At 72.7% G+C, this 115,343-nt stretch carries 61 protein-coding genes and 1 pseudogene (1 of these 62 running past the window's edge); 32 read left to right on the top strand and 30 right to left on the bottom strand.

The features are described 5' to 3' along the window. The 10 genes from ACFO60_RS25690 to ACFO60_RS25645 form a co-directional block, all read left to right on the top strand. A protein-coding gene (locus ACFO60_RS25690; protein WP_380844331.1) for an amino acid adenylation domain-containing protein crosses the window boundary here: on the top strand, positions 1 to 1,832 show its final stretch. Its footprint begins 11,938 nt before the window's first position; the window shows 1,832 of its 13,770 coding nt (coding positions 11,939-13,770); its start codon lies beyond the left edge, outside the window; its stop codon occupies positions 1,830 to 1,832. A gap of 4 nt (positions 1,833 to 1,836) precedes the next feature. Further along, positions 1,837 to 25,536: an SDR family NAD(P)-dependent oxidoreductase gene (locus ACFO60_RS25685; protein WP_380844329.1), complete on the top strand. Its 23,700-nt coding sequence runs from the start codon at positions 1,837 to 1,839 to the stop codon at positions 25,534 to 25,536. Further along, complete coding sequence (locus ACFO60_RS25680) at positions 25,533 to 26,507, top strand: LnmK family bifunctional acyltransferase/decarboxylase (protein ID WP_380844327.1); 975 nt, start codon at positions 25,533 to 25,535, stop codon at positions 26,505 to 26,507. Before ACFO60_RS25685 ends, ACFO60_RS25680 begins: the two co-directional genes overlap by 4 nt. Continuing rightward, positions 26,494 to 26,730 (top strand): phosphopantetheine-binding protein, encoded by a 237-nt coding sequence (locus ACFO60_RS25675; RefSeq protein ID WP_380844325.1) that lies wholly within the window; start codon positions 26,494 to 26,496, stop codon positions 26,728 to 26,730. The genes ACFO60_RS25680 and ACFO60_RS25675 overlap by 14 nt, the downstream gene beginning before the upstream one ends. Further along, complete coding sequence (locus ACFO60_RS25670; RefSeq protein WP_380844323.1) at positions 26,727 to 27,968, top strand: hydroxymethylglutaryl-CoA synthase family protein; 1,242 nt, start codon at positions 26,727 to 26,729, stop codon at positions 27,966 to 27,968. The genes ACFO60_RS25675 and ACFO60_RS25670 overlap by 4 nt, the downstream gene beginning before the upstream one ends. Next, positions 27,961 to 28,200 carry an acyl carrier protein gene (locus ACFO60_RS25665; RefSeq protein ID WP_380844321.1) on the top strand — a complete coding sequence of 80 codons (240 nt, stop codon included), beginning with the start codon at positions 27,961 to 27,963 and terminating at the stop codon, positions 28,198 to 28,200. The genes ACFO60_RS25670 and ACFO60_RS25665 overlap by 8 nt, the downstream gene beginning before the upstream one ends. Continuing rightward, on the top strand, positions 28,197 to 29,477 hold the full coding sequence (locus ACFO60_RS25660; RefSeq protein ID WP_380844319.1) for a beta-ketoacyl synthase N-terminal-like domain-containing protein: 1,281 nt from the start codon (positions 28,197 to 28,199) through the stop codon (positions 29,475 to 29,477). Before ACFO60_RS25665 ends, ACFO60_RS25660 begins: the two co-directional genes overlap by 4 nt. Positions 29,478 to 29,502: 25 nt before the next feature. Continuing rightward, positions 29,503 to 29,901 (top strand): DUF3224 domain-containing protein, encoded by a 399-nt coding sequence (locus ACFO60_RS25655; RefSeq protein ID WP_380844318.1) that lies wholly within the window; start codon positions 29,503 to 29,505, stop codon positions 29,899 to 29,901. Positions 29,902 to 30,061: 160 nt separating this feature from the next. Continuing rightward, on the top strand, positions 30,062 to 31,159 hold the full coding sequence (locus tag ACFO60_RS25650) for a flavin-containing monooxygenase (RefSeq protein ID WP_380844316.1): 1,098 nt from the start codon (positions 30,062 to 30,064) through the stop codon (positions 31,157 to 31,159). A 6-nt stretch (positions 31,160 to 31,165) separates the two neighbouring features. Then, the gene (locus ACFO60_RS25645; protein ID WP_417765086.1) at positions 31,166 to 31,708 is read left to right on the top strand and encodes a DUF1697 domain-containing protein; all 543 of its coding nucleotides are present in this window, start codon (positions 31,166 to 31,168) and stop codon (positions 31,706 to 31,708) included. A 130-nt stretch (positions 31,709 to 31,838) separates the two neighbouring features. Here the strand turns inward: ACFO60_RS25645 and ACFO60_RS25640 are convergent, their stop codons facing one another. Further along, positions 31,839 to 33,254 carry a class I adenylate-forming enzyme family protein gene (locus ACFO60_RS25640; protein ID WP_380844314.1) on the bottom strand — a complete coding sequence of 472 codons (1,416 nt, stop codon included), beginning with the start codon at positions 33,252 to 33,254 and terminating at the stop codon, positions 31,839 to 31,841. Positions 33,255 to 33,461: 207 nt separating this feature from the next. Here ACFO60_RS25640 and ACFO60_RS25635 point away from each other — a divergent pair, with 207 nt between their 5' ends. The 8 genes from ACFO60_RS25635 (at position 33,462) to ACFO60_RS25600 (ending at position 43,417) form a co-directional block, all read left to right on the top strand. Further along, a complete protein-coding gene (locus tag ACFO60_RS25635) occupies positions 33,462 to 34,967 on the top strand; it encodes an MFS transporter (protein ID WP_380844312.1) in 1,506 nt (501 codons plus the stop codon). A gap of 165 nt (positions 34,968 to 35,132) precedes the next feature. After that, positions 35,133 to 36,341, top strand: a complete 1,209-nt coding sequence (locus ACFO60_RS25630) for a cytochrome P450 (protein WP_380844310.1) — start codon at positions 35,133 to 35,135, stop codon at positions 36,339 to 36,341. A 6-nt stretch (positions 36,342 to 36,347) separates the two neighbouring features. After that, the gene (locus ACFO60_RS25625; protein ID WP_380844308.1) at positions 36,348 to 37,724 is read left to right on the top strand and encodes an acyl-CoA carboxylase subunit beta; all 1,377 of its coding nucleotides are present in this window, start codon (positions 36,348 to 36,350) and stop codon (positions 37,722 to 37,724) included. Between the two features lie 80 nt (positions 37,725 to 37,804). Further along, entirely contained in the window at positions 37,805 to 38,722 is a 918-nt protein-coding gene (locus tag ACFO60_RS25620; RefSeq protein WP_380844306.1) for a DUF6039 family protein, read from the top strand. After that, positions 38,719 to 40,491 (top strand): amino acid adenylation domain-containing protein, encoded by a 1,773-nt coding sequence (locus ACFO60_RS25615; RefSeq protein WP_380844304.1) that lies wholly within the window; start codon positions 38,719 to 38,721, stop codon positions 40,489 to 40,491. Before ACFO60_RS25620 ends, ACFO60_RS25615 begins: the two co-directional genes overlap by 4 nt. An 11-nt stretch (positions 40,492 to 40,502) precedes the next feature. Beyond that, positions 40,503 to 41,450 (top strand): chlorinating enzyme, encoded by a 948-nt coding sequence (locus ACFO60_RS25610; RefSeq protein WP_380844302.1) that lies wholly within the window; start codon positions 40,503 to 40,505, stop codon positions 41,448 to 41,450. 5 nt (positions 41,451 to 41,455) lie between these two features. Beyond that, complete coding sequence (locus ACFO60_RS25605) at positions 41,456 to 42,667, top strand: alpha/beta fold hydrolase (protein ID WP_380844300.1); 1,212 nt, start codon at positions 41,456 to 41,458, stop codon at positions 42,665 to 42,667. 72 nt (positions 42,668 to 42,739) lie between these two features. After that, positions 42,740 to 43,417 (top strand): Crp/Fnr family transcriptional regulator, encoded by a 678-nt coding sequence (locus ACFO60_RS25600; RefSeq protein WP_380844298.1) that lies wholly within the window; start codon positions 42,740 to 42,742, stop codon positions 43,415 to 43,417. A gap of 81 nt (positions 43,418 to 43,498) precedes the next feature. Here the strand turns inward: ACFO60_RS25600 and ACFO60_RS25595 are convergent, their stop codons facing one another. From ACFO60_RS25595 to ACFO60_RS25575, 5 genes are all read right to left on the bottom strand, one after another. Then, a complete protein-coding gene (locus tag ACFO60_RS25595) occupies positions 43,499 to 44,215 on the bottom strand; it encodes a PIG-L deacetylase family protein (protein ID WP_380844296.1) in 717 nt (238 codons plus the stop codon). Between the two features lie 285 nt (positions 44,216 to 44,500). Further along, positions 44,501 to 47,401 carry a helix-turn-helix transcriptional regulator gene (locus tag ACFO60_RS25590; protein ID WP_380844294.1) on the bottom strand — a complete coding sequence of 967 codons (2,901 nt, stop codon included), beginning with the start codon at positions 47,399 to 47,401 and terminating at the stop codon, positions 44,501 to 44,503. A 134-nt stretch (positions 47,402 to 47,535) separates the two neighbouring features. Beyond that, positions 47,536 to 48,774 carry a chymotrypsin family serine protease gene (locus tag ACFO60_RS25585; RefSeq protein WP_380844292.1) on the bottom strand — a complete coding sequence of 413 codons (1,239 nt, stop codon included), beginning with the start codon at positions 48,772 to 48,774 and terminating at the stop codon, positions 47,536 to 47,538. A gap of 259 nt (positions 48,775 to 49,033) precedes the next feature. Next, a complete protein-coding gene (locus tag ACFO60_RS25580; protein ID WP_380844290.1) occupies positions 49,034 to 51,016 on the bottom strand; it encodes an amino acid transporter in 1,983 nt (660 codons plus the stop codon). A gap of 154 nt (positions 51,017 to 51,170) precedes the next feature. Then, on the bottom strand, positions 51,171 to 51,842 hold the full coding sequence (locus tag ACFO60_RS25575) for a lytic polysaccharide monooxygenase auxiliary activity family 9 protein (RefSeq protein ID WP_380844288.1): 672 nt from the start codon (positions 51,840 to 51,842) through the stop codon (positions 51,171 to 51,173). 490 nt (positions 51,843 to 52,332) lie between these two features. Between ACFO60_RS25575 and ACFO60_RS25570 the strand changes: the two genes are divergently transcribed. Both ACFO60_RS25570 and ACFO60_RS25565 read left to right on the top strand, forming a co-directional pair. Then, entirely contained in the window at positions 52,333 to 53,382 is a 1,050-nt protein-coding gene (locus ACFO60_RS25570; protein WP_380844286.1) for a LacI family DNA-binding transcriptional regulator, read from the top strand. 201 nt (positions 53,383 to 53,583) lie between these two features. Next, on the top strand, positions 53,584 to 54,564 hold the full coding sequence (locus ACFO60_RS25565; protein ID WP_380844284.1) for a fumarylacetoacetate hydrolase family protein: 981 nt from the start codon (positions 53,584 to 53,586) through the stop codon (positions 54,562 to 54,564). An 85-nt stretch (positions 54,565 to 54,649) separates the two neighbouring features. Here ACFO60_RS25565 and ACFO60_RS25560 read toward each other — a convergent pair whose 3' ends face one another. The 3 genes from ACFO60_RS25560 to ACFO60_RS25550 form a co-directional block, all read right to left on the bottom strand. Further along, entirely contained in the window at positions 54,650 to 56,980 is a 2,331-nt protein-coding gene (locus tag ACFO60_RS25560; protein WP_380844282.1) for a glycoside hydrolase family 3 N-terminal domain-containing protein, read from the bottom strand. 73 nt (positions 56,981 to 57,053) lie between these two features. After that, entirely contained in the window at positions 57,054 to 57,944 is an 891-nt protein-coding gene (locus ACFO60_RS25555; protein ID WP_380844280.1) for an SMP-30/gluconolactonase/LRE family protein, read from the bottom strand. Next, complete coding sequence (locus tag ACFO60_RS25550; protein ID WP_380844278.1) at positions 57,941 to 58,960, bottom strand: NAD-dependent epimerase/dehydratase family protein; 1,020 nt, start codon at positions 58,958 to 58,960, stop codon at positions 57,941 to 57,943. Before ACFO60_RS25550 ends, ACFO60_RS25555 begins: the two co-directional genes overlap by 4 nt. Positions 58,961 to 59,290: 330 nt before the next feature. Here ACFO60_RS25550 and ACFO60_RS25545 point away from each other — a divergent pair, with 330 nt between their 5' ends. Then, on the top strand, positions 59,291 to 60,160 hold the full coding sequence (locus ACFO60_RS25545; protein ID WP_380844276.1) for an NAD-dependent epimerase/dehydratase family protein: 870 nt from the start codon (positions 59,291 to 59,293) through the stop codon (positions 60,158 to 60,160). A 159-nt stretch (positions 60,161 to 60,319) separates the two neighbouring features. Here ACFO60_RS25545 and ACFO60_RS25540 read toward each other — a convergent pair whose 3' ends face one another. Together ACFO60_RS25540 and ACFO60_RS25535 are read right to left on the bottom strand one after the other, a co-directional pair. After that, complete coding sequence (locus ACFO60_RS25540) at positions 60,320 to 60,844, bottom strand: RICIN domain-containing protein (protein WP_380844274.1); 525 nt, start codon at positions 60,842 to 60,844, stop codon at positions 60,320 to 60,322. Positions 60,845 to 61,073: 229 nt separating this feature from the next. Next, a complete protein-coding gene (locus ACFO60_RS25535) occupies positions 61,074 to 61,445 on the bottom strand; it encodes a winged helix-turn-helix transcriptional regulator (RefSeq protein WP_380844272.1) in 372 nt (123 codons plus the stop codon). A 72-nt stretch (positions 61,446 to 61,517) separates the two neighbouring features. Between ACFO60_RS25535 and ACFO60_RS25530 the strand changes: the two genes are divergently transcribed. Then, complete coding sequence (locus ACFO60_RS25530; RefSeq protein ID WP_380844270.1) at positions 61,518 to 62,042, top strand: RNA polymerase sigma factor; 525 nt, start codon at positions 61,518 to 61,520, stop codon at positions 62,040 to 62,042. A 138-nt stretch (positions 62,043 to 62,180) separates the two neighbouring features. Beyond that, a complete protein-coding gene (locus ACFO60_RS25525) occupies positions 62,181 to 62,837 on the top strand; it encodes a flavodoxin family protein (protein ID WP_380844268.1) in 657 nt (218 codons plus the stop codon). Here ACFO60_RS25525 and ACFO60_RS25520 read toward each other — a convergent pair. From ACFO60_RS25520 to ACFO60_RS25490, 7 genes are all read right to left on the bottom strand, one after another. Then, a complete protein-coding gene (locus ACFO60_RS25520; RefSeq protein ID WP_380844266.1) occupies positions 62,825 to 63,316 on the bottom strand; it encodes a hypothetical protein in 492 nt (163 codons plus the stop codon). The genes ACFO60_RS25525 and ACFO60_RS25520 overlap by 13 nt on opposite strands. Then, positions 63,306 to 63,698: a carboxymuconolactone decarboxylase family protein gene (locus ACFO60_RS25515; protein ID WP_380844264.1), complete on the bottom strand. Its 393-nt coding sequence runs from the start codon at positions 63,696 to 63,698 to the stop codon at positions 63,306 to 63,308. Before ACFO60_RS25515 ends, ACFO60_RS25520 begins: the two co-directional genes overlap by 11 nt. Before the next feature lie 2 nt (positions 63,699 to 63,700). After that, on the bottom strand, positions 63,701 to 65,017 hold the full coding sequence (locus ACFO60_RS25510; protein WP_380844262.1) for an MFS transporter: 1,317 nt from the start codon (positions 65,015 to 65,017) through the stop codon (positions 63,701 to 63,703). Beyond that, positions 64,906 to 65,418 (bottom strand): aromatic-ring-hydroxylating dioxygenase subunit beta, encoded by a 513-nt coding sequence (locus tag ACFO60_RS25505; protein ID WP_380844260.1) that lies wholly within the window; start codon positions 65,416 to 65,418, stop codon positions 64,906 to 64,908. The genes ACFO60_RS25510 and ACFO60_RS25505 overlap by 112 nt, the downstream gene beginning before the upstream one ends. Then, positions 65,415 to 66,734, bottom strand: a complete 1,320-nt coding sequence (locus ACFO60_RS25500; RefSeq protein WP_380844258.1) for an aromatic ring-hydroxylating oxygenase subunit alpha — start codon at positions 66,732 to 66,734, stop codon at positions 65,415 to 65,417. Before ACFO60_RS25500 ends, ACFO60_RS25505 begins: the two co-directional genes overlap by 4 nt. Further along, complete coding sequence (locus ACFO60_RS25495; protein WP_380844256.1) at positions 66,731 to 67,897, bottom strand: glycosyltransferase; 1,167 nt, start codon at positions 67,895 to 67,897, stop codon at positions 66,731 to 66,733. The genes ACFO60_RS25500 and ACFO60_RS25495 overlap by 4 nt, the downstream gene beginning before the upstream one ends. A 462-nt stretch (positions 67,898 to 68,359) precedes the next feature. Further along, positions 68,360 to 71,713, bottom strand: coding sequence for a S8 family serine peptidase (locus tag ACFO60_RS25490; RefSeq protein WP_380844254.1), 3,354 nt, complete (start codon positions 71,711 to 71,713; stop codon positions 68,360 to 68,362). 275 nt (positions 71,714 to 71,988) lie between these two features. Here ACFO60_RS25490 and ACFO60_RS25485 point away from each other — a divergent pair, with 275 nt between their 5' ends. The 4 genes from ACFO60_RS25485 (at position 71,989) to ACFO60_RS25470 (ending at position 76,704) form a co-directional block, all read left to right on the top strand. Further along, positions 71,989 to 72,957: a helix-turn-helix transcriptional regulator gene (locus ACFO60_RS25485; protein WP_380844252.1), complete on the top strand. Its 969-nt coding sequence runs from the start codon at positions 71,989 to 71,991 to the stop codon at positions 72,955 to 72,957. 348 nt (positions 72,958 to 73,305) lie between these two features. Then, positions 73,306 to 74,478, top strand: a complete 1,173-nt coding sequence (locus ACFO60_RS25480; protein WP_380844250.1) for a lactate 2-monooxygenase — start codon at positions 73,306 to 73,308, stop codon at positions 74,476 to 74,478. 487 nt (positions 74,479 to 74,965) lie between these two features. Further along, positions 74,966 to 76,114 carry a cellulose binding domain-containing protein gene (locus ACFO60_RS25475; protein WP_380844248.1) on the top strand — a complete coding sequence of 383 codons (1,149 nt, stop codon included), beginning with the start codon at positions 74,966 to 74,968 and terminating at the stop codon, positions 76,112 to 76,114. A gap of 176 nt (positions 76,115 to 76,290) precedes the next feature. After that, positions 76,291 to 76,704: a hypothetical protein gene (locus tag ACFO60_RS25470; RefSeq protein ID WP_380844246.1), complete on the top strand. Its 414-nt coding sequence runs from the start codon at positions 76,291 to 76,293 to the stop codon at positions 76,702 to 76,704. 161 nt (positions 76,705 to 76,865) lie between these two features. Here ACFO60_RS25470 and ACFO60_RS25465 read toward each other — a convergent pair whose 3' ends face one another. The 3 genes from ACFO60_RS25465 to ACFO60_RS25455 form a co-directional block, all read right to left on the bottom strand. After that, positions 76,866 to 77,840, bottom strand: coding sequence for an acetylxylan esterase (locus ACFO60_RS25465; protein WP_380844244.1), 975 nt, complete (start codon positions 77,838 to 77,840; stop codon positions 76,866 to 76,868). Then, the gene (locus tag ACFO60_RS25460) at positions 77,837 to 80,374 is read right to left on the bottom strand and encodes a glycosyl hydrolase family 95 catalytic domain-containing protein (protein ID WP_380844242.1); all 2,538 of its coding nucleotides are present in this window, start codon (positions 80,372 to 80,374) and stop codon (positions 77,837 to 77,839) included. The genes ACFO60_RS25465 and ACFO60_RS25460 overlap by 4 nt, the downstream gene beginning before the upstream one ends. Positions 80,375 to 80,488: 114 nt before the next feature. Further along, positions 80,489 to 81,655 (bottom strand): ROK family transcriptional regulator, encoded by a 1,167-nt coding sequence (locus ACFO60_RS25455; RefSeq protein ID WP_380844240.1) that lies wholly within the window; start codon positions 81,653 to 81,655, stop codon positions 80,489 to 80,491. A 168-nt stretch (positions 81,656 to 81,823) separates the two neighbouring features. Here ACFO60_RS25455 and ACFO60_RS25450 point away from each other — a divergent pair, with 168 nt between their 5' ends. Next, on the top strand, positions 81,824 to 83,920 hold the full coding sequence (locus tag ACFO60_RS25450; protein WP_380844238.1) for an alpha-galactosidase: 2,097 nt from the start codon (positions 81,824 to 81,826) through the stop codon (positions 83,918 to 83,920). 135 nt (positions 83,921 to 84,055) lie between these two features. Here the strand turns inward: ACFO60_RS25450 and ACFO60_RS25445 are convergent, their stop codons facing one another. The 4 genes from ACFO60_RS25445 to ACFO60_RS25430 form a co-directional block, all read right to left on the bottom strand. Beyond that, on the bottom strand, positions 84,056 to 85,903 hold the full coding sequence (locus tag ACFO60_RS25445; RefSeq protein ID WP_380844236.1) for a serine/threonine-protein kinase: 1,848 nt from the start codon (positions 85,901 to 85,903) through the stop codon (positions 84,056 to 84,058). Positions 85,904 to 86,032: 129 nt separating this feature from the next. After that, positions 86,033 to 86,458: an ester cyclase gene (locus tag ACFO60_RS25440; protein ID WP_380844234.1), complete on the bottom strand. Its 426-nt coding sequence runs from the start codon at positions 86,456 to 86,458 to the stop codon at positions 86,033 to 86,035. Between the two features lie 181 nt (positions 86,459 to 86,639). Beyond that, complete coding sequence (locus ACFO60_RS25435; RefSeq protein ID WP_380844232.1) at positions 86,640 to 88,115, bottom strand: sensor histidine kinase; 1,476 nt, start codon at positions 88,113 to 88,115, stop codon at positions 86,640 to 86,642. Positions 88,116 to 88,276: 161 nt separating this feature from the next. Further along, the gene (locus ACFO60_RS25430; RefSeq protein ID WP_380844230.1) at positions 88,277 to 89,443 is read right to left on the bottom strand and encodes a M20 family metallopeptidase; all 1,167 of its coding nucleotides are present in this window, start codon (positions 89,441 to 89,443) and stop codon (positions 88,277 to 88,279) included. 374 nt (positions 89,444 to 89,817) lie between these two features. Here ACFO60_RS25430 and ACFO60_RS25425 point away from each other — a divergent pair, with 374 nt between their 5' ends. Next, on the top strand, positions 89,818 to 91,290 hold the full coding sequence (locus tag ACFO60_RS25425; RefSeq protein WP_380844228.1) for a nitronate monooxygenase: 1,473 nt from the start codon (positions 89,818 to 89,820) through the stop codon (positions 91,288 to 91,290). A gap of 47 nt (positions 91,291 to 91,337) precedes the next feature. Next, positions 91,338 to 92,132, top strand: coding sequence for a 4'-phosphopantetheinyl transferase family protein (locus ACFO60_RS25420; protein WP_380844226.1), 795 nt, complete (start codon positions 91,338 to 91,340; stop codon positions 92,130 to 92,132). Between the two features lie 157 nt (positions 92,133 to 92,289). On the opposite strand, the gene ACFO60_RS25415 is transcribed toward ACFO60_RS25420, so the two are convergent. The 4 genes from ACFO60_RS25415 to ACFO60_RS25400 all read right to left on the bottom strand — a co-directional run bounded on the left by ACFO60_RS25415 (position 92,290) and on the right by ACFO60_RS25400 (position 108,991). Continuing rightward, on the bottom strand, positions 92,290 to 97,782 hold the full coding sequence (locus tag ACFO60_RS25415) for an ATP-binding protein (protein WP_380844224.1): 5,493 nt from the start codon (positions 97,780 to 97,782) through the stop codon (positions 92,290 to 92,292). Between the two features lie 10 nt (positions 97,783 to 97,792). Further along, entirely contained in the window at positions 97,793 to 106,390 is an 8,598-nt protein-coding gene (locus ACFO60_RS25410; RefSeq protein ID WP_380844222.1) for an SDR family NAD(P)-dependent oxidoreductase, read from the bottom strand. Then, positions 106,387 to 108,081: an acyl-CoA dehydrogenase family protein gene (locus ACFO60_RS25405; RefSeq protein ID WP_380844220.1), complete on the bottom strand. Its 1,695-nt coding sequence runs from the start codon at positions 108,079 to 108,081 to the stop codon at positions 106,387 to 106,389. The genes ACFO60_RS25410 and ACFO60_RS25405 overlap by 4 nt, the downstream gene beginning before the upstream one ends. Positions 108,082 to 108,847: 766 nt before the next feature. Continuing rightward, a complete protein-coding gene (locus tag ACFO60_RS25400) occupies positions 108,848 to 108,991 on the bottom strand; it encodes a hypothetical protein (protein WP_380844218.1) in 144 nt (47 codons plus the stop codon). Positions 108,992 to 109,159: 168 nt separating this feature from the next. Here ACFO60_RS25400 and fxsT point away from each other — a divergent pair, with 168 nt between their 5' ends. Next, positions 109,160 to 111,688 carry an FxSxx-COOH system tetratricopeptide repeat protein gene (fxsT, locus tag ACFO60_RS25395; protein WP_380844216.1) on the top strand — a complete coding sequence of 843 codons (2,529 nt, stop codon included), beginning with the start codon at positions 109,160 to 109,162 and terminating at the stop codon, positions 111,686 to 111,688. A gap of 83 nt (positions 111,689 to 111,771) precedes the next feature. Here the strand turns inward: fxsT and ACFO60_RS25390 are convergent, their stop codons facing one another. Next, positions 111,772 to 113,184 carry a dihydrolipoyl dehydrogenase family protein gene (locus tag ACFO60_RS25390; protein WP_380844214.1) on the bottom strand — a complete coding sequence of 471 codons (1,413 nt, stop codon included), beginning with the start codon at positions 113,182 to 113,184 and terminating at the stop codon, positions 111,772 to 111,774. A gap of 333 nt (positions 113,185 to 113,517) precedes the next feature. Here ACFO60_RS25390 and ACFO60_RS25385 point away from each other — a divergent pair. Next, positions 113,518 to 115,343, top strand: a pseudogene (locus ACFO60_RS25385) (DNA-directed RNA polymerase subunit beta); the annotation flags it as partial.

Here is a 115,343-nt window from a genome sequence, read left to right as displayed (position 1 = left end):
TGGAGTCGGTGATGCTGGCCGAGCTGGTGCAGCGGATCGAGGAGCGGCTGGGCCGCAGCCTGGAGCCCACCGCCCTGCTCGACCACCCGACGCTCGACCAGCTGCGCGAGCACCTCGGCCTCGACGACGAGCCCGCCGCCGCCGTTCCCGAGGAGCCTCGGGAGACCGGTGAGGCGCCCGTTACCGGTGCTCTCGCTGCCGGTGCTCCCGTGCAGCCCGGCGAGCCGACCGCTGCCGGCGGTTCCGTGCAGGCCCGCGAACCCGGCCGGCCGCCCAGGACCGGCGGAAGCGGCGAGGCCACCCGGCTCGGCGTGCCGAGCGCGTCCGGTGCGGACACCCGTACGGCGGGAAAGGTCGCGATCATCGGTATGGCGTGCCGTCTGCCGGACGCTCCGGATATCGCCGCCTTCCTTCACAACCTTCTCGAAGGCCGCAGCGCCGTGCGTGAGGTGCCGGAGTCCCGCTGGGATCACCGCGCCCTGTACGCCGCCGAGCCGCAGCTGGGCCGCAGCATCAGCAAGTGGGGCGCGTTCGTCGACGGGATCGAGGACTTCGACCCCGCCTACTTCGGCATGACCGACGACGAGGCCCGTGCCCTCGACCCGGCCATCCGGCTCGTCCTGGAGTGCTGTGCCGCGGTCATCAGTGACGCCGGGTACGACCGGGCCGAGTTGCGCGGCCGGAACCTCGCGGTCTTCATGGGCGCCAGGATGTCGGACTACGGCCGCCGCGCCGGCGTCCGCCCGGGCGGCCTGGCGGCGGACCAGAACTTCATCGCGGCCAGGGTGGCCCACCACTTCGACCTGCGGGGCCCGAACCTCGTGGTCGACAGCGCGTGCTCGTCCGCGCTGGTCGGCGTGAAGCTGGCCTGCCAGAGCCTGCTGGCGGGGGAGGCGGACCTGGCGTTCGCGGGCGGCGTCGAGGTGCTGCTGGACGAGAACGACTACCTGCAGCTCAGCGCGGCCAAGGCGCTGTCACCGACGGGACGGTGCCACACGTTCGACGAGAGCGCCGACGGGTTCGTCCCCGGGGAGGGCTGCGGCGTCGTGCTGCTCAAGCCGCTCGCGGCGGCTCTCGCCGACGGCGACCGGGTCCACGCGGTCATCGAGTCCGTCGCGGTGAATAACGACGGCCACACCATGGGGATCACCACGCCGAACCCGAAGGCCCAGGCCGAGGTGGTGCGGCGGGCGCTGGCGGACGCGGGGCGGACCGCGCGGGACGTCGGGCTGATCGAGGCCCACGGCACCGGCACGCTGATCGGCGACCCGATCGAGCTGCGCGCCCTGACCGAGGTGTTCCGCGAGACCACCGATGAGACCGGCGTCTGCGCGATCGGCAGCGTGAAGACGAACATCGGGCACACCCTGACCGCCGCCGGGATCGCGGGCCTGCTCAAGGCCGCGCTCGCCGTGGAGTCGGGGCGGATCCCGGCGACGCTCGCGTGCGAGACGCCGAACCCCCGGTTCGACTTCGCCGCCTCACCCTTCTACCCCGCCACCGAGACGCGGGACTGGCCTTCGACGGGACGCCCGCGCGTCGCGGGCGTGAGCTCGTTCGGGCTGGGCGGCACCAACGCCCACATGATCCTGAGCGGGCTCGAACCGGAGGCGCGCGACGGGGCGCCACCGCCTCGCGAGCCGAAACCCGCGCCGGTCTTCACCCGCAGGCGGCTCTGGCTGGACAAGCCGGCCCCGGCGCGCGAGGCGTCCGTCCCGGCGCCACGGACGGGCGTCGAGCCGCCCCGGCCGGCGGACAAGAGGCACGAGCCCGTCTCGATCCTCGACCTCGAACTGACGATGAACGGTGACCGCGCGAAGAGGGGTGCCTGAACCTATGGCGGCGATCGAGTCTCAGACCCTGCTGACGCACTCCGACTTCATCATGCGCAACCACCGCGTGCACGGAGTGTCCGTCCTGCCCGGCGTGGTGTTCTTCGACGTCGTGTACCGCACGCTGGTCGCGGCCGGATGGGACCACCGCCGGGCCGTGCTCCGCGAGGTGCTCTTCACCGAGGCCGTCGCGACCAAGGAGGACGCCGACCGCGAGCTGCGCGTGACCATCTCCGAGCCGCGCGGCGGCGAGCACGAGTTCCAGGCCGAGAGCCGCTGGGTCAAGGACGGCACCCCGTTGTCGCCCTGGCGGAGGAACCTCGTCGGCACGCTCGTCCTCACCGACGAGGAGCCGCCCGGGCCGATCGACCTGCGCGCGCTGAAGGCGGCCGCCGAGCGCGTGGGCGACATGGAGGACCTGTACGCGCGGGCCAGGGCGGAGGACATCCGGCACGGCGACGCGATGAAGTGCTCCGGGCCGCTTCACCTCGGCCCCGGCCACCTGCTCGCCGAGCTGCGGCTGGCGGCCCCCGAGCCGGGCCACGAGCGCTTCCATCTGCACCCGGCCGCCCTCGACGCCTCCACCATCGCGGGCCTCGGCCAGACGCGCGCCTCGGGCGAGGAGCCCTTCATCCCCGTCTACGTCCGCGAGTTCCGCGCCCCGGAGCGGCTCGGCGACGCCTTCTACGTGTACGCGCCCCGGCCCGAGACGCTCGCCCCCTCGGGCGACGTCATCAGCAACGACTACGGCCTGTACGACGTCGAGGGCCGTTTCGTCGCCGGGTTCACCGGCCTGTCCTGCAAGCGGATCAGGTTCCCGGGGCTGATGGAGAAGCTGCTCGAGGTCGAGACGCCGCAACCGGCCGCGACCGTCCACGCGGACGGCGACAGGACGGCGTCGAAGGGCCTCGTCACGCGCCTGCGCGCGATGGTCGCGGCCCGGCTCGGCCGGCAGCCGGGCGAGGTGCCCACCGACGTGGGCTTCTACGACCTCGGCCTGGACTCGGTCACGCTCGTCCGCCTCGGCGAGGAACTGGAGCAGCTCGTCGGGCAGGGCCTCTACCCGACCCTGCTGTTCGAGTACAGCGACATCGACAGTCTGGCCGCGCATCTGGCGGCGACGTACGAGGGCATCGCCGAGGAGACGGACGCACCCGCGAGCGCGACCGACGCATCCGCGACCCGGACGAACGGATCCGCGAGAGCGACCGACGGATCCGCGACCTGGACGAATGGATCCGCGAACCGGACGGACGAAGCCGCGAGCGTGACGGACGGATCCGCGAGCGCGAGGCCGGCGGATCCCGGCGTCGCGCGCCCCGCTCAGGCGGGCGGCCGTGACCGGACCTCGTGCTACCGGGAGGTCTGGGTGCCGCAGGAGCCCGGCGCCGGCGCGGAGGAGGACCTGGGCTCGCTCGTGGTGATCGCTCCCGGCGGCGCCGGAGGAGGAGCCCTCGAAGACGCCCTCCGGGCCGGACTCGGGAGCGAAGCCGAAACCGCCCTTGGGAGCGGTGCCGGAAGCGGGCTGGGAAGCGGCGCAGGAGGGCCGGGCGGCACGTTCGTCCGCGTCCATCACGGACCGGAGTTCGAGAAGACGGGCGAGCGGGCCTATCGCCTCGACGCCCGCAGCCGCCGCCAGACGGGCCTGCTCCTGGCCGACCTGGCCGGAGCCGGCCGTCCGCCGCGCCATTTCGTGCTCCTCGGCACTCCCGGCGACGACGGCACGGACACCTGCCTGAAGGTGTGGTCGCTCGCCTGCGCGATCATCGGCGAGAAGCCGCAGCAGCCCGTGACCCTGACCTTCCTGCACGGAGGCGGCGACGAGTCCGCCCCCGCCGCGGACGCGGTCGGCGCGCTCGCCCGGACGATCTCGACGGAGACGCCGGTCGTGCGATGCCGCGCCGTGAGCCTGGACGCCGTCGGCGCGGAAGGCCTGATCGAGGCCTTGCGCGACTCCTCGGGCGAGCACGCCGAGCACGAGATCCGCTACCGGCGCGGGGCGCGCACGGTGCGCCGCTGGGTCGCGCGCGAGCTCCGCGAGCCCCGCGAGCTCGCGGAGCTCGACCAGGGCGCCGTCCCGTTCAAGAAGGACGGCGTCTACGTGGTCGCCGGAGGCGCGGGTGGCATCGGCCGGCTTGTCGCCGAGCATCTGGAGAACGAGCACCACGCCCGGCCGGTCGTGATCAGCCGGACCGCCGGCGAGCGGGCCGACCTCGCGCGCCGCGACGACGTCGAGCGGGCCGTGGCGGCCGTACGGGACCGGTACGGCCGGATCGACGGCGTCATCCACTGCGCGGGCGTGCAGCGGGACGGCCTCTACTTCCGCCAGGAGGCGGCCGACATCGAGGCCGTGCTGGCCCCGAAGACGCGTGGCGTGGCCAACCTCGACGCCGCCACCAAGGACGACGACCTGGACTTCTTCCTGGTCTTCTCCTCGCTCGCCGCGTCCCTGCCCAACCCGGGCCAGTCCGCCTACGCCTACGCCAACGCCTATCTGGAGGCCTTCGCGCGGTGGCGCGAGTCGCGGCACGACCGGAGCGGCAGGACGCTGGCCATCAGCTGGCCGTACTGGGAGGAAGGCGGCATGCGGATCGGCGCCGACGCGCTGGAGCGGTCACGGCAGGCCACCGGCCTGGCGCCGCTGCCCACCGCCGACGCGCTCTCCGTGCTGACCCGCGCCCTGGCCGCCCCGGAGACCGGGTTCGTCGTGCTGCACGGCGACGAGGACCGCGTCTCCAGCCTGCTGCCGGCCCCCGACCCCGGACACACCGGGACCGTGGAACACCACGAAACAAGGACGAACGGCGCAGCCGGCGCGCAGCGCGGCGCGCCCGTGAACGGCGGAGCCGCGACGCAGAACGGCACGGCGGGGACCGGCCGAGCCCGGACACAGGCCGGCACGGCCGTGAGCGGCGGCGCGCACGAGGACGGGGACGAGGGCGCGGTCGCGGTCATCGGGCTCGCCGGGCGGTACCCGCAGGCCCCCGACCTGGTCACGTTCTGGCGGAACCTGGTCGACGGGCGCGACAGCGTCACCGAGGTCCCGGCGAGCCGATGGGACCACGACGCCTACTACGACCCGGACCAGGGCCGTGAAGGCAGGACGTATGGCAAGTGGGGCGGCTTCATCGACGGCGTCGACCGCTTCGACCGGGCGTTCTTCGGCATCTCCCGGCGCGACGCCGAGCGGATGGACCCCCAGGAGCGGCTGTTCCTCCAGACCTGCTGGCACACGCTGGAGGACGCGGGTTACCCGCCGGGCGCCCTGACCGGCGAGAACGTCGGCGTGTTCGCCGGCGTCATGTGGAACCACTACCAGCTGGTCGAAGGCGGCGAGGGGAACGTCGCCCCGCTGGCCATGCACGCCTCCATCGCCAACCGCGTCTCCTACACCTTCGACCTCGACGGGCCGAGCATGGCCCTGGACACCTCCTGCTCCTCCTCGCTCACCGCCACGCACATGGCCGTCGAAAGCCTGCGGCGCGGCGAATGCACGCTCGCCCTGGCCGGGGGAGTCAACGTCAACGTGCATCCGCAGAAATACCTCCAGCTCGCCCAGGGACGGTTCCTGTCCCCCGACGGCCGGTGCCGCGCGTTCGGCAAGGACGCCGGAGGCTACGTGCCGGGGGAGGGCGTCGGCGCCGTCCTGCTCAAGCCGCTGGCGGCGGCCCGCCGCGACGGAGACCACATCTACGGCGTGATCCGCGCCTCCGCCGTGAACCACACCGGCAGGACCAGCGGCGCCACCGTGCCCGACCCGTCGTCCCAGGCCGCGCTCATCGGCACGGCCGTGCGGCGCTCCGGCTGGGACCCGGCGACCATCGGCTACATCGAGGCCCACGGCACCGGCACCTCGCTGGGCGACCCCATCGAGGTCGAGGGCCTGCGCAAGGCGTTCGCCTCGACCGGTGGCGACTGCGCCATCGGGTCGGTCAAGTCCAACATCGGCCACCTGGAGGGAGCCGCGGGCATCGCGGGGCTGACCAAGGTGCTGCTGCAGATGAAGCACCGGCGGCTCGTGCCGTCGCTGCACGCCGATGAGCTGAACCCGCGGATCGACTTCGCGCGCACGCCCTTCCACGTCCAGCGCGAGCTCGCCGCCTGGCCCCACCGGGACGGCGCGCCACGGCGGGCCGGAGTGAGCGCCTTCGGCGCGGGCGGGGCGAACGCCCACATCCTGCTGGAGGAGCACGACCAGGCTCCGGCCGCAGGCCGCCGCCGGAACGGGCCGTGCCTGTTCGTCCTGTCGGCGCGCAGCGAAGAGGCCCTGCGGGACTACGCACGGTCGTACGTCTCGTTCCTTGACCCCGCCGGCCGGGAACGGCCGGTCGAGCCGGGCGACGGCGACCGGTCCGGCGACGCCGTCGAACGGGTGGCGACGCTGCTGGGCATCCCCGCCGACCAGATCGACACCGGCGAGACGCTGGGCGACCTCGGCCTGGACGCCGCGGGGCTCTTCCGCCTGACGGGCAGGCCCGGGCTCACGCTCGACAGCACCGTGGACGACCTCGCCGCGCTGGAGTCCGCCGCGGACCCCGTCCAGGGCTCCGCGAGTGCCGGCGACCCCGCCTCCGGCACCGCGAGCGCCGACGAGGTCTCTCTCAGCGACCTGGCCTACACGTCACAGGTCGGCAGGACCGCCCTCCCGGTGCGGCTCGCGCTGGTCGTCACGGACACCGCCACACTGCGGGAACGGCTCGACGCGTTCGCCCGCGGCGACGACCTCGGCGCGGACGCGTACACCGGAACGGCGGGCGACACCGAGCCCGACGACGGTCCCGGACCCGAGGAATGCGTCCGGTTGTTCCGCGAGGGCCGGCTCGGAGATCTCGCCGGGTACTGGGCGTCCGGCGTGCGGATCCCCTGGCCGCGGTGCTACGACGGCGCGGAGGACGAGCACCGCCGGGTGTCCATGCCCACCTATCCGTTCCAGGAGGAGCGCTGCTGGGTCGGCGGATGGCGCGGCACGGACCGGAACACCGGCACGCCGCTGGTGAAGACCGTCCCCGAGGACTCCCGGGAGAAGACCGGGCACCTGGACAGCGGACGGCCGGAGACCGTCCATGCGGACGCCGGTCGCTCCGACGCCGAGCGGGTGGACGCCGAGCTCGAGCCGTCGTTCACGGCGCCCCAGGACCACGAGGATCTGGGGTTCGCCATCCGGGACGGCGTCGCCCTGGTGACCATGAACTCCGGGCCGAACATGTTCACCGACGGGCTCGTGGACGGGTTGCGGGACGCCTTCGCGCAGATCGCCGCGCGCGACGACGTGAAAGCGGTCGTCGTCACCGGCGCCGACAAGGTCTTCAGCATGGGAGGCACCCCCGAAGCGCTGCGCACCCTCTCCGAGGGCCAAGGCCGCTTCACCGACGTGCCCTTCCTCTACGAGGGCATGCTGAAGTGCGACCGCCCCGTGATCGCCGCGATCCAGGGGCACGCGTCGGGCGGCGGACTGGCGTACGGCCTGTACGCGGACGTCGTGCTGATGGCCAGGGAAGGCGTGTACAGCGCCAACTTCATGAAGTTCGGCTTCACCCCGGGGATGGGCGCGACGTACGTCCTGGAAGAGCGGTTCGGCAGGTCCCTGGCCCACGAGATGCTGTTCACCGGCCGATCGGTCAGCGGCGAGGAACTGGAGCGGCGCGGGGTCAACGTCGCGATCCTGCCGCAGCGCGACGTGCTGAAGGTCGCGCTCCGCCACGCACGTTCGATCGCCGGCCTTCCGCTGCCGGCGCTTCGCGCGCTGAAGGGCGAACTCGCGGGACGGGTGCTCGGACGTCTCACCGATGTCGTCGCCAGCGAGGTCGAGCTGCACGAACGGGTGCTCGGCCAGGAGTCGGCGTCCCGCGTGGAGACCCACTTCAACAAGATCGACACCTTCCGGGCCCGGCCCGCCTCCACACCCCCTCCCACGTCCACCCCTCCCCCCGCGCCCACTCACACTCCGGCTTCCGCGCCCACCTCCACCTCTGCGCCCGCCTCCGTTCCCGCGCAAGCCTCCGCCCCCGTTTCCACGCCAGCCTCCGTTTCCGCGCCGCTTTCCGCCTCGGCTTCCGCGGCCGCCCCTGCCTCGGGGGCGCCCGCCCCCGCATCCCCTCCCGTCGCTGCTCCGGCGGCCTCCACGCCGACTCCTCCTCCTGCTCCCGCTCCGGCCACGTTGGACGATGCCGAAGTGCGCGAGGTCGTGATGTCGACGCTCACGGCGCACCTCTACCTGGAGCCGGACGAGATCGACGACACCGAGAGCTTCAGCGCGATGGGTCTGGACTCGATCGGCGCGGTGGAGATCGTCCGCGACCTGAACCGGCGCTTCGAGCTGGACCTGGACTCGGTGGCCGTCTACGACCATCCGACGATCCCCGCCCTGGTGGAGTTCGTCCAGACCATGGCCGCCGACATGGACGGCCCTGTGGACATGGCCGCGGAACCCGTCCCGGTCGCCACGCCCGAGGCCACGACGGGAAGCCCGCTCGCCCAGGCGGATGCGTCGGCCGGCCAGACCCGCGCCATGCCGGAAGCCGCCCCCGAGACCATGTCAGGGGCCGCCCCCGGCGCCGTGCCCGCGACCGTGTCCGGGAACACGCATGGGGCCGTTCCCGAGCCGGAGCCCAGGCCCGTTCCCGAGGTCATTCCCGGAGCGAATGGTGTCGTGACCGAGGCGGGACAGATCAGGCTCGGGGCGCCAGGCGCGCCGGCGGGTGCGGCGCCGTCGGCCGCACCGGAATCGGCGCCCGGCCAAATAGGCCTTCGCCCTGTCGGCAAGACCGCGCCCGATACGACGTCCGCCGGTGCGACGTCCGCCGGTACGGCATCCTCCGGTACGGCGTCTGCGGGTCCGGCATCCGTGGATGCGGTGTCCGATCGTCCGGCGCCGGTCGGCCCGGCGTCGGCTCGTCCGGCGCCCGTCGGTCCGGTGTCCGATCGTCCGGCGCCCGTCGGTCCGGCGTCGGCTCGTCCGGCGCCGGTCGGTCCGGCGTCCGCTCGTGCGGTGCCCGCCGATTCGGCGTCCGTCTCGGCGGCGCCGGCCGGGGCGGCGGCCTCGTCCCGGGAATCCCTGGCGGCCGACGTCGAGATCGCGGTGATCGGGGTGGCCGGGCGGTTCCCGGACGCGCCTGATCTGGCGGCGTTCTGGGAGAACCTGGCCGCCGGGCGGTGCAGCGTCCGCGAAGTGCCCTCGGATCGGTTCGACATCTCCACCGTCTACGACCCGGATCCGCGGGCGCCGGGCAGGACCTACAGCAAGTGGGCGGCGATGCTGTCCGACGTGGACGCGTTCGACGCGGGGTTCTTCAGCGTGTCCCCGCTCGAAGCGGAGGCGATGGACCCGCAGCAGCGGCTGTTCCTCGAAGAGGCGTGGCACGCACTGGAGGACGCCGGATACGCGACGAAGAACGGCGGGCGACGGCCGTGGGGGACCTTCGTGGGCTGCGCCGCCGGTGACTACGCGCGGCTGCTCGCGGCAGCGGGAGAAGGGAACAGCGGACACGCCTTCCTCGGCAACGTCTCCTCGGTGCTTCCGGCGAGAATCGCCTACCTGCTGAACTTCAGCGGCCCTACCCTGGCCGTCGACACGGCGTGCTCGTCATCGCTGGTCGCCGTGCACCTGGCGTGTGAGAGCATCCGGCGCGGCGAGTGCGAGGCGGCCCTCGCGGGCGGCGTGGCCGTCATGACGACCGCCCAGATGCACATCTGGTGCAGCAGCGCCGGAATGCTCTCGCCGAGCGGCACGTGCGCCCCGTTCGACGCCTCCGCCGACGGCATCGTCCTCGGGGAGGGTGTCGGGGTCGTGGTGCTCAAACGCCTCGACCAGGCTCTGCGGGACGGCGACACCGTACGCGCCGTCATCCGGGGGAGCGGCACCAACGGTGACGGGGCGACGAACGGCATCACCGCGCCGAGCTCCGCCTCCCAGGCGGAGCTGCTGACCGCCGTGCACCGGCGGGCCGGCGTCAGGCCCGGGGACATCGACTACGTGGAGGCGCACGGCACGGGCACCGCCCTCGGCGACCCCATCGAGGCCAAGGCGCTGACGCAGGTGTTCGGCGCGGGCGGGAATGACGAACGCGTCCAGGGCCTCGGTGCGGGCGGGGGTGACGAGCGCGTCCAGGGCCTCGGCTCGCTCAAGGCCAACATCGGCCACACGACGACCGCGGCCGGGATCGGCGGGCTGGTGAAGGTCCTGCTCGCCCTCGACCATCGGCAGCTGCCGCCGTCACCCAACTACGCGACCGCCAACCCGAAGATCGACTTCGGTGAGATGCCTCTCAAGGTCGTCACCGAACTGTCCGAGTGGCGTCCCGGTCCCTCGGGCCGGCGGACGGCGGCGGTCAGCAGCTTCGGCTTCAGCGGCACCAACTGCCATGTGGTGGTCTCGGAGCCTCAGGACGGCCCTTCAGCGTCCACCGCCGGGCATCGCGCCGTGCGGAGGAGCGAAGACGGCGCCGGGTGGAGGACAGGAGACGGCGCCGCGCGACCGGCCGGGACGGTGGCGGCGTCCGGCGCCACGGCGGTCGCCGACGACGAGAGGGTTTCCGTGCTCGATGACCAGCGAGTTTCCGCGTCCGATGACCGGCAGGTCTCCACGTCCGTGTCCGGTGACCGGCGAGTTTCCGCGTCCGTGTCCGGAGACCGGAGGGTCTCCGGGGCCGTGTCCGATGACCGGCGGGGTTCCGCGTCCGCTGAAGTGGTCGTGCCGGTGTCGGCTCGCGGCGAGGAGGCACTGACCCGGCGGCTGCGGGACCTTGCCGATCACCTCGCCGCCCATCCAGGGCTCGACGTACGGGACGTCGCGTACACGCTCGCCGTGGGCCGCTCCCACCTGGCGGCGCGGGTGGCCGTGGTCGCGCGCGACCTCCCTGGCCTGGAGTCCGCACTTCGCGCCTCCATCCCCTCGACGGAGGCCACGAACGGCGACGCGCCGTCCGCTTCTCCGGCGGACGCGCACGCCGATTCCCCCGACGCCTCGCCGGCCGCCACCGCCGTTTCGCCGGCGGACACGTCCGTCGACCCCCACGCCGAGGAGATCGCGGCGCGGTACGGGGCGGGAGAGAACGTGGACTGGGAGGCGCTGTACCAGGACAGTCCTGGACGGAGGATCCCGCTGCCCACCTATCCCTTCGCGCGGGATCGGCACTGGGTCCAGGTCACCGCACCTGAGCGGACGGCTTCCGTGGCGCCCGAGCCTTCCACGCCGACCGTGCCTTCCGTGGCGTCCGCGCCTTCCGCGCCGTCGGTGGAGCGGGCTGTGACCGGTCAGACGGCAGGGGACGCGGACGCGCGGGCGGAGTCGAGCGTCCCCGACCGCATCCATCCGGACCACTGGATCGTGGACGATCACCGGATCATGGGCACTCCGGTGCTGCCGGGCGTGGCGTGCCTGGTGATGGCCGCCGAGCGGTGCGGCCTCTCGGCGCCACTCCGCTTCACGAACGTCCGCTGGCTGCGGCCCTTCGAGGTCACCGAGCCCCGGCCGGTCAGCTTCTCCTTCACCGAAGAGAACGGCCGGACGCGCTTCACGCTGGACGCGGAAGGCGGCACGGAGGAGTCCGTCGCGAGCCCGGACGCCGGCACGGAGGACTCCGTCGCGAGCCCGGACGCAGGGGCGGGGGGCTCCGCCGCGTATGCGAAGGGGACCGTGGCGCATGCTCCCGAGGCCCAGGACGTGGAGCCGCTGGACCTGGCGGCCATCGCGGCACGGTGCCCTGAGCGGCGCTCCGCCGAGAAGGTCTACACGGACTTCGACCGGGCGGGACTGCACTACGGCCCGGCGTTCCAGGTGCTGCGCGAGCTGCGCATCGGGAGCGACGAGGCGCTGGCCGTCCTTTCCGAGGCGCCGCGCCGCTGGGGCACGACCGGGTCGGCCCAGCCCACGCTCCTCGACGGCGCGCTTCAGACGATCGCGGCCCTGCGGCCCGAGGATCCCTCGGCGCCGGCCGTCCCCTTCGCCGTGGAGGCCGTGGACGTCATACGGCCGACGGCCGGTCCTGCCCGCGCCTATGCCCGTCGTGACGGCCGCGACAGGTACTCGGTGTGGCTGGCCGACGAGCGGGGACAGGTCTGCGTCAGGTTCACCGGCGTGACGCTGCGCACGCGCCGCGAGCAGCAGATGATCTTCGTGCCGGCCTGGCGGGAGGCGAAGGCGCTCACCGAGCCGCCCACGGGCGGACGCGCCCTCGTGCTGCACACACCCGCCGACGAGCCGGTCGCACGCGCCCTGCTCGCCCTGCACGAGGACGGCCGGATGGCGCCGCTGGGGGAGACCCCCGCGGATCTGGCCGGCACGCCCTTCGACACGGTCTACGTGCTGGCGAGGACCGCCGATCCGGAGGCGTCGCCCGAGGACGACCCCAGCACGCTCGCGGTCTTCCGCCTGGTGAAGAGCCTCATCGAGGCGGGATACGGCGGGCGCCCGCTCACGGTGAAGGTCGTCGTGGCGGGAGCCCTTCCGGTGGAGGCGGACGACCCCGTCGTTCCCCACGCCGCCGGGCTCGTCGGCCTCACGCGCACCATCGGCGCCGAGTACCTCCGCTGGAGGGCCGGCTGCGTGGACGTCGGCTCCGCGCCGGCGCGGGCCGAGGACCTCGCCCGCCGCCTGCGTGCCGAAGACTGCGCGGAGCCTCTGGTCGCGCTGCGCGACCGCAGGCTCGTCCGCACCCTGGAACCCCATCCGGCCTCGCCGGCCGGCGCGGACCCGCGGGCACACGCCGGAGGCACCGGCGGCCCGGCGGCCGCAGGCGGCGCCGACGGGCCGGTCTCCGCAGGCGGCGCCGGACGCCCGGTCGCCGCGGGTGGCGTCGCGCCGTTCCGGGACGAAGGCGTGTACATGATCGTGGGGGGAACCGGAGGAATCGGCCAGGTGCTCGGCCGGCACCTCGCCCGGACGGCGCGGGCGCGGCTGGCGCTGGTCGGGCGCGGGCCGTCCACGGAGGCGGTCGCCGGGCAGATCGCCGAGATCGAGTCCCTCGGCGGGCAGGCCGTCTACCTGCGGGCCGACGTGGCCGATCCCCACGCGGTCCGGGAGGCGGTCGCCGCGACGACCGGACGATTCGGGTCGCTGAACGGGGCCTTCCACGCCGCCCTGGCGCTACGTGACATGACCCTCGCGGACATGGACGAGACCGCTTTCGCCGAAGTGCTCGCCGCCAAGGTGGCCGGCAGCGCGGCGTTCGCCGCCGCGCTGAGCGACCAGCCGCTGGACTTCCTGGCCTTCTTCTCCTCCGCCGCCTCGTTCGTCGACGCCGGCGGTCAGGCCAATTACGCGGCGGCCAGCACGTTCGAGGACTCCTACGCGCTGCGGCTGGCCCAGCAGGGCCGCCCGGCGAGCGTCGTCAACTGGGGCTTCTGGGGCAGCGTCGGCGCGGTGGCCCGAGGCGGCTACGCCGACAGGTTCGCCGCGATCGGCATCGGCTCGATCGAGCCCCAGGAGGGCATCGCGTCGCTGTCCCGCATCATGCGGGAAGGGCTGCGGCAGGCGGTCGTCGTCAAGGGCACCCCGCAGGGGCTCGCACGAATGGGCGTCCGGCAGGAGCCCGCCGGAACCGCACACGTGCGGGCCGGGCAGGAGGAACAGGCTGAGCTGGCGCGGGCGCGCGCGGCTTTCGCCGCGCTGGACGAGCTGGCCCGAAGCCTGCTGTTCCGCACGCTCCGCGCGGCGCTCCCCGCGCCGGGAGAGCAGGCCCCGGTCGCCGACGTACGCCGTGAGCTGCGGGTCCGCGAGGAGCGCGGCCGGCTCTTCGACGCGGCGCTCCACGTGCTCGCCGCCGACGGCCGGTTGCGGCTGGAGGGCGGCACGCTCACGGTCCCCTCGGACGGCGGCGACGCGGCCGGGCCGTCGCCTGAGGACGTGCTCGCTCGCTTCCCCGACATGCAGCCGCACGTGCGGCTGCTCACCATCTGCGTGGACGCGCTCGCCGACGTTCTGTCCGGGGTCCGCGACCCGATGGAGGTGCTGTTCCCGGGCGGCCGGGTCGACCTGGTGGAGCAGGTGTACCGGGGGCAGTCGGCCTCCGACTACTTCAACCGCCTGCTGGCCGGTGAGGCGGCCGAGGCCGTGCGGCGCGCACACGACGAGGGCGGCCGTACGGTGCGTCTTCTGGAGGTCGGCGCGGGAACCGGGGCGGCCACGGCGTTCGTGCTGCCCGCCGTCGCGGAGACGGGGGCGCCCGTCGAGTTCACCTACACCGACATCTCGCCCGCGTTCCTGCGGCACGGCGAGGAGACGTTCGGTGAGCGGTTCCCCTTCGTCTCGTACGCCTTGTTCGACGTAGAGCGCGACCCGGCCGGCCAGGGGTTCGAGGCGGGGGGCCACGACGTCGTCCTCGCCACGAACGTCCTGCACGCGACTGCCGACATCGAGCGGACCCTGCGCGCCGCGGCCGCCCTGCTGCGGCCGGGCGGAGTCCTGCTGGTCAACGAGGTCACCCGGGCGGCGGACTTCCTCACCCTGACCTTCGGCCTGACCCCGGGCTGGTGGAGGTTCGCCGACGCGGAACGGCGGCTCCCGCACGCCCCGCTGCTCGGCGCGACGCAGTGGCACGAGGCGCTGCGGTCGGCCGGGCTCACCCCGGCCCGCACGCGCGGGATCCCCGGCACTCCCGTCCAGGACCTCGACCAGTGCGTCCTGGTGGGGGCGCGCGAGCCCGCGCCCGCGCCCGCGTCCGCGTCCGGTTCGCTGGACGCGCGCGATGCCGCGTCCGGTTCGCTGGACAAGCCCGTGCGCGCCTACATCAAGCAGGTGTTCGCCGAGGTGCTCAAGTACCCGAACGCCGACTTCGGCGAGCGCCTGACCTTCGACAACTTCGGGATCGACTCCCTGGTCACGCAGAACATCATCCAGCGGTTCGAGCAGGACCTCGGCAGCCTGCCCGCCACCCTGCTCTTCGAGAACCTGACGATCGACGAGCTGGCCGGCCACCTCGTGGACGAATACGAGGACCGGCTGCGCCCCTTGCTCCAGCCCGCCGAGACCCCGGCGACCCAGCCGTCCGCGCCCTTGGCCGTCCCGGCGCAGCGGACCGAGCCCTTCTACACCGGAACCCCGGTGACGGAGCCCGTGCCCGCCAGGACGACGGCGTCTGCCTCGGCGCACAACGGGACCTCGGTGACGGAGTCCACGCCTTCCAGGACGACGGTGCCTGAGTCCTCGCACAACGGGACTTCGGTGCCTGAGTCCGCGCACAACGGGACTTCGGTGACGGAACCGTCGCCTGGGCCCGCCCGGGTTCCCGGACCGCGCGGGGACACGGCTCTCGACATCGCCGTCGTCGCGGTCACCGGCCGTTATCCGCAGTCGCCCGACCTCGACACCTTCTGGCGCAACCTCGCGGAAGGGGCGAACTGCATCACCGAGGTGCCCGAGGACCGTATCCCGTTGAACGGTCTGTTCGACCCCAAACGGGGATGTAAGAACCGCACGTACAGCCGCTGGGGCGGATTCATCGAGGACGTCGACCGGTTCGATCCCGCCTTCTTCGGCATCCTGCCGAGGGACGCCGAGGCCATCGACCCTCAGGAGCGGCTCTTCCTGGAGACCTCCTGGGAGTTGCTGGAGGACGCCGGCTACCTGAGCGAGCACACACGCGAGCCGAGCACCGGAGTGTTCGTCGGCACGATGTACGGCTCGTACGGGCGGATGGCCGCGGCCGAGGGCTGGCCGGAGGGCAGGTTCGCCGGAGCCCACTCGGCGTACTGGTCGATCGCCAACCGGGTGTCCTACGTCCTTGACCTGCGAGGCCCGAGCTTCGCGGTGGACTCGGCGTGCTCGTCGTCGCTGACCGCGATCCAGCTGGCCTGCGAGAGCCTGCGGCGCGGCGAGTGCGCGATGGCGATCGCCGGCGGGGTGAACCTCATCCTGCACCCGGCCCATCACGTCTCGCTCTGCTCGATGAACATGCTGTCCGGCGGCGACGCGTGCAGGGTGTTCGACGAGTCCGCCGACGGGTTCGTGCCGGGTGAGGGCGTCGGAGCCGTCCTGCTCAAGCCACTGGCGCGGGCCGTGGCGGACGGCGACCGCATCCACGGTGTCATCAAGGGAGCCTTCGCCAACGCCGGCGGCAAGACGGCCGGCTACACGGTGCCGAACCCGAACGCCCAGGCCGATCTGGTCGCCCAGGCGATCCGGCGGTCGGGCGTGGACCCGGCGACGATCTCGTACGTCGAGGCGCACGGCACGGGCACCGCGCTGGGCGACCCCATCGAGATCGCCAGCCTGACCAAGGCGTTCCGCGCGACCGCGAACGCCCCCGACCGGTGCGCGGTGGGTTCGGTCAAGGCCAACATCGGCCACCTGGAGGGCGCCGCGGGCATCGCGGGGCTGACCAAGGTCCTGCTGCAGATGCGGCACGGGCGGGTGGCGCCGTGCGCGAACCTCGTTTCACCCAACCCGAAGATCGACTTCAAGTCGTCCCCGTTCTACCCGCCGACGGAGCAGGCCGAGTGGGCGCGCCCCGTGGTCGAGGTCGACGGCGTCCTGCGCACCGTCCCGCGCCGGGCGGGCGTGAGCTCTTTCGGAGCGGGCGGCGCGAACGTGCACATCGTTGTGGAGGAGTACATGCCGTCCGACACGACCGAACCCACGACCGGCGGCACCACGACCGCCGCCACCGGCACCACGACCGCCACCACTGACCGTTCCGCGGCCGGCGCCACGGCGTCCGGCCCGGCGCACGAGGAGCAGCTCGTGCTGCTCTCCGCCCGAACCGGGGATCAGCTGAAGGCCCTGGCCGGGCGGGTCGCCGACCTGGCGGCCAGGCAGGACGAGGACGCGCCGTCGCTGCGCGCCCTCGCGTACACGAGCCAGGTGGGCCGGGCCGAACTGCCCGAACGGCTCGCGGCGCGCGCCCGCGACCTCGGCGAGCTGGCGCGGCGCCTGCGCGCCTTCGCCGACACCGGCGAGGCGGACGGCGTCACGGCGGGCACGGCCGGCACGGCGTCGGGCGATCAGGACCTGTTCGGCGACGGCGACGGCGAGGCGTTCGTCGGCGCGCTGGTCGAAAGGCGGCAGACGGCCAAGCTCGGCCGGTTGTGGGTGAAGGGCGTGCCCGTCGACTGGCGGACGCTGTGGCCGTCGCCGAGGCCGCGACGGGTGACCATGCCCGCGTACCCGTTCGACCGCCGCCGCTACTGGCTGCCCGGAACCGCCTCCACCACGCCCGCCGCCGAGCCTGCCGTGGGAGGAGTCGCCGGACCGACTTCTGAGCGGGCGATCGAGCCGGCCTCCGAGCCGGCCTCCGAGCAGGTGGCGGGGCCGGTGGCGGGAACGGAACTGGTGCCGGCGGTCGTCGACGAGCAGGCCGATGCCCGGTGCACGTACCTGCGGCCCGTCTGGGAGCGCGCCCCGCTGGAGGACTCCGGTCCGATGCCCAGCACGGTCCTGGTCCTCGCGGGCGACGACCTGAGCGCCCCCGGGTTCGCGGGGAAGCCGGCCGGAGAACTCACTGAGAGGCTGACCGCGGAAGGGGCCCGCTGTGTGCTCGTCACGCACGCGAGCACGTACGCGAGGCACGGCGACGACGTCTACGCCCTCGACCTCACCCGTCCCGAGGACGTCAGGCGGCTGGCGGGTGAACTGGCGGAGCGCGACGCGCTTCCCGGCGCCCTGGTGCAGATCCTGTCCGGCCCGTTCCCCGGCCCTGACCCCGACGCGCTGGCGGCGGCGCTCGACCGGACCTTCTACCCCCTGCTGTGGACGGCGACCGCCGTCCTCGCCCACGCGGGCGGGCCGCTGCGCGCGGTCGTCGCCCACACCGAGGACGGCGACGGCCGGCCTCGGCCGCACCACGCGGCGCTCGCCGCGGTGCTGCGGACGCTCGCGATGGAGCACAGCCGCTTCAGCGGCGCGACCGTGGCGCTACCGGACGCCGGGTCCGGCTCCGAGCGGATCGCGGCCGAGCTGCGCGCCGCCGTCCGCGAGACCGCCCCGGAGAACCGGGTCACCGAGCTGCGCTACCGCGACGAGACCCGGTGGCGCAGGAGCCTGGAGCCGTTCAGGCCCGGCCCGGCGAGCCTGCGGGTGCGGCGCGGCGGGACGTACCTGATCACCGGAGGGGCCGGGGCCATCGGTCTCGCGTTCGCCGGGTTCCTGGCCTCCAACGGCCCGGTCGACCTCGTGCTGACAGGCCGGTCGCCGCTGGACGACGAGACCCGGGCGCGGCTCGAGGCGCTGCCCGCCGCCTACGTCCAGGCCGACGTCCGCGACCCCGCCGGACTCGCCCGCCTGGTCCAGGACACGCGGCGGCGGTTCGGCCCGGTCAACGGCGTCATCCACGCGGCGGGCGTGCACAGGGACGCGCGGGCCGCGCGCAAGGAACGCGCGGACGCCGAGGCCGTCCTCGGCCCCAAGGTGCTCGGCACCGTGCTGCTCGACGAGGCCCTGCGCGAGGAGCCGCTGGACTTCCTGGCGCTGTTCTCCTCTGTCGCCGCCGAGACCGGCAACCTGGGCCAGGTCGACTACACCTACGCCAACGCCTTCCTCAACCGCTACGCCGAACTGCGCGAGTCCAGCGGGCGGGGCAGGACGGTCTCCATCTGCTGGCCGCTGTGGGAAGAGGGCGGCATGACCGTGGATGACGTCACCCGCCGAATGTTCGAGCGCCGTTGGGGCAGCGTGCCTATGGGGACCCGGGCCGGGCTCACAGCGTTCGCGAGAGGAGTGGCCGGGCCGGAGGCGTGCCTGGTCGTCGTGGAAGGCGCCGGGGAGACGGAGGGAAGGCCGGAGAAGGGAAGACCGCACGTGGACACGACCGCGAACAGTGAAGCCGCCGCCGACATCGACCACGACGAGGCGGTCCGCGCCGGCCTGCGGCGGGTGGCCGCCGGGTTCCTGCTGGTGGACGAGGACGACGTCGACCTCGACGCCGACCTGACCGACAGCGGCTTCGACTCCATCTCGATCGCGGAGCTGGTCGACAAGGTCAACGAGATGTACGGTCTCGACCTGCTGCCCACGGTTCTCTTCGAGGCCTCGAACCTGTCGGCGTTCTGCGACCACCTGGTGGAGAACCACGCGGGGGAGATCGAGGCCGCGCACCGCTCCCACCAGGGCGAGCCGGTGACCATGCCCGGCTCCTCAGGCGGGCACCGCACCGGCGACGAGCCGGAAGCCCGGACCGTCACCCCGGCCGGCTCGGGAGAGAGCCACACCGAGGGCCTCGACGACGATGGCCACACGGACGGCCTCGACGAGGGCCGCCGGGAAAGCCCTGGGGAGGACGCCGGGACCGGGGAGAGCGCCGGGCGGAGCCCGCGCCTCGGCGGCGATGGCACGCCGGAGCGGAGGCCGGAGAAGGCGCCGGCCGAGACGGACGGGATCGCGGTCATCGGGATGGCGGGGACGCTGCCCGGATCGCCGGACCTGGACGCCTTCTGGCGGCATCTGGCCGAGGGCGACGATCTCGTCCGCCCGGTGCCGCAGGACAGGATCGAGCTGAGGGAGAACACCGGGACCGCCGGTGTCCGCGCGGGATTCCTGGACGACGTGCGCTCGTTCGACGCCGCGCTGTTCGGGATCTCCCCCAAAGAGGCCGCGACCATGGACCCGCAGCAGCGCCTGTTCCTGCAGACCGTCTGGCGCACCATCGAGGACGCCGGCTACCGGCCCTCCGACCTCGCAGGCACGTCGACCGGCCTGTTCGCGGGCGTGTCCGCGTGCGACTACGACGACCTGCTCAGGGAGCACGGCGTCCCGGTGGAGGCGCACACGGCCAGCGGCGTCGCCAGCTGCATCCTCGCCAACCGGGTCTCCCACGTCCTCGACCTGCGAGGCCCGAGCGAGGCGATCGACACCGCCTGTTCGAGCTCGCTCGTCGCGCTGCATCGCGCGGTCCGGGCCATCGAGGGCGGCGAGTGCGCGACCGCGATCGCCGGAGGGGTCAACCTCACCCTCAGCCCCGGCCTGTACATCGCCTTCACCGAGTCCGGCATGCTCAGCGACGACGGTGCCTGCAAGACCTTCGACGAGCGCGCGGACGGCTACGCGCGGGGCGAGGGATGCGGCGCGGTGCTGCTCAAGCCCCTGGCGACGGCGCTGGCCGACGGCGACCAGGTCCTCGCCGTGATCAAGGGCAGCGCGGTCAACCACGGAGGCCGCGGCACCTCGCTCACCGCGCCGAACCCCGAGGCGCAGGCCGACGTGCTCGTCAGCGCCTACCGCAAGGCCGGCGTAGACCCGGGAACGGTGAGCCACATCGAAGCCCACGGCACCGGCACGCGCCTCGGCGATCCCATCGAGATCGAGGGGATGAAGAAGGCGTTCGACCGGCTGTACGCCGAGTGGGACCGTCCCGCGCCCGGGGAGCCGCACGTGGCCGTCACCTCGGTGAAGACCAACATCGGCCACCTGGAGGCGGCGGCGGGCATCGCCGGGCTGCTCAAGGTGCTGCTGTGCATGAGGCACGGCGAGCTGCCGCCGACCATCCACTTCGACCGCCCCAACCCCTACCTGCGGCTGGACGGCACGCCCTTCTACATCAACGACCGGCGCAGGCCGTGGGACGGCCTCCCGGACGCCTCGGGCCGTCCGGTCCGGCGGGCCGGGGTCAGTTCCTTCGGTTTCGGCGGGACGAACGCGCACGTGGTGCTCGAAGCGTACGAATCCGCCGAGCACGAGGCGGCCGGAGCCGGCGGAGGCCCGCGGCTCCTCGTGCTGTCGGCCCGCACGCCGGACGCGCTCGACGAGTACGCCCGGCGGCTGGCCCGCTTCCTGGCGCGGAACCCCGACGCCGACCTGGACCGGGTCGCCTGCACCCTGCAGCTCGGGCGCGATCCGATGGCCGAGCGTCTCGCGGTGCCGGCCGAGAACCGGGAGGCGGCGATCGTGGGACTGACCGGCGGCGCGGGCACGCCTGGCGTCCACCGGGGCACCGTACTCAGGTCGGGGCGGGGGAGTGCCCGCCCCGAACCCGTGCCCGCCGGCGCCGGCCTCGAGGAACTGGCCCGCGCGTGGGTGGACGGAGCCGAGGTCGCCTGGCGCGATCTGTGGCCGGACCCCCGCCCGCGGCGCATGTCGCTGCCCGGCTTCCCGTTCGAACGCGTTGAGCACTGGTTCACCATCCCCTCCGGACCCCGGACCGGCGAGCACCCCGAGCCCCGGACCCGCGAGCGTTCCGAGCCGCGGGCCGGGGAGCGACCCGAGACGAACGCCGGGGAGCGTCCGGTGAAGCGTCAGGACACCCGGCTCGCCGACCGGCGTGACGGCCGCTCCGGCGCTCCCTCCACGGAGCGCCCCGACACTCGCGGGCGGGGACCGAAGATCCGGTTGCGCCCGTCTCGCCAGGGGGCGTCTCCGGGGAGCACGGCGGTGCCCGCGGGGAGCACGGCGGTGCCGGAAGGCGAAGGCGGAAAGACGCTGAAGCTGCGGGCGTCCGCGAGCCGGGCGTCCGCGAGCCGGGCGTCCGCGAGCCGGACGTCCCCGAGCGAGACGTCCCCGAGTGAGACGTCCAAGATGGCGCCGATATCCACTCCTGAGGCACTGCGGGGCGGCGCCGCCCTGGCGGAGACCACGGAGAAGGCATCTCCCGCGGCGGGTGTCGAGGACATGCTGCGCGAGCGGCTCTCCGGCATCCTCGGGACGGACCCGGCCCAGGTGGCCGTGGACACGCCGTTCGCCGAGCTGGGCCTCGACTCGATCTTCAGGATGGAGCTCGTCAAGGGCATCAACGCCGCGTTCTCCCTCGACCTGCAGGCGTCGGAGCTCTATGAGTACGACACGGTCGGACGGCTGAGCCAAGCCGTCGAGGACGCGATCGGCGAGCAGAGCGCCGCGCAGGCTCCGGCCGCCGAGCGTCCGGCCGCGGAGGTCACCGAGCGCCGCACCGGTGAGCGGGCGCTTGCCGAGCCGCCGCAGCACCCCGAGCGGACGGAGCCGGTCGAATCCGCAGAGCCCGCGGTGACCGAGCGCGTTGTCAACGAGCCTGAGGTCGTCGAGCTGCCGGAGCCGGTGGGGTCCGTGGACCCCGTCGAGCCCGTGGAGCCTGTGGTGACCGAGCGCGCTGTCAGTGAGCCCGTGGTCGTCGAGCTGCCGGAGCCGGTGGAACCCGCGGAGCCCATGGAGCCCGTGGAGCCTGTGGTGACCGAGCGCGTGATCACCGGGTCCTCCGCCGCCGGGACCCCGGTCGTGGAGCCTGCCGAGGCGCCGGTCGGGGAGGCCGGCGGGTCCACGGAGGACCAGGTCGCGCAGCTGGTGAGCACCGTCGTGGGCCGGGAGCTGGACCCCCGCCAGAGCTTCGCCGACAACGGGCTCACCTCGTTCGAGATGCTGCGCGTGGTGAGCACGCTGGAGAAGCAGGTCGGGGCGCTGCCCAAGACGCTGCTGTTCGACCAGCCGACCGTGGACGCGCTGGCGGCGCATCTCGACGCAGAGCACGGCGCGGGAGTCCTGCGGGGAGTGGCCGACGGGCCGGCGGCCACGGTCGAGACCGGACACGACGAGACCGGGGACGACGACGCCGAGCGGGACGGGGAGCCGCTGGTCGTCGCGAAGCGGCGGGTGGCGGAGCGCCCCGCGCTGCGGGAGGTGTTCGCGGCGATCGACCGCGAGCACGCCAAGGAGGGCGGCCTGGCCGGGCGCGACATCGCCCCGCTGGCGTTCCTCGGCGCGGACAGGAAGGGGTACCTGAACTTCTCGCAGAACGACGGGAACCTGCTGGCCTGGAGCTACGTGGGCTCCGAGGAGTACTTCCCGAAGCTGATCGAGGAGTACGCCGCGCATGCCGAGGGGAACGGGTTCAAGCCGAACTTCCTGTCGATGATCCCCGTCGGCGAGGTGGCGGGGCGGCCGTACACCGCGACCCCGTTCGGCGCGGTGCAGCGGCTCGACGACCTGGCGGGGTTCACCCTCAAGGGGGGCCGGATGGAGCGCCTGCGGTACATGGTGCGCCGGTTCTCCAAGAACGCCGAATGCCGCACGGTCGAGCATCGTCCGGGCGAGGACCCGGCGGTCGACCGCGAGGTGGCGGAACTGGTGGACCGGTGGGGCGACGGCAAGCAGATGGTGAACCCCTACGTCGCGGTCGTCAGGCAGGAGATCGAGGGCGGGTCGCTGGACACGGGCCGGCACCGGGTGTTCCTCACCTACCGGGACGACGTGCTGTCGAACGCCGTCATCATCACCAAGATCCCCTCTGAGAACGCCTACCTGCTGGACGCCGAGTTCTACCCGAAGGACATGCCGCTCGGCGGCCTGGAGTTCGCCATCACGCGGATCATCGAGGCGCTCGTGGCCGAGGGCGTCACGATGTTCAGCTTCGGCGCGAGCTTCGGCGTCCAGATGGAGGAGGACGCCGCGAACGCGGCCGAGGACGTCACGGCGGCCCTGGACGAGCTGCGGTCGGTGGGGATCTTCGGCGAGGGCAACTTCCAGTTCAAGAACAAGTTCCGCCCGGTCAACGTCCCCATCTACCTGTGCCAGCCGGCGGGGCCGGAACGCACGTCGGTGGCCGACGTCATCCTCATGATCGCCGACCCGCACATGGAGGCCGACGCCGGGACGCCGGCCGCGGCGCCCACCGCCGCACCCGCGCGCGAGCCCGCCCCGTCGCCCGAACCCGCCTCTTCGCCCGAGACCGGTCCTGCCCGCGAAGCCACGCCGTCCTCCGGCCCCGTGCTCGCGCGGGAGACGAAGCCGGCGTCCGCGGCGGAGGAGGTCGTGGCGCGGGGGGCGCTGCTCGCCGCGCACGGGCACAACCCCATCCGCGTCCCCGCCGACCAGATCGAGACGGACCTGATCACCGACTCCTGGGCCGAGCTCGACAACCCCCACATCCGCGGCCGGATGCGCGAGCTCACCGACCGCGCCGCCGGCGGGCCGGACGCCGCCGCGCTGCCGGCGATCGACTGGCTTCCGTTCCCGCTGGTCGTGCCGACCGGGTCCGGGCGTTCCGCGGAGGCCTTGCTGTGCGCGTCGTGGCGGGGCAGGCGCGGGACGGTGCTGCACAACGGCCTGTTCCCGACCTGGTACCTGAGCCTGGTGGACGCCGGCTTCGACCCGGTCCAGATCCCGGGCACGCAGGAGTCGGGCGAGATCGACGCCGAGGCGCTGCGCGGGGTGCTGGCGGAGCACAGGAACGTGTCCTTCGTCTGCGTCGAGGTCAGCGACAACGCGGCCGGCGGGTACCCGATCTCGCCGGCGAACCTTCGCGAGGTGAAGCGGCTCGCGGCCGGTCACGGCGCGTCTCTCGTGGTCGACGGCGCGCGGATCGTGGAGAACGCGGTGTTCGTCGCCGACGAGAACGGCCGCCCGGAGTGGGACGTCGTCGCGGACATCTTCCAGATCGCCGACCACGCCACCGTGAGCCTGTCCAAGGACTTCGGCGTGACGTCGGGCGGCCTGCTCGCGACCCGCGACGGCGGGGTCGCCGAGGCGGTCCGGGAACGCGTCGCGATGCTCGGCCGGGATGTCGGGCTGCACGACCGCAAGGTCATCGCCGCCGCGCTGGACGACCGCGCCGCCGTGTCGGCGCAGGTCCGCGCCCGCATGGAGGCGGTGGCGACGCTGTGGCAGGGGCTGGCGGACGAGGGAGTGCCGGTGGTGGCGCCCGCGGGCGGCCACTGCGTGCTGCTGGACGTCTCCCGCATGGAGATGTTCGCCGGCCACGACCACCCGATCATGTCGTGCCTTTCGTGGATGTACCGCGAGACGGGCATCCGGGGCGGGCCGCACCTCGGCCGCGAGGGCTGCGTCCGGCTCGCCGTGCCGGTCGGGTTCGGCGTGGTGGAGGCCAAGGACGCGGCGGCGCGCCTGGCGTCGGCCTACCACGAGGCGGGGCCGGACGTGCCGCGGCTGGTCGCGGACGGCGAGCTGCGCGGCGCGGCGGCGGCCCAGGCCGAGTACCGCCCGGCCGAGAGCGTGCCCGAGGACGTCCAGCGGGCGCTGCGCGAGCGTCACCGGCCGAAGAACGAGAACCTCGCGGTGCTGCGCGAGCGCAACCCCGAGGTGGAGGAGCACCTGGTCGGTGTCCCCGAGGGGGACGTCGAGGTCTTCACCGCCGGATCGGGTCCGGCCCTGCTGCTGATGCATCCGTTCAACATCGGCGCGGGGGTCTACGCCGAGCAGTTCGCGAAGCTCGCGGACTCCTACCGGCTGGTCAGCGTCCACCACCCGGGCGTCGGGCGCACCACGGCGGCGGCCGACATCACCCTTCCCGGCATCGCGAAGATGTGTCACGGCGTGCTCGGCGAGCTGGGCGTGGAGTTCCCCGTGCACGTGGCCGGCTGGTCGTTCGGCGGGCTGACGGCGCTGTCGTTCGCGCTGCTGTACCCGAAGGACACCTCGTCGCTGATCCTCATCGCCAGCTCGCACCGCATCGGCAACCGGGTCGGCGAGATCAACCGCCTCGAAGTGGTCGCGAAGGAGGACTTCGACCACGTCCTCGCCGAGAGCGGCTCGGAGCGGCTGCGCGCCGAACGGGAGTCCCTGACCGCACGGCTGCTGCGCTCGGAGAGCATGGACCCGCAGATCGGCCTGCGCTACCTGGACGTGTTCGCCGACCGGCCGGACCTGCTGGGCAGCCTGCCCGAGATCACGATGCCCGCGCTGATCGTCCAGGGGGCGCACGACACGGTCATCCCCCGCAAGACCGCGCATCTGCTGCACGGCGCGATCCCGGACGCGCGCTACGTCGAGATCGCCGACGCCGGGCACTTCCCGGGCCTGACCAGCCCTGACGCCGTCAACACCGCCATCACCGAGTTCCTTGGAGGAATGTCATGAGCGTGATCACGGAGAACGCGGGCGGACGCGGCGGCGGCCTCGGCGACGGGAGCACGGTGAGCAGGTCGGTGCTGGTCAAGCCCGGCATGTGCGGGCACAACTCGCTGTTCGTCGGGAACCTCGGCGACTGGACGTGGGAGACCGTCAGCGAGCTGTGCGACACCAACGCCTTCGACGCCACCAACGCCGACGGCTCGCCGACCTACCTGTCGTTCTACTACTTCCACATCAGGGCGAGCCCGCGCATGCACGTCAACGGGCTCACCTTCGGCGACCGGCTGGAAGTCGGCTCGCGCCTGTTCGACTTCGGCAGCGAGTCGATCCTGACGCTGCACGAGGTGCGGCCCGAGGGCGCGCGTGCCGGGCCCATCGACCCCGAGCGCTTCTACCGGTTCGCCGACCCCGACTGCATCTACGTCGAGAACTACAACCGGTGGATCACCCGCAGCCGTCCGGGGAGCAACGAGGACCTGGTGAAGTCCTCGCCGGTCGGGTTCCGGCACGACCACCTGCCGAAGCTCCCCGACGAGTACTCGCCCCGGCGGATCTACAACCACGCCAGGAACCGGCTGACGTTCCTGGACGGGCTCCCCGGGGACCGGGTGCCGCTCGCCCCCCGCCTCACCCTCGACTACCCGATCGAGGCGTCCCGGGATCTCAACGGCGTCGGGCTGCTCTACTTCGCCACCTATTTCTCGATCATCGACTGGGCGTTGCTGAGGCTGTGGCGGCGGCTCGGCAGGGACACCGCGACGTTCCTGGACCGGGTGGTGCTCGACCACCGGCTCTGCTACCTGGGCAACGCCGACGCCGACTCGGTGCTGCGCATCTCGGTGGAGGCGTGGGAGAAGCGGGGCGGAGCCGGCGACGAGATCGTGAACGTGGTGATCAGGGAGCGGGACTCGGGCCGGACGGTCGCGGTCAGCACCCTGCACGTGCTGTCGACAGGAGGTGCTCATGACGATGCGTGACGACGTCGAGCTGGTGGTGCACCAGCAGATCGCCGAGATCCTTCCCTCGGTCCCCATATCCGGCGACCTTCACCTGAAGGAGCTCGGCGCCGACTCGGTGGACCGCGTGGAGATCCTGCTCGGCGTGCTCGACCGGCTGGGGCTGCGGGCGCCGCTGTCGGACTTCCGCGACGTGCCGAACGTGAACGCGCTGGTCGACGTGCTGACGGAGCGTGTGTCGTGAACGCGGGGATCGAGGCGCTGAACGTCTACTGCGGGGTGGCCCAGATTCCCGTGCGGACCCTGTTCGAGGGCAGGGGCCTGGACACCGACCGCATGGGGAACCTGATGATGCGCAACCGGTCGGTCGGCCTGCCGTTCGAGGACCCGGTGACCAACGCGGTCAACGCGGCCAAGCCCGTCGTCGACCGTCTCGACGCGGCCGGGCGTGACCGCATCGAGCTGCTGATCACCTCCACCGAGTCCGGCCTGGACTACAGCAAGTCGGTGGCCTCCTATGTGCACGACCACCTGGGCCTGCCGACGACCTGCCGCGTCATCGAGGTCAAGCAGGCGTGCTACGCGGCGACGGCCGCCGTGCAGATGGCCGTGGCCTACGTCGCGTCCGGCGTATCGCCCGGCGCCAAGGCGCTGGTGATCGCGACGGACGTGGCGCTGGTCGACGAGCGGGGCCTGTACGCCGAGCCGGCCACCGGCGCGGGAGCCGCCGCCGTCCTGGTGAGCGACGACCCCCGGGTGCTCACGGTCGACCTCGGCGCGTTCGGCAACCACAGCTACGAGACGCTGGACTCGGCCCGCCCCACGCCGACCTTCGACATCGCCGACTCCGACCGGTCGCTGTTCGCCTACCTGGACTGCCTGAGCAACTGCTTCGAGAACTACCGCGGCCGGGTCGAAGACGTCGACTTCGCGACCACCTTCGACTACCTGGCCATGCACACCCCGTTCGCGGGCATGGTGAAGGCGGCGCACAGGAAACTCATGCGCGAGTTCGCCGGCACGCCTCCGGCCGAGACCGAGGAGGACTTCACGCGGCGGGTGCTGCCCTCGCTGGCCTATCCGAGCGTGGTCGGCAACCTGTGCTCGGGGTCGGTGTACCTGGCGCTGTGCAGCCTCATCGACCACGCGCCGCTCGACGGCGGCGCCCGCGTCGGACTGTACTCCTACGGCTCCGGTTGCTCCTCGGAGTTCTTCAGCGGGCTGGTCGACCGCGGCTCGGCGGACGAGCTCGCCGAGATGCGCGTCGGCGACCACCTCGCCGGGCGCTGCGAGCTGACGTTCGAGGAGTACGCCGCCCTGCTGCCCGCCAACCTGAAGTGCCTGGTCCCCGAGCAGGACAAGCGGATCGACGTCGAGCCCTACGAGGGCCTTCTCGCGCGGGCGCGCATCGACCGGGACCTTCTGGTCAACACCGGGACCAAGGACTATCACCGAACCTACGAATGGTTGTCATATGAATGAGGACGTCATCTTCGCGGCCGTCAAGCGCAACGTGCTGGAGGTGCTCCCCGACCTCGAACCCGGTCAGGTCACCATGAGCGGCACGCTGACCGACCTCGGCGCCAACAGCGTCGACCGCGCCGACGTGGTCACCATGACCATGGAGGACCTGGGTCTCGCCATCCCGATCGCCGAGTTCCAGGAAGTCCACGACATCGCCTCGCTGGTCGACCTGCTGAAGAGGCACTCGTGAAGGTCGTGGTCACCGGGATGGGCGTGGTGTGCTCCATCGCCCAGACCGTGCCCGCGTTCACCCGCGCCCTGCGCGAGGGCCAATGCGGCATCGGGCCGATACCCGACGCCGGGGACGGCGGGCCCCGCGTGGCGGCGCTGGTCAAGGACTTCAAGTTCGCCGACGCGGTCGCCGCGCAGGGAACCCTGCCCGAGGAGGTGCGCCAGCTCGCGGTGCGCACCGCCCACCGCTCGCCCGAGCCGCTGCAGATGGACCTCGTCGCGGCCATGGAGGCGTACGGCGACGCCGGGCTGCCCGACAGCGCCCCGCCCGCCGACCGCGTCGGCCTGGTCGTCGCCGGCCACAACCTCAGCTCCGGCTACGTCCAGGACCTGTTCACCAAGTACGAGAACAACCCCGAGTACCTGCCGGCCAGGTTCGCCCTGCACTACATGGACACCGACCGCGTCGGCACGCTGAGCCAGGTGCTGGGCATCAAGGGCGAGGGGTACACGGTGGGCGGCGCCTCGGCCAGCGGCAACGTGGGCATCGTCAACGGCAGCCGGCTCGTGGAGACCGGCGCCGTGGACGTCTGCCTGGTCGTCGGCGCCAGCACCGACCTGTCGCCGATGGAGAAGCGCGGCCTGGCGACGCTCGGCGCCGTGGCGGGCACGGGCGCCGACGAGCCCGAGCGGGCCCGGTGCCGCCCCTTCGACGTGCGGCACGACGGCTTCGTGCCGGGCCAGGGCTCGGCGTGCATCGTCCTCGAGAGCGAGCGGTCCGCGCGGGCGAGGGGCGCGGACATACTCGCCGAACTGGCCGGATACGACCTCAAGCTGGACGCCAACAGCATGCCCGACCCGCATGAGGACGGCGAGACCAAGGTGATGGCGGGCGCGATGGCCAAAGCCGGCGTCCGGCCCGAGCAGATCGACTACGTCAACGCCCACGCCACGGCCACACCGCTCGGGGACGAGATCGAGGTGCGCGCCCTCGTCCGCGTCTTCGGCACGGCCGTCGGCCGGCCGTGGGTGAACGCCACCAAGGGGCTGATCGGACACTGCATGTGCGCGGCGGGCGTGGTCGAGGCGGTCGCCTCGATCATCCAGCTCCGCGACGGGTTCGTTCACCCCAACCTGAACCTGCGGCGGCCGATCGACGACGGCTGCCGTTTCGTCCACGGAGCCGCCGTGCCCGCGGACATCCAGTACGCGCTGTCCAACAGCTTCGGCTTCGGCGGCTTCAACACGAGCATCGTGCTGAGGAGACCGTCGCATGCCTCGGGGGCTCACGGGTAGTGCGGAACCGACGGAAGGAGAGACAATGACCGAGAGCAAGGGTACTTACCAGATCACCGGATGGGACGAGAAGCCCTACTCCGAAGAGAAGGGGCATTCCACGCTCGCCAAGGCCCGCGTCACCAACACCTTCGAAGGTGACATCAAGGGCGAGGGCGTCGCCGAGTACCTCCTCGTCTACCCCCAGGGCGAGGGCGACGCCAGCTTCGTCGGCCTCCAGGAGGTCAACGGCACCGTCAACGGCCGCAAGGGCTCATTCGTGCTGGACATCAAGGGCACGTTCGCGAACGGCCAGGCCAAGGGCGACTGGACGGTGGTCGACGACTCCGGCAAGGGGGAACTGGAGGGCCTCAAGGGCAAGGGAGGCTTCGTCTCCACCTCGGGCGGCGCGGTCGAGCTGCACCTCGGCTGGACCATCCTCTGACCTTAGGTCCCTCATGCGCGAACGCGGGTACGCGGGGCGAAGCGCCCCGCGTACCCGCATGTCGGGGGTCGGTCCTCCCAGTTGCTCAGTGTTGAGCAGACCTCTCCGGCGTCACGGCGTGACGATGGGCTTCACGACCGTACGAAGGGAATCCTTGACCATGGCTGAGCGCACAGAGGTGATCGTCGTCGGTGGCGGACAGAGCGGACTCGTCGCCGGCTACTTCCTGAAGAAGGCCGGCATCCCCTTCCTCATCCTCGACGAGGAGCACCGCACCGGCGAGGCCTGGCGCCGGCGCTGGGACTCCCTGGAACTGTTCACGATCGCCGAGTACTGCGAGCTGCCCGGCAGGCGCTTCCCCGGCAGCAAGAACCACTTCCCGGGCAAGGACGAGATGGCGGACTACCTCCAGGACTACGCCCGCGAGTTCGACCTGCCCGTCCGGCTCGACACCAAGGTCACCTCGCTGGAGCGGACCGACGACGGCGGATACCGGCTGGAGACCTCGAAGGGCCCATATGAGGCGCCCCAGGTCATCATCGCCACCGGCGCCTACCGGCTGCCCCGGGTGCCGGAGATGGCGGCCGGGCTCAGCGACGACGTCCACCAGGTCCACACCGGCGAATACCACAACCCGTCGGAGGTCCCCGGCAAGACCGTCGTCGTGGTCGGCGCCGCCAACTCCGGCGCGCAGATCGCCCCCGAGCTGACCCGCACGCACCGCGTGCTGCTGTCCCAGGGTTCCCACCTGCCCGCCTTCGGCAAGAAGTTCCTCGGCAAGGGCCTGCACTGGTGGGGCGACAAGTTCGGGCTCATCTCCAAGCCGCTCGACGGCGAGCGCGACCGGCTGCACAAGAAGACCATCCTGGTCGGGCCGAGCCTGAAGAAGATCTCCCGCAAGTACGGGGTCGAGCTCGTGGGCCGCACGGTCGGCTGCGAGGGCCGCACCGTCCGCTTCGAGGACGGGCGCTCGATCGAGACCGACGCCGTCGTCTGGGCCACCGGGTTCCGGTACGACTACTCGTGGGTGCACGCCTCCGTCCTCGACGAGAACGGCACGCCCGTGCAGGAGCGGGGCGTCACCGCGGCGCCGGGCCTCTACATCCTCGGCATGCAGTGCCAGTACTCCTACGGTTCGGCCCTGGTCTGGTGGGTAAAGGACGACGCGTCCTACCTGGTCGATCGGATCGAGGAGTTCCGCCGGCGCGGCCCGGCACGGCACGCCGCGGCGGCGGGGGCCCCCGTCCGGGAGGGGTGAGCCCTTATGTCCACGTCCCGGCAAGTGGCGCTGTTGCGCGGCATCAACGTCGGCAAGAACAAACAGGTCCCCATGGCCGCCCTCCGTGAGCTGGTCGAATCGCTCGGCTTCGAGGACGTCAAGACCCATCTGCGCAGCGGCAACGTCGTCTACACCGCGAGCGCGACCCCGGCCGCCGCGGCCAAGAAGATCGAGGCGGCTCTGGGCAAGGACATGGGCGTCAAGGCCGCGGTCATCGCCAGAAGCCACGACGACCTGGCCGCCATCGTGAAGTCCGACCCGCTGGGCGACGTCGCGGGGAACCCCTCGCTCTACCTGGTCACGTTCCTCTCGGAGAAGCCCAAGACCAAGCCCCTGAAGGACCTGGACCCCGGCGAGTTCACCCCCGAGGTCTTCAAGCACGACGGCCGCGAGATCTACACCTGGTCCCCCGACGGAGTCCGCAACGCCAAGCTCACCTACCAGTACTGGGAGAAACTCCTCGGCGTGACCGCCACCGCCCGCAACTGGCGCACCGTCACCAAACTCCTCGACATGACCTCCACCTGACCCGGCCCCGCTCGGTCCCGAGCGCCGGGGCCCGCTCGGTCTCGATCCGGCCCCGCTCGGTCTCCTGAGCGGGGCCGCCGGTGTCCTGGGCCGAAGGCCCCGCGCTACCCGTTCGCCGGCCGCCCGCGGCTCAGCCGCCCGTCAGCCGCCGGCGGAGTTCTTGTTTGAGGGTCTTGCCTATCGGGCCGCGGGGGAGGGAGTCGACCACGGTGATCCTGGCCGGTCGTTCGCGTTCGTCGAGGCGGTCGGCCGCGGCGCCGTGCAGTTCCTTCTCCGGGACGGGGGAGCGCAGGACCACGGCGGCGGTCACCCCGTCCGGCCCGGCGAACGCCGCCGCCTCCGCCACCCCCGGATGCCACAGCAGCGCGTGCTCGACCCGCAGGGAGGAGACCGGGCCGCCGTCCGGGCCGGTGATGACGTCCGCCGCGCGGTCGAAGAAGTGCAGGCGCCCCTCCTCGTCCACGTGGCCGAGGTCGCCCATGCGCGTCCAGCCGTCCTGGAAGACGCGCGCCGACGCCTCGGGGTCGCCGAAGTACCACCGCGGGGGCGCCTCCGAGCGCAGGCGGATCTCGCCCACCTCGCCGGCCGGGAGGGGCTCCCCGTCCGGTCCGGTGATGAGCAGGCCGGTGCCGGCGCTCGGGCTGCCCAGATGCTCCTCCAGCGGCTCCGACGGGTCGACCGGGCGGCTGACGAAGGCGGGAGCCGACTCCGTCGAGCCGTAGCCGAGGACGATCCTGGTCCCCGGCAGGACCTCCAGCAGCCTGCTCACCGTGGCCATCGGCACCGGAGCCGAGCCGAGCATGAGCACCTTCAGGCCGGTCAGGTCGTGGCGTTCGTGCAGTCCCAGGGCGATCATGCGCGTGGCGGTGGAGGGCGCGACGATGGCCATCGAGACCCCCAGCTTCTCGATCATGCGGGCGACGGTCTCGGGGTCCTGGCGGCTCAGCACGTGCACGGTCGTGGGCGCCGTCATGGCCGTCATGATCGCGCTGTGCCCGGCGTTGGTGCCGATGGGCACGGCCGCCAGCACGCCGTCGACGCCGGTGAACAGCCGCCCGCGCCCTTCGTGGCCGAAGGTCAGGTTGCCGTGGCTCACGGCCACGGGCTTGGAGCCGCCCGTCGTGCCGGAGGTGTGGATGATCTCGGCGAGGTCGTCGTCGGGGCGGGACGCGCCGCGGGTGTCCACGGTGCCCAGGCCGCTGAGGGACGCCGCCCAGCCGGCGAAGGAGGGTGGTGTGACGGCGTCCCCGTGCAGCAGCCCGTCCACCTCGCACCGCGCGAGGCGGGCGCGCAGCTCGGCGTCGCCGAGGTGGGGGGACAGGCCGACGACCGTGCCGCCCGCCATGCGCACCGCGAGGCCCGCGACGGCGTGGCCGATCCAGTCGGCGTCGTCGTGGACGAGCGCGACACGGGCCGCCGGCAGGTGCTCGGCGGCGGCCTCGGACGCGCGTGTCCATTGGCCGGCCGTCAGCGAGCGGTCCCCGTCCACGGTGAGCGCCACCAGGTCGTCGTCCCGGTCTCTGACCAGTTCAGGCAGGGTCGTCATGTCGCCGATGCTAAGAATCGGATGCCGCTTCCGGATGCTCACTGTTGAGCAGACTCCGACGCGCCGAGGCCGTTAGCTGGACGTTGTGTAGCCCTGCGAAAGCGGGGCAGACGAGCACGACGAGTACGCGAACCATTACGAAAGACGGCTCGACAAGGCAGAGGTCCGAAATCGTTGAGGAGGCGATGGCCGGTGAGCCAATCCGATATGAGTACCGGTAAAGGCGCGGCGCCACAAGAGGTGTCCTCCCGCGTCCAGCTCATCGCGACGATCGGCGCGATCCTGGCGCTCGCCCTCGCGTCCATCGACGTGTCGGTCGTAGGCGCCGCCATGCCGCGCATCGCCGACGAACTGAACGGCCTCGGGCTGTACGCGTGGGTGGGAGTCTCCTACGCCGTCGCCGCGGCCGTCGTCGTCCCGATCGCCGGCAAGTTCGGTGACATGTTCGGCCGCAAGCCGGTCCTGCTGGTGGGGCTCGCGGGCTTCATGGTGGCCTCCTGGCTCTGCGGCGCCGCCCAGACGATGCCGCAGCTCGTCGGCTTCCGCGGCCTGGCGGGCCTGTTCGGCGGCATCCTGATGGCCAACATCTTCACGCTGCTGGCCGACATCTACACCCCCGAGCGCCGCACCCAGATGCAGGGCGTGTTCTTCGGCGTCGCCGGTCTGAGCATGGTGATCGGGCCGCCCATCGGCGGGCTCATCACCGACGCCTGGAGCTGGCGGTGGGTCTTCTACGTCAACGTGCCCCTCGGCCTGCTGGCCATCGTCGCGGTGGCCGTCGGCGTGCCGTTCGTGCGCACCGGCGCGAGCTGGCGTGACATCGACTTCGCCGGCGTCGTCACGCTGGTGGCCGGCGTGGTGCCGATCCTGATCGGCCTCACCCTCACCGGCGACGGTCACGCCTGGACCTCACCTGAGGTGCTGTCGCTGATCGTCGGCGGCGCGCTGCTCCTGGTGGTGTTCTTCCTGGTGGAGACGCGCCGTGCGGCGAACCCGCTCGTGCCGTTCCCGCTGTTCCGCACCAACCAGTTCGCGGTCATGGTCGTGGTGGCGTTCTTCTCCGCGTTCGCCATGATGGGCGTCACGTTCTACGTGCCCCTGCTCTACCAGGGCGTGCTCGGCGTCTCCGCGGCGCACTCCGGCACCCTGCTCATCCCGATGACGCTCGGCCTGATGCTGATCGGCCCGGTGGCGGGCAAGGCGATGACGGCGCTGCCGCACTACCGCTTCCTGGCGGTCTTCGCCATGGCGGCCATCGTCGCGGGCCTGGTGATGCTGTCCACGGTCGGCCCCCACACCGGCCAGGTGATCCCCATCGTCGCGATGGTCCTCATCGGCGTGGGCATCGGCGTGGCCTTCCCGATGGCGACGGCGGTCGTGCAGAGCGCGATCCCGATGAGCCAGATGGGCGTGGGAACCAGCCAGATCCAGTTCTGGCGGATGTTCGCCGGGCCGGTGTCGCTGGCGATCCTGGGCTCCATCCTGACCTCGCAGATCGGGCTGAAGGGCCAGACGGGCGTCCTCGGCGGCGGCGGTGTATCGCCGGAGCGGCTGGCCGACGCGCTGCACGACCTGTTCCTGACCTCCGCGTGCGCGGTGGCCATCGGACTGGTGGCCACCCTGTTCCTCAAGGAGGTCCCGCTGCGCGACATGTCGATGGCCAAGAAGCAGGCCGGCAAGGGCGGTGCCAAGGGCAAGACGGTCACCGCCTGACCTGGGCGAAACAGTGGCGGGACGACGGCTGTCGTCCCGCCGCTCTCGTGTGCGGCGGCTTCGCGCGCGTCCGGTCCGCCTGCGGGGCGGCGCCCGGCGCGCGCTGTTCGCCGTCGTGCTCAGTGTTGAGCAGACCGGCCGCCGCGCCCGGCCGAAGCTGGTGCCATGGACGCTGCCGACAACGACACCGTGAGGTTCCCCGACACCTATCCCGTGGCCAGAACGTGCCCTCTCGATCCGCCCACCGAGTACCGGCTGCTGCGTGCCGAGCGTCCCATCACCCGCATCAGGCTGGAATTCGACGACAGCGTGGTGTGGCTGGTGACGCGGTACGCGGACGCGCGGGAGATCCTGGGCGATCCCCGGTTCAGCTCCGACTTCGCGACCCCCGGGTTCCCCGCGCGCCTGACCGCGCAGCCTCCGGGGCCGGGGACGTTCATCCGGATGGACCCCCCCGACCATTCACGGCTGCGCCGCCTGCTGCTGCCCGAGCTCACCCGCCGGCGCGTCGAGGCGATGCGCCCGGCGATCCAGCGGATCACCGACACCCTGGTCGGCGACATGGCCGCCCGCACCCCGCCGGTCGACCTGGTGCGAGGGCTCGCCCTGCCGCTGCCGTCCATGGTGATCACCGAGCTGCTCGGCGTGCCCTATGAGGACCGCGAGTACTTCCACGACACCACCAAGGTCATCGGTGACCAGAGCGTCGACCCCAAGCGGCGCATCCAGGTGCGCAACGACCTCAAGGAGTACCTGGACAAGCTCGTGGCGATCAAGGAGGCCGAGCCGGCCGACGACCTGCTGAGCCGCATCGGCGCCCGCCGGGAGGAGGCGGGGGTGAGCCGCGAGGAGGTCGTGGGCATCGCGACCCTGCTCATGGTCGCCGGTTACGAGACCATCGCCAACCAGATCGGCGCCGGGACCGTCGCCCTGCTGGAGAACCCCGACCGGCTCGCGGAACTGCGCGCGGACCCCGGCAAGCTGCCCGACGCCGTCGAGGAGATCATCCGCCACCAGACGGTCATCGACTACGGCCTGCGCCGCGCCGCCACCGAGGACGTCGAGGTGGGCGGCCAGTTGATCAAGGCGGGCGAGGGGGTCGTGGTGGTGGTGGCCTCGGCCAACCGCGACGAGGCGGTCTTCGAGTGCCCCGACCGGCTCGACTTCGACCGGGAGCGGCACGACCACTTCTCCTTCGGCTACGGGATCCACCAGTGCATGGGCCAGATCCTCGCGCGCATCCAGCTGGAGGTGGCGTGGTCGACGCTGTTCGACCGCATCCCCGGCCTGCGGCTCGCCGTGCCCGTGGAGCAGGTGCCCTTCCGCTTCGACATGTTCGTGTACGGCGTGCACGAACTGCCTGTGACCTGGTGATCGGCTGTGGACGATCGCGATCCCACCGCCCGGCTGCGCGCGCTGTTCGACGGCGGGCACGCCGACCCGCTGCCCGGTGACGACGCCTGCGGCGTCACGGGCGCGCGAGGCCTCATCGACGGCTGTCCGGCCGTCGCCTTCGCCACCGACCCCGCCCGCATGGGCGGCGCCATGGGCCCCGACGGCTGCGCCCGCATCGTCGAGGCGATCGATCTCGCGGTGAAGGAGAAGATCCCGGTCGTCGGGATGTGGCACTCCGGCGGCGCGCGCCTCGGTGACGGGGTCGCCGCGCTGCACGGGGTCGGGCAGGTGTTCGCGGCCATGGTGCGCGCCTCCGGCGTGGTGCCGCAGATATCCCTGGTGCTCGGCCCGGCCGCCGGGGGCGCCGCCTACGGGCCGGCGCTCACCGACATCGTGGTCATGAGCGAAGGCGGGCGGATCTTCGTGACCGGCCCCGACGTGGTCCGCAAGGTCACCGGCGAGGACGTCGACATGGAGAGCCTCGGCGGGCCGAGGACGCACAGCCGGCGCAGCGGTGTGGCGCACGTCATCGCCCCCGACGACGGTCAGGCGGTCGCCGTGACCCGGCGGATCACCGCGCTGCTCGGCAGGCCCGGCACGTTCGAGCTGGGCCGCGCCACCGGCGAGGTGGACCTCGGGGCGCTGCTGCCGAAGAGGGCCAGGCGCGCCTACGACGTCAAGCCGCTGGTGGACGGCCTGACCGACGCCCCGGGCGTCGAGCTGCATCCCCATTGGGCGCCGAACATGGTCACCACCCTCGCCCGCCTGGCGACCCGGACGGTCGGCGTGCTCGCCAACAACCCGCTGCGCAAGGGCGGCTGCCTCGACGCCGCCAGCGCGGAGAAGGCCGCCCGCTTCGTGCGCATGTGCGACTCGCTGGGCGTTCCCCTCGTCGTCGTGGTGGACGTGCCCGGCTACCTGCCCGGCGTCCAGCAGGAATGGGACGGCGTGGTGCGGCGCGGCGCCAAGCTGCTGCACGCCTTCGCCGAGGCCGTGGTGCCCCGCGTCACCCTGGTGACCCGCAAGTCCTACGGCGGCGCCTACGTCGCCATGAACTCCCGGGCGCTCGGCGCGTCGGCGGTCTTCGCGTGGCCCTCCGCCGAGGTCGCCGTCATGGGCGCCGGCGCCGCGGTGGACATCCTGCATCGCAAGAAGCTGCGGTCGGCGGCGGAGCCGCAGCGCGAAGAGCTGCGCCGCCGGCTCATCACCGAGCACGAGCGCGAGTCCGGCGGCGTCGCCAAGGCCGTCGAGATCGGCGTGGTCGACGCGGTGATCGACCCGAAGGAGACGCGCGCCCGGATCGCCGGCGCGCTCATGGACGCCCTGCCCTCGCGCGGGCACCACACCAACATCCCCTTGTGAGGCCCTGCTCAGTATTGAGCAGGCGGTCTCCCCGGGCCTGGTTAGCGTGAAGTACAGCCGAGAAAAGACGGAGTTCAGCGATGACACATCCGAAACTGGTCATACCACCCGCCGAGCAGCAGACCTCGATCCCCGCCGCGGATCTGCTGAACTCCGGGAACGCAGGAGTGATCGTCGAGCGGACGGCGCAGCTGAAGAACGGATTCCACGCCGAGGGGCGCAAGTTCGCCCGCATGATGGCCGAGTTCGTCACCGCCAAGCAGGTGGGCGTCGCGAGCGCGTACGTCTACGAGGAGACCTTCGGCACCAAGGACAGGCTGCACTGGCTCATCCACCTCAGCTCCCTCGACGCCTACGAGGCCATGGTCCACATGGGCACCTCCGACGAGGAGTACCGGGGCAACGTGGCCAAGGCGCAGGCCGAGGACGACCGCGGCTGGGACAAGATGTTCGTCGACGGGAGCATGCAGGAGACCGTGCTGATGCCGCAGTTCTGGGGCATGTACGGCACCAAGGTCGACGGCGAGCGTGAGCGGCGGACCGCGCAGTACACCCAGGAGGGCCCGATCACCGGGCTGCCCGGCGCCCGCGAGCAGGTGCCGCTGCCGGCCGAGCAGATCCTGCACTCGGGCAACTGCGGCCTGCTGCTGCACCGCACCGCCCAGATCGACTACAACTTCAGGTCCGAGGGCCGCACGTTCGCCCGCGAGGCCGCCGAGTCGATCAACGAGAACCTGCCGGGCGAGGCGACGGTCTTCGTCTACGAGGAGGCGTTCGGCGCCGCCGACCGCATCCACTGGTTCATCCACCTGAAGTCGCTGGCCACCTATTACAAGGTGCTCTCGCTGCACGTGAAGGACGAGCGCGTCCGCGACCTGTACTTCCAGGAGCGGATCGCCCCCGAGCGGGGCGGCGGCACCTGGGCCAGGATGTTCGTCCCCGGCACCATGGTCGACCTCGCCCTCACCCCGCACCACTGGGGGATGTACGCGACATGACCGGCAGATGCCTGCACCAGATCTTCGCCGAGCGCGCCAGGTCGCAGCCCGGCAGGATCGCCGTCTCCGCCCCCGGCGTCGAGATCTCCTACGGAGAGCTCGACGCCCGCGCGAACCGGCTCGCGCCGCGGCTGCGCGCGATGGGAGTGGGCCCGGGGGTCCTGGTGGGACTGTGCGCCGACCGTGGCGTCGAGATGATCGTCGGGCTGCTCGGCATTCTGAAGGCCGGGGGAGCCTATGTCCCCATCGACCCCGCCTATCCGGCCAAGCGCATCGAGTACCTGCTCGAGGACAGCGGCGTCGCGACGGTCGTCGCGGAGTCGCGGGTCGCCGGGGCCCTCGGCGACCACAAGGCCGCGATCGTGTGGATCGACCGTGACGACCCGGCCCTCGGGGAGGACCCGGGCACGCCGGAGGTGACCGACAGCGACCTCGCGTACGTCATCTACACCTCGGGATCGACCGGCGCGCCCAAGGGCGTGCTGGTCGAGCACCGCAACGCCGTGCGCCTGTTCGAGCGGACCGAGCCGTGGTTCGAGTTCGACGAGAACGACGTCGTCACGATGTTCCACTCGGTCAGCTTCGACTTCTCCGTCTGGGAGATCTGGAGCGCGCTGCTGTACGGCGGCCGGCTGGTCATCGTGCCCGCGCCGACCGCGCGGTCCCCCGAGGCGTTCCGCGAGCTGCTGCTCGCCGAGGGCGTCACCGTGCTCAGCCAGACCCCGTCGGCGTTCCGCCACCTCGCCGCGGCCGACGCCCGCAGGCGCGAGCCGTCCCCGTTCCGCCTGCGCCGTGTCGTCTTCGGCGGCGAGCGGCTGGACGTCGAGGTGCTGAGGCCCTGGGTGGCGCGCTACGGCGACGAGAAGCCCGAGCTCGTGAACATGTACGGGATCACCGAGACCACCGTCCACGTGACCTACCGGCGCGTCTTCGAGCGGGACCTGGACCACCCCGAGGTCAGCCCGATCGGCGTGCCGATCCCCGACCTCGGCCTCCACCTGCTCGACGCCGGCCGCCGCCCCGTGCCCGACGGCGTCGCCGCGGAGCTGTACGTCTCCGGCGCGGGCCTGGCCCGGGGCTACCTCGACCGTCCCCGGCTCACCGCCGAGCGTTTCGTCGTCACCGGGGACGGCACCCGGCTCTACCGCACGGGCGACCTGGCGGTGCGGCTGCCCGGCGGCGAACTCGCCTACGTCGGGCGCGCGGACGACCAGATCAAGGTACGCGGCTTCCGGGTCGAGCCGCGGGAGATCGAGCTGTGCCTGCTCGGGGATCCGGGGATCGCCGGCGCGGTGGTCGCCGTCCGCGACTACGGCGAGGGCGACGTGCGCCTGCTGGCGTTCGTGGTGCCCGCCCCGGGCACGGAGCCGGACGCCGGCCTGACTCGCCGGCTCACCGCGCGGGCGGCGGAGGAGCTCCCCGTCCATGCGCGTCCGTCCAACTACCACATCGTTGCGGAGATACCCATGACCGTGCAGGGAAAGGCGGACCGTGGCGCCCTGGTCGACCAGGTGACGCGGCCCGCCGCCGATTCCGCCCCGTCCGTCCCGCCCATCCAGGTCGTGCGGCGCATCGTCGCGAGCGTGCTGGACCGCGACGACGTCCCGCCGGGGGCCGACCTGTTCGACTACGGCGCGACCTCGCTGGCGCTGACCCGCATCATCGCCCAGGTGAACGAGCACTACGGGCTCGCGCTCACCGGCGGCGAACTGGAGGAGGCGTCGGTGGAGAGCCTGGCCTCGTGCGTCGGGGAACGACTGAACGCCTAGAAAGGATCATCATGCAGGAGACCCGGACACAGGGCGGATTCGCCATGAGCCAGGAAGAGCTGGCGACCTTCCACAACCAGGGCTACTTCGGCCCGTTCAAGGTGTACGAGATCGACGAGATGCGGGCGGCGTGGCGGCGCGAGCGGCTGCGGCTGATGGACCGCGGCAACGCCGTCTACCAGGAGGAGGCCGCGTCCTCCGGCAACACCAACATCTCCAACTACGACCGGCACCTGGACTCCTCGTTCCTGGCCGACCACATCAGCCGCCCGCAGATCGTCGACAGGGTCAGGAGCGTGCTCGGCCCCGACCTGCTGTGCTGGCGCACCGAGTTCTTCCCCAAGTACCCCGGCGACGAGGGCACCGACTGGCACCAGGCCGACACCTTCGCCAACGCCTCGGGGCAGCCCCAGATCGTCTGGCCGGAGGCGGAGGAGTTCGGCGGCACCATCACCGTCTGGACGGCCTTCACCGAGGCCAACGAGGAGACCGGCTGCCTGCAGTTCATCCCGGGCACGCACCAGACGATGTTCTACGACGAGACCAAGAAGATGCACTACGACCCGGACAAGATCAACGCCGAGGAGAAGGACGGCGTCCGGCGCGGCTTCTTCGGCTACGACTACCGCGAGCTGCAGGTCGACCCCGACTGGAAGCCCGACGAGTCCGAGGCCGTCTCGATGGTCATGCGCCCCGGCGAGGCCATCCTGTTCTGGTCCACGCTCATGCACGCCTCGCTGCCGCACTCGGGCAAGACCGACGAGATGCGCCTCGGCTTCGCCTCCCGGTACGTGCCGACCAAGGTGCAGGTCTACCCCGGCACAGACGAGATCGAGGAGTACGGCGGCAGGGTCAGCCTCGACCGCTACGGTGCCGTCCTGGTCGCCGGCCACAACGACAACCCGCACAACCGCATGGCGACGGCCACGACGACCGGACACCCCTTCGTGACGCGGTGATACCCGTGACCTCCGAGACGACGGAACTGAGACGCCTGGCGCAAGCCGTGCTGTCCGCGCGCCCGCTCGCGGACGTCCTCGAACCTCCGGTGCGCGTGGCCGGTCCGGCGGAGCTGTCCTCCCTGCTCGGCCGGATGACCGGACGGCTGGGCGCACCGGAGCTCCGCCCGGTCGGCGACCCCGGCGACCCCGGCGAGCTCGGGGTGTTCGAACGGGTGATCAGCGAGCACCTCGCCCTCGGGCGGCCCGGGCTGGATCCGGACGTGCCGCCCGAGACCGTCGACCGCACGGTGGACGACGTCGCCGCGAACGGCTTCGAGGGGTTCTGCGCCCGAGAACAGGTGGCCGCCCCCGGCGGCGGCCCCGCGCTGACCGCCTACGCGGCGGGCCGCCGCGAGGACCCCGCGGTGGTCGTCGTCATGCCCTGCGGCATGCCGGCCCGGCTGGCCGAGGAGTGGATGCGCTTCCTGGCCGTCGACCACTTCGTGCTCACCTGGGAGACCCGGGGGCTGTTCGGCGACGTCGGCGACGTCACCGCCGCCGGCCCGCCGCCCGCGGAGATCGGCGCGCAGGCCGGTGACCTGCTGGCCGTCATGGACCACTTCGGGGTGGGCCAGGCCCACCTGATGTGCCTGTGCGGCGGCGCGGTCATCGGGCTGGCCGCCGCGCACCAGGACGTGGCGGAGGGCAGGGACGCGAGCTCCTCCAGGGTGGGGTCCTTGAGCCTGTGGCACGGGGACTTCGCCGGGATCCCGGCCGCGGAGAAGACCTCCCACCAGCAGAACCTGGTGGCGCTCATGGAGATGGGCGCCGCGGGGCCCGACCGGGCCGCCGCGATCCACCCCGTCCTGTGCCAGACCATGCTGTCGGAGGTCCCGCCGGACCTGGCGCACCTGGTGGTGTACCCGTACGCCACCCCCGAGCTGCTGTACCGGTACTGCCGGGTGAACGGCACGATCATGACGACGGACGTGACGCCGTGGCTTTCGGGGATCGGCCGGCCGGTGCTGGTGGTCACCAGTACCGACGACCGGACCGCGCACCCCGACGGCTCGAAAACGGTGGCGCAGGCGTTGCCCGATGCAATCTTGCATGTACGCCCGCACGGTGATCATATTTCCCTGTTCAAGGGCGGCGCGGATTTGATGCCCCTGCTAGGAGACTTTATCGACTCCCTCCCCGACCTCTGCCGCACGAGCGGTCCCACATTTCTTTGACCATTCCCGTTTTTTCTGAGATGTACGGGTAAGGGTTCGTGTACGCCAATGAACCCGGTCAAAGGTACCAGCATGACTTCTGTAGAGGCTGCCCAGTTCAAGGACGAGCTCAGAGAGTTAGCCGCAGGCGATTCGCTCGGCGCCTCTTCGATCAGATATGCGAAAAGAGCGCATATCTACAACTGTGGTGAACAGGACCAGAACATCTACCTCGTCGAAAGCGGCCAGGTCAAGACGCAGACTTACGCCCGGTGTGGCAAGGAGTGCCTTTTATCGATCTACACCTCGGGTGACATCTTCGGCGAGTCCGCGTTGCTCGGAGCCGAGCGCAGCGAGACGGCGACGGTGATGCGCACCTCGTGGGTCAGGAAGATCCCGGCGCACGGGTTCCGCGCGGCCATGGCCGACCGCAGGCTGCTCAACGGCTTCATCGACCACCTCGCCGAGCGTCTCACCGAGCAGCAGCAGGTCATCACGACGATGGTGACGATGGACAGCGAGCAGCGCCTCGCCGCCGTCCTGCTCCGGCTGTCCAGGAAACTCGGGAAGCAGCGCTCCGGCCACATGCTGGCCATCGAGGAGCGCATCACCCAGGAGGAGCTGTCGGGCATGGTGGGCACCACCCGCTCGCGCGTGGGCTTCTTCCTCAAAAGGTTCAAGGACGCCGGCCTGGTGCTTCCGTCGGAGGCCTTCCTGCTCGTCAACGAGAAGCGGCTGGCCGACTTCGTCAACGGCGTCCCCTGGTTCTGACAGCGGTCCCGCACATACGAAAGCGCCCCGCGGTCTCAAAGACCGCGGGGCGCTTCTCCGCAGGTGGACAGGCCCCTTTGATCAGAAGCGGAGGAGTTCGAACGGGATCGCCGGACGGCCACCGAACCGCTCACCCGTGCTGCGCACGAACCCTTCCAGCGGCCCGCGCGCCGCTCCGGGCGGGAGCCCGAGCCCGGACAGATAGGCGGCGTGGGCCTCGACGGAGGCCACGGCGACGTCCAGCGAGTCGGTCACGTCCACCGCGTGCGTCGGCTGGGTCGACCCCGCGACGGCCGCGTACTTGACCCCGCCCCACGGCTCGTCCTCGATGTCGGGGAAGATCCACCGGTTGCCCGCGTCCAGGACCGCGTCCAGCGCGGCGCGGCCGGTGTTGCGGTGGTCCGGCGAGTTCCACTTCCCCGTGTAGGTGAAGTCGTGGTGGGTGAAGGTGACCAGCAGTTCGGGGCGGTGCCGCCGGATCGCCGCCACGAGGTCGCGCCGCAGCCCCAGGGAGTGCTCGATGGTCCCGTCGGCGTAGTCGAGGAACTCCACCGACTCGACCCCGCAGATGGCGGCGCTCTCGCGCTGCTCCTCCTCGCGCACCTTGACGGCCTCCGCGGGGGCCATTCCGTCGATGCCGGCCTCCCCTCTGGTGAGGAGGAGATAGGTGACGCGCTTGCCGCTCGCGGTCCATGCCGCGATGGCGGCGGCGCAGCCGAACTCCATGTCGTCGGGATGCGCCACAATGGCCAGCGCACTTGTCCAATCATCGGGAACAGGTTGCAGATTCTCGGTCATGAAGGTTCCCCTGACCACCTGGAACCTCAGCAAACCTGGCGCTATCGCGCGAACCGCGTCACTTGTTCATCCGATATATCGTTGCCGCGAGCCTGACGTCTCACATGCGTCCACTATGGCCCGGTGCGGTGGGAGGAGAAACTCTTCGGCATGCACGGAGAAGGTGGAGAACGCCTGGAAAATGCGCGATTCTTCCGCCGGATGATTTCCATGCACCGTAAGAGGGATTACCGCTGTTCCGGTCGGGGCACGCCGAACCGGAAGCGGGGGATCCTGCCGGCGTGATCAATGAATCGAGCCGCCAAGGCGCTGCCGGTCCTGGCCGTCGCCGGCGGTCCGGCCGATGAGAGGAGCGCCCGCCCGCCGGTGCTCGGCGCGTCCCGCGTGAGCGGCAGGCCGGACGGCGGGGCCAGGGCTCCTCTGGTCCGGACCGCCTCGCAAGGCGTGGGCGAGGTCGCGCCGGGTGGTGACACCGAGCTTGGTGTAGATCCTCTGGAGATGGTTGTCGACGGTGCGCACCGACAGGACCAGCGTCCGGGCGATGTCCTTGCTGGAGGCGCCCCCGGCGGCCAGCAGCGCGATGTCGCGCTCGCGCGCGGTCAGCGGAACGGCCTCGTGGCAGGTGGCCAGCAAGGGGGTTTCCGCACCTTCACACCGCGTCCTCAGCTCGGCTGCACGCGCCGCCGCCGCGGCGGCCTGACGGGGGGCGCCGCTTCGCCGCCAGGCCGCGGCGGCGGTGGCGGCGGCCTCGGCGGCCATGAGGTCCGCGCCGGCGTCCGCAAGCAGACCGGCGACCTCCATGAGCCTCGCCGGGTCGTTCACGGCCAGGGCGGCGGCCATTCGCGCCCGGGTCGTCGTCAGACCGCCGTCGCACGTTCCGGCCAGAGCCGCCAGGCGACCGGTCACCTGCCTCGCCCCTCCGAGGCGGGCCACGTCGGTGAGCAGCAGTGCCTCGCAGGCCGCCTGGCCGGTGTCCCGCGCCGTCGCGGCGGCGCGCAGGAGCGTCTCGCGCGCCTCGGCCAGCCTTCCCTGGGCCGCCAGCAGCCATGCCTCTCCGAGGAGGTCCTCGCCGGCGAAGAGCCGGGTCGAGGGGTGGGCGCCGAGTTCGTCCAGGGCCGCCCGGGCCGCCTCGACGTCACCGAGAACCGCCGCGGTCGCGCAGAGTCCGGACAGGATGAGCCGCGTCGGCGGCGGATGGTGGAGGGCACGGGCCGGCGCCGCCGCCTCCGCGTACCACCTGCGCGCCGTGGCGACGCGCCCCGCCAGCCACTCCACGCGCGCCCGGCACAGCGCGCTCCACATCGCGCCGTGGGCTCCGCCGTGTCCGGTGGGCGGACCGGCCGTGCCGCGCGCCGCGATCTCACGGGCCGTCCCCAGCCGGCCGTCCTCCGCCGCCGCGAGGGTGAGGGGGAGAACGAAGGTGAACGCCGGCGGCGGCAGGGCCGCCGCCTCCTCCTCCTCCTCCTGCGGCCGCGCCCGGTGGGGCCGCTCGGCCGCCTCGGCGAGGGACCACGCCTCACGGGTGCGGCCGAGCAGCGCGAGACCGGTCGCCCTCGTCGCCGCTCCCCACAGCCATCCGCCCACATCCTGGGACGCCTCCACAGGGAGGGGGTCGAGCAGCCCCACCCCCTCGGAGGGCCGGCCGGACATGGTGAGCATGGTCGCCTTGTCGACGAGCAGGAGGTCGCGGTCGAGTCCACGGGGGAGGCGGGCGAGCGCCTCGTCGTTGAGCCGGAGGGCCTCCTCCGTCCGCCCGCCCGCCCAGAACAGGTTGCGGGTTCGCATCCTGGTCGCGGCCCGCCGTTCCCGGCCGGTGGAGGTCCCCTCGTGCACGCGGGCGAGCACCGCCTCGGCCTCCTGGCACAGGCCGGTCTCCATGAGCGCCTCGGCGTACAGGAGCCGCGATCCGGCCGTGTGACACTCGGGGGACACCTTGCTCAGGATCGCGAGGACGCCGGCGTGGTCATGGGCGCGGCGCGCCGTGGCGGCTGCCCGGACGAGCAGAGCAGGGTCGGCGGCGCCGGTGGCCGCGAGCCGCCATGAGGCGACGCGCAGCGCGTCGTCGCCGCGGCGGGATCCGTGCGCCTCGATCCGGCCGGCCTGGTGCGACAGCATGGCCCGGCGCCGGGTCAGGGGCGTCCGCGCCCGCAGGACCTCCCCGTACAGAGGGTGGGCCAGGGTCAGGCTGACGCGCCGCCCGTCGTCGGACGCGCGGATCAGCCCGGCGTGTTCGAGGTCGATCAGGGTCTGCGGGAGGGCGGCGACGTCGTGCGGTCCCAGCGGTTCGCACAGGGCGAGAAGCGAAAGGACCGGGCGTCCGCTGTCGCCCGCGGACGCCAGCCGGGCCTCGATCAGCTCGGTCAGTCTCGGCGTGCGCGGCAGGGGGCCCTCGCCCAGGTCCCACAACGTCCCGTCGTTCGCGAGCGCCCCCGCGCGGAGGGCTCCGAGCACCAGTTCGCGCAGGTAGAGCACGTTGCCGCCGGACGCGGTGAACAGCTCGTGCAGCGCGCGCCGCCCGACAGGCCCGCCGAGTACCGTCCGGAGCAGCTCGTGGACCGTGTCCTGGTCGAATTCGGCCAGGTCGGCCCGGTGTACCGACTCCTCCCGCCGTACGACGTCCACGGCCTCGGTGACGGGCCCGTCCGTGCGGATCGTCCCTATGAGGAAGATCAGGCCCACCTCCATGAGCTGCCGCATCAGCACCGCGGAGGTCGCGTCCAGCAGGTGCAGGTCGTCGACGAGCACCACGAGCCTGTTCCGCGTCGTCCCGGCCAGCGCCCTGGACACCGAGACGAAGCCCGCCACCGGGTTGGCGGGGTCGACATCGGGCGGGAGCAGGTGGGCGATCGCTCCGTACGGGACCGTCGCCGTCGCCGCGTCCGCCGCCGCCCGCACCGTCCGGTATCCCTCAGCCGCCGCCGCGGCCCGGCACTCCTCCGCCAGCCGTGATCTACCGGCGCCGGAAGGGCCGCACACGACGAACCCCCGGCTCCACCGGTCCGCGAGCACCTCGGCGAACCGCGTCAGCTCGGCGTGGCGGCCGACGAGCGGCCAGCGTCCCGTCAACGGCGGCGGGCCGGCGGCCCGCCCGCTCGCGGCCTCGCGGGGCCGCCGGTCCGTCGTCGCGCCTTCGGGCACGCGCCATGACGGAGCGCTGAGATGCCGAGGGTGCGTGGTCTTGATCATTGCGCGTCGCCTTTCCGCCGGGTGGACGCTCTCAACGATGCGGAAGACGAGTCGGTGATCGATTGCCGTTCACTTGGATCCGCTCGCCGGCCCGGGGGCGAGCGGTCCTAGACGTCTTGGACGCGACCGGCGGATCAGAGACCTTCGGGCCCCTGGCCTGCCATCCACGAGATGCCCCAGTAGGAGCGCACCGTGCGGAAGTCGGTGAAGAACAGCCTGGTGGAACAGCGGCTGGACAGGTATGTGCAGGTCGCCGGGCGGCGGTCGTCCCCTCCGATGATCACTCCGGCGGCGAGGACGCTTTCGAAGTTGTCGGTGAGGGTGAACACGGGGCCGCCGCTGTCTCCGCTGCCGGCGGCGAGTTGGCCCTGCATCTGGTCGCCGATGGACACCGCCCGGGAGACGTGGTCTCCCCAGTCGAGCGTCGACCCGGTTTTAGTGATCTTGATGTCGCAGTGGACGCCGCTCGACGCGCCCGAGGCGCATACCAGCGAGCCGTTGCGCGCCGCCGAGGTGCCCACCACCGGCTTGGTGAACTCCGACCCGTCCAGCACGCCGCCGTCCCACATCCAGCCGGTGACGAACTTGCCCGGATCCACCGCGATCAGCGCCGAGTCCAGCGCCGGATTGACCGCCTCCACATGGCCGATGACCACCGGCCCACTCGTCCACGTGCTCCCGGTGCGCACCTCGTCCCCGACGGAGAAGCAGTGCGCGGCCGTGATGAGCTTGGCGGGGTAGACCCAGTCGGGCCCGGCAGGGGAGGTCAGGCCGCCGAAGGACGCGCTGCAACCGTTGATCTGGATGCCGCCCTCGAACGGCGAGGCGCCGCCCCACCGGCCGTCGTAGGGAGTCGGCGGCTGCTCCGCCTCGGTGCTCACCACCAGAGGGTCGGCGGAGGCCTTGCCCGCGGCCGGGCCTGTGGTGGTGACGCCCAGTTCCAGGCCGCTGCCGTCCGCCAGCGGCGTCACGCGGTGGACGTCGCCGCCGGCGCTCAGCCCCCGGCTCCTGATGATCTCCTCCGCCCGCTCGCGCAGCTCGGCGGCGGAGTGCGCCGCCGAGTGGATCCGCACGCGGACGCCGCGCGGAGCCTTCGCCGCGACCGCGCTGGTCGCGTCGGGCGCGGCGCCCTTCCAGTACAGGTGGACGATGCCGCCAGGCACGTCCAGTTCCACTCCGGCGAAGCCGGAGCCTTCGCCTCCGCCGGAGGCCTCCAGGGCGTCGGCCAGGGCGAGCATCGGCGTCTGCCGGCGCGCCAGTTCCGCGTCGCCGCGGTAAGGAGCCGGCCCGGTATGGGCCGGTCCGGTATGGGCCGGTCCGGCGCTCGCCGGCGGCAGGGGGAGGAGCACGGTGGTGATTCCGGCGGCGGCCAACGCTCCTGCGAGCAGCCTCGCGCTCCGGCGCGGCCTGGAGGTACGACGTAACATTTCTGTTGCCTCATCGTGTGGGCGACACCCGGACGGCGTCGACGACGTGAGAAATCATCGCCGCCCGGTCCCCGCCGCCGGATGAGCAGTCACTACTCATCCCGCCGTCACCGGCACGCCGCGGGAGGCGAACGCCGGCACGGGAACGTGCGCCCGGCGACGCGGCGGCTGCCGGTCGTGGAGGTCACGCGGGCCGGAGGGCCGTTCAGCCGACGTGGATGCCGGGACGGCGGGCCGGGTCGGGTTCGCTCTTGCGGATGATCTCCCGGACGACGGGCGGAGTGTCGCCGCGGCCCAGCAGCAGGTAGCGGAGCAGGTGGGTGAGCGGGGCGCCCTCGGACCATTCGAAGTAGCAGTGGGGGCGCACCCCGGTGGCGTTCCGCAGCGCCAGCAGGACGGCGGCGATCGCGTTGGGCGCCGCGGGGCTGCCGGCGCGCAGGATCCGGTAGCCGCCCACGTCGACGCCGCGCACCCGCAGCACGTCGCTGAACTCCGACGGGTCGATGACGTCGATCTCCAGGAACAGCACGTCCGCGGCTCCCGGGACGGGGTTCATGCCGCGCTGCTCGGCCTCCTTGGCGGCGTACTCCGCCGTGTCGCCGCCCTGACGGCGGTTGGCGATGAGGTTGAGCGCGCCGTCGTGCGACAGGGAGTCGGTGACGAAGCGGCGGGCGGCGGGGTCGAACTCGATGCGGTCGGCGCGCAGCTCGGTGGTGCGGGAGATGCGCGAGACCAGCGAGATGACGATGATGCCGAGGATGAACAACGCCGAGATGGTGATGCCGTCGGGCTTCTCGCGGATGTTCTCCACCAGCGCGTAGACCAGCACCAGGGTGAGCACGGCGAAACCGGCGGTGGCCGCGCGCCGGCGGCGGCGCAGGGCGGAGATCGTCACGGCGAACGCGCCGGAGACCATCATCGCCAGGATGCCGGTCGCGTACGCGCCGGCCTGGGCCTCGACGTCGGCCCCGAACGCGATGGTCAGCACGACGCAGACGAGGGTGTAGACCAGGACGACCGGGCGCACGGCGCGGCCCCACTCGGGCGCCATGCCGTAGCCCGGCAGGTACCGCGGGACGATGTTGATCAGTCCCGCCATCGCCGAGGCGCCCGCGAACCACAGGATGAGAATGGTGCTGACGTCATAGACGGTGCCGAACGCCTCGCCGAGGTGCTCGTGCGCCAGGTAGGCCATGGCCCTGCCACTGGCGCCCCCGCCCGGGGCGAACTCCTCGGCCGGGATGAGCACCGTGGTGACGAAGCTGGTGGCGATCAGGTAGACGCTCATGACGAGCGCGGCGACGGTCAGCAGCTTGCGGGTGTTGCGCACCCGTGAGGCCATCCGCTCCTCGGGAGTGCCGCCGGACGCGGCGACCAGCGGCATCATGCTGACCCCTGTCTCGAAGCCGGACAGCCCCAGCACCAGCAGCGGGAAGGCCAGGATCGCCGGCCCGATCAGGCCGCCGAGACCTCCGCGGCCCTCGGTCAGGGCGGAGGTCCACGCCGAGATCGCCTCGGGGTTCGCGATCACCTCGGCGACGCCCGCGACGACGACCACGGCGTTCAGGACCAGGAAGAGCGCGACGAGCGGGATCGCCACGCTGACGGCCTCGGTGAAGCCGAGCAGGAACACCCCGCCCAGCACCAGCAGCAGCACCACGGTCATGACGACCTCGTGCCCGTGCAGGACGGCCGGGAAGTACGGGTTCTCCACGACGTGCACCGAGGCGTCGGCGGCGGACAGCGTGATCGTGATGATCCACGAGGTGGCGACGAAGCCGAGCAGGATCAGTACGAAGAGCTTGCCGCGCCAGAAGGGCAGCAGCGTCTCCAGCATCGCCACCGACCCCTGGCCGTGCGGGCTCTCCTTGGCGACCCTGCGGTACATCGGCAGCATGCCAAGCAGGGTCAGCGCCACGATCAGCAACGTGGCCAGCGGAGACAGCGCCCCCGCGGCCAGCGCGGCGATGCCGGGCAGGTAGGCCAGCGTGGAGAAGTAGTCGACCCCGGTGAGGCACATCACCTTCCACCACGGCTGCGGCTCGGCGTGCCCCTCCGCCGTCTCGGGCCCGACCGGCTGTACCCGGTGCCTGAGCAGCCACCCCGCGAGGCCACGGGTCGGCTCGGCCACCTGGGCCGGGCTCTCGACCACCTCGGGGATCGCCAGCTCACCAGTGCCGCCGCTCATCCGCCCGTCTCCCGTCTCGTACGCCGCCATGGCCCGCTTCCCCGTTGGGACGGACTCAGGTTAGACCTACGGCCACATACGCGACACAGACGCCCGCTCGTCCGCGCGGGGCGGCGGGCGAGCGGGCGTCGGCATCGGCGTGATCGGGCGGGGGTCAGCTGAAGATGACGTCGCTGCAGAAGTAGTAGTTCTGGTCGGCGTGCGACGCCTTCCAGATCGTGTAGATGACGTGGCGGCCGGTGCGGCCTCCGCTGGACAGGCCGTTGACCATGTACGTCGAGCCCGGGGCGTACCTGCCCGTCTCGCGCACCAGTTCAAGGTGGTTCCAGCCGAGGGGCGTGGTGGTGGCGTCGTAGCCCTGGCGGGTGATGTAGACCTTGAGGTAGTCGGCGCCGTGGCTGGCCTGGTCGTTGAGCCGGATGTTGAAGGTCCGGCCCAGGTTGGTCGTCTTCCAGGCGCCGGGGGTGTCCATGGACCGGTAGCGCCCGTCCTGGGACCGGCCGGCGCTGCACAGCTGGCCGTTGGGAATGGCCGCCTGGTGGTTGCCGCCGACGTACTCCCGGTAGAGCCCGTTCCAGTTCCACATCGCGTTGGTGTTGTCCTGCCACGCCTGCCAGCACATGGGGTCCTGCTGCTGCATGGCGGGGTTCTGGAAGTCGTTGCCCCAGCGGACCCAGCAGCCGTAGTTGCGGGTGGAGGGGTCGACGACCGTCCCGTGCGCGGAGGCGGTGCCGGTGAGGTCGACGGCGAAGAGCAGGGCGGCGCACAGCAGCACGGCGAGGGTGCGGAGTGCCCGGAGGGGTGATCCGAGGTGGTGGCGCATCATGCGGTCTCCGTGTTCCGGTGAGGGTCCGGTAGGAGGGAGCGCTCCCGCACGGTGAAGCTATCTGACAGGATGAGGGCACACAAATGACCGCCCATGGTCAACATTCGGGTGACCAGCGATGTATGGGTCTATTAGTTGGGCGACCAGCCCAAAGGCACCACTTGCGGACTATCCGTCCGCCTGAAAATTTCACCTCGGCGGCGCGTGACGCCCGTCGCCGCCCCCGGCCGGTGGCATGGACGGCGGGAGCAGGGCCCCGATGACCGGGTCGCCGCCGAGTTTCGGAACGCGGCCGGTCCCGGCGAGCGTGGACGCCCGATACGGAACCCGCTCGCCGGGACGGTGTCACCGTGCCGCGCGATCGTCCCCTGGCGACGGAACATGCGGGCGAACCGGTCATACGGCTAAGTGTCGAGTTCAGACGCCCGGCGCCCCGTACGATGGTGACCACGACAATGAAGCCAAGTTTCGGCGATGGAGCAAAGCGTTGGTGTCTCACCCGATCGAACGGCGGGTCACCGTCGCCGACATCGCGGCCGAGGCGGGGGTGTCCCGGGCGACCGTTTCGAAGGTGCTCAACGGCCGCTCGGACGTCGCGCCATCGACCCGGGCGCAGATCGAGGCCATGCTGGCCGCGCGCGGCTACGTCCCGACCGCGCGCACCAAGAGGCCGGTGCCCGCGGTCAGGCGCCCCGGCCTGATCGAGATGCTGTTCCACGACGCGAGCACGCCGTGGGCCGCCGAGATGATCCGCGGCGCGGAGGAGGCGGCGCGGGCGGTCCGGGTGGCGATCGTGGTGTCGGTGCTCGACGGCGGCCCCGGCCGCGGCCAGCAGTGGCTGGAGGACATCGCCGGCCGCGCTCCGCGTGGCGTCATCCTCGCGCTGTCGGAGCTTTCCGCGGCCGACCACAAGCGCATCGCCAAGCTCCGCGTGCCGGCGATCCTCGTCGATCCGGTCGGTGACGGCGAGTCCGACCTGCCGTCGATCGGCGCGGGGAACTGGGGCGGCGGGCTGTCGGCCACCCGGCACCTGGTCGACCTCGGCCACCGGCGCATCGGGGTGGTCACCGGGCCGATGCGCTTCCTGTGCAGCCAGGCGCGGCTCGCCGGGTACCGCGCCGCGCTCGAGCGGGCGGGCGTGCCGTCCGACGACGCGCTCATCGAGCACGGCGACTTCCACTACTCCTCCGGCGTGCGCCTGGCCCTCGCCCTGCTCGGCCGGCCCGACCCGCCGACGGCTATCTTCGCGGCGAACGACGAGCAGGCGCTGGGCGTCTACGCCGCGATCCAGCAGCGGGCGCTGCGGGTGCCCGACGACCTGAGCGTCGTGGGCTTCGACGACGTCCCGATGTCGCAGTGGGTCACGCCGCCGCTGACCACGGTGCGCCAGCCCATCGCCGAGATGGCCGCCCTGGCCGTGCGCACGCTGCTCGCCCACCAGGACGGCAGCGACGTGCCCGAGGGCAGGGTCGAGCTGTCCACCAAGCTCGTCGTGCGCGGCAGCACGGCGCCTCCCGCCCGCCGCCGCTCCACGCCCTGATCCCGGCCTTCCGAATCAGTTTCGGTTCACCCGGCACCATGTTTCGACAATGTGACATGTACGTCGCCTGGAACTCCCGATGCCGCTACCATGGCCCGCAGTCACTCTCTCCGAAATTCCTCGAAACTCTGGTGGCGCGGCCGCGGGCGAAAGGGAGACCGACGCGGTCGAGGCCGCGCGGCGGTTTCCGGAAGGAGTCAGGTGAACATCGTCAGGTACCGGACCGGAGGGTCCGCGCGACCCCTCATCGGTCTGCACGACGAAGAGGGGGGCGTCGCCGAACTGGTGGGCGTCACCTCTCTCGCCGAACTGTGGGCCGGGCCGGTGGCCGAGCTGCGCGCCCGGCTGGCCGCGGGCCCGCTCGGCGAGCGGGTGCCGCTCGCCGAGGTGGAGCTCCTCGCGCCGGTGGACGCGCGCACCGAGGTCTGGGCGGCGGGCGTCACCTACGAGACCTCGCGCGAGGCACGGGTCGAAGAGAGCGCGCGGGCCGCCAGCGTCTACGACCTCGTCTACGACGCCGAGCGGCCCGAGTTGTTCTTCAAGTCGGCCGGCTGGCGGGTCGTGGGCCCCGGCGGGCTGGTCCGCATCCGCGCCGACTCGACCGTCGACGTGCCCGAGCCCGAGCTGGCCCTGGTGGTGAACCGCCTGGGCGAGATCGCCGGCTTCACGGTGTGCAACGACATGTCCTCGCGCAGCATCGAAGGGGAGAACCCGCTCTACCTGCCGCAGGCCAAGATCTATTTCGGCGCGTGCGGGCTCGGCCCCTGGATCACGCCGGCCTGGGAGGTCGACGATCCCTACGCGCTGACGATCGAGATGGCCATCCACCGGGACGGCGTGCGGGTGTGGCACGGCCGGGCGAGCACGGCGCGGCTGCGCCGCCGGCTGGACGACCTGGTGGCCTACCTGATGCGAGGGGACGTGCACCCCGACGGGGTGGTCCTGTCGACCGGCACCTGCCTGGTGCCGCCGTGGCCGTTCACCCTCGCCACCGGCGACGTGGTCGAGATCGGCGTCGGCGGCGTCGGCGTGCTGCGCAACACCGTCGTACGAGGCATGCCCGGCGAGAAGGACGAAGCGAGCGAACCGAGCGCGACGAACGAGCCGGGCGAACCCGGCGAGCCGGTCACCTCCGGCGAGGTGGACGAGCCCGACTCCTTCGAGGAGACCCCGCTGCGCTGACGACGCGCGCCCGGCCCCGGGCCGGGCGGCCCGTCCGGCCGGGACCGAGAGGCCGGCCCCGGCGGGCGGGGCCGGCTCGGCGGCGTCAGGCGGAGATGACGGTCGCCTCCATGACGCGGTCGAAGCCGACGTGACGCCGGGGGCCGGTCATGGACACGGTGATCGTCTCGCGGATGTCGGCGCTGGACGCCCCGACCCGCAGCTCGACCTCGCCCGGGTCGACCTGGCGCCGCCAGGAGGCCCCGGTGTAGGAGGTCTGGTCCGCGTGCAGCCTGATCGTCACCTCGCGCGTCTCGCCGGGCGCCAGGTCGGCCCGGTGCGCGGCGAGCAGCGACTGCACCGGGCGGGCGACCTCGGCGACCGGGTCGTGCAGGTACACCTGCACCACTTCCGACACCGAGCCGGCCGCCCCGTTGTGCAGCGTGACCCGCACGTCGAAGACGCCGTCGGTGGCCCACGTCCCCGACGGATCGCCGGCGACCCCGACCCACGTGACAGGGGTGTAGGACAGCCCGTGGCCGAAGGGGAACAGCGGGGTGGGGTCGATGTTGCTCACCTCGCTGCGCCGGCCCAGCGGCGCGGCGAGGTAGGTCGAGGGCTGGTTGGCGCCGTTCCCGGGGAAGGAGACCGGCAGGCGCCCCGCCGGGTCGGCGCGCCCGGACAGCACGTCGGCCAGGGCGCCCGCTCCCTCCTCGCCCGGGAAGAAGCCGCACACCACGGCGGCCAGCCGGTCGATCTGCCTGCCCAGCTCGTACGGGCGTCCGACCAGCAGCACCAGCACCACGGGCGTGCCGGTGGCCAGGACGGCCTCCAGCAGCTCCTCCTGGCGGCCGGGCAGGCGCAGGCCGGTCGCGTCGCAGCCCTCGCCGGAGGTGCCGCGCCCGAACAGGCCCGCCTGGTCGCCGAGCACGGCCACGCAGACGTCGGCGCCGGCCGCCGCGGCGGCGGCCGCGGCGATGCCCTCGTCGTCCCCGCCGAGGACCGGGCACCCCTGCTCGTACCGCACGTCGTATCCGGCGGGGTCGGCGCGCAGCGCGCCGGCCAGTGTCGGCACCTCGATGCCGAGGCCGGCGTCCGGATGGTGCACGCCGACGTGCATCGGGAACGAGTAGCAGCCCATCATGGCCTGCGGGGTGTCCGCGCGCGGCCCCACCACGGCCAGCCGCAGTCCGGCCGCGAGAGGGAGCGTGCCGGTGTTGTGCAGCAGCGTGGCCGAACGGCGGGCGAGCTCGCCGGCCAGGGACCGGACCTCCGCGTCGTCCAGCACGATGTCCCCGTCCTCCTCCAGGGCGGGCGGTTCGGGCGTCCACCCGTCGTCGAGCAGGCCGAGCCGGCACTTCTGCAGCAGCACCCGGCGCAGCGCCCGGTCGACCAGGGCGGCGTCGACCTCGCCGCGCTCGACCGCCTCGACCAGCGGCGGCCCGTAGCAGTTCACCGTGGGCAGCTCGACGTCGATGCCGGCCGAGAGCGCCAGCCGGGCGGCGTCCCCCTGCGATCCCGCCACGTTGTGCAGGGTCTGGAGGAAGGCGACGGAGAAGTAGTCGGCCACCACCGTGCCGGTGAAGCCGTAGGCGTCGCGCAGCAGGTCGGTGAGCAGGCCGGGGTCGGCCGCCGCGGGCGTGCCGTCGATGTCGGCGTAGGAGTTCATCACCGAGTCCGCCCCCGCGCGCAGCGCCATCTCGAACGGGGGGAGCAGCACGTCGGCGATCTCGCGGCGTCCGGCCGACACCGGCGCGAGGTTGCGGCCGCCCTTGGAGGCCGAGTAACCGACGAAGTGCTTCAGCGTGGCGATCACGCCCGCCGACTGCACGCCGCGGACGTACGCGGCGCCGATCATGCCCACCAGCAGAGGGTCCTCGCCGATCGTCTCCTCGACCCGGCCCCACCGCAGGTCCCGTGCGACGTCCACGACGGGGGCGAGGCCTTGATGGATGCCGAGGCGCCGCATGGCGGCGCCGATCTGCGCGCCCATCCGCTCGACCAGCTCGGGATCGAAGCCGGCGCCCCAGCACAGCGGGGAGGGGTAGACGCCCGCCTTCCAGGCGGCCAGGCCGGTCAGGATCTCCTCGTGCACCACCGCGGGGATCCCGAACCGTCCCGCCGCCATGATGGCGCGCTGGGCGCCCGCGAGGGTGGCCGCCCCCTTGCGGACGTCGACGGGCGCGGTGCCGAACGGCCGGGTCAGCTGGCCCAGCCCGTTCTTGATCAGCTCGTCCCACTCGACGGGCAGCGCGGTGAACTCGTGCTGGTGCGGCGCCATCTCACCGTCGGCGTCGTCGATGCCCACCCAGACGCCGTACAGCTGGGCGGCCTTCTCTGGCAGGGTCATCGCGGCCATCAGGGCCTCGACGCGCTCCTCGGCGGGGACAGTGGTGTCCTTCCACACTTCCGGAGCCGTGCCCGTGTCCACACTCATGGTGTCACTCCGTTCCCTCACTGCGGCCACCCGCCGGTCGGGGGCGTCGGCCGGTCGCGCTCGTCCGGCCATGTCAGATCACGAACCTGTTCGCGAGCCGGCCCCGGCATCCGGGGTCGGCCATGAAGATCGCCCCGGCGGAGGGCAGGCGTCGCAGCTCATCGGGGGAGAGTCCTTCGGTGGAGGTGGAGATGACCAGCCGGTCCAGCTCGGGCCCGGCGAAGCAGCAGGAGGTGACCTGCGGCACCGGGAGGGTGACGGTGCGGTCGGGCAGGCCGTCGGGGGCGAAGCGGCACACCCGCGAGCCCCCGTAGAACGCCACCCACACGCCGCCCTCGGCGTCGACGGTCAGGCCGTCGGGCATGCCGGGGACGGCCGAGACGTCGGCGAAGACACGACGGTTCGACAGCTCGCCGGTGACCACGTCGTAGTCGAACACGTCGACGCGGTGGGTCGGGCTGTCCACGAAGTAGCACAAGGAGGCGTCAGGTGACCAGTCCATGCCATTGCTGATGGTGACGCCGGTCAGCACGGTGCGCAAGGACCGGTCGGGGTCTAGGCGGTAAAGACTCGCCGCGCCCGGTTCGGCGTCGTAGGCCATGCTGCCGATGAAGTACCGCCCTGCCGGGTCGACGTTGCCGTCGTTCATGCGGATGTCAGGCCGGTCGGCGAGGGGCGCGGCGAGCCGCTCGACCAGCTCGCCCCCCGCGACCAGCGCGATGCCGTCGCCGTCGGCGATGATGACCGTCGCGGGGTCGGCCGTGGGATGCACGGCGGCCAGCGGCGCGGGCAGGTCGGACCAGCCGGCCGTGCCGGTCTCCACGTCGGCGTGGAACAGGCGCCCGCGAGGGATGTCGACGAACCTCAGCAGGCCCGCGGCGTCGTCCCAGACCACGCCCTCGCAGTGCACGCCGGACACCTCGAGCCAGGGGTCGGCGGCCAGGCCGCCGGCCTCCGGCGTCACGGGGCCGGCGGCGCGACCGCCGCCACGGCGCGGCGGTGCGCCTCGACCAGCCGGGTCAGCGTCGCGTCGGTCGCCGGGTCGGGGCGGGTGTCGCCGGGGTGCCCGGCGCGCCGGGCGGCGAGCCGCCGCGCGCCCTCCGACCAGGTCACGGTCGGGCGGAACGCGGGCACGAACCGCTTGATCTTGGTGTTGTCGAACACCGCGCTGTGCGAGATGTCGCCGACGATCAGCTCCGACCAGAACCAGTCGGGGGCCACGATCGGCAGGAACTCCGACGGCAGGTGCAGCAGCCGGGCGGGGGACCCCGACGCCCGGCCGACGATGTCGTAGATCTCGTTCCAGGTCAGCACCTCGTCGGAGGTGATGTGGAAGTCCTCCCCGACGGCCTGCCAGTCACCGGTCAGGCCGGCGAGGCCGACGGCGAAGTCCCGCGCGTGCGTGAGCGTCCACAGGCTGGTGCCGTCGCCGGGCACGACGAGCTCGTCGCCGCGCGCGATCCGGTCCCAGGCCGTCCAGCCGCCGGGCAGCGGCGGCTGGGCGTCGTCGTAGGTGTGCGAGGGGCGCACGATCGTCACTGGGAAGTCGCGCTCATCGTACGCCCGGCGCAGCACGTCCTCGGCGGCGATCTTGTCGCGGGCGTAGGCCAGGTAGGGGTTGCGCAGGGCGGTGGACTCCACGATCGGCACCCGGCGGACCGGCTTGTGGTAGATCGAGGCCGAACTGATGTGGATGTACTGGCCCGCGCGGTCCTGGAAGAGGTCCACGGCCGCGGCGGCGTCCCCGGCGCCGAAGCTCAGGAAGTCGACCACGCAGTCGAACGTCGCGCCGGCGAGGGCGCCGCGCAGCGATCCGGCGTCCCGCACGTCAGCGGTGATCGTGGTGACGTCCGCCGGCAGCGGCCGGAGGCCGGCCGTGCGGCCCCGGTTGAGGACGTGCACGTCGTGGCCCTGACGCACCGACTCGGCGACGCAGGCCGAGCTGATCGTGCCGGTGCCCCCGATGTAGAGGACCTTCATGCTGGACGCGGCGGCTCAGAGTGAGAGCGCTCACAATCGATCGCCATGAGAGGCACCGGTGGCTCCTTCGGGGAGGGCAACAAGGGAGGATCGCGCCGAAAACTTTCGGAAACTATCCGAAACATCGACGACACGTGCCAACGTAGAACGGCCGGTCGGGAAACGTCAAGGTCACAGCGCCGTCGAAACCCCTGGACGGTAGCGTTTTCGCCTGTCAGGGCGGCACGGACGGCCGTTGCGCTGGGCGTAAGTTTCGATGAACTTTCGGTCCCGGATCCACTACGGTAGAGCACTGATCAGGATCGATGTCGTGAAAGCGAGGCTGGGCCTGTGAAGATCGCGGTGACAGGAGCGGGCGGCAAGACCGGGCGCGCCGTCGTTCAGGACCTTCTCGCCCACGGGCACGAGGTGCGGGCCATCGACGTGACAGGGGTGCCCGGCGACCGGGGCGGCCTGTCGCGGCTGGGCGCCCCGCTGCTGCGCGCCGACATGACCGACTTCGGCGACACCGTCGACGCGCTGACCGGCGTCGACAGCGTCGTCCATCTCGCGGCGATCCCCGCGCCCGGCTTCTTCACCGACGCCCGCACGCTCAACGAGAACAACGCCATGAACGGCAACGTCTTCCTGGCCGCCGCCAAGCTCGGCGTCGGGCGGGTCGTGTGGACCTCAAGCGAGACCACCCTGGGCTTCCCCTTCGCGCCCGACTCCCCGCCGCATTACGCGCCGCTCGACGAGGACCACTACCCCCACCCCAAGTCCGCCTACGCGCTGTCGAAGGTGCTCGGGGAGACGATGGCCGAGCATGTCTCGGCATGGTCGGGCATGCCGATCATCGGGTTGCGGCTGTCCAACGTCTTCGAGGCCGCCGACTACGCCGACCTTCCCTCCTACTGGGCCGATCCGATGTCCAGGATGTACAACTTGTGGGGCTACGTCGACGTCCGCGACGTCGCCCAGGCCTGCCGGCGGGCGCTGCTCGCCGAGGTCACCGGCGCCAGGGCGTACGTCATCGCCGCACGCGACACGCTCATCGACCGGCCCACGGCCGATCTGGTCGCCGAGGTGTTCCCCGGCCTCACGCCGCGCCGTCCGCTGGAGGGGTGCGAGAGCATGTTCACCAGCGAGCGCGCGAGCCGGGAACTCGGCTACGTCCCGGAGTACTCCTGGCGCGACGTCCTGGCCGCGCAAGGCACCTGACCGCCACGCGCCGCGCCTCACCAGGCCACGCGCCGCGCCTCACCTGGCCCCGCGCGCGACGCTTCACCGGCGGCGGCGCGCTCACGTAAGCCCGCCCTTCGCCGACGGGTGGCGCGCCGGTTCCCCGAACGGGTCCCGGCGCGCCGCCCCTCCGCAGGCTCAGGCGGCGGTCCGCTGCACCCAGAGACTGCCGGCCGGAGCCGTGGTCATCTGGAGGGGGGTCAGGAACTCCGGGCCGCTCACGCGCGTGATGACGTGCGTGCGGTACTTCTCGCTGCGCAGCCGGACCAGGCTGCCGCCCCCCGAGGTGAGCGTCCACATCTGCGCCTTGAGCGTGTTGCAGGTGGCGACCTTGACCCCGATCGCCTGGCCGGGCTGGATGTCGTCCTTGACGGCCAGGCACAGCGGGCCGGCCGCGCTGCCCTCGCTGGCGCGCAGGACGAATCTGCGCTGGGGGAGATTGTCGATCGAGGTGCCCACGGTCTCGCCGCGCCACTGGCCGAGCGAGGAGTTGTTGTCGGTCGCGAGGCCGACGAGCGCCCCGTTGGTCACTCCGGTGGCAGACATCACCAGGTCGAAGGCGCTGCTGTCGTTCTCGAACTCGAGGTAGGAGGCGGCGTGGGCGGGCGCGGCGGTCAGGAGTGCGCCGCCGACGGCGAGGGCGCCGACCAGTGTCTTCATCATGACTGTGGTTTCCGTTCGTGTGGTGGAGTCGCTGACACCCCGCAGTACGAGCCGGGCGCCCGCTCCACTTCACTGCCGGTAATTCGACGCACTCGGCCGCCCGCGACCCGCGGGCGACGGCAAGGGCAAGGACGACGGCAAAGGTGAGGGCGAGGACGGGGGCGGGGCATGGCCGATGACCGCGTGCCGCCGGGCCGGTCGCCGGGCCCGCCGGCCCCGCCCCCGCCCGTCAGCCGCCATGTGCCCGCGCGAACCTCTCGCGGGCCCGTTCGAGCGGCTCGCCGTTCTCTCTCAGCCAGGTGACCAGCCCGAGGACCGCCGTGCCGAGGCTCCGTCCGAGGTCGGACATCTCGTACTCGACCTGGGGCGGGATGGTGGCGTACACGGTCCGCGTGATGAGCCCCTGCTCCTCCAGCCGGCGGAGCGTGAGCGTCAGCATCCGCTGCGAGATGCCGGGGATCGCCCGCTGCAGGCCGCGGAACCGGCGCGGGGCGTCGGCCACCTCGTAGAGGACGTAGATGGACCACCGGTCGCCGAGCCGTTCGAGCAGATCACGGACCTCGTCACAGGTCGTGGTTACTTCCGGGTGCCTCACTGACACGAGAGTGCCTCCTTACGCACGGTGGCCGTCGGCCCGCATCCTGAGGGCCGAACGTACCTCTGGGGGGAACTCGTGACCGCGTATTACGACCGTTCGCTGAGCGAACGTTTCCGGGCGGGCGCCGAGGGGGCGCTGGCCGAGGTGTACCATCTGCACGCGCGCCCCATGTCGGCGCTGGCGTACCGCCTGCTCGGCGACCGCGAGCTGGCGGCCGAGGCCGTGCAGCTCTCGTTCGTGCGCGCCTGGCGCGCCGCCCACCGGTTCGAGCCGGGACGGGAACTGCGCCCGTGGCTGTACTCGATCACCAGGAAGGCCGCGATCGACGTGTGGCGCGGGGAACGGCGGCATCTGGCGGCCGTTCCCATCGCCGACGAGGACGTCCCGGCGGGGGAGGGGGAGCCGGACGCGGTCCTGCGCGTGCGGACCGCGCTCGACCGGCTCCCGTTCGAGGAGCGCGACGTCCTGTACCTGGCCTACTTCGACGACCTCACGCACAGGCAGATCGCCGAGCGCCTCGACATCCCGGTGGGCACGGTCGGCACGCGCGCCTCCCGCGCCAAGCGCCGCCTGGCCGCGCTGCTCGGCGCGACGCCGTGATCGTCCGGGAGGTTTTTCGAGACCCGTTCCGGTAATGCTCGATTCTGGGTAGGTTGGGGCTGCTTCAGCGTGCGGCCACGGGGCTTCGCCGGGTGGCCGGTCCTGGGTGGCGCTGAGCGGACACGGGAGGCCCTTCGGATGAAGATCGTTGCCTTGTCCTGCACGCAGAGGCGGCTCCCGTCGCTGACCGACGCGCTGCTCGAGGCGGCGGTCACCGGCCTCGTCCGGGAGGTCGGCGACGCGGAGATCCAGCGGATTCGGTTGATCGACCATCGCATCGCGATGTGCGAGGGCGAGGACACCTGCCTTGATCCCGAGGTGGGCCGGTGCACGCTCGACGACGACTTCGAGCATGTCGTCGATCTGGCCGAGGGCGCGCAGGCGATGCTGCTCGCCATGCCGGTGTACGCGGGGAACGTGCCCGCGGTGCTGAAGATCTTCCAGGAACGCCTGAAGAGCTTCATGAACGCGAGCCGGCGCCCCTTCGGCAACCTGCTGGTGGGGACGATCGTGCATTCGCGCACGATGCTGACCGAGCCCGCACTGGCATCGTTGTTCCCGTGGTACCTGCGCCTGCGGAACAAGAACGTGGCGTCGGCGTGCTTCACCCAGAACGATCATCAGGACCTGACCCGCACCGCGGCGCTCGACCTGTGTGCGGCCGTGGGCCGGCAACTCGGCATGACGCTCGACGTCGGCCGGTCGCCGGCCGCCGGCCGCACGGCGCTGCCGTTGGTTCAGTCACCGGCTCGTCCGCGGTGCGGCGACCCGGCCGCGTCCTCTCATGGAGCGTGAGGGGATTCCGCGCGCCAGGTGCACCCGTCGCCCGCCTGGTCGCACGACACCGTGACGTCCGGTTCCACGTAGCGGGCGGCGATGGCGGTGTTGAGCTCCTGGCAGTACGAGCACGGGGAGGAGAACGTCAGCACGACGCCGGCGCGGGCGGCCCGTTTGCGGTACCGCAGGATCCCGCAGTCGGCGTTGCGCAGGACGGTGCCCGAGGGCTGGGGCTCACTGGTCACCGCCGAGTCGTACAGCAACAGCTGACGCTGCAGCCGGGTCATGAAGTGGTCGGTGGCGGACACCCCGGCGGGCCGTTGCGCCCGCAGCAGGTCCGCGGTGATGCGGGAGTTCGCCTGGATCCACGCGGCCAGGCCTTCTTCGCCGTGCTGTCCAAGGATGAACTCCTCCGCGGCCGCCTGGGCCTCGAAGAACCGCTGGCGCCACAGGTCGACCTTCTCGGCCGGGTCGAGGGATGACGGTTCACCGGTCATCGTCCGCGTCCTTCCCGTTGGCGCCGTCCAGCTCGGCGAAGACCTCCTGGGCGACGCGCAGCCCGTTGTTGGCGACCGGCCAGCCGCCGTAGTAGGCGAGCTGGATGATGACTTCGATGATCTTCTCCCGCGACATCCCGAGGTGCAGCGAGGCGCCGATGTGGCCGCGTAACTCCCAATCGGTCCGCGCCAGCGCGACCGCGGTCAGCGCGACCAGTTCGCGCTCCTCGACGCTCAGGTGCGGGCGGGTCCAGATCTCACCGAACAAGTGGTCGACCGTGATCTGCAGGAACTCCGGGTAGGAACCCGGGCGCGGTTCGCGGCCGAAGACCTGCTGGAACATGGCCTCGCCCCGCTCATGCCGGGCAGATGGCTGATCCATGATCAACTCCTTCGTGTTGGCCGAACAGTTGTCAACGTCCACGACGCCACGAACGCGATGACCAGCAGCGCGGCGCCGCTGCCGAAAGCGGCCGGAACACCCACCCGCTCGGCGATGAGCCCGACGACGACCGGTCCGACCACGGCGCCGACATCGGTGCACATCGAGAACACGGCGACGCCGCTGCCGGCACGTCCGGCGACGACGTCACCGAGCAGCGCGGCCGGTGCGGCGGCGAGCAGCGCCGATGCCGCCGCGTACACACTGAGCAGGACGACGAGCCAGGCGTACCCGTCCACGAACACCAAGGCCGTGATCGCCGCCGCGGCCACACCGGTGCCGGCGATCATGGCGGGCCGGCGGCCGGACCGATCGACGACCCGGCCGGCCGGCATGATCAGCAGCGACTGAACGACGGCGGAGATCGTGAACGCCCACCCGACCCACGTCATGTCATGTCGCCACGCCACGACCACCATGGGGACCAGTGCGCTGCGCAGCCCGAACAGGACCCATCCCTGCGCCAGCGCCGCGAGGCAGGCCACCAGGTAGCGTCGATCCCGCAGCAGGACCGGCAGCCCGGCCACGTCACGGCCAGGCTCCGCGCCGGCGGTCCGGCCGGTGCGCAGCACCGCCAGCGTCAGTGCCGCGGCGGCCAGCAACAGCACGGCGTACACCACGAACGGCGCTGACAGGCTGATGAGAGCGAGGAGCCCGCCCAGCGCCGGTCCGCAGACCCCGCCGAGCAGGAAGCCCGCGTCGAACACGGCGCTGGCCCGGCCCCGCTGGTCGGCCGGCGCGATCGCCAGGAGCGCCGCCAGCGCGGACACCGAGAACAGCACCGAGCCGACGCCGCCGAGGCTGCGGAACACCAGCAGCTGCCCGTAGGACCCGGCGAACGCCGTCAGGGCCGAGGAGACCGCGCACAGCAGCAGGCCGGCGACCAGGACCCGCCGCTCCCCGAAACGAACCGCGAGCCGGCCGCAGAACGGACTGGTGGCCAGCCGCATCAACGCGAACAGCGCGACGAGCACTCCGATCTGGGTAGGCCCCGCCCCGAACGTCGCCGCGTACACCGGGAGCACCGGGAGCACCAGTCCCAGGCCCAGCATGACGCAACCACCGACGACACTGAGGACGTAGACCTCGCGAGGCAGACTCGGCTGGGCGGCGGCAACGGGTGGGACGCTGCCAGGGCCGGCCGCCGTCACAGGATGATGCTGAGCTTCCCGTGCTCGTACAACGTCTCGTGGTCGAGCACCACGACCCGTCTTCGGACCCGGAACGACTCGCCCTCGACGACGAGCTCGAACCGGCATTTACCGACGTAGACGTCAGAGCGCCCGTGCCCGAACCGGTGGACGATGACGTTCGCCGCCACGTCGAGGCGCGTGCCCCGATCGGCCAGGATCTCCACGTTGCTGATCATCCGGTTCGTGCGCGACCGGGGGTTCTCGCACCACACCTCACCGTTGAGGATCTGTTCGATCCGCTGGCGTAGCCGGGCGGCGTCGTCGTCGATGAGCCCGAGCGCGTCGGCCGTCTCGCCGCGGACGTCGGTGGCCGGAACCGAGTAGCGGATGTCGTCGGTCAGCATCTCGTCGTACCACTCGAGCAGGCGCCACTCGTCGAGCAGTCGCGCCTCACGGAAGAGGAACTGGCTCACCCGGTGCCATAATCGCACCTCGGCCGCTTCGTCGATCGTCAGTTCGGTGGTCATCGCGGTTCCGCCCCCTGCATCTCGGCCCGGTGAGCGACCTCGAGGTGACCGTCGTCGCCGTGCATCAGCCGGTCCCACTGCCGCCAGAACTCGCGGGCGGGAAGCTCGTCGGTCGTCTCCGGTACCTCCTTGTTCATACCGCGGGACAGATCCGAGTAGCGGACCGTGCGGTTGAGATAACCCCGCTGGCACGACTCGACGATCTCGATGTCGTCGGGAGTGGCGAAGCCGGCGGGGCCGAGGAAGGTCAGGTAGTGGCTCTTGCGGAGTTCCCGGATGTCCGGATCCTCGTCCTTGGGGGCCAGGGCGACCGAGGTGATGGCCATCTGGCCGGGGCCGACCGGGTCGATCTTGCGGATGGTGATCGCGATCGCGTCGATGATCATCAAGTTGGGGAAGATCAGCACCGCGCGATTGGTGCCGGTGATCCGTTCGGCGCGTTCGGCGCCGAACCGGTCGACGAAGCGCGCGGCCGTCGCCTCGATGCGCGGCCGGACCTCGGCGCCGAACATCGGCGTCCAGTAGGCGAGCGGGCGGGCCGCCGCCGGTGGCAGCTCGTTGGCTCCATGCCCCAGTCCGAGGGCGCGGCCGAAGCCGCCTCGTCGCCGTGGTGGCACCGACCCGAGCGACTCCATGTAGCCGACGTAACGCTTGTGCAGGGCCCGGAAGTGGTAGATGTCGACGCTGTTCTCCATCATGAGCTTCCAGTTGGCCCGGGCCCCGTGGAGTTGCGCACCCTGGATCACCTCCATCCCGAGTTCGGACTGGTCGTCGATCAGATCGAGGTACTCCGTCGCACCCGCCAGGTACTCGGTCAACGTGCGCGGCTGCTCCGGATCGAAGGTGACGAACACGAAACCGCGGTAACTGTCGCTACGGTGCCGCGCCAGGCCGAAGTCCGCCTTACGGAAGCCCGGCCCGTACCCGTCGGGGATCGGGACCCCGACCAGGTCGCCCTGGTTGGAGAAGGTCCAGTCGTGATACGGGCACCGGAAGGATCTGGCCCGCCCGGCCGGCTGCGAGCAGATCAGGGCCCCGCGGTGAGTGCAGCTGTTCGCGAACACCCGGATCACCCCGTCGGACCCGCGCGCCATGACCACCGGGCGCCCGCCGACGTCGCGTGATACGTAGGAGTCCGGCCCGGGCAACTCCGATTCGTGCCCGACGTACAACCAGCAGCGATCGAAGATCTTTGTCATCTCCTGTGCGGCCAGGTCGTCGTCGGTGTAGGCGCGGCGATCCACCCGGAACGAGAGGCGTTCGAGATCATCGATGACGATCGGGTCGCCCACCGGCCGCTGCAGTTCGATCGTCACTGCTTCCCCTCTCGCTGTAACGTCTCGACCGTGCTGATGACCAGCTCGGCGGTGCGCATGGCAGAATCGCCGCACTCCGGCTGCGCGGCGCGCAGCCGGGCCCGGTAGTCCCGGGCGGGATCGAGCAGATCGGTGACAGCGTCGGCGACCGCCTGCTCGGTGACGCCGGCCGGCTCCAACGCCGTCCCGAAGCCCGCGCGTTCCACGAAGTACCCCTGGATGGGCTGATCGACGGCCAGCGGGATCACCAGCATCGGTGTCGCCGCCCGGATCGACTCGGCCACGGAGTTGTAGCCGCCGTGGGTGATGAACACGTCGGCGCGCTCGAGCACCTCACGTTGCGGCAGGTACGGGGCGGTGAGCACTTCGCCGGGCAGCGCGAGCTCCTCGGCGAGATCTCCTACCGCGGCGATCACCTGAGCACCGGTCGCCGCCGCCCCGATGATCACCGTCCGCAACAGGTCAGGCCGCCGGTAGAAGATCGTGCCGAAGGAGACGTACACCACCGGGCGGTCGGGGTCGATTCGCCCCAGGCCCGAGAAGTCGACCTCGTCGCCGCGGATCCCCTTCGCGCCCGGCAACCCGACCAGCTGCACACCGTCGTCGGTGACCGCGTCGTCCCCGACGAGAGCGGGAATCGTCGGCATCAGATTGAGAATCGGCGAACGCGCCGAATGAGTGCGGGTCGACCACAACACTCCGTGCGTGGTCAGGTAGTCGCCGACCTGCTCGTCGTACGGCCAGCGACCTCGTCGATGCTCGCTCGGGCATACTCCGCCCAGGTTGGCCCAGATCATCCCGTAGGGCACGCCGGACGCCTGTGCGCCGACCATGGCCGACGCCGTGACCGGCAGCGAATCGACGAGCACGAAGTCCGGCGCCGTCGCACGGATCGCGTCAGCCGTCTGGTCCGCCACCGGCGACGACCGGAGCATCGGGCCGATCTTCGCCGGGTCGCCGCTCCACGGCGCCATCTCGACCTTCCCGATCGCGTGGATCTGCGCCTTTCCCAAGGCCTGGCGACGCTGCTCGTCGAGCGCGCCACCGTCCGCGGACAACAACAGCAGTGCGACCTCACTGCCGGCGGTTCGGAGCGCATTCACCACCGGGATGTACGGGTTCAGGTGACCATGCTGGGTCGTGGTGAGCAGGGCGACGTGCATCAGATCTCCGATCCATCGAAAGAAGACGACCAGGCCGACTAAAGATCTGGCTCTGGATGCACCACAGCAGCCGCGACACCCCCTGCCTTCGGAGAACGAATCGAGACGGCGACGCACGAACGGCGGAATTCCGCGACCGGACAGGCGGAAACGCCCGGCAGGCGAAAGGGACCGTCGACGTCCAGGTACTGCTACGAGGCTCTACGCATTCGCCACCATCGTTGGAGGGGACAGATCGATAGACGCTACTCGGAACAACCGCGAAACAACCGGGTTCACTACCTGCCTCCCGAGCAGTTTCGCAAAGCCCGCCGGGATGTGCAATCGATCTCACGCCTCGCAATGACGTCGCGCCCCGGCCGGGGATCACGACGCTGTGATCCCGGCCGGGGCGCGAGGTCGTGATCCGGCCGGGCGGGTGCCGCGGCCGGCCGGATCACGGTGTTGCGGTGTCGGAGCAGGTCAGTGGGCCTTCACGGTGAAGCCGCCGGTGAGCGGGCCCAGTTCGACGGTGTAGGCGCCCGGGACCTTCCTGCACACCTCGAACGAGAGGCGCACCGCCTTGCCGGCGCCCACCTTGACGGTCTGACGCTGCTCCACCTGGTCGCCGACCCGAAGGACGGCGTCGTACCCGCCGGCCTTCTCCCCGACGTTCTTGACCCACGCGGTGATCCGCACCGGGCGTCCGGGACGGACGGCGTCCGGGCTCACGTCCAGCTCGCCGAGGGCGAAGCGGGGCTCGGGCCCGGGGGTGCGGTCGTGGACGAAGACGTCGGAACGCCGGTTGGTGTCGCCCGTGGTCAGGTTCGCCGAGGTGCTCTGGAAGGCGACGTACCGCCCGTTCCCGCTGAGCGCCGGCAGCTCGCTCGAGCCGTCGCCGTCGACGCCCTTCGGGTCCGCGGAGACGCGCTCGGTCTTCCCTGCCTTCATGTCGCGCACGTACACGTCCGTCCGCCCGTTGCCGTCCGGGCCGGCGAGGTCGGTCGCGTAGCTGTAGAAGGCCACGGTCTCGCCGTCGGCGCTGACCGCGGGGGCGAAGGACCAGTCATTGGCGGGGCCGCCGCCGGGGGCCGCCGACACCAGCGTGCTCGTGCGCGCCTGCCGGTCGTAGCGGTAGATGTGCCACCCCTTGGGCCCGGTGCCGATGTAGACGACCATCCGCCCGTCGGCGCTGATGATCGGGCTGTTCGGCTCGATGCCCTCGGGGGCGGCGACCAGTTCGGTCGTGCCGGTCTGCCGGTCGCGGACGAAGACGTCGATGCGCTCGTTGGTGTCGCCGGCCACCAGGTTGGTGGCGCTGCTCTCGAACGCGACGAAGCGGCCGTCGGCGCTGATCGACTGCTCCCGCGAGTTTCCGTCGCTCTCTGCGCCGCCCTGCCCGGCCGAGACGCGCTCGGTCGTGCCGGTCTGCCGGTCGCGGACGAAGACGTCGGTCCGGCCGTTGGTGTCGCCGCTCACCAGGTTGGTGGCGTCGCTGTTGAAGGCGGCGTAGCGGGCGTCGCCGCTGAGCGCGGGCTGTGAGGTCAGCCCGTCGCTCAGGCCGCCGTCGGAGGCGACGGAGAGCATCTCGGTCCTGCCGGTCTGCCGGTCGTGCGCGAAGGCGTCGGTCTGGCCGTTGGTGTCGCCGGGGACCAGGTTGGTGGCGCCGCTGCTGAAGCCGACGTACCGCCCGTCTCCGCTGAGGGTCGGGACCAGCGAGAAGGCGTCGGCCTGGGTGCCGTCGGAGGCGACCGAGACCCGCTCGATGGCGCCGGTGCGCAGGTCGGTCACGAAGACGTCCAGGTCGTCGTTGGTGTCGTCCGGGACGAGGTTGGACGCCATGCTGGCGAACACCACGGCACCGCCGTCGTTGCTCAGCTTGGGCCACCAGCTGTCGTTGTCGCCCTGTCCGGCCCCTTCGGCGAGCGAGACGCGCTCGGTGGCGGGGGACCGGGGCAGGACGATGTCGGCCCGTCCTTGCGGCTTGCCGCCGCGGACGCCGACCCCCTGCGGGTCGGAGCGGGACACGCCGGGGGACACCGCGGCGATCCGGTAGTCGCCCTCGGGCACCTCGGAGATCGTGTACTTGCCGTTGAGATCGGTCGTGGCCGCGAGCCGGTCGGGCACGCCGAGCACCGTGACCGTCGCGCCCGGCACCGTCGAACCGGTCGGGCCGTACACCACCGTCCCGGAGATCTTGCCGCGGCGGGTCTGCTCGAGCGCGGTACGCAGGTCGGTGAAGCGGTTCGCCTGGACGCGGACGCGGGCCGACGCCGGCCGGTAGCCGAACCGGGTGAGCTTGAGGTCGTAGACGCCAGGGGTGAGCCGCGTCTCGAACCGGCCCTGCGCGTCGGTCGTGACGGTCCGGCCGTTGTCGGCCCGGGTGACGGTCACGCCGGCGAGCGGCTTTCTGGTCTTGCCGTCGGTGATCGTGCCGCGGACGCCGCTGGTGAGGGCGGCCTCGGCGACGGCGGCGTAGGCGTCGATGCGCCCGGCGCCGTAGCGGCTGTTCGGCCGCTCGCCGTAGCGCTGGTCGGCGAGCGCGGTGCCTTCCAGGATGTTCAGGGTCTCGTCGACGCCGAGCTCGGGACGGGCCTGCAGCATGAGCGCGACCGCGCCGGACACGTGCGGGGTCGCCATCGAGGTGCCGCTGAGGACGCCGTACTCGCCGCCGGGCATGGAGGAGAGCACGTCCACGCCGGGCGCCGAGATGTCGGGCACGATGTAGGAGTCGGGCCAGTCGCCGGGCGCGTCGATCCAGTCGTTCCGGTTGACCGTGCCGCCGCAGGAGAACTCCGGAACGTTGTCGTCGGAGTCGGTGGCGCCGACGGACGCGGCCTCGTAGACGTTGCCGGGGCTGCTCGACCCGCCGGGCAGGCACTCGTTGCCGATGGCGAAGGACGGGAAGGCCCCTGCCCGGTAGATGTTCCGGGCGGGCTCGATCATCTCGTCGGCATAGCCCTCGCCGCCCAGCGACATGCTGACGACGTCGGCGGGCTTGCCGGCCGGGCGGCCGTGCGCGTCGAACGGCGCGATCGCCCACTGCATGCCGGCGATCACCTGGGCGAGCGTGCCCTTGCCGCCGGGGATGACCAGGCCCGCCATCAGGTCGACGCCGGGCGCCACGCCGATCTGCGTGCCGGAGGCGTTCCCTCCCGCGATCGTGCCGGCCACGTGCGTGCCGTGGTAGGCGCTGTCGTGGGGCGTGGAGGGCACCGGCGTGCCGTCCTCGGCGAACTCGATCCAGCCGCCCGGGTGAGCCGGGTCCGCGGCGTCGTCGGTGGCGAGCTTCCCGGTGAGGTCGGGGTGGGAGATGTCGACGCCGGTGTCGAGCACCGCGACGCGCACACCGTGGCCGTCGAGCTTGCGCTCGCTTCGCACCCGGTCGGCGCCGATCTTCGTAAGGCCCCACGTCTGCTCGCCGGCGTCGGCGGCCCGGCGTGAGGCGGCGGGATCGGCGGGCTTGGTCTCGGGGGCCTTGAGCTCGAAGTTGGGGATGACCCGGTCGACCAGGGCGAGGTCTGCCAGCGCCTCGATGGTGTCGGGCTTGGCCCGGACCAGGACCATGTTCTTCAGCCAGAACGTGTTGACGACCTGATCGCCTTGCGACTCGACCAGCCGCGCAATGGGCGCCTGCATGGCCGCGGCCGCGCCGGCCAGGCCCTCGCGCACCTTGGCCGGGCCGGACGTCTCCGGCGGCAGGCCGGGACGGGCGCCCAGCACGACGACGGCCTCGATGCGGCCGTCGGACCGCGCCCGGGTGTCGTTCATGCGGTCGACCAGCTCAGGGGCGATCTTCCCCCGATGGGCGGGCGCGCCTTGAGGGTCTTGTGCCATCGCCGGGCGCGCGGGCAGGACGGCGGCGAGCGATCCGAGGACCAGCAGCGCGGCAAGGGTGAGGCGTTGCCCGCGATCTCGCAGTGTGGACGGAATTATGGCGGGCTCCTTATGAGATATCTGGCCCAGGGGTGACGACCATGAACGCTGGCATCAGTGGTCATCTACTGACAAGCTGAGCGAGCGGCGAATTCCTGCCACATGTCGGAAAGGCGACACGACAGGTCGGCGGCCGTTTCGGGAAGGTGACCGCACCGTTTCGCGAGGAGGACGGCATGCTGGAGGCCATCGGACTGAACCGGCAGGACGAGTCGGTGTACGACGCGCTCGTCCGCAGGACGCGGGCCACGCTGTCCGAACTCGCCCACGACTGCCAGTTGCCGCTGTCGGCCGCGCGGCGCACCCTTCGGTCGCTCGTCGACCTCGGATTGGCCACCCGCTCGACCGGGCGTCCCGTGCGTTACGTCGCCGTCTCGCCGGACAGCGGGCTGGAGGCCGTCCTGCGCGAGCGCGAAGCCGGGCTGAACGAGGTGCGCGTGCACATCCGCACGCTGATGACGATGTACCGCGCGGGCACCCGGTTCGCCCACCCCGGCGAGCTGATCGAGGTGGTCTCCGGCCGCGACGAGGTCAACCACCGCTGGGTGCAGATGCAGCAGAACACCCGCGTCCAGATGCGCGGTTTCGACCGGCCGCCCTACGCCGCCCCGCAGGCGCACACCGAGCCCAACCCCGTCGAGCTCGCCCTGCTGAAGCGCGGCGTGAAGTACCAGGTCATCTACGACAGGAGCGCGCTGGAGCTCCCCGGCTGGCTGGAGGACGTCACGGTCGGCATGCGTCACGGCGAGCAGGCGAGGATCGCCGCGGACCTGCCGATGAAGCTCGGCATCTCCGACGACCGGCTGGCCATCATCCCGCTGCTGCGGCCCGGCGACGACACGGTCACCGCGTCCTACCTGATCCACCCCTCACCGCTGCTGGACGCGCTGGTCGCCCTCTTCGAGGTGATGTGGGCGCGCAGCGTGCCCGTCCAGCACACCGTGCCCGCCATGGAGGAGCTGTCGGAGGAGGAGGCGCGGCTGCTGACGCTGCTGGCGGCCGGGGCGACCGACAAGGCGGCCAGCCGCGCCCTCGGCTGGAGCGAGCGCACCGTGCAGCGCCACGTCACCAAGCTGATGCAACGCGTCGGAGCCCAGACCCGCTTCCAGATAGCCATGGAGGCCACCCGCCGCGGCTGGATCTGACGAGCCTCGCACCCCTCCGCCGACCGGCCGGAGGACACCGTGGAGCGCCGGGTATGCGGCCCCGCGACCATGATGAACCGCTCGGGAGAGCAGGTTCGGCGGACGCGACCAGGTGCGGGTCATCTTCGTCATCAAGCCGGAGCGCGTCGCCGGCGCCAGGTGAGGCGGCCGTCGCACGGGGCGGCGCCATGCCCTGCGCCGCCGGGTGAGGGTCGTGCGGGGCGCGGCTCTGTGGACGGAAGCCGCGCCGGCCGCGATGATCGTCAGGGACGTGGCACGGAGCCGGATCGCCGCCGCGGCGATCCGGGACCACGGCATGGCGGGGCAGACGAGAGGCACGGCCTGCTGATGACGAGCGCGCACTGGGCGGACTTCCAGTACGAGATCTACCTCAACGGCCTGACCGGGGCCGTGCCCCGGCTGCCGACCGATCTCACCCGTCTGGAGGAACTCGCCGAGCGGATGCTCGGCCCGGGCCCGTTCGGCTACGTCGCGGGCAACGCGGGCAGCGGCAGCACCGCCCGCGCCAACCGTGCGGCGCTGGACCGGTGGCGCATCGTGCCGCGCGTGCTGCGCGACGTCCACCGGCGCGACCTGTCGGTGGAGGTGCTGGGGCGGCCGCTCCCCGCCCCGCTCGCCCTGGCCCCGGTCGGCGTACTGTCGATCATGCACGCCGAGGCCGAGACGGCGGCCGCCCGCGCGGCCGCCGCCCGCGACGTGCCGTTCATCCTGTCGTCGGCGTCCAGCACGCCCATGGAGCGGGTCGCCGAGGCGATGGGCGACGCCGAGCGGTGGTTCCAGCTGTACTGGCCCAAGGACCCCGACGTGACCCGCAGCTTCCTGGACCGGGCCAAGGCGGCCGGGTACACCGCCCTGTTCGTCACCCTGGACACCCCGATGCTGGGATGGCGCCCCCGCGACCTGGACCAGGCGTACCTTCCGTTCCTGCACGGCGTGGGCACCGCCAACTACTACACCGACCCCGCCTTCCTGGCCGGACTCGCCAAGCCGGTGCGCGAGGACCCGGAGGCGGCCCTGCGGCACTTCCTGGGGATGTTCGGCGACCCCGCCAAGAGCTGGCCCGACCTCGCGTTCCTGCGCGAGCACTGGGACGGCCCGATGGTGCTCAAGGGCGTCCTCCACCCCGACGACGCCCGCCGCGCCGCCGACGCGGGCATGGACGGCGTGGTCGTCTCCAACCACGGCGGCCGCCAGGTGGCAGGCTCCGTCGCCGCGGCCGACGCCCTGCCCCACGTGGTCCAGGCGGCCGGCGACCGGCTCACGGTCCTGTTCGACAGCGGCGTGCGCACCGGCGACGACGTCTTCAAGGCACTCGCCCTCGGGGCCCGCGCGGTGCTGGTCGGACGCCCCTACGCCTACGGGCTCGGCCTTGAGGGGCAGGCGGGCGTGGACCACGTCATCCGCTGCCTGCTCGCCGAGCTGGACCTGGTCCTCGGCCTCGCCGGGCACGCCGGCCCGGGTTCGGTGACCTCCGGCGACCTGGTCAGGGAGTTCGCGTGACCGCCGGCGTGAGCATCCTCGTCCGCCCGCACGCCGGCGGCCGGGCCGCCGGGACCACGCCGCCCGGCCCGTCGCCCCGCTGACATTCCGAGGACGGGCTGAGCACCCCGCCGGGGTGCTCATGATCCTCAGCGAGGCTCTGACAAGGGCGCCCGGCTGAAACTTTCAGCCGGGCGAGGCCGTCACCTGGCCGGACCCATGCCGAGGCGGGCGGAACTTGGACCGTATCGCCTTCCCCGCCGCACGATCCCCGCAGGGGGCTTCTCGCCTGACCCTGCCGCCGCGCGCGGCCGGGCGCCGGCCCGTCGTCGAAGGGCCATGCCGATGCGAGCGATCGGGAGGGACCGCCGAGCCGCTTCCGGATGGCTCCACGGCGTCCGCACCGGCGCCGGTCCATGCCGGCCGGTCTCACCGTGAACGGCGCCACCTGCTCCTGACCTCGAGCGGCCCGGCCGGATCGGGCCCCTCCCGCGCGAAAGGATCGACCATGCGGGTCCACCGATCACGCCTCGCCGCCGCCTCGCTCGGCGCCGCTCTGCTCCTAGGGGCCGGCACCTCCCTGGCCTGGGCGGACGCCGCCGTCCCCGGCCGCGCCGGCGGGCCGACGCCCCCCATACCGGCACCCGTGCCCACGCTGCCGCCGACGATCACGCCCACGCCGTCCGGGCCCGACATCACGCCGCCGAGCCGGCCCGGCGACATCGCGCCCCGCATCGTGTACCTCAACAACGCCGCGGGCCTGAGCTGGACGCCGTCCACCGACGACGACGCGGTGGCGGGGTACCAGGTGTACGTGCGCAAGGACGGCGCCTTCTCCCGCGCGAACGTCGTGATGACGAACGTGGGAGCGTCGAGCGTGACGGCCACCGTGGGTGACCTCGCCGGGAACCGCGACTACCTGTTCTACGTGGTCGCCGTCGACGCCGCGGGCAACCTCAGCGAGCCGTCCGACCTGGTGACGGCCCGGGCGATGGTGGAGCCGCCGGCGCCCCTCCCGAGCCCGGGCCCGGACATGGCCTCTCCCACCGCGCCGTACGGCGTCGGCGTGGCGGGAGGGCTCAGCGTGCCGGGAGGGGTCACCCTGTACTGGAGCCAGTCCAGCGACCCCGGCGGCTCCGCCATCCGGTACGACGTGTACCACCGCACCCCCACGGGCTACCAGTACGACAGTGAGAACTCCATCCCGCGTGCCATCGTCAGCGGCCTGGTCGGCGGGCGGCCCTACACCTTCCAGATCGTGGCACGGGACACGGCCGGCAACCTGAGCGCTCCGTCGGCTCCGTTCACGGCGGTCGCCCAGCCGGAGACGCCGCCCGCGCCGTGCGGGGTCGTCTACTCCGCCACCACCTGGCCCGGAGGGTTCACGACCAGCGTGAAGATCACCAACCTCGGCGTCGTGACGGTCAGCGGCTGGAAGCTCGCCTTCTCCTTCCCGCTCGCCGAGCAGCGGCTCACGGGCGGCTGGAGCGCGATCTGGACGCAGTCGGGCAAGGACGTCACCGCCGCGGCGCCGGACTGGAACAAGGACCTCGACCCCGGCGAGTCCGTGTACGCCGGCTTCTACGGCACCTACACGGGCGAGAACCCCGCGCCCGCCTCCTTCACGCTGAACGGGACCACCTGCGCCCCACGCTGACAGCGGCCGGACCCACCGGGACGAGCACACTGGAAACCTTACTTTTAGTGACAAAATACACATCATGGGATGATTGGGATTATCTGCTCAGAGGGTCGGGTTGAGCCCCCTGTAACACGCACGAAACACCCATGGTTCGGAGACACCGGACGGGCGTGCGTGGCAAGGAGAAGATCATGAACACGATCACTCGGCGCCTCGCCACTGCGATCACCGCTCTCACCCTCACGGGCGGTGCACTGTTCGCCGCGGGCGGCGCGGCCTCGGCGGCGTCCAGCACGGGAGTGACACCCGGGGATACCGTCGCCGACCGTGACCGTGGTGAGCACGGACACGGCGTCCGTCACCTTTGGGACGGCCACCGTCTGTGGTACCGGTTCACCGGCCACGGTGACTGGTACAGCAAGAGCCACGGCAAGCACTACCGCTTCGACGGTCACCGCTTCTACAAGTGGAGCGACGGCAAGTGGAAGTCGCTGTCGGCTCACTATGCCGAGGACCACGGCTTCGACCGCGGGGACTTCCCCCGCGGTTGGCACCACGGCCACGGTTCCTCGCATCACCACGGGTCCGGCCACCACGGCCGCTGAGCACCGCAAGGTGACCGGGTCGCGAACGGGGGCGTCACCGCTGCCCGCGGTGGCCATGACCCGGTAGCGATCCGGCGGTTCGAAGGATCACACGGTGCGGCGCACGGCGGCCGGGGAGAACCCCACGGCGCCGCGCGCCGCACCGGCGCCCGCCCTTCCCGCTACGGCACGGCCGTCAGCGCGGGGTGGAAGGCCGCGAGGGCCGTCTCCAGGTCGAGGGAGCCGCCCGCGTCGTGGCCGTTGAACTCCCACGCCCGGATCTCCTTGGGGCCGGTGTAGGCGTGGAAGGCCCCGAAGGCGGTGGACGGCGGGCAGACCTGGTCGAGCAGGCCGGTGGAGAACCAGGCCGGGGCCGTCGCCCGCCGCGCGAACGCGATGCCGTCGAAGTAGGCCAAGGTCGTGAAGACGTCCGCCACCGAGGTGCGATGCGCGGCAAGGTATCCGGATATTTCCTGGTACGGGCCGTCGTTGCTGGTCCGGACGGCGTGCCGGATGTCGCACATCAGGGGCGCCTGGACGTGCAGCGCGCGCAGGCCGGGCACCAGGCCGGCGACGGCGAGGGCGATCCCGCCGCCCTGGCTCGCGCCGGTGACGCCCACCCGCGCCGGGTCGGCCAGGCCGGCGTCGCGCACCGCCCGCACCGCCCGCACCGCGTCGGTGTACACCCGCCGGTAGTAGTACGTCTCCTTGCCGGCGATGCCCCGCGTCATGAACCCCGGATAGGCGGGGCCCGCCCCCACCGGGTCGGGGGTCCCGCCGCCGCCCGCGTAGGCGCCGCCCTGGCCGCGGGTGTCCATCAGCAGGTGCGCGTAGCCGGCCGAGGGCCAGAGCAGGTCGTCCAGCGGATGGCCGCGGCCGCTCGCGTAGCCGTGGAACTGCACGACGGCGGGCAGCGGGCCGTCGCGGTGCCGGGGGACGCGCAGCCATCCCTTGACCAGGTGCCCGCCGAACCCGCGGAAGGCGGCGTCGAACACCTCGATCGTGCGCAGTCCCGTGGCGACGGGGGTGAGCACCAGGTCGAGCGGATGGGCGTCGGCCGCGTCCAGCGTCTCCCGCCAGAACGCGTCGAAGTCCGCCGGCTCCTGGTAGGCGCTGCGGTACTCCCGCAGGTCCGCCGGCGCCTCCGCGGCCGTCATCGGTGCCCCTCCGTCTTCTCCCGCAGGGCCTGCGAGGGGCCGAGGACGACCTCGCCGCCCGCGCCGACGGTGATCTCCGTCGTCGTCCCGCCGTGGCGCACGCGCACGGTGCGCGGCCCGGCCGCCAGTTCGTCCCGGACGGTCAGCGAGGACAGCGCGCCGTCCCGCCAGGCCAGGTCGACGCTCCACCCGCCCCGGCAGCGGACGCCCCAGGCGGTCCCGTCGGGCCATTCGGCCGGGACGGCCGGCAGGACGTGGATCACTCCGCCGTGGCTCTGCACCGCCATCTCCAGCAGCGCCGCCACGAACCCGTAGTTGCCGTCGATCTGGAACGGGGGGTGGGTGCTGAACAGGTTGGGCAGCAGGCCGCCCCAGCGCGAGCCGTCGACGGGCACGTCCACGGTGGGGTCTTCCTCGTACGGACGCGTCGCCTCCAGGAACAGCTCCCTCGCGGTGCGGGCGTCGCCCAGCCGCGCGCGAAGCGCGATCTTCCAGGCCCACGACCACCCCATGGCGCCCGGGCCGCGGGCGTCCAGCGAGCGGGCGGCGGCGGCCGCGAGGTCCGGCGTCGCGGCCGGGTCGATCTGTCCCAGTGGGAAGAGGGAGACAAGGTGCGACATGTGCCGGTGGCGCGGGTCGTGCTCCGGATGGTCCTGCGCCCATTCGCGCAGCCGGCCGTCCGGCGCGACCTGCGGCGGGCGCAGCCGGGGGAGCGCCGCGCGCAGGCGCTCGCCGATCGGGTCGTCCAGGCCGAGCTCGTCCGCCGCTTCCAGGCAGTGCGTGAACAGGGCGCGGATGAGCGCCATGTCCATGGGAGCGGAGAAGGTGAGCGACTCCGGGGTGGACCGGCGCGACACGAACAGGTTCTCCGGCGAGGTGGAGGGGATGGTGTCCGCCCACCCGTCCGGGCCGTCGACCAGCCAGTCCAGGCAGAACTCGGCGCAGCCGCGCAGCAGCGGCCAGGCGCGGTCACGCAGGAACGTCAGGTCCCGGCCGAACTCGAAGTGCTCCCACAGGTGGTGGGACAGCCAGACGCCGCCCATCATCCAGATCGCCCACGAGGGGTTGCCGTGCCCCATGCCCACCGGCAGGGCCCAGCCCCACATGTCGGTGTTGTGGTGAGCGACCCAGCCGCGCGTGCCGTACAGCTCCCGGCTGACGTCGGCCCCGGTCCGCGCGAGGCGCTCGATCAGGTCGAACAGCGGCTCGTGGCACTCGCCCAGCCCCGCGGCCTCGGCGCCCCAGTAGTTCATCTGGGTGTTGATGTTGATGGTGTAGTTCGAGGACCAGGGCGGACGCATGTCCGCGTTCCAGATCCCTTGCAGGTTGGCCGGCGGGCCGCCGCCCGGACGGGACGCCGACGCGAGCAGGTACCTGCCGAGCGCGACCATGACCGTGGCGCGCAGGTGCTCGTCCGTGCCGCCGAGGACGTCGCGCGCGACGTCGAACGTTCCGGCGCGCCGCGTCCCGACCACGAGCCCGGTCCGGCCGAGCAGGGCCCGCAGGTCCGCGCGGTGGGCGCGCAGCGACTCGCTGGCTCCCTGCGCGGCCGCGGCCTCGGCGGCCCGCCCGGCGCGTGCCAGGTGGTCTTCGCGGGACGCCGGCGCGGGCGCCGCGCCGCCCGGCCGGGCCCAGTCGTCGGCCGCGGCGGTGGAGCTGGTGAGGACGACGAGGGCCCGGGTCATGCCGCGGACCGACCAGGCGTCCCCCGAGACCGAGACCTGCCCGTCGGTGCGCACGCGGACCGCGGCCGCGGCGAACGGGTCGTACCCGCCGGGCCCGGAGCCGCCGGGGGAGTGGTAGCGCAGAGGGTCGGGGACGCCGGGCTCGTGCGGCGGGGCGCCGTCGACCGGCACCTCGACGCCGAGGACGAGCCCGGACGCGGCCGCCGCCCGGTGGACGACGCGCAGCGGTGAGGAGAGTTCGAGCCGCATGTCCACGGCGCCGCCCTCGGCGGTCACCTCGACGCACACCGCCCCCGCCGGCCGGCTCGCCCAGGTACGCCGCCGTACCCGCCGTCCAGAGAGGTCCATGACCTCGGTGACCACGCCGTCGTCGAGGTTCAGCGTCCGGCCGAGGTAGGCCGCGCCGTCCGGTTCCCCGCCGCCGTGCCACTCGGCGGCGCCGTCCGGCCCGTCGCCGTCCCGCCCCGCGCCGTCGCCGGGCGGCTCCGCGCCGCCGGACGGGGCGAGGCTCATCCACAGGTCGGTGAAGGGGAGGTACAACTGGCTGTACCTTCCCTCGAACGACATCAGCAGGTCCTCGGCCCGCCGGTGGTCCTCCTCGCGGACGGCCTCACGCACCTCGGCCAGCCGGGAGGGACCCGCCCCCGAGGCCAGGACCTCCGCCAGCGCCCTGGCCGGGCCGCCCGGCTCGCCCGACCAGACCGTCGAGTCGTTGACCTGGAACCGGGCGCGGTGCGCGCCGCCGAACACCATCGCGCCGAGCCGGCCGTTGCCGACGGGCACGGCCTCGAACCAGTTCGACGCGGCCCCTGGCCAGGACAGTATGAGATCGCCGTCGTCGTCGTTCATGCTCGCTCCACTTGCGCGGCTCGCCTGCCGCCGTAGATCTGATGGGGTGTCGCCGCCGCGGATCCGCCTGTGATCAGGCCAGGCCGGCGGGGGAATCGGAGGGGGCGCCGGGGGTCAGAGGGCGACGAGCGACTGGATGCTCACCGCGGCCGCTCCACGGGCCCACTGCTCGAAGGGCAGCGGCCGGATGGACAGCGGGCACTCGACGGCGGCGCCGAAGGCCTGGCGCTCGAAGCCCGCGCGGATGTGCTCCCCCAGCAGGTCGTAGGCGGCCAGCCCTTCACCGGAGACGACGATGCGGGCGGGACCGACCAGGTTGGCCACGGCCGCGATGCCCATGCCGATCGCGGTGCCGCCCCGGGCGAAGACGGCGCGGACGTCCTCGTCCCCGCCGCGCGCCAGGGCCACCGCCTCGTCGAGGGTCAGGCCGGCGCGGCCGGTGCACTCGCGCGACCGCCGGACCAGGGCGTGGGTGCCGGCGATGGCCTCCACGCAGCCGCGGCCGCCGCAATGGCAGTCAGGGCCGTTCGCGTCGACGCCGATGTGGCCGATCTCGCCCGCCACGCCGTGCGAGCCGGAGACCAGCCTGCCGTTCACGACCAGGCCGCAGCCGATGCCGGTGCCCACGGTGACCAGGGCGAACGACTCCGCGCCCACGCCCTCGCCGAACCAGTGCTCCGCCGTGGTCAGCGCCTTGACGTCGTTCTCGACGGTGACGGCGAGCCCGGTGGCCTCGGCCGCGCGCTCGCGCAATGGCACGTTGCGCCACCGGAGGAACGGCGAGTAGCGGACCAGGCCGCCGTCGCGGTCCACGTCGCCGGAGACGGCGATGCCGAGCCGGCGGGTGCGCTCCCGGAAGCCGCCGGGGCCGCCGAGCAGCTCTTCCACGAGCAGCGCGACCTCGGCGAGGACGGCGCCGGGGGAGGGATCGGACAGGGGACGGTGAGCCGAGGCCCGCACCTCGGTGCACAGGTCGCACACCACGCCGATCAACTCGTCGGCGGTGATCTTCACCCCGACGAAGAACTCGCGGTCGGCCTGGACGGCGAGCGGGCTGGCGGGGCGCCCGGCGCCCGGGCCCGTGCGTTCGGTGGCGGCGAGCTCCCGCAGGTAGCCCATCTCGATGAGCGGGCGCGCCGCCTTGGTGACGGCGGCGGAGGACAGCCCGAGGCGGCGCGCGAGGCTGACCCGGCTCAGTGGTCCTTCGGTCAGGACCGCCGTGAACACCGCCGTCGCCGCGGGAGTCTCGGTCAGCGCGCCGGTGCCGGTCTCGGAAGACATGGCCGAAACATAGGCTTAATAATTTCCTTCGTCAAGTATTGATTTCGTCAAGAACACCGTCCTACGCTCGGCCCACTCGACCGGCCCGCCCCTCGTGGGACGCGTCCGCCGCCCAGATCACCGGCTCGCCATCCACACCGCCGGCCCACCGCCCAGACCGAGGACCAGATGCTCGCAGTGCAGTTCCATCCTGACCGCCGCCTGTGGCTGCTGCGCGGCCCCGCGTCCTCGTACGCCGTCCGGCTCGCCGAGGACGACAGCGTACGTCATCTCCACTGGGGCGCCCCCCTGACTTTGGAACAGGCCGCGGAGCTGCAGGAGCGCACCACGCCCGCGGCGAGCAGCTTCGAGGCCGAGCCGGAGGCCGACGAGCTGGCGGTGGAGGCCGGCGCCCGCTTCGGGCCGCCCAGCCTGCTCGCCCGCTTCGCCGACGGCACCCGCGGCATCCAGTGGCGGTACACCGGCCACGACATCGACGGCGGCCACCTGCGCATCCACCTGCGCGACCGGCACTACCCGCTCGAGGTGACCCTGCACTACCGGATGCGCGCCGACGGCGACGTCGTCGAGCGGTGGACGGTCGTGCGGAACCTCGGAGAGCGGGAACCGGTCACCCTCCTGCGCTGCGACTCGGCCTCCTGGACGGCGCCGCGCCGCGAGCGCTACCGGATGAGCCACCTCGTCGGCGGCTGGAACAGCGAGTTCCAGTTGCGGCGCACCGAGGTGCCCGTGGCCGAGACGGTGATGACCAGCCGGCGCGGCCTGACCAGCCACCATGCCAACCCCTGGCTCGCCGTCGACGACGGCACCGCGGACGAGGAGCACGGCGAGGTGTGGAGCACGGCCCTGGCCTGGAGCGGGAGCTGGCGCGTCACCCTGCACCGCGACCCGGTCGGCCGCACCACCTGGACCGGCGGCTTCGGCCACGAAGGGCTCATCTGGTCGCTGGCCCCCGGCGAGGAGCTGGAGACCCCGGTGTTCGCCGGCCTCTACACCGCCGGCGGGTTCGGCGCGGCCGGCCGCGCCTGGCACGCCTACGTCCGCCGGCACGTGCTCTCCCACCCCGGCGAGATCCGGCCCGTCCTCTACAACTCCTGGGAGGCGACCGGGTTCGACGTGGACGAGGCCGGACAGATGGCCCTGGCCGCGCGGGCCGCGGACCTCGGCGTCGAGCTGTTCGTGATGGACGACGGCTGGTTCGGCGCGCGCGGCAGCGACCGGGCGGGCCTCGGCGACTGGGCGCCCAACCCGTCCCGCTTCCCCGCCGGGCTCGGCCCGCTCGTGGCGGAGGTACGCAGGCTCGGCATGCGTTTCGGCCTCTGGGTGGAGCCGGAGATGGTCAACCCCGACAGCGACCTGTACCGGGCGCACCCCGACTGGGTGCTGCACATGGCAAACCGCGACCGCACCGAGATGCGCCACCAGCTGGTGCTCAACATGGCCCGGCCGGACACCGCCGCCTGGGCCCACGGGTGGCTGGACCGGCTGGTGGCCGAGCACGCCATCGACTTCCTCAAGTGGGACGCCAACCGCCCGTTCACCGAGGCCGGATGGCCCGGCCACGAGGACCCCGAGCGGGTGTGGATCGAGCACACGCGAGCCGTCTACCGCATCATGGACCGGCTGCGCGCCGACCATCCGGGCCTGCGCATCGAGGCGTGCGCGGGCGGCGGCGGCCGGGCCGACCTCGGCATACTGGCCCGCACCGACCAGGTGTGGATCTCCGACAACACCGACCCGGTCGACCGCCTCGGCATCCAGGACGGCTTCAGCCGGCTCTACCCGGCGCAGGTCATGAGCGCCTGGGTCACCGACAGCCCGAACGGGGTCACCGCCCGGCGCACCCCGCTGCGCTTCCGCTTCCACGTCGCCATGGCCGGCGTCCCCGGCATCGGCGGCGACCTCACCGCGTGGGCCGAGGACGAGCTGAAGGAGAGCGCCGAACTGGTCGCCGCGTACAAGCGCGTGCGTCCCGTCGTCCAGCACGGCGAGCAGTACCGGCTGCGCGGCGACGACGGCACGCTCACCGCGTGGGAGTACGCGCTCGGGGACGACCACGTCGTGCTCGCCTGGTGCGTCACCCGGCCGTTCGGCCACGGCCCGGCGCCGCTGCGCCTGGCCGCGGTAAGCGCGGAGGGGACCTACCAGGACCTCGCGACCGGAGCCGTCCATGCGGGGGCGGTGCTGCTGCGGTCGGGCCTGCCGCTCGACCTGCCGCCCGGCGATCACGCCAGCACCCTCGTCCGCCTGCGCCGGATCCGGTAGCGGTCATGTGCCAGGCGCCGGCGGAGGCGTTCGCCGAGGCGCCGCGCACGGGGAGCACGGCGGAGTGCTCCGGGACCAGCGCGACATGTTCGACGGGGAGGACGAGCGACCGGGGGGAGCTGAGCCCTCAGGGCCTCAGCCGGTTCCGTGCACCGTGAAGTCGTCGAAGGACACCATGGTGGTGCCGCCGCCCGACTCGGGCACCTGCGCGGCGAGGCCGACCTGGTTGTGCGCGGTGACAGGCGGCGTCCCCGTGTCGGTCACGTCGAACAGCCGGTTCCCGTCGATCCACAGCGTGAGCCGGGCGGCGCCGCCTTCCTGACGGCAGGACGCCTGGAGACGCACGTCCTGTCCGATGCGGGGCGCGGTCGTGCGCACCGGGGGCGCCACGTCGAGCCGGGTTCCCGAGGCGTTCCGCACGACGCGGGCGGTGCCGTCCAGGCCGAGCAGGAACGCGTAGCCGCTGGGGACGTCCTCGTCCCAGCGGCACAGGACACCGAAGGCGCCCCGTCCCGACGTGCCCTCGCGCGTCCGCGCCGTCACGCCGACCATCACGTCGCGCCCGGCCGCCGACGCCGGGGCAGGGGTCTTGGGCGGCACCGGCGACAGGCCGACGCCCTGCGGGTCGGCCTGGTCGGCGCGGATCGTGTACACGCCGCGGGCGATCTCGTACCCGTGGGTGACGCGGTCGGCTCCCTGTGCCTCCGGCCGGAAGTCGTAGCCGTCCCAGTTGCCGCGGTCGCTGAAATCGTCCTGGTAGAGCAGCGTGCCCTCGGCCGGCACCCCGCCGCCGGAACCGGAGGTCAGCGACCGCGCCAGCACGATGGCGATCGGGACGAGCACCACCAGCCCGGCGGCGGCCACCCGGAGGAGCAGCCGCCGCGAGGGACGCCCGCGGGGTGACGGCGCCGCGCCGCTCGGCCGCCCCGGCCCTCCGGCGACCCGCGTGGCCGGTGTGGCCGGTGTGGCCGGCGTGGCCGGTGTGGTCGGTGTGGCCGGTGTGGTCGGCGCCGCCGTCCGGGCGGGCGCCGGATCCGTCCCGCCGACCGTCGCCGCCTCGGTCCGCGCCTCCGCGTCCGCCTTCGTCTTCGCGTCCGCCGGCCAAAGGGGCTCCGCGGGGCGGGTGCGCGTCAGGACGTCGTCCCGCGAGCGGGAGCCCGGAAGGTCGTGGCCGGTGAGCCCGCGCAGCAGTTCCTCGGCGGTGGGCCGGGCGCGGGGGTCCTTGTCCAGGCAGGCCAGCAGCGACGGGCGCAGCTCGCCGGGCACGCCGGACAGGTCGGGCGCGCTGGTGGCGACCGAGACCAGCAGGGCGGGCACCGTCGCGCCGGAGAAGGGAAGATGCCCGGTGGCGGCGTACACCATGGTGCAGGCCCAGGCGAACAGGTCCGACGCGGTGCCGGGCGGCTGCCCGGCGAACTGCTCGGGCGCGATGTAGGCCGGGGTGCCGATCAGACCGGACGCGGTGGTGGCGTGGTCCAGGGCCCGGGCGATGCCGAAGTCGATGACCACCGGCCCCTCGGGGCCGAGGATCACGTTGCTCGGCTTGAAGTCGCGGTGCACCACCCCGGCCCGGTGGATGGCGGCGAGCGCGGTCAGCGTGGCGACCGCCAGGCGCTGCAACCCGCTGCCGGAACGAGGGCCGTCCGCGGCCACCGCCTCGGCGAGGGAGGCCCCCGGGATGTACTCGCTGACGACGTAGGGCCGGCCGTTGAAGGTGCCCACGTCCAGCACCCGCGCGGTGCAGAACGCCGCGACCCGCCGCGCCGTCTCGACCTCCCGCACGAACCGCCGCCGGCTCTCGGCGTCACCGGCCGCCCTGGCGTGCAGCACCTTCACCGCGACATGAGGCCCCGCCGCGAGGCCGTCGCGATCCACGGCCTGGGCGAGATAGACGGTTCCCTGGCCGCCCTCGCCGAGGACGGCGCTCAGCCGGTGGTCGCCGACGCGCTCGGGGTCTCCCGGCTCCAGGCCACGCCCGCGCACGGCTCACCTCTCGATCGTCTCGGCATCCGGGGTGCGAGGGATCACGATATGGCCTGCCGGCCGGGCAGAGAAGTGGCCGCGGCGCCCGGCCTCGCGGGCCCCGGTGGACAGGCCGATCGCGAGAGCGGGTCAGCCGGCGAGACAGGAGACGCCGAGTTGGCTGAGCATCTCCAGCTGGTCGTAGTAGACGCGCTGGCTGGTGATCAGCCCGTTCTCCATGGTGCGCACGTCGCAGCCGCGGACGACGACGCGCCGGCCGGTCGGCTCGGCGACGACGCCGGAGGGCAGGAGCAGGGGGCCGGTGTGGGTGCTGGTGAGCGTCCACTCGAAGATCACCATGTCGCCGCACGTCCCCTTGTCGTGGACCGTCACCGCGACGTCGGGGAACGCCTCGTGGTAGAGCGCGAAGTAGGACGTGATCTCCTCGCGTCCCTCGGCGAGACCGCCGGGGCAGACGTAGCTGGCGCGCGGGTCGTACAGAGACGCGGCCCTCGTGAGATCACAGGCGTTGAACGCGGTGATCAACTCGTCCGTGACTTCTCGATCGTCGGACACCGTTGAGCTCCTTGATGGGTGACGTGCCGGCGCTCATGGAGGAGGGCGCCGGTGGCGGGGAGATCTGCCATGGCCTCACAGGGATGGGGCCGATGATGTGGTGACGGGGGCGCGGGGGGCCGGGGGCGAGCCGGGACGCGTTGCCGAGGGAGCGCTCCGGGGAGCGCGGACGGGCGGGGGGTCAGGCGCGCCGGGCGGGGGTCTGCGGTCCGGAGGGGGGCTGCGGCACGGCGCCGAGCTCCATCACGCCGGGCACGTCACCGTGGACGGGGGGAGAGGACTCGGTCAGGTCGATCAAGGGCAGCCGCAGGACGAAGCGACCGCCGCGCGGCGAGTCCTCGACGCGCAGCGTGCCGTTGTGGGCCTGGGCGATGTCGCGGGAGATGGCCAGGCCGAGCCCGCTGCCCCCCGGTTCGCGCCGCCGCCCGTCCTCAAGGCGGACGAACCGCTCGAACACCCGCTCGCGGTCCTTCGGGGCGATGCCGTCGCCGTCGTCGTCAACGATGACGACGGCCTGGTCGCCCGCCCGCTCCACGGTGACGTCGACTCCGTCGCGGGCGTGCCGCCGGCCGTTGGCCAGGAGGTTGTCCAGCACCCGGATGAGCTGCACGGGGTTGCCGAGGACGGTGATGTCGCGTTCGCCGTGGACGTCGATCGGCACGCCGCCGACCGGCAGGGTCGCGATGGCCTCGCGCACGAGCGTGAGCAGGTCGAGCGGCTCGTGTTCCGCCGGGCTGCCCGAACGGAGACGGGCCAGCACCAGCAGGTCCTCGACGATGGTCTCCAGCCGCTGGGTGAGGGAGAGGGCGTCCCTGATCGTCTGCCGGGGGTCGACGTCGTCGGGGTAGAGCACCGACTCCTCCAGCCGGGCGCGCAGCCCGGCGATCGGGGTCCTGAGCTCGTGGGAGGTGGTGGAGGCGAACCGGCGCTGCTGCTTCACCGCCTCCTCCAGCCGCGCGAGGGTCTGGTTGGCGGTGCGGGCGAGCAGGGCGTACTCGGTGCGGCCCGGCGGTTCAGGCACCCGCAGGCTGAGGTCGCTCACCGTGATGTCGGCCATGGTCGCGCGGATCGCCGCCACGGGCCGCAGGGAGCGGCCGCCCACCCACCAGTTGCCCCATGCGATGAGACCGGCGGCGAGCAGGACCCCGGCGGTCGTGACCAGTTCCAGCCGGTGCCCGGCCAGGATGCGCGGCTGGGCGGTCCCGCTGTAGACGAAGTGGGAATCGCCGTGCCAGATCCCGCGGACCTCGAACGGGGCGAGACGGACGGCGGTGTACATCACGCACCCTTCCCCCGCCCGGCACCGGGTGCCCTCCTGGATGCGGTTGTCGACCGGAGGCCGTAGCGGGCTGAGGGGCGGCCTGTTCATCGCCGCGGCGCTCGCCGTGACCACCCGGCCGTGGGAGTCGACGAGCTGGAGCAGGTCGATGCGCCCTTCCGGCGCCGGCTTCGGGATGTGACCGGGCTCCATGGAGGCGATCCAGTTGGTGGCGGTCCTTTGCGCGTCGCGGAAGACGTAGGCCTCGATCCTGTCCGTGACCAGGAAGTCGATGCCCGCGCCGATGATGATGAGGAAGATCAGGCACGCGCTTCCTATGATCAGCGTGGACCGCGCGCGCACCGACGCCGGCAGAAGGGACAGCCGCCTGCCTCCCAAGGTGACCTCCTTCCGCTGTGATAAAAGACCAGGTCAGGTCAGATTCGAAGCTATCCGCCGCGCAGGCGATCAAGCAATGCGGAGCCCATATCCGGACCAAACGCAGGCCGGAACATTACCGGCACCAGAACCGCTCCCCCCGGAGGCAGGGGCATGCGGGTTCAGGCGAGCGACGCCCGGATCAGGCCGGCGAGCAGCGCCGCCCGGCGGGGCATCTCGGCCACGACCACATGCTCGGTGTCGGCGTGGGCGCCGCCGCCCACCGCCCCCAGCCCGTCGAGGGTCGGGCAGCCCACCCCGGCGGTGAGGTTGCCGTCGGAGGCCCCGCCCACGCCGGCGCCGGTCACCGGGCCGAGGCCGAGCTCGGCGGCGATCCGCTGGGCCAGCGCGAACAGGCCGGCCGAGGAGGCGTGTTCCAGGGGCGGGCGGTTGGGGCCGCCGAGCACCTCCAGGCGGGCGCCGTCCAGCCGCGGCGACAGGGCCCTGATCAGTTCGTCCACCCGCTTCTGCGCGGCCAGCGTGGGCACACGGACGTCCACGGTGAGCCGGGCCGTCGCGGGCACCGTGTTCCTCGTGGTCCCGCCCGCCACCACCGTCGGCGTGACGCTCGCCCCGCCGGTCTCGACCCGTCCCGTCCCCGCCCCACCGGCGCCCGGCGGCCCGTCGTTCGCTCCGCCGGGGTTCGGCCGTGCGTCGTTCACCTGGTCGGCGATCGCGGCGACGGCGAGGATCTGGTGGGCGAGCTCGATGCCCGCGTTGATCCCCTTCTCGGGGTCCAGGCCCGCGTGGGCGGCGCGGCCGTGGACGACGAGCTCGTAGGTCGAGATGCCCTTGCGCGCGGTCTTCAGCGCGCCGCCGTCGGCGCTCGCCTCCAGGACGAACGCCGCCGCGCGGCCCCGCGCCGCCTCCTCGACCAGCTCGCGCGAGGTCGGCGAGCCGAGTTCCTCGTCCCCGGTGACCAGCACGCACACCCCGTCCAGCGAGGGCAGCGCGGCCAGCGCGTGGAACATCTGAACCAGGCCGGCCTTCATGTCGAACACGCCCGGCCCGCGGGCGATGCCGCCGGCGACCTCCCAGGGACGGGCCCGCAGCGACCCCATCGGCCACACCGTGTCGTGGTGGCCGACGAGCAGCACCCGCGGCGTGCCGAAGCTCCACCGCAGATGGGTCACCCCGCCGATCAGGACGGTCTCGGGCGGCGCGCCGAGCCGCGCGCCGCCCTGGCGCGCGACCACCTCCGCGCTGCGGGCCACGGCCTGGTGGTCGGTGGAGAAGGACTCGCAGGTGACCAGCTCTTCCAGGTCCTCCAGCATGGCGTCGAGGTTCACCGCGGCCGTCCCTGGAGTTCGGTGGACATGTCTGACCCCTCCGATCGATGCGTGGCTACCGTGACCGTACGACAGTCGGGGCCCGGCGCGGTCCGGTCCCGGCAGCCATGGGTCCATGGCGTTCTCCGTCCGTCCCGGCGAGATCGCCGGGCGCCGGCCCCTCGGCCCCCGCCCTGCGGACCGGATGACCTCCGGCCGGACAGGCCGGGCCGTAGGTCCCTGCCCGAGGTCACCGCCGGATGTTGTGCTGTGGTGGTGACCTTCATGATCGTGGTCTGTGCGCGGCCCCCGGCGTGCGCCCCGCTGGAGGCGCGCACCCGGCCAGCGCACGGTCATGGGAGGTCCGGGACCGCCCCAGAGCTGTGGAGGACACCATGAACGCCGAGGTTCCCGCGATGCCCTCGATCATCCAGGGGGGCATGGGGGTGGCGATATCCGACTGGCGGCTGGCGGCCGCGGTCGCCCGCACCGGTCAGATGGGGGTGGTCTCCGGCACGGCCATCGACGTGGTCTGCGCCCGGCGGCTGCAGATGGGCGACCCCGGCGGCCACATGCGCCGGGCGCTCGCGCACTTCCCCGTCCCGGGCGTCGCCGAGCGCGTCGTCGACACCTATTTCGTCCCCGGCGGCAAGGCGCCCGGCACGCCGTTCCGCCCGGTGCTGAGGTACTCGCTGCGCCCGGGGCGGGCGCTGCGGGAGCTCACCATCGCGGCCAACTTCGCCGAGGTGTACCTGGCGAAGGAGGGACACGGCGGGCTGGTCGGCGTCAACTACCTGCACAAGATCGAGATGCCCATCCCGTTCGCCTGCTACGGCGCCATGCTCGCCGGCGTCGACTGCATCCTCATGGGCGCCGGCAACCCCGCCGAGATCCCGGCCATGCTCGACGCGCTGGCCCTTCGGCGGCCGGTGGCGCTTCCCGTGCGCGTACAGGGGGCGACCTCCGCCCACGGGGACCACCTGGTCGAGTTCGACCCGGCCGATGTCACGCCCGCGGACGGGTCCGCGCCGCGCCGCCCGCGCTTCCACGCCATCGTCGCCTCCGTCGGCCTGGCCGAGGCCCTGGCCGGCGATCCGCGGACCCGCCCGGACGGGTTCGTGGTGGAGGGGGCGCCCGCGGGCGGGCACAACGCGCCCCCGCGCGGCCCGCGCCGCTTGGACCCCGACGGCCAGCCGGTGTACGACGAGCGGGACGTCGTGTCGCCGCTGGAAATGGCGCAGGTGGGACCGCCGTACTGGATGGCCGGCTCCTACGGCACGCCCGAAGGCCTGGCCCGCGCCCTCGCGGGCGGCGCCGCGGGCGTCCAGGTGGGCACGGCGTTCGCGTTCTGCGACGAGTCGGGCATGGCCGAGGAGCACAAGCAGGGCGTCCTGGACCGGGTGAGCCGTGGTGAGGAGCGGGTGCGCACCGATCCCCGGGTGTCCCCGACCGGCTTCCCGTTCAAGGTCGTCGAACTGGACGGCACGCTGTCGGAGGAGGCCGTCTACGAGGACCGGCCGCGACTGTGCGATCTCGGTGCACTTCGCGCCGCCTATATGCGGCCCGACGGCGCCGTCGGCTACCGGTGCCCGGCCGAGCCGGTCGCCGTGTACGAGGACCGGCGCGGCGGGCGGCGGCAGAACACGGTGGAGCGGCGCTGCCTGTGCAACGCGCTGCTGGCGACGGCAGGACTCGGCCAGCACCGGGCCGACGGCTACGCCGAACCCGCCATCGTGACCGCGGGGACCGACTTCACCGCCGTCCGGCACCTGATGAGACGCCGCGGGGACGGCGGCTACGGCTACACCGCCGCCGACGTCGTCGCCTACCTGCTCGGCCGGACGCCGGCGACGTCCCGGACGTCATGACAGGCCATCGATCGCCAGGCGGGGCGCCGGCGAAAGATCCTCGCGGGATGAGATGGCTGGCCCGAGCGGAGACCGACGTGCCCGCCGGCGGCGACTGGCTGTCGGCGGCGGAGGCGAAGCGGGCCGGGGCGATGCGCTTCTCCAAACGCCGCACCGAATACCTGACCGCCCGCTGGACCGCCAAGCAGGCGCTGCGGCGGTATCCGCCCGCCCAGCCGTACCCGGCCTCCGCCGGGCTCGCCGAGCTGGAGGTGCGCAACCGCCCGAGCGGCGCCCCCGAGGCGTACGCCGCCGGCCGGCCGCTGCCGGTGGGCATCTCGCTGACCGACCGCGCCGGATGGGCGGTGTGCCTGCTCACCGCGGGACCGGAGGCGATCGGCTGCGACCTTGAGCTGGTCGAGCCGCGCAGCGCGGCGTTCGTGGCCGACTGCTTCACCTCCGCCGAGGGCCGGTTCGCCGGCGGCGATCACCTGAGGGCCAACCTGGTGTGGTCGGCCAAGGAGAGCGCTCTGAAGGTGCTCGGCACCGGCCTGCGCAAGGACACCCGCTCGGTCGAGGTGACCGTCGCCGGCGGCCGCGACCCGGGTGAGCCCGGTGACGGGGACGGGAACGCGGACGGGTGGGGGGCCCTGACGGTGCGGACCACCGAGGGGACGGTCATGCACGGCTGGTGGCGCAGGTTCGGCGCCTTCGTCCTCACCGTGGCCGCGGACCGTCCCGTTCCGGTCCCGGTGTCACTGGAGGATCCGCCCGCCCTCGCGTCCGCCACTCCCGCGCACACCTGGCTCACCCGCCCCGAGAACGCTTCCCGTGCGGGAACACGCCGATCCGGCGGTCGTTGATCCTCCCGGTGGCGCCGGTGTGCGTCGCCGTTGTCCACGCGAGAGCCTGCGGTTCAAGGGCCGGACCGCAGCCCGCCGGCCGATCCCGGCCCCGTACTCGAGCTGGAAGGGCCCGCGCCAGCTGGAAGGGCCCGCGCCGAAACAGGAAACACGCAGTTCAGGCCCCGCCGCCCCGGGAGGTGTGGCGGGCCATGCCGCGCTCCAGGGCGTCGATCACGTACGGGCGCAGGCGGGAGGGCGGGATGATGCGGTCGACCGAGCCCATGGCCAGGGCGCGTTCGATGCTGTGGACGCCGTCGAACTCGGCGGCCACCGCGCGCAGCTTCTCGGCGCGTACCTCCTCGCGCACCTCCCGCAGCCGCGAGCGCGGCCCGGACTCGCGCACCGCCACCACGCGCGGATCCTGCTCGGTGCGCGAGGTGATCTCGCGCGCGAACACGACCGCGGCGGCCGGCGCGCCGCCGATGACCGACGAGTACGAGCCTTCCAGCGCGGCGATCTCCATCTCGCCGTTCAGCCGTTTGGAGAAGACCACGAACGCGCCGCCGTGATAGCGCGAGACGACGACGAAGACGATCGGCCCGTCGAAGTTCGTGACCGCCCGGCCGATCTCGGCGCCGTACTCGAGCTGCCGGCGCCGCATCGACTCCGGTGACCCGTCGAATCCCGACAGGTTGGCCAGCACGACGAGCGGCCGGTTGCCGCCGGCGGCGTTGATCGCCCTGGCGATTTTCTTGGAGGCCTGCGGGAACAGGGTGCCCCCCGTCCACGCGGGCGGCCCGTCCGCGGGCACGAACCCGCGCCGGGGGAGCGGGGCCGACTCCACGCCGAGCATGCACACCGGGACGCCGCCGACGTGGGTGTCCCACACGACCGCCACCTCGGCGTCACGCCAGCGCGACCACCGCTCCAGCGGCTCGGCCTCCACGTCGGACACCGCGCGCATCACCGACCGGATGTCGAACGGCCGCTTGCGGCCGGGGTTGCGCTCGGCGGAGAACACCTCGCCGAGCATGGTGAACTCCGGTCCGCGGTGCGGCGCCTCGCACACGTCCCGGGCGGCCGGGTCGGCGGTGCGCCGCCGCCGGGGGAAACGCTCGCCGGGCACGACGTAGGTGTGCTCGTAGTGGCGCAGCAGGATGCGGCAGGCCTCCGTCAGGGTGGCGGCGCTGTACTGCGCCTGGCCGTTCGGGCCCATGATGCGCTCGAAGCCGCCGATGCCGTGGTTGTCGTCCGCGGACACGCCGCCGGAGAAGTCCAGCGCCTGCTTGCCGGTGAGCACCATCGCGCTGCCCGCCACCATCACCAGAATGCCCCGCGTGTGGGTGAGCATGGTGGCCTCGGCGTTCCAGTACGGCTGGGCGCCGACGTTGATGCCGGTGACCACCACGTTGACCTCGCCCCCGGCCTGGGTGAACTCGATCAGCCTGCGCAGCACCGCGGCGATCCAGTCCATGTTCTCGGTGCCGCTGTCCATCGCGATGCGCGCGCCGGAGGACACGGCGAACCACTCGACCGGCACGCGCATGCGCTCGGCCAGGTCGAGGGCCGCGATGATGCGCCGGCATTCGGGCTCGGCCAGCGCGCCGAGGCTGCGCGTCGGGTCGCCGAGGATGACCACCCGGGCCATGCCCTCGGGCACCTTGGCGGTGTCGTTGGTGATGACGCCGACGACGAGGGCGGCGGTGTTCCCGCCGGGCGGCCGGTCCACCGGGACGAGCGAGCCGTCGGCGGCCAGGTCGTGCTCGGAGAAGCGCCCCGGCGGGAAGTCGCCCGGGGTGCCCTCCGGCGGGGCCAGCATCCTGACGATCTCGTACGGGTACGGCGCGCCGGCCCGCCGGGCCCGCACGACCTTGCGCCGGTACTCGGTCAGAGGCCGGATCGGCTCCTCGCCGTAGGGCATCTCGCGAACGGTGACCCGTCCCTCGTCCAGCCCTTCCAGGTAAAGGACGCGGGGCCACAGCCGGCCCTCGGCGTCGGGCGTCCGCACGCGCAGCACCACCTTGTCCAGCCCGACGCCCATGGCGAGCCTGGCGAAGGGCCGCAGCAGGTGCCGCCAGCGGTCCTTGGGCACGTCGAACGGCGGCCGCACGTAGAGCACGATGCGGTTGGACTGCGGGCGCCGCCCGGCGGGCAGTCCGGTCAGCGCGCGCCGCATCGCGGCCAGGGACTGCAGCCCCATCCGCTCCAGGCGGGGCAGCGACACGACGCGGCCCTCCTCGTCGCGCACCGGGGTCAGGTCGCGCACCTCGGCGAAGGCGAACAGGCGCACGTCCGCGGGGTTCTCCCTGGCCACGCCGCGGAACAGGTAGACGTCCTCGACCGAGCGCAGCCGTTCCAGGTCGAAGCGGGCCAGCCGCCACAGCTCGGCGCGCTCGGCGATCATCGGGTGCAGGTTGCGGAAGATCGGCTCTTCCGCGAGGCCCGCCGCGGTCCGGCGGTAGGTGAAGTGCTGGGTGCGCCGATGCTGGCCGCCGGCTCCCCTGTCGCTGGTGACGGTGACGCACAGGCGGCCCGTCCGGGCGCCGAGGTCGAGGCCGGCGAGCAGCCGTTCGATCTCCTTGGCCAGCTCGCCGGCGCCGGGACGTTTCCCGGGCCGCCAGGCGACCAGCTCCACGATGGCCGAGCGGGCCGGGTCGACGCCGGCCAGGTGCGCGGCGACGGCCGCGAGCGCCTCGGGCGCCTCCTCGAGCGCGGTGTAGGCCACGACCAGGTGGTACGGCGTGCCGTCTTCATCGAAGTCGGCGGTGCCGAGCGGCCCGTCCCAGCAGAGCCGCTCCAGCGCGCGGGTGCGGTAGAACCGCCGGATGTAGACCTCGACGACGACCTTCCTGAAGTCGGGTCCCGCCGCCCGCCAGGCGGCCAGCAGCGGGCCCCGCATGGGCTGCGAGCACCAGACCAGCCGCTCGATGAGCTCGTCGCGGTCGGCCCTGGCGGGGTCGGCGGCCAGGTCTGCCAGGTGCGCCGCCATCTCCCGGTACACCGCCGCGAGGGACCGCTCGTACATCGGGGCGTCGAAGTAGTTGAACCGAACGTCCCTGGCCAGGTCGGCGATCATCGGGTGCCGCGTCTGGGCGGCGACGGCGAGCCGGTCGAGCAGGTCGCGCCGGCGCGGGCCGGCGGCAGGGGCGAGCAGGTCGCGGTGGCGCATCCAACGCTCCAGCACGGCCTCCACCGCGGGCGCCAGCTCGTGGGCGCGGTGGAACGCCCGGAACAGCCAGACGACGGCCTCCTCGGTCTGGGGCGTGCGTTCGAGGGTGGTGACGCCGTAGCGGGCGAGGACGCGCAGCAGCAGCGCGCGGAAGCCCTGCGGCAGGCCGGCCCGCTCGGGGTCGAGCCACTGCACGTAGGACAGCAGGTACTCCTGCGCGCTCGCGTGCCGGGATTCGCCGGGCTCGGGTAGCGGCCGGCAGAGGCCGCTCACGTCGGCGAACAGGTCCAGGAACTCCTCCTCGGCGGCCATCAGGCCGGGGTCGTCCGGCGGCAGGGACTTCGCGAGGCCGGCCTGGTCCGCCTGGCGGGGATCGAGGTCGAAGCCGAGCAGGCAGCCGTTGAGCACCTCGTAGACCGGCGCGTACCGGCCGCCGTCGTCACCGCCGGTCACCAGCGCCGAGAAGCCGACCGGCCGCCCGTCCGCGGGTTCGGCGTCCGGCGGATCCTCCTCGCGGACGCGCAGCAGCGGCCGGCCCTCGGCGACCTGGGTGTTGACGGCCGCCTCGACGCTGATGACCCGTCCCGCGCGGGGCGCGGCGAGCGTCGACTCCGTCTTCATGCTCTCGACGGTGACCAGCGGGTCGCCCTGGCGGACCCGCGCGCCGGGGCGGACGTGCACGGCGACGACCAGCGCGGGGAACTCGGCGCGCACGACGTCACCGTCGTCGCGGCGCACGCGGTGCGCGGTCCAGCGGTCCTGGCGCTCGATCTCCACCAGGCAGGTGGCCCCGTCCAGGACGACCTGGGTGCGGTGGCGGGCGCCGCCGCAGGTCAGCCGCCGCTCGTAGCCGTCGCGTCGCTCGACGCGCACGTCCACCGGCCCCTCGCCGGTTTTCACCCGGTAACGGCCCGGCGCGACGCGCAGCACCGTGAGGTCGTACGCCACGCCGTGGTGGCGCAGCCGCACCCGGCGCCCGCGCTCGTCCGACACCTCTGGACGCCCTCGGGCCGCGGCCGCGTGGAAGGCGGCCCGCTCGGCGGCGTGGTCGGCGTCGTGCGCCTCGATCGCCGCCTGCAGCACCGCGAGCGGGTCGGGGCCGGGCAGGTGCTCGCCGCGGGCCGTCATCTCTTCCAGCCAGCGGTCGTCGGCCCGGCCCTGCCTGATCTCGTCGTGGTCGAGCAGCGTGAGCAGGAACGACCGGTTGGTGGCGCCGCCCTGGACGACCAGCCGGGTGCCCGCCAGCGCCCGCCGCAGCCGGGCGAGCGCCTCGTCGCGGTTCTGGCCCCAGGCCGTCACGTTGGCGATCACGGAGTCGGACCAGGGAGGCACGACATCGCCCTCGGAGACGCCCGCGTCGACGCGGACGCCCGGGCCGGCAGGCGGCCGGAAGAGCGCCACGCGCCCCGGCGCGGGGGCGAACCCCCGCTCGGGGCTCTCCGCGCGCAATCGCGCCTCGACGGCGTGCCCGCGCGGCGCCGGAGGCTCGCCCATGAGACGACCGCCCATGGCCACGTGCAGTTGCAGCTTGACCAGGTCGATGCCGGCGGTCTCCTCGGTCACCGGGTGCCCCTCCTGCAGCCGGGTGCCGACCTGCGTGAACATGTGCCGGCCGGTCGCCGGGTCCACCAGGAACTCCACCGTGCCGGCGTTGCGGTAGCCGGCGGCCCGGGCCAGCCGCGCCGCGGCGTCGCTGACGGCACGCTCGGTGGCCGCGTCCAGGGCGGTGCAGGACGACTCCTCGATGACCTTCTGGTGGCGCCGCTGGACGCTGAGGTCGCGCACGCCGGGCGTCCAGACGGTGCCGTGGCCGTCGGCGATGATCTGCACCTCGACGTGCCTGGCGCGTGGGATCAGGCTTTCCAGGAAGACGGCGGGGTCGCCGAAGGCCGCGTCGGCGTCGGCTCGGGCCGCGGCCAGCGCGGCGCCCAGTTCGCGCGGCTCGCGCACGATCCTGATGCCGCGCCCGCCGCCGGCCGCCGCCTTGACGACCACGGGATAGCCGAGGTCGCCGGCGTGGCGCCCGGCGTCGGCGGCGTCGCTCAGCGGGCCGTGGCTCCACGGCACGACCGGCACATCGGCCTGCTCCGCGAGCAACCGGGCGGCGATCCTGTCGCCGAACAGGCGGATGGTCCCGCTGTCCGGGCCGACGAAGGTGATGCCGGCCTTCTCGCAGAGCTCCGCCAGAGACGCGTGCCCGGACACGAAGCCCCAGCCGACCCACACCGCGTCGGCGCCGGCCTTGTGCAGAGCGGCGATGACGCGTTCCTCGTCGAGGTAGGCCGACTTGCGCCGGCCGTCCTCGGGGTCGACGTAGGTGGCCTCGCCGAGCGGCACCGCCTCGTCGGCCATGCGCACGTAACAGGCGTCGGCGTCCAGGTCGGGGTACAGGACGATGGTGGTGATGCGGGGCGCGCCACCGTCGCGGTTGAGTTCCGCGACGGCGTCGAGCGCCCGCAGCGCCGGCTCGCCGCGGTCGACGATCGCGAGCCGTCTCATGGTGTCCATGTCATGCCACCGGGGTGAGCATGGCGCGCTGCTCGGCCGGCAGCTCGCCGGGGACGGGGGTGCCGCGGTATCCGTCCACGCGCGTGAGGACCCGGCCCTCCGCGTCGAGCACGGCGCAGGCGAACCGGTCGCCGTCGGCCGTGACGACCGCTCGCACGGGTCCGGCGTCCCGGCCCGCGTCCTGGCCGGCGTCCCGGCCGTCGCCCCGGTCATCCCCGGCGCTCGCGCGCCGGACGCCCGGGCCGGCTCCGGCCGCCTCGTCGCGGTACACCGTGACGCGGTCGACGTGCAGCGGCAGCGCCATCCGGCCGGTCCTGGCCGCCTGGGACAGGGCCGCGGTCTGGAAGCACAGCTCGATCAGCCGGGGGTCGGTGACCATGGGAGAGGTGGCGGGATCGCGGTCGGGCGGCAGGCCGGCCGCCATCGTCGCCGCCGCGCCGTCCTTGTGGCTCCAGGCCGATGCGACCACCTGGTAGGCGGGTCCGTGGAAGAACACCCGGTACACCTCGGACGCGGGCATCGTCGTGCCGGGCTCCTCGACCGGCGGTTCCTGATCGGGCGCGGGCGCGGCCCGCGACAGGCGGACGGCGCCGGTGAAGTGGACGGTGCGCCGCGGGACCGCCGAGCCCGGAACGGGCCGCTCGGCCGAAAGGACGCAGCGGGCCAGCAGGTCGCCGCCCACCCGGTGGACCGTCGCCCGCACGGTCAGCGTGCGCGGCTCGTCGCGGTAGAACTTGACCGGCGCGAGGAAGTCGACGTCCTCCACCGCGGTGACCCGCAGCCCGGGAGCGGCCAGGCGCGCCGCCTCGGCGAACGCCTCGATGCCCATCACGCCGGGCAGGACGGCGACGCCGTCGATGCGGTGGTGGTCGAGGAAGGGCTGCCGCTTCGGGTCGAGCGTGACGCGCGTCGTCAGCCCCGAGTACACGCCGTACGCCTCGGCCGTCCCGGCCATCGGCCCGGCCTCGGCCGCGCCCGCCGCCTGAAAGGCGTCCAGGTCCAGCCCGCCGGTCGGGTGGGCCTCGTCACCGAGCAGGCCGAGCGCGCCTGCGACCAGCACCTCGCCGCGGTCCGCCGAGCGGGTCAGCTCGCCGCGCACCCACGGCACGCCCACCTCGGGTGCGAGCGTCTCGATGCCCGCCATCTCCATGATCTTCGGGATGGAGCCGCGGGTGGCCATGCCGATGCCGGCCCACGCCGTCCAGTCCAGGACGATCGCCCGCGTTCCCGGGCGGGTGCGCCGCATGCCGCTCGCCGCCTTGCACAGCAGGTCGTTGGCGGCGCTGTAGTCGGTCTGGCCGGCGTTGCCGAACCGCCCGGCGACCGAGCCGAAGGCGACGGTGGCGGCCACGGGCATGTCGCCGATGGCGCGCATCAGGTTGAACCAGCCGTCGCTCTTGACGTCGAAGACCAGGTCGAACTCGCCGGGGCGCTTGTCGGCCAGGGACCGGCTCACCTCGACGCCCGCCGCGTGCACCAGCACGTCGACGTGGCCGCTCGTCGCCCGCACCTGGTCCACGATCCGCTCGACGGCGCCGGGGTCGGTGAGATCCACCTGGTGGTAGCGCGCCGTGCCACCGGCCCGCTCGACGGCCCGGACGGCGGCGAGCGCCGCGTCCAGCCGTTCGTAGTGGGCCAGTTCGTGCTCGATCAGCACCGGCGTCGGCCGCTTGCCCTCCTGCTTGAGCCGCAGCGCGATGTCGGCCTTGAGCCCTTCGTGGTCGGTGGCGTACTTGCGCAGCTCAGGGTCGCCGGGGTCGGGTTCGGCGGTGAGGTCGAGCAGGTGGAACACGCCGGGGGCCGCAGCCGCCAGGTCGGCGGTGATGGCCGACACGATGCCGCCCGCCGCGCCGGTGACGACGAAGACGCTGTCCGGGCCGAGCGCGAGGCCCGGCCGGTCGCCGCCGTCGTCGTGCCACGCGCGCTCCTCCAGGCCGACGGTCCACCGCAGGCCGTCGGCGCGGCCGACCTCGACGCAGCCGGGGTCGCGGAGCGTCTCCTCGATGAGCATGTCGGCGATGGCGCCGGTCTTTCGGCCGGTGGCGAAGTCCACCGCCTTGACCAGTGCGTCCGGTGTCTCCCGCCGGTAGGCCTTGGCGAAACCGGTGACCGCGCCGCCCAGCGGCGCCGTCGCCCCGGCCTCGTCGTAGCCGTGGTAGCCGCCGAGGCGGGTGCCGGTCACCAGGAACGGCGACCGCGCGCAGAGCCGGCGGACGACGGCGTACAGGTTCTTCACCCGGCGACGCGTCGCCTCACGCCAGCCGGCCAGGTCCATGGCGGCCGTCGCTCCCTCGTCGTCGAGGGCCGGCAGCCAGTAGACGCCGTGCACGCCGCCGTCGGCGAGCCACGCGTCCAGATGGCCGGTCAGCTCGTCGGCGGGGGCCGCGGGGTCGAGCGTGAGCACGTCGCAGCCGAGCTTCTCCAGCCGGCCTGTCAGCGCCTTGCCGACGCCGCCGGTGTCCCGCGCCACCACGACCCGGGCGCCGGCGGCCAGCGTGACGCCGGTCGGCGCGCACACCGCGATGGCGGGGCGCAACACCGGCACCGGAACGCGCCGCGGGTACCGTCCGGCGGCCTGCCCGGCGTCCGGCGCCTTCTCGCCCTCCGCGACGGCGTCCCCGGGCGCGATGATCTGCGGCGCGGGTGCGGGCTCCTCCTCCGCGGGGGCGGCGGTCCGGGGCGCCGGTGCGGGCTTCTCCTCTGCGGGCGCGGCGGTCCGGGGCGCGGGTGCCGGCTCCTCCACCGCGGGCGCGGCGGGGGTGAGGCGGTCGCGGATCCAGCCGATGACGTGGTCGAGGGTGGGGAAGTCGCGCAGGCGCATGTCGGGGTCGCGCTGGAGGGCGTAGCGTTCGCGGACGGCGGCGAAGATCTCGGCCTGCTTGACGGTGTCGACGCCGAGGTCGGCTTCGAGGTCCAGGTCGGGTTCCAGCAGCTCGGGCGGGTAGCCGGTCATCTCGGAGACGATCTCGACGACCGAGCCGGCCACCTCGTCGGCGGGCTCGGGCGTCCCGTCGCCGGAGGCGTCGCCGCCCACGGGTGCCGGTGCGTCCGAGGGGATCTCGGCGGTCTCGCCGGGCCCGTCCAGGGCGGGGGTGAGGCGGTCGCGGATCCAGCCGATGACGTGGTCGAGGGTGGGGAAGTCGCGCAGGCGCATGTCGGGGTCGCGCTGGAGGGCGTAGCGTTCGCGGACGGCGGCGAAGATCTCGGCCTGCTTGACGGTGTCGACGCCGAGGTCGGCTTCGAGGTCCAGGTCGGGTTCCAGCAGCTCGGGCGGGTAGCCGGTCATCTCGGAGACGATCTCGACGACCGAGCCGGCCACCTCGTCGGCGGGCGGCGCGGCCTCGGCGTGAGCCGGAGGTTCCGGCGCGGCGGGGACGCCGGCCTGCGGGAAGGTGGTCAATGGCGGCGCGGGTGAGGAAGCGGCGAAGGCCCGCGCCGCCGGTGAGGTGGCGGCCGGAGCCCGATCCGGGGGTGCGGGGGTGGCCGGAATGGTCGTCCGGCGTTCGGGCCCGGCCAGGTACGAGGTCCGAGGAATGGCCGCCGCGGCGGGAAGGGTCGCGGCGGGGGCCGCGAGGGCCACGGCGGAGGCCGGTGCCGGGGGCCCGACGGGAGGCGCCGCCGCCGGGGCCATCGCCGGGGGTGCGGCGTAGGTCGCGGCCGGAGCCGCGGCGGACGACGCCAGAGCCGCGGCGGGCGCCGGGGCGCCGCCGTCGTCGAGGCGCAGGCGGCGCTGCACGACCTCCAGAGGCGCGTCGGGCCGCCCGCCCAGCGCGGCGATCCACCGCTGCCACGCGGCGTGGTCGTCGATGCGGTAGGCGTACCCCAGCTCGCCGGGGCGGCGGCGCCTCCCGTCGGGCATCGGCGTCCAGCGCATCAGCGTCATCGCGATCTGCGAGCCGAACCCGGCCGCCAGGCGCAGGGCGTACCGCACCGGGTAGGTGCCGCCGGCCGACAGGTTCAGCGGGCCGAGTTCGGGGTCGGGCTCCTTGAAGTTCGGCACCGGCGGCACGATGCCGGTCTCCAGCGCCTTGATCGCGACGACGTCCTCGATGCCGGCGCCCATCGCGTGGCCGGTGAAGCCCTTGGTGTTGGTGACGACGATCGAGTCCGCGGCGGTGCCGAAGGCGTGCCGCAGTGCGCTGATCTCGGCGGCGGCGCTCCCGCCGCGGGCGGGGGTGTAGGTCTCGTGGGAGACGAACACGGTCTCCGGGGCGATCTCGTAACGGTCGATCCCGTGGCTCTCGGCCTGCCGGACGACCCGCTCCATGACCTGCTCGATGTGCTCGACGTCGAGGCGGGTGCCGTGGAAGGCGCTGTTGGCGGTGACGGTGCCCAGCACCTCGCAGATCGGCCGCAGGCCGCGCTCGCGGGCGGCCGCGGCCGACTCGACCACGATGGCGGCCGCGCCGGCCCCCACGATCATGCCGTGGCGCCGCCGGTCGAACGGGGTGGCGGCGTCCTCGACGAGGTCGTCGGTCGCCGCCGCGCCGGAGGCCAGGAAGCCCGAGCCGATCCACGGCAGCAGCGTGTCGGAGGTCGCGTCGTCGGCGGAGACGACGATCACCCGCCGGCAGCGGCCGGCGCGGATCCAGTCCTCGGCCAGGCCGACGGCCTGCGTCGTGCTGGCGCAGGCGGCGTTCACCTGCGTGTTCGGGCCGCGCGCGCCGATGATCTCGGCGAACTGGGAGTGCCCCATGGACAGGCAGCGGAACAGGAACCGCCGGTCGAACGCGTACGGCTCGGCCCGCAGGCGGTCGCGCAGCTCACCGATGCGCCGGTCCACCTCGGCGGTCGCCGGCTCATCGGCGCGCATGCGCGAACGCACGGCCTCGAGCGCGAGGAGCTGCTCCCTGCGGGCGCGGTCGGTGTAGTAACGCTCGAGGTCGCCGGCGAAGGCGTCGTAGCCGGGGAACGCGGAGGCGAAGATCACGCCGGTGTCGTCGCGCAGCGCGTCCGGCAGGCCCCAGCGGTCGGGCAGGCGGGTGCCGAGCGTCGTGGTCTTGTAGTGCATGACCAGCGGGACGCCGGCGTCGCGCAGCGCGTCGAACCCGGCGCCGATGGCCAGGCGGGTGGCCACGTCGAGCGCGGCGTCCCTGGCGGCGTCCACGCCGAACTCGGCGACGACGTCCAGCGGCGCGTTGCGCCCGGCCAGCTTCACGACGTCGGCCTCGCTGTCGATGGCCTCGAACGTCGGGTCACCGGACTCGCGCTTGACCAGGCGGGTGATGTGCCGGTCGACCATCGCGCGGCGCAGCCGGTGCGGAATGGTGTCGATGAACTGCTGCCCGTCCAGAATGCGGGACAGGTTCTCGTCGTCGAAGACGCGCGGGGTGCCGGGCAGCCCGAGCGCGGCGCCGGTCACGACGACCGGCTCGGCGGCGGGCACGCCGTCCGGCGTGACCCCGCACATCGCCAGGCCCTGCTCCAGGGTCTCTGTGAACAGCCGGCCGAGCTTGGCATAGGTGTCGCTGGTCATGGTGGCGGACCTCGCAGGGCGGTGGGGGAGGGGGGCGGCGGGCACGGGACCGCGCGCCTGGACGTGGGCCGCAGCGCTTCCCTGGACGTGGGCTGGAGCGCTCTCGTGGACGTGTGCGGGGGTGCTCTCCTGGACGTGGGCTGGAGCGCTCGCCCGGACGTGGGCCGGGGTGCTCGCCTGGATGTGTGCCGGGGTGTCCGCCCGGACGTGGGCGGGTGTGCTCGCCGTCCCGGGCGCCGGGTAGGCGAGGCCGGCCGCGTACAGGCCGCACAGCGCCTGGTTGAACGACGCCACCTCGCCCGTCTTGGGATGGTTGGTGAACAGCGTCAGCACGTCGTCGTGCGCGGTGCCGAGCACGTCCTCGGCGAAGCCGTGCAGCGCCTTCTTCGGGCCGACCTCGACGAACACCCGCGCGCCCGCGTCGTACAGGGTGCGCAGTCCGGTGACGAACTGCACGGGTGAGGCGACCTGGCGGCCGAGGATGTCCAGCATCGTCTCCACGCCGGCGTCGGCCGGGTAGAACTCGCCGGTCACGTTGGCGACGATCGGCAGGGACGGAGGCCGGACGTCCAGGCGGCGCAGCGCCGTCTTCAGCGGCTCGCTCGCCGGGGCGACGATCGAGGTGTGGAAGGCGTGGCTGACCGGGATCGGCATCGCGGTCATCCCGGCCGCGCGGAACGTCTCGACGATCTTCCTGACCGCGGGGGTGGCGCCGCCGACGACGGCCTGCCCGGTGCTGTTGATGTTGGCGATGACGACGTAGCCGTCGGCCGCCGCCACGACGCGCCCGATCTCCTCGAGCGGGCCGAGCACCGCGGCCATCGCGCCGTTGTCGGGCAGGGAGAGCGAGGCCATCTCGTGGCCGCGCGCGCTGACCGCCTCCAGTGCGGCCTCGAAGGTCAGCGACCCGGCGGCGACGAGCGCGCCGTACTCGCCGAGGCTGTGCCCCATCACCAAGTCGGGGCGGACGCCGTAGGCGGCCAGCAGCCGGGTCAGCGCGGCGTCCACCGTCAGCACGGCGGGCTGGGTGATCTCGGTCTGCAGCAGCAGCCGCTCCAGCGCCTCGGTGTCCCCGGAGGTGGAGAAGATGTAGGAGGTCAGGGGGCGGCCCAGCAGCGGGGTCATGATGCGGTCGGCCTCGTCGAACGTCGCCGCGACGATGGGCTCGCTCTCGCGCAGCCCGCGCAGCATGTCGACGTACTGCGAGCCCTGGCCGGTGTAGAGGAAGGCGACCTTCGGGGCGGGGCCGCGCCCGGCGAAGACGCCCTTGGCGCGCAGCATGCGCCACATCGCCCGGTCGTCCTTGCGCAGCGCCGCGACGGCTCTGGCCGCCTTGTTCGCCAGGTCGGCCCGGTCGGTGTAGTCGATGGCGACGCGCAGCGCGGCGCCGGCGAGCGCCGGGTCGGGCGCGGTGGGCGCGGGGGCCGCCTCGAGACGTTCGAGCCGGGCGATGACCTCGGCCTCGTCCGCTCCGCCGACCACCGCGACGCCGCGCAGCGGCGCCTTGGCCGCCTGGAGCGGTCCCGCCGCGGTGGCGAGGGCGGCGGGGGCCGTCGTGGTCGCGGACGTGCCCGGCGAGACCGCGGCCGCGGCCCCGTACGGAGGAACGGCCTCGGCGGCCGGTCGCGGCGCCGCGGCGGCCTCGGCCGTTCTCGGGGGAAGGGCCGCGCCGGCGAAGGAGCGCGGGGCGTCCTCGGCGCGGTGCCGGCCCGGCACGTACTCCTCCAGCACGACGTGGAAGTTCGTCCCGCCGAAACCGAACGCGCTGACCCCGGCGCTCCGGACGCCGCCGGATGGCCGCCGCCAGTCGCGCAGCTCGGTGTTGACCCGGAACGGCACGGCCGACCAGTCGACGTTCGGGTTCGGCTCGTGGAAGTGCAGACTCGGGACCAGCAGCCCGTCGCGCAGGCTCAGCACGGTTTTGAGCAGCCCGGCCGCGCCGGCCGCCGCCTTCAGGTGGCCGAAGTTGGACTTCACCGAGCCCAGGGCGATCGCGCCGGGACCGGCCTTCTGGAAGACCTCGCTCAGCGCGCCCAGCTCGGTGGCGTCGCCGACCCTGGTGGAGGTGCCGTGCGCCTCGACGTAGGTGGCGCACGCCGGGTCCAGACCGGCCGCCGCCCAGGCCCGCTCGATCGCGAGCCGCTGGCCGATCGGGTTGGGCGCGGTGATGCCCTTGCCCTTGCCGTCGCTCGCCCCGGCCAGCCCCAGCAGCACCGCGTAGACGCGGTCGCCGTCGCGCTCGGCGTCCGACAGGCGCTTGAGCACGAACAGCGCGGCGCCCTCGCCCATGACGAACCCGTCGGCGCCGGCGTCGAACGGCCGGGTGCCGGTCGCCGACAGCGCGCCGATCTTGCAGAACTTCACGAACGCGGACACGCCCATGTTGCGGTCGACGCCGCCGCTGAGCGCCACGTCGAAGTCGCCCACCTGCAGGCCGCGCACGGCCGAGGTCAGGGCGGCAAGGCCCGACGCGCACGCCGCGTCGGTGGTGAAGTTGGGCCCGCGGAAGTTGAACAGGTTCGCCACCCGTCCGGCGATGATGTTGGCCAGCTCGCCCGGCATGGTGTCCTCGGTGACCGGCGGCAGCTTCGCCTTGTAGGAGTCCTCGACCTCCGCCAGCACCGCGGCGCGCACGGCCGGAGGCAGGACGCCGAACGACGGGGCGGCGCGCAGCTCGCGTTCGAGCTCGGGGAACTCGATGCGCAGGTTGGTCTGGTAGTGCTTCTCGCCGCCGATGGCGTTGCCGATGATGACGGCCACGCGCTCGGGATCGGTGCTCCAGCCCGGCCAGCCGGCGTCCAGCAGCGCCTCCCGGCCCGCGCCGACCGCCCACTTCTGGCCGATGTCGAGCTGGGCCGCCACGGTCGGCGGCACGGCGAGCCGCCACCCCATCGGGTCCCACGGGTACTCCCGCACCCAGCCGCCGATGCGCGAGTACGTCTTGTCGGGGGCGCGGGGGTCGGGGTCGTAGTACAGGTCCGGGTCCCAGCGGTCGGCGGGGGTGCCCGAGATGGAGTACCGGCCGCCCTTCACGTTGTCCCAGAAGGCCCCGGCGTCGGGGGCGTCCGGCAGGATGGCGCCGACGCCGACGACGGCGACGGGTTCGAGCGGCATGGCGTTCATGAGGCGTTCCCGGTGTCGGCGCGGCCGTAGAGCACGTCCGCGATCAGGTCCATGTCCGTGAGCAGCCCCCGCTGGGCGGCCCGCACCTCCGCGAGAGGCAGCGGGCGCGTCTCGCCCGCGAAGGGAGGCGCGTCGCCGGCCGCGGCGAAGTGCGCACCCGGTCCCGCGGGCAGCGCGCCGGTGACCCACCGCGACCCTTCCTCGGCGATCTTCATGGCCGCCTCGCGGGCGAAGAGGCGGCTGATGGCGGCCAGCGCGGCCGGGCCGAAGCGCCGGTCGGCCTTCTCCGGCAGCGTGTCCGCGAGGGCGGCGGCGGCGCGGCGGGCGAGCACGGCCGCGGCCTCGCCGTAGGCGACCAGCTCGCCGAGCCGGAACAGCACGTGCTGGCTGCGGGTGAGCCGGTCGGCCCGGCAGGCCTCCATCACGCCGGTGAGGCATTCGAGGGCGAGGGCGGCGGTCGTCGCGCCGGTCTCGGCGGGCAGCAGCGCGAGGGTCTTGGCGACGTCGTGGTAGGAGGCGCCCCGGGTCTTCAGGTGGCGCTGCCAGCGGTCCCTGGCGATCGTCATCTCCAGGATCTCCGAGGTGCCCTCGTAGATCGTCGTGATCCGCACGTCGCGCTTGATCTTCTCGACCATGTACGGGCGCGTGTAGCCGTAGCCGCCGTGCGCCTGGATCGCGGCCTCGGCGGCGGCGTTGCCCGCCTCGGTGGCGAGGTACTTGGCGATCGCGCCCTCGGTGTTGAGCGCGCCGCCCTCGCCCTCTCCGGCGTCGATGCGCAGCGAGGTGTCCTCGATGTACGCGCGGGCCGCTTCGAGCCGCACCACGTGCGGCACGATCAGCTTGTGGGTGTAGCCCTGCTTGTCCGACAGGGGAGCGCCCCCCTGCACGCGGTCGGCCGAGTACCTGATGGCGCGGTCGGTGGCCTCCCAGCCGCCGCCCAGGCCGAAGGCCGCGACCATCAGCCGCGTGTAGCCGAACACCTGCTGGGCCTGCACCAGGCCCTTGCCCTCGACGAGGCCCACGAGGTTCTCCGCCGGCACGAACACCTCGTCCAGGACCAGCGCCGCGGTGTTGGACAGCCGGATGCCGTGCTTGTCCTCCGGCGGCGCCGAGGAGAATCCGGCGGAGCCCTTCTCGACCACGAACCAGGACGGGCCGCCCGGGGTCATCGCCAGGATCGTGTAGGCGTCGGCGATCGAGCCGTTGCTGATCCACTGCTTGCGCCCGTCGAGGACGTACCCGCCCTCCACAGGACGGGCGGTGGTGCGCAGCGCGCCGAGGTCGCTGCCGGCCTCGGGCTCGGTGGCGCCGTAGGCGAACAGGATGCCCTCGGAGGCGATGCGGCCGAGCCACAGCTCCTTCTGCCCTGGTGTGCCGCCGAACAGGATGGGGTCGCTGCCGAGGAAGGTGGCGAACACCGAGGTGGCCACGCCGATGTCCAGGCGGGCCAGACGCTCGCAGATGAGGTAGGAGTCGAGGGCGTCGCCGCCCATCCCGCCGTAGGCCTCCGGGACGAAGGCCAGCTGGACGCCCAGGTCGTCGCCGCACATCGCGCGGATGACGTCCTCCGGGCAGGTGTCCTCGTGGTCCAGTTCGAGTTGTCTCTCCTCCGGCAGGGCGGCGCCGACGAAGTCGTCGAGTGCCTGGAGCATGAGGGTGAGGGTTCCCAGGTCGAGGCCACTCGAGTTCATGACTCGCCTCCCTTGCGTCAGTGATCCGTCCGTGCGGGGCCCGGGTGATGGTCTCCACGGCTCCGCGCCGGGCGCGGGGCGGCTTCGACGTCCTCTCGAACGTAGGCAGCCCGATCAGTACGGGGCAGGCGGCGGAGTGCCCGAGTCCCGGTGACTTTGGTCCTCGAAGCCGATCACCACCACACGACGAAACGTCCCCGTCTCACCTGCGGGCGACAGGTTTCACCCACGGGCGGCAGGAGAAGTCCTCAATGATCACGACGGAATCCGGATGCTCCGAGATGCCGTGCGAGTGGTACCAGCGGCGTCTCCGGACGAGGATTCCCCCGGTCTCGCCGGCGAAAGCACCGTTGTCCGATGCACGTGGCCATCTCCCAGGGAATATGGCGTGCTGCAGGGTCCCTGCCGGCACGTTTGATGGCTAAATGAGAAATTCATCATAGTTTGTCGTTAGGGAAACATCGGTAGGGAAAACGGAGTGCACCGCGTGCGGTTCGATCGGAGCGTTCAAGCCGGGTGTCCCCGGAGGTCGTCCGCTGAGAGTTCCGCGCACCAGGGCGTTCACACACGTGGCGTCGTCGCCGAACCTCGTCGTCATGTACGGGGTGACGCGGGCGAGATCGCGGGGACCGGAAGAATGGTCGTACCTCCGGCGGGCCCGTGGCCGAGCAACACCCCGGTGGGCAGGCTCTCGCCGCCGACCCCCGTGGCCATATCGTCGCCGCCGGGCGTCACAGGCGATGTCCGAAGGCCGGTGGCGAGCGGGTCAGAGGGAGGACTGGAACGTGAACGGCACTTCCGGAGCCTCGGAGACCCGCGACAGCGCGCGCCGTAGCTGCTTGTCGGGTATCGATTTCAGTTCTTCGAAGCTGTAGCCGGTGAGATCGATGATGTCGGTTTCATCGTTCATGTCCCGCTCCGACCATCGCGGCGATCGTTATGGACGCCCGCAGTGTCGTGTTCACGCCGGGTTCTTCGAGAACGTACGCGGCTATATTGATTCTGCTGCGCTCAATCGCCTGTACCCGAGCATAAGCTGAAGACACGTGCTTTCGGATGCGGCGGAGGCCCTGTGAACATGCGGAATCCCGAACAGATCCCTGACCGCCTGCCCGCGGTCTGGGGTGATCGCATTCCAGGGCGCAACAAGAACTTCACCGGTCGCGAAGCACTGCTGACCGAGTTACGCAGGAGCCTGAAGACCTCGACCCGGGCCGCCGTGCTGCCCCAGGCGCTGCACGGGCAGGGCGGGGTGGGCAAGACGCAGTTGGCCACCGAGTACGTCTGGAGGTACCGGGGGGCCTACGACCTGGTCTCCTGGATCCCGGCCGACCAGGTCGACCTGCTCAGGGGCGCGCTCGCGGCCCTGGCGCCCAGGCTCGGCCTGCCGGCCGGCGGCGTCGTCGGCACCGAGGAGGCCGCCGCGTCCGTGCGCGAGGCCCTCCAGCGCGGCGAGCCGTACGCCAGCTGGCTGCTGGTCCTCGACAACGCCGACCAGCCAGAAGACATCGTGGACTTCATCCCGCACGGCGGCCCCGGCCACGTGCTGGTCACCTCGCGCAACAACCGGTGGAGCGGCATGGCCGACACCGTGCCGGTCGACGTCTTCACCCGGGAGGAGAGCCTGGCCTTCCTGGCCAAGCGCCTCATGCGCGACGTCGACCCGGTCGACGCGGGCCGGCTGGCCGAAGAGCTCGGAGATCTGCCGCTCGCGCTGGAGCAGGCGGCCGCTCTACAGCTGCAGAGCGGCATCTCGGTCGACGACTACATCGAGAAGCTGTCCGCCGAGACCGGCAAGCTGCTCAAGCAGGGCAAGGGCGGCGAGTACCCGCTGTCGGTGACCGGCGCCTGGCAACTGTCGGTGCAGCGGGTCGAGGACCGCGTGCCCGAGGGCGCCGAGATGCTGCGGTGCTGCGCCTTCTTCGGCCCCGACCCGATCCCGCGCGACGTCTTCCGGCGCGGCAACAAGACGCCCGACATCGCCCGCATGCGGCCCATCCTGTCGGACACCATCCTGCTGAGCCGGGCGCTCGGCGAGCTCGGACGCTTCGCGCTGGTGAGCGTCGACTCCGACGCCGGCACCATCACGGTGCACCGGCTGATCCAGGCGCTGGTCCGCGACAGCCTCGACGAGGCCCAGCACAAGGAGTTCCGGCGGGAGGTCCACCTGCTTCTGGCGGAGAGCGCGCCCGGCGACCCGGAGGACACCGGCAAGTGGCGGCGCTTCGCCGACCTGGTGCCCCACGTGGGGCCCTCGCGCCTCGCCACGTCCGAGGACCCGCGCGTGCGCGCCTTCGCCGTCAACGTCGTGCGCTACCTCTACCACATCGGCAACTACCAGCTCGCCAAGACCTTCGCCGAGGACTTCCAGGACAAGTGGACCACCGCGTCCGGTCACCGCGATCCGGACGTGCTGCGGCTGCGCCGGCATCTCGGCAACGTGCTGTGGCAGCTCGGAGAGTACGAGGCCTCCCGCACGACCAACGAGGTGACCCTGGCGCTGATGCGCGAGGTCTTCGGCCCCGAGCACGAAGAGACGCTCCGCGTCACCAACAGCTACGGGGGCAATCTGCGGGCCGCAGGCGAGTTCCTGGCCGCTCGCGAGTATGACGCCCAGTCGAGACTCGCGCACGAGCGGGTGATGGAGGAGAACTCCCCGGCCACGCTGCGGGTGATCAACAGCCTGGCGCTGGACCACGTGCTCCTCAGCGACCACAAGACGGGGCGCCGGCTGCACGAGCTCGCCTACCTCCTGCAGAGCAGCGCCGGCACCGGCGTCGGCAGGCGGGACGTCCTCGACTCCTGGAACAGCCTCGCCCGCGTGGTGCGGCTGTCGGGGGACTACTCCGCCGCCTGCGACCTGGGGGAGGAGGCCTACTCCTTCGGCCGGCGCGAGCTCGGGGTGGAACACCCGGTCAGCGTCCTCACCGCCAAGGACCTGTCCATCGCCAGGCGGCGGGCCGGCGACACGCAGGGAGCGCTGGAGCTGTCGCTCGAGGCCTACGAGCGGGCCGAGAAGCTGTTCGGCGGCGACAACCCCCTGACGATGTCGGCCGCGGTGGCCCTTGCCAACACGCTGCGGCGCGCCGGCGACCTCGCCGGATCCTTCGCCCACACCCGGGACACCGCGTCGCGCTACGAGCGGGTCTACGGCCCCGACCATCCCTTCACCCATGGATGCCTGGCCAACCTCGCGCTGCTCTACCGGCATCGCGGCGACGCATCACGGGCGCGCGAGCTGAACGAGCGCGCGTGGGCCGGCCTGATGGCGCGGCTGGGCGAGGAGCACGAGTACAGCTTCACCGCGGCGATCAACCTGGCGGGCGACCTGGCCGCGCTCGGCGACGCCGACGCGGCCTGCGAGCTCGGCGAGCGCGTGCTCGAGCGATCCCGCTCCTTCTTCGGCGAAGACCACTTCCTCACGCTGTCCGCCGCCGTGAACCTCGTGATCGACCGCAGGGCGCAGGGGGCGGACGCCGAGGCCGACGCGCTGCACAGGGACACCTTCGCGCGCTACGAGCGCACCCTCCAGCCGGACAACCCCGACCGGATTCAGGCACAGAGCGGCACGCGCATCGACTGGGACTTCGACCCGCCGCTCATTTGACCCCGCCCCGTCTCGGCCGTCCTGAGCGTGCACCCCGTCCCACCGCGTGCGCGGCTCCGGTCGGATGCCCGGAGCCGCGGGGGTCACAGGCCGTAGGCCTCCAGGAGGCGGAGCCAGATCTCGCTGACGGTGGGGAAGGGCGGCACCGCGTGCCACAGCCGCTCCAGCGGCACCTCGGCGGTGACGGCGATGGTGGCGGCGTGCAGCAGCTCGGCCGCGCCCGGGCCGGCGAAGGTCACGCCGAGCAGCACACGGCGCTCGGTGTCGACCACGGCCTTGGCCCTGCCCCGGTAGCCGTCGCCCAGCAGATACGCGCCGGTCACCGCACCGAGGTCGTACTCGACCGCCCGCACGGGGAAGCCGTCGGCGCGGGCGAGCGCCTCGGTGCGGCCCACCGCGCAGACCTGCGGGTCGGTGAAGACCACCTGCGGCGCCCCGTACCCGCCGGCGCCGGCGCGCATGGAGGGCAGGTCGTCGGGCTCTCCCTTGGCCCGGGCGGCGATGACGTCGCCGCAGGCGCGCGCCTGGTACTTGCCCATGTGGGTCAGCAGATCACGTCCGTTGACGTCGCCCACGGCGTACAGCCAGCCACCGTCGACGCCGGTGGCGCGCATGCTGTCGTCGACCTCCACGAACCGGTCGCCGGGCAGCCCGACCGACTCCAGGCCGATGCCGTCGACGGCGGGGCGGCGGCCGGTGGCCACGAGCAGCTCGTCGGCCTCCACGAGCGCCCCCGAGGACAGGTGCACGGTGACCGGGCCGCCCGGGGAAGACCGCTCGACCCGGACCACGCCGGTGCCGGTGCGCACATCGATGCCCGAGGCGGCGAACGACTCGGCCACCAACTCGGAGGCGAACGGCTCCATGCGCGGCAGCAGGCGATCTCCGCGGACCAGCATCGTCGTCCGCGCCGCGCCGAGCCCGTGCATGGCCTGGGCCATCTCGCAGGCCACCACGCCGCCGCCGATGACGGCCAGGCTCCCGGGAACGGCCTTGACGGCGGTGACCTCGTGGCTGGTCCACGGCTCGGCCTCGGCCAGGCCCGGCACCGGCGGGACGGCCGCGTGGCTGCCGGTCGCGAGCACGACCGCGTGCCTGGCGGTCAGCGAGCGCGACCCGCCCCCGGGCTCGGCCACCCGCACCCGCAGCGGGCCGTCCAGGCTTCCCCTCCCGCGGACGAACGTCGCGGGCACCCCTTCGATCCACCGCACCTGGCCGGTGTCGTCGTAGTGGGAGACGGCCTCGTCGCGGCGGGCCAGCACGGCGCCGGCGTCGATCGGGCCGAGCCGCAGGCCGGGCATCCGGCCGACCTCGGCGGCGAGCTCGACCGGGCGCAGCAGCGCCTTGCTCGGCACGCACGCCCAATAGGAGCACTCGCCTCCGGCGAGGCCGCCCTCGACGACCGCCACGGTGAGGCCGCCTCGCCCCGCCCGGTCGGCGACGTTCTCGCCTGCGGGCCCGCCGCCGATCACGATGACATCGAACTCGTCCGGCACGACTGCCTCCCCTTCTCCGGGTTTTCCGGGAGAAGACCATCATGCCCGCTTCGAGCGCCGCGGAGATCGGCAGGGTACGGCTCGGGCGCCCGCCGCGAAGGAGGCGATGCCGCCGCCACCGCGCGCACCGTGGCGGGAGGAGTTGACGGGGCCGCCCCGGCTATGAAATGCTGAGCGCGGCACCGAGGTTGATGCTTATGGCATGCTTGGACATTTGTCTGCAATCTACGTTATGCTGCTCCCTCGCGCTGTCTCTCGACGCCCCCGGATCGCTCTGGGGCGTTTAGCGTGCGCGCAGTTCGACTCCATCCGTGCCCTCCGGAAGGACATCTGTTGGCAGCCTCGCGTAACGCTTCCACCGTACCCGCTGGTCCTCATCGCGTTTCTTTCGCGCGCATCCAGGAAGCGCTCGAAGTTCCCGATCTTCTCGCGCTGCAGACCGAGTCGTTCGACTGGCTGCTCGGCAACGAGAAATGGCGGTCGCGGGTCGAAGCGGCTCGCCAGGCCGGGCGCAAGGACGTTCCCGCCCAGTCGGGCCTCGAAGAGATCTTCGAAGAGATCAGTCCCATCGAGGACTTCTCCGGAACGATGTCCTTGTCGTTCCGCGATCACCGGTTCGAGCCGCCCAAGTACTCGGTCGACGAGTGCAAAGACAAGGACATGACCTTCTCCGCCCCGATGTTCGTCACGGCGGAGTTCATCAACAACACCACCGGCGAGATCAAGAGCCAGACGGTGTTCATGGGCGACTTCCCGCTCATGACGCCGAAAGGCACGTTCGTCATCAACGGCACCGAGCGTGTGGTGGTCTCGCAGCTGGTCCGCTCGCCCGGCGTCTATTTCGAGCGCAACGCCGACAAGACGTCGGACAAGGACCTCTACAGCTGCAAGGTGATCCCCTCGCGGGGCGCATGGCTCGAGTTCGAGATCGACAAGCGCGACAGCGTCGGGGTGCGCGTCGACCGCAAGCGCAAGCAGGCCGTCACGGTCCTGCTGAAGGCGCTGGGGTGGACCAGCGACCAGATCCTCGAGCGGTTCGGCCGGTTCGAGTCGATGCGCGCCACCCTGGAGAAGGACCACACCTCCGGCCAGGACGACGCCCTGCTCGACATCTACCGCAAGCTGCGCCCGGGCGAGCCTCCGACCAAGGAGTCCGCGCAGGCGCTGCTGGAGAACCTCTACTTCAATCCCAAGCGCTACGACCTGGCCAAGGTCGGCCGCTACAAGATCAATAAGAAGCTCGGCGTCGCCAGCGAGATCTCCCACGGGACGCTCACCGAAGAGGACATCGTCGCCACCATCGAGTACATCGTCCGGCTGCACGCGGGCGAGGACTCGATGCCGGCCTCCCCGGAGGCGCAGGCCGACACCCTCATCGTCGAGGTCGACGACATCGACCACTTCGGCAACCGCCGCCTGCGCAGCGTCGGCGAGCTCATCCAGAACCAGGTCCGCCTGGGCCTGGCCCGTATGGAGCGCGTCGTGCGCGAGCGCATGACCACGCAGGACGTCGAGGCGATCACGCCGCAGACCCTGATCAACATCCGCCCGGTCGTGGCGTCGATGAAGGAGTTCTTCGGCACCTCGCAGCTGTCGCAGTTCATGGACCAGACCAACCCGCTGGCCGGCCTGACGCACAAGCGGCGTCTTAACGCGCTCGGCCCCGGTGGCCTGTCGCGTGAGCGGGCAGGCTTCGAGGTCCGTGACGTGCACCCGTCCCACTACGGCCGCATGTGCCCGATCGAGACGCCCGAAGGCCCGAACATCGGCCTGATCGGCTCGCTGGCCTCCTACGGCCGCATCAACGCCTTCGGTTTCGTGGAGACCCCCTACCGCAAGGTCGTCGACGGCAAGGTGACCGAACAGATCGACTACCTCACGGCCGACGAGGAGGACCGCTTCGTCAAGGCCCAGGCCAACACGATCCTCAACCCCGACGGCACGTTCGCCGACTCCCGGGTCCTGGTCCGCACCAAGGGCGGCGAGACCGAACTGGCCCGTGCAGAGGAAGTCGACTACATCGACGTGTCACCCCGCCAGATGGTGTCGGTGGCGACGGCGATGATCCCGTTCCTGGAGCACGACGACGCCAACCGCGCGTTGATGGGCTCCAACATGCAGCGTCAGTCGGTGCCGTTGCTGAAGAGCGAGGCGCCGCT

The sequence above is a fragment of the Sphaerisporangium dianthi genome (genome assembly GCF_042654065.1).
GTDB classification, from domain to species: domain Bacteria; phylum Actinomycetota; class Actinomycetes; order Streptosporangiales; family Streptosporangiaceae; genus Sphaerisporangium; species Sphaerisporangium dianthi.
The sequence above is the reverse complement of the archived record's forward strand: the minus strand, read 5'-3'. Positions and strand labels throughout refer to the sequence as shown.

Bases quoted from the DNA above. Each gene is read 5' to 3' on its own strand.
- ACFO60_RS25415 (WP_380844224.1), bottom strand. From the start codon at position 97,782: ATGAGACGGCTCGCGATCGTCGACCGCGGCGAGCCGGCGCTGCGGGCG.
- ACFO60_RS25525 (WP_380844268.1), top strand. From the start codon at position 62,181: ATGAAGATCGTTGCCTTGTCCTGCACGCAGAGGCGGCTCCCGTCGCTG.
- ACFO60_RS25575 (WP_380844288.1), bottom strand. From the start codon at position 51,842: ATGATGCGCCACCACCTCGGATCACCCCTCCGGGCACTCCGCACCCTC.
- ACFO60_RS25550 (WP_380844278.1), bottom strand. From the start codon at position 58,960: ATGAAGGTCCTCTACATCGGGGGCACCGGCACGATCAGCTCGGCCTGC.
- ACFO60_RS25510 (WP_380844262.1), bottom strand. From the start codon at position 65,017: ATGCCGGTTCGAGCTCGTCGTCGAGGGCGAGTCGTTCCGGGTCCGAAG.
- ACFO60_RS25560 (WP_380844282.1), bottom strand. From the start codon at position 56,980: ATGAGTGTGGACACGGGCACGGCTCCGGAAGTGTGGAAGGACACCACT.
- ACFO60_RS25515 (WP_380844264.1), bottom strand. From the start codon at position 63,698: ATGGATCAGCCATCTGCCCGGCATGAGCGGGGCGAGGCCATGTTCCAG.
- ACFO60_RS25485 (WP_380844252.1), top strand. From the start codon at position 71,989: ATGCTGGAGGCCATCGGACTGAACCGGCAGGACGAGTCGGTGTACGAC.
- ACFO60_RS25630 (WP_380844310.1), top strand. From the start codon at position 35,133: ATGGACGCTGCCGACAACGACACCGTGAGGTTCCCCGACACCTATCCC.
- ACFO60_RS25405 (WP_380844220.1), bottom strand. From the start codon at position 108,081: ATGAACTCGAGTGGCCTCGACCTGGGAACCCTCACCCTCATGCTCCAG.
- ACFO60_RS25475 (WP_380844248.1), top strand. From the start codon at position 74,966: ATGCGGGTCCACCGATCACGCCTCGCCGCCGCCTCGCTCGGCGCCGCT.
- ACFO60_RS25490 (WP_380844254.1), bottom strand. From the start codon at position 71,713: ATGGCACAAGACCCTCAAGGCGCGCCCGCCCATCGGGGGAAGATCGCC.
- fxsT (WP_380844216.1), top strand. From the start codon at position 109,160: ATGCGGAATCCCGAACAGATCCCTGACCGCCTGCCCGCGGTCTGGGGT.
- ACFO60_RS25635 (WP_380844312.1), top strand. From the start codon at position 33,462: ATGAGTACCGGTAAAGGCGCGGCGCCACAAGAGGTGTCCTCCCGCGTC.
- ACFO60_RS25655 (WP_380844318.1), top strand. From the start codon at position 29,503: ATGACCGAGAGCAAGGGTACTTACCAGATCACCGGATGGGACGAGAAG.
- ACFO60_RS25615 (WP_380844304.1), top strand. From the start codon at position 38,719: ATGACCGGCAGATGCCTGCACCAGATCTTCGCCGAGCGCGCCAGGTCG.
- ACFO60_RS25610 (WP_380844302.1), top strand. From the start codon at position 40,503: ATGCAGGAGACCCGGACACAGGGCGGATTCGCCATGAGCCAGGAAGAG.
- ACFO60_RS25505 (WP_380844260.1), bottom strand. From the start codon at position 65,418: ATGACCACCGAACTGACGATCGACGAAGCGGCCGAGGTGCGATTATGG.
- ACFO60_RS25400 (WP_380844218.1), bottom strand. From the start codon at position 108,991: ATGAACGATGAAACCGACATCATCGATCTCACCGGCTACAGCTTCGAA.
- ACFO60_RS25685 (WP_380844329.1), top strand. From the start codon at position 1,837: ATGGCGGCGATCGAGTCTCAGACCCTGCTGACGCACTCCGACTTCATC.
- ACFO60_RS25410 (WP_380844222.1), bottom strand. From the start codon at position 106,390: ATGAACGCCATGCCGCTCGAACCCGTCGCCGTCGTCGGCGTCGGCGCC.
- ACFO60_RS25680 (WP_380844327.1), top strand. From the start codon at position 25,533: ATGAGCGTGATCACGGAGAACGCGGGCGGACGCGGCGGCGGCCTCGGC.
- ACFO60_RS25665 (WP_380844321.1), top strand. From the start codon at position 27,961: ATGAATGAGGACGTCATCTTCGCGGCCGTCAAGCGCAACGTGCTGGAG.
- ACFO60_RS25540 (WP_380844274.1), bottom strand. From the start codon at position 60,844: ATGATGAAGACACTGGTCGGCGCCCTCGCCGTCGGCGGCGCACTCCTG.
- ACFO60_RS25590 (WP_380844294.1), bottom strand. From the start codon at position 47,401: ATGATCAAGACCACGCACCCTCGGCATCTCAGCGCTCCGTCATGGCGC.
- ACFO60_RS25420 (WP_380844226.1), top strand. From the start codon at position 91,338: ATGAGATGGCTGGCCCGAGCGGAGACCGACGTGCCCGCCGGCGGCGAC.
- ACFO60_RS25600 (WP_380844298.1), top strand. From the start codon at position 42,740: ATGACTTCTGTAGAGGCTGCCCAGTTCAAGGACGAGCTCAGAGAGTTA.
- ACFO60_RS25470 (WP_380844246.1), top strand. From the start codon at position 76,291: ATGAACACGATCACTCGGCGCCTCGCCACTGCGATCACCGCTCTCACC.
- ACFO60_RS25425 (WP_380844228.1), top strand. From the start codon at position 89,818: ATGAACGCCGAGGTTCCCGCGATGCCCTCGATCATCCAGGGGGGCATG.
- ACFO60_RS25455 (WP_380844240.1), bottom strand. From the start codon at position 81,655: ATGTCTTCCGAGACCGGCACCGGCGCGCTGACCGAGACTCCCGCGGCG.
- ACFO60_RS25650 (WP_380844316.1), top strand. From the start codon at position 30,062: ATGGCTGAGCGCACAGAGGTGATCGTCGTCGGTGGCGGACAGAGCGGA.
- ACFO60_RS25495 (WP_380844256.1), bottom strand. From the start codon at position 67,897: ATGCACGTCGCCCTGCTCACCACGACCCAGCATGGTCACCTGAACCCG.
- ACFO60_RS25580 (WP_380844290.1), bottom strand. From the start codon at position 51,016: ATGAGCGGCGGCACTGGTGAGCTGGCGATCCCCGAGGTGGTCGAGAGC.
- ACFO60_RS25450 (WP_380844238.1), top strand. From the start codon at position 81,824: ATGCTCGCAGTGCAGTTCCATCCTGACCGCCGCCTGTGGCTGCTGCGC.
- ACFO60_RS25645 (WP_417765086.1), top strand. From the start codon at position 31,166: ATGTCCACGTCCCGGCAAGTGGCGCTGTTGCGCGGCATCAACGTCGGC.
- ACFO60_RS25460 (WP_380844242.1), bottom strand. From the start codon at position 80,374: ATGAACGACGACGACGGCGATCTCATACTGTCCTGGCCAGGGGCCGCG.
- ACFO60_RS25520 (WP_380844266.1), bottom strand. From the start codon at position 63,316: ATGACCGGTGAACCGTCATCCCTCGACCCGGCCGAGAAGGTCGACCTG.
- ACFO60_RS25675 (WP_380844325.1), top strand. From the start codon at position 26,494: ATGACGATGCGTGACGACGTCGAGCTGGTGGTGCACCAGCAGATCGCC.
- ACFO60_RS25595 (WP_380844296.1), bottom strand. From the start codon at position 44,215: ATGACCGAGAATCTGCAACCTGTTCCCGATGATTGGACAAGTGCGCTG.
- ACFO60_RS25465 (WP_380844244.1), bottom strand. From the start codon at position 77,840: ATGACGGCCGCGGAGGCGCCGGCGGACCTGCGGGAGTACCGCAGCGCC.
- ACFO60_RS25640 (WP_380844314.1), bottom strand. From the start codon at position 33,254: ATGACGACCCTGCCTGAACTGGTCAGAGACCGGGACGACGACCTGGTG.
- ACFO60_RS25480 (WP_380844250.1), top strand. From the start codon at position 73,306: ATGACGAGCGCGCACTGGGCGGACTTCCAGTACGAGATCTACCTCAAC.
- ACFO60_RS25620 (WP_380844306.1), top strand. From the start codon at position 37,805: ATGACACATCCGAAACTGGTCATACCACCCGCCGAGCAGCAGACCTCG.